Genomic DNA, 83,812 nt, shown 5'->3' on the forward strand with positions numbered 1-83,812 from the left:
GCCGGGCTCAACGACCTGCCCGACACGATCATGACGAGGGCCGTCGTGGTCCGGATGCGGCGCCGCGCCGCATCCGAACCGGTCGAGCCGTGGCGGCTGCGCATCCACGGACCTGAGGCCACCCAGCTTCGCGACGAACTGGCCGCGTGGGCGCGGACCGTGCCCGGCGAGGTGGCGTGGCCCGTCATGCCGCCGGGGATCGAGGACCGCAACGCGGACGTGTGGGAGGCGCTCCTCGCGGTCGCCGATCTCGCCGGTGAGGGGTGGCCGGACATGGCCCGGCGTAGCGCCGTAGCGCATGTAGCGGATTCCCGGGCAGTCGCTCTCAGCCTCGGCGTGACGCTGCTCCGCGACCTCCGGATCATCTTCGCCGGGCGCGACGCGATGTCAACCGAGGACATCCTCACGGCCCTCGTCGCCATGGAGGAGTCGCCCTGGGGTGACCTTTCCGGCAAGGAGCTCAATGCCCGCCGTCTCGCCCGCTTCCTCAGCAACTACGGGGTCACGTCGGGGAACATCCGCATCAACGGAAGCGTGCTCAAGGGCTACACGGCGGCCGACCTGCACGACCCGTGGAGCCGGTACGTAGCCGATAGTGAGGGAGCCTCTAGGGAACTGAGAGAGACAGAGACGCACCCTCCAGACGTCACGTCGGACCACGTCATGGGTGTGTCTGCCGAGGAAAGCGCTACAAGCGCTACAGCGCTACCAATGTCAGACTTCCAGGTTCCGACCGGTGACGGTCGCTGCTCTAGGTGCGGCTTCCACGTCGAGACACAGGGTCACCGACCCGGCTGTCCAGAGGCTGGGTCATGAAGCCTCACGTCGAGCGCGGCAGTTCGCGCGATCAGCGGAAGACGCGGCGGCAACCCGGGCTGCCGCTCCACAGGGAGGCATCGTGAGCACTCGTAACCCGCTCCATCCCAACGGCTCCGAGATCGTCGAGGTCCGGTGGGTCAACCCACGGCATGCCCGACACGACGTCGAGATCCGACGCTTCCGTCGCCGGCGCGACGCCCTCGCCCATGCCGACCGGCTAGATGCGCAGGGCATGACCGGGGTCGGCGTCTACGTCGCCACAATCGCGAGCTGGGCGTGGCTCGGCGACGACGGCCAGACGACCCTGCCCCTGGACCCGCCATGACACCGAAAGGACATGTACCCACAAGGGGGGCGGGGTCGGGCCGTGACCGCGAGCCCATCCAGACCCGCCCGTCGCAGAGGATCTCCCTCCGGCGTTCCGGCGTCTCGGACATTCCCACTTTCACTACGCGAAAGGAACAGACCGGTGAGCATGAAGACGAACGACGACGGATGGACGCCCGTGCCGGCGGGCTTCATCACGGTTCCGATCGGGGCGACCGGGCTCAGCACCAACCAGGTGGTGCGGATGGCCCGCTGGTGCGAGCGTGCCGCCGCCCGCATCGGCGCCGGGCCGTTCGCGGCGTTCTTCACACTGCTCGGAGCGGCACTCCGCGAGCACGTCGCCGATCAGCGGCACGAGATCAACCTCGAGTTCGACGAACTCGTCGAGGGCGTCAACCTGCCGACCGACCTCGACCTGCCGCAGCCTGAGGCCGACGAGTGACCGCCGCCTACACTTGAAGCGCGACCTCGACGTCAGGCAAATGCCGGTCGGCAGCACAGTCGCAGACGAGATGTCTCCGTGGTCGGGCAAGCCCGGAGGAGGACCACCCGGCCGGGCACGAGCCCGAGGTGGCCGAGCGCCCCGCAGACGCGCCTCCCAACGCCCCTCTTGGTGTGACCACTTTGGAGATGACTCCCATGACTGACACCCCGACCACCCGCGCCCTCGAGCGCATCGTCGAGGACGGGCCCGTCGTCGACGAGCAGCTGCGGGCGCTAGCGCCGCACGCGCGCGCCGCCCGCCGGACCGCGCTCGCCGTCGACATCACCCGCCTGCAGGGCTACGCGCGGCGCAGCCGCACCCAGGACGCCGAGCTCGCGGCGTTCGAGGAGGAGTACTCGGCGATCGTCGCCCTCGACGCCGACGACGAGCTCGACCGGGCCCGCCGCCGCGCCGAGCTCGTGGCGAGGGCCGCGGCTCCGGGCAACCGCGAGACCGTCGACCAGCCGAGGAGCACCCTGGACATCCCGTCGTCGCGGCGTCGCACCGGCGGCGACCCGACCGTCGTCCTCCAGCACCGGACGGCTGCCTACGACGGGATCCGCCGGGCCGAGACACTGACCGGGCTCGGCCACGACGACCTTCTGCGCCGGGCCGACTCCGTCATCGACATGCTCCGCGCCGACGGCGTGCCCGACGCCGGGCTCGACCGGCTCGCGGGGCTCCTCGACGCGCCCGACCCCGACGAGTGGGGCCACCTCTACCCGCACGCGGTGACTGCGCGCGGGCACGCCGCCGGCCAGATCCTGGCCCTGTCGGACCCGGCCTACCGGTCCGCGTTCGACAAGGTGCTGCGCTCGCCGACGAACTTCCTGCTTGACCTCACCGACGAGGAGCGGCTCGCGATGGCGCGCACCCGGTCCTTCACCCGCGACCTCGCCGGCACCGAGCGTGACTGGGCGAGCGCGCCCATGGGCGGGACGTCCGTTCGTGCCGCGATGTCGCTGACCGCCGCCAACGGCGGGTACATGGTGCCGTTCACGCTCGACCCGACGATCATCCTGACGAACACCGGCAGCGCGAACCCGTGGCGGCAGTGGGCGACCGCCCAGACGACCACGACGAACGACTGGAACGGCGTCACCTCCGCCGGGGTCAACGCCGCGTGGCAAGCCGAGGGCACCGAGGTCGCTGACAACTCCCCGACGGTCGCGCAGACGAAGATCACGCCCGTCAAGGGCGCGGCGTGGGTGTTCGGCTCCTACGAGGTCCTCGACGACTCCGACTTCGTCCAGCAGCTCCCGTCGCTGCTCGGCGACGCGAAGGACCGGCTCGAGGAGGCCGCGTTCGCGACCGGCACGGGCTCGGGCCAGCCGTTCGGCGCCGTCACGCGGGCGACCGCGACGGCGATCGGCGGCGGCGCGATCACCGCCGCCGGGATCTACTCGCTGCACCAGGCGCTGCCGGCGAGGTTCCGTAACGGCAACGCCCGACCCGGCTGGTTCGGCAACGTCACCGCCCTGGACGCCCTGCGTCAGACGCCAGTGTTCACCGGCTCGCAGCAGCCGATGCTCGCCGCCGGGACGATGCAGCCGTTCGGGGAGGCCGCCTACGAGTCGACGACGATGGACGGCACCATCGCCACCGGCGGGCACAAGGTCGTCCTCTACGGGGACGGCGCGTCCTACTTCATCGTCGACCGGGTCGGCATGAGCGTCGTCTACGACCCCGTCGTCCACTCGACCGCCAACGGCCGCCCGACCGGGCAGGGCGGCTGGTTCGCGTTCTGGCGCGTCGGCGGCGACTCGTCCGTGGCCGGCACGTCGACCGCGCTGAGGGTGCTGTCCCTCACCTGAGTCGTGGCGGCGGCGGGTTGGTTCTCGGACCCTGCTTCAGGCCCGCCGCTGTCCACCTAAACAACGCCCTGTCGATCAAGCGTCGGGCATCGACAGCCGATCAGGAGTCCTTGCTTTCACAACGTCAGCCGCCACAGTCGCGACGACGGTGGCGGCCAACCACGGCCGCCACCGTCGGCAACACCTCAGGAACCTAGGAGGATGCGGCCTTGGAGCTGCCCGCCGAACCACCGTGCGGTTGGCTCGGGTTTGTCAGCCAAGCCCTGGCCTCTGCGAGGCGCAGGACCGCGAGTGCTGTTTCTGAGGCGACGCCCGCGTAGGCATCGGGGTGTCCGGCGTCTGCCGCCAGCTTCGCAATCGACTTATCGAGTGCCTTGACGACGTCGTCGTCACTCCTCATGTTTGTCCCCTTGTCTCTAAGGCACGGGCTTCGCACCTGCCAGCCCGACCATAACCGCGTGGGCCCTGGTCATGACCGAACTGACGTAGCCCCAACCCAGATGACGCAGAAACGCCCCCGTGGACCGACCAGAGGGGCGTGCGCGTGTGGGTTGATCGGGGCCGACCCCGCGGAGCGCTCAGGCCCCGTCTGCGGGCCGGGCTCGGAGATGCTCGCGGCAGAGCCGCTGGTGCCGTGTCGTCGTCTGGCTGTAGACGACGTCCGAGACGGCGACCTGGGTGCCGTGCGCGAACGCGATCAGCGTGCCGTAGGAGCGGACGAGATAGGCGCCGTCGGGTTCGAGTGTCGCGCTCATCGTCTGCCCGTGGAAGGGCTCGTGGGCGGCGAGCAAGGCGGGGATCTCCTTGTATGTGGCGGTCGGGGTGTCGGGTGCGCTGTCTGTTGTCATGTGACACATAGTGCGCCGCTCGTCGGACAGCGGGCAGGGACCCTTCGGGGCTCAGGGGCGCATTCCGTGAGCGTCGAGAGCGGTCGCGACGGCGGCGCGCAACTGCTCGACAACCTCGGGCTCGCAGCCCGCATCCTCGGCGAGCGCGTCGACGTCGTCGTGGAAGTCGAGCAGGTCGGCCAGGAGCGCGAGCGCGTCAGGTGAGAGGGTGAGTCGCACGTTCAAGAGCGTGTTCGTCATGCGCAGAGACTGCGCGGTCGCGAGTCCGGCGCCTAGGGCCACCTATCGGCTGAACGTTGGGCCGCCGCCCGGGGGGGTGGAGCGACGGCCCAACTTCCGGTTGCCGCCTCGTGGGGGGCGAGGCACAGCGCGCGAAGCCGTCGGAGAGGTCGCGCGCTGGTCCACGGATCGTTGCACATCCGGCAGTCGCCGGTGGCCGATTCGTTGCAGCCAGGTAAGCGCTTACTACCCTGGGCGTGGGTGGTGTAACGCACGGCAGCAGCCGCTCGATCTACAAGCAGTAGGAGGCGACGACCGCGACCCCCGAGCGCAGCCTCGTCGCCTCCTACGCCGACGTTCCGGGCGCGGTGACTGGCGTGAGCTGATCGGCGCGAAACCATTGGTCGACCACCGCGTCCGCCTCGACGACGAGGTACGTGACTCGCGCCCACCACTGGCCCTCACGCAGCTGCCAAGCCGTCACGAGCCCGGGGTGGGGCCCACCGTTCTCGCGGGTGTGCTTCACCCAGCAGTGCTGGCGAGCTGGCGGCACCGGCGGGATCGGGTGCTCATGCCCTCTCCCTGATCCGCCGGCCATGGCACTAGTGTGGCAGGACAGTCGAACTAGTGTTCGGGTCGCTGCCTGGGCACGGAGCGGGCGCGCCCAGCCGCTTCGATGAGTGCGGAGTCGGATTAGTCCATACTGCGCGATATGGGGAAATCGCCGAACTCCTCCGCGGGGGAGATCAGCTTCGTGACGCAGCACCAGCCCGTAGACGAGCGCGGCCGGGCTCTCTACGCCATCGCACGCTCGATCCTTCGGGCCCAGCTGGACCAGTTGACGTACAGCGACCTGGAGGACTTGGACCGCGATCGCGATCAAGTCACCATGCGCCAACTGGCGAAGCTTGCCCGGCTCAACCGCGATAAGGGCATGCGTGGAGACGGGTTCGAGTGGGCGGTCCACGAGGCCGTCCTAGGCACGGAGCCTACGGTCGTGAACCCACTGATGGAGGCCATGCAAAAGGCGTCGCCTCGAGGATTTCGAGACATACAGGCTCCCAAGTCGCTCCTGTTCGGCTACGAACGTGCCCGCTACCTCGGCTTCTTGGACGCCATGGTGAGTGAAGCCGCCGATGTGGCAGTGCTCCTGCCCGACGGGCAGGGCCGGCCCTTCAAGTTCGACACCTGGGTCGCAGTTGCAGCCAAGGGTCAGGCAGCCGAGTGGCAACTTGGGCGTCGGATACGCAAGATCTGGAAGACGGATCTGTTCCTGAGTGACCACGACCGTTACCGGCACCTAGCAACGACCATCAAGAGCAACTGGCACACGTTGGAGGGCGGTGCTGGGCTGCGCATGGCAATCGTGCCCGAGGCCCCGGACCTCCACAGCGGTGTCAGGTGGTCAGCGAAGCACAATCTGTGGATGACGGTACTTCCCGACCCCTCCGGCTTCATGGGCCTCTTCAACGACGCATACGAGGCCGTTGCCGAGGCGATCTACACGTTGGGAAAGCATGAGCGTGGGCACTACTTCTACAAGCCAACGCCGATGGGTCGGCGACTTCAGGAGCAGCTGGAGAAGTACCCCACAGCCAAGGTCATCGACATCGAGGCGGCTCTGAACGATGCTGCTCAACAGGATCTCGTAGGAGTCGAGCACCGCCTAGTGCCGGTTGACGCGCCCAGCTGGCTCCACATCAACGCAGCTCGAGTGCCGGCGGTCGCTCCGAAGCCGAAGTTCGAGCCGCTCGACTGATGGTTCTAGCGGCGCGGCGGAGAATGTCAAGGCAGCCGGTCTCAAGCCAGGATATTGCGATGCACAGTGGCTTGTCCGTGCTCGCATATGAGCACCGGGTGCATAGCGTTGGGTCGTCCCTAGTGCGCGACTACCTCGACTGACGGGCCCGCCCACCCTCATATCGAAAGAGCAGCTCGTCCATCGTGGACGAGCTGCTCTTTCGATGTGACGCGGACGAACGTTCTCTCGATGCTTCAGCGGCGACGGGAGCCGAGCCGGTCGGGCAGCCCGCGCCACCAGCTCACCCCGGCAGTCGGCCAGATGAACGAGCGAAGCCGCGTCTGCCACGCGCGGGTGCGCCCGATGGTGCGACGGATCGACCGGATGTCGGTGTGCAGGCGGACCGCCTCCTGCGGCGTCGTGCGCTCGGGCCGGTCGTAGCGGGCCTTCTCGAGGGTCGCGGTGACGCGTCCCATCGCCGTGGCGTCGTCGGGGTCGAGGTGACCCTCGGTGACGTACCGCTCGCGCAGCTGCCGCAGCGTCACGCCCTGCGGGGCGGTGAGGCCGAGGTCACCGAGGTGTGAGGTGAGCGCGTCCCACTCCGCCTCGATGAGGTCCTGGCGGGTCACGGCGGCACGTCGACGCTGCACCCGGAGCAGCCAGGCCGTCAGCGGCATGACGAACGCCGCGAGCAGGCCGACGATGACGCCGAGCACGATGACGACGTTGCGCAGGCTGAACACGGAGGCGAGGGTGTCGGTGAACGAGAGCTGCACCGCCTTGGGGGCCACGGTCGTCGTCGGCGTCGGGCGCACCGCCGTGGAGGTCGTCGCCTTTCCCGACTGAGTGTCGTCGACGGAGCGGCCCGCGCCCGTCCCGCCGGCGCCGGCGCCGAGGACGGCATAGGGCGGCGGCGTGCCGGAGCGAGCGCCCGGCGTCGGCTCGAAGCGCAGCCACCCGTAGCCCTGGAAGTACAGCTCGGGCCAGGCGTGGGCGTCGGAGGCCTTGACGACGTACTCGTCGCCGGAGCGGGTACCCGGCAGGAAGCCGATGGCCATCCGCGCCGGGATGCCCTGCGCGCGGGCCATCATGATCATCGCCGTGGCGAACTGCACGCAGTAGCCGCGTCGCGTCCGGTAGAAGTTCTCGATCGGCTCGAGCAGCCGGCCCGCCTCGTCGCGCAGCGGCTCGCCGAGGTCGAGGGTGTAGGTGTACCGCGAGGTGTCGCGCAGGTGGTTCTGGATCGCGATGGCCTTGTCGAGCGGGTTGCCGGCGCCCGCGGTGACCTCCGCGGACCAGCGCTCGATGAGGGCGCGGGAGCGGTCCGGGATCGTCAGGTCGTCGTCGGTGATGTCGGGGGAGTCCGGCGTGCCGGACTCCCGCAGCTGGGCCGCGTTCGGGGCGGTGTCGGCGTAGGTGACCCGGTAGTCGGCCACCGCCTTGTCGACGCGGACGTCCCGGGTCACCGGGTCGATGTGCCACATCGTGCCCGGCATCGAGACGGCCAGGACCGGGAACGGGGCAGCGATCCGCGGGGCCGACAGGACGTTGCCGGTGACCGCCATCTCGTAGCGCCGTGCGCCCGGCGGCGGCGGCACCGGGTCGGTGAGGCCCTGGTTCGAGCCGGCCTCCTGCCACTGGCCCCGGGAGTAGTACGACGTCGCGAGCACCCGCAGCGGCGGTCGGGTGAAGCCGGTCGTGGTGTACCGCAGCACCGGCGTCTGGTCGGTGTCGTTGAGGCTGCGGCTGAGGTCGAGGGTGTTGTTGAAACCGACCGTGCCCTGGCCACCCCCGCCGGAGCGGCCGAGCCCGTCGGTGAGGTAGCGCGGCGGGAAGTGCGGCACGATCGCCGGCACGAGCAGGGCCAGCACGACGCCGACGGCGCCGACGCGTACTGCTGCGCCGGAGAAGGTCCGGAGGGCGGCGCGGTCGTGGGCCGCCTCGTCGATCTCACTGTGCTCGGCGGGCCGAGCCGTGCCCCATCGCCCGAACTGCGCCCGAGCCGTCGTGTGCACCATCAGCAGCCACACGACGACCGGCAGGACGAAGTAGCGCAGGGCCAGCGCGGAGTCGCCGTTGGCGGCCGTGACGAGGTAGGCCGCGAGCAGAGGAAGGCCCGACGCGGCCGGGCTGCGCCACGTCGCGGCCGCCGCGTCGACGCTGATCGCGACGAGAGCGACGATGATGAGCAGGCAGAAGGTGACACCGTCGTTGAGCGGCGCGGGCGCGCTGTAGCGCTGGACCGTCTCGAGGGCCTGCAGGCCGAGGCCGTTGAGCACCTCGAGGGTGTCGAGCGTCGGCACGACGAGGTAGGCGAAGGTGCCGCCGGCGAACCGCAGTACGATGAAGACGGCGAGCACGAGCACCTGCACCGCCACGACGAGCGACCGCGACCGGGTCAGGCCGCGCATGAGCAGCCCGACGCCCGCGGTGAGGGCGACGACGAGGACGGCCTGGCCGAACCACGTCGTCTCGAGGAACAGACTCGTGACCGGGTAGCACGCGCAGAGCACGGCGAGGGCGCCGAGGAGGGTGATGCGCCAGCGTCGACGGGTCATCGGCTGCCTCCCACGGTCGCGGCGGTCAGCACGGCCCACGCGTGGGCGATGTCGTCGTCCCGAGTGGCCGTCACGGCACGCCACCCGGCCATCCGCAGGGCGTCGACGTGCCCGAGGGCGTCGTCGGCGTCGGTCGTGCCGAACGAACGGGCGTCGACGACGAGGGCCAGGCCGGTCGTGCCCGGCTGGCGCAGGCTGGCCACCCGCGAGGTGACGTCAGGGTCGAACGGGCCGACGAGGGCGACGACCAGGCCGCCCGCGGCGGCAAGGGCCTGGGCGGCACGGAGGATCTCGTCCTCGCCGCTGTCGTCGCGCAGCTGGGTCACGGCGAGCGCGTCGAGGATCTCGTCGACGGGCATCGGCTCGGCCGCGCGGCCGCTGTCGACGGTCTCAGCGCACACGAGGTGCACGGCGTAGCCGGACTCGGCCAGGTGCACCGCGATCGACGCGGCGGCCGTGACGCACCACTCGAAGGACCCGGTGGCACCCGACCCGCCGTGGGAGGAGGGGCGCGGGTCGAGCATCACGAGGGCGCGGCGTTGGGCCGGGCGGTCCTCCTGGCGCACCATGAGCTCGCCGGTGCGCGCGGTGGCCGGCCAGTGGATGCGCCGGAGGTCGTCGCCGTCGCGGTACTCGCGGATCGTCACGTCGTCCTCGCCGTGCAGGGCGATGAGGTGGGCCTGCTCGCCCTCGGACCCGACGCCGGCGCTCGGGTGCCGGCTCGAGCCGAGCGGGTGCACCTGCGGAAGGATCACGAGGTCGCTCGTCCCCTCGAGGACGGCGTGGCGGTTGGCCAGCCCGAACGGGTCCTGCACCTGCACGCCGAGAGGACCGAGCCGGTGCCGGCCGCGCAGGTGCGACCGCACCCCGTAGTCGATGGCCCGCACGCGTCCGGGCGGGATGCGGCCGACGACGAAGCGCGGCCGGTCGCCGAGGACGTAGTCGATGCGCTCCTCGGCCAGGAAGATCGGCGTGGTCGAGCCGGAGACGTTCTCGAAGGACAGGGTGACGTGGGCGTCCTGCCCGACGCTGATGCGCTCGGGGTGGGCGTGCCGCTCGATGCGCATCCGGGTTCGGCGCGTGCGCACGAGCGTCGCGGAGATGACGGGCAGCGCGACGAGCAGCACGCCGAACCGGGTGATGTCGCGGAAGCCGAAGACGACCCCCGCGAGCACGAGCACGATGCCGGAGCCGAAGAACGCACGCCCCCGGGTGGTGAGGACGCTGCGCAGGGCACGCACGAGCGGGCCTCCCGCCTCAGCGTGCGGCCGGCGGGACCGGCACCTGGCGCAGGAGGTCCACGACGACGTCGGCGGTGGTGCGGCGGGCCAGCTGGGTCTCGCTCGAGGGCATGAGCCGGTGGGCGAGCACGGGGGAGGCGAGGACCTGTACGTCGTCGGGGATGACGTGGTCGCGACCTTCGAGGGCGGCGTGCGCGCGGGCGGCCCGGAGCAGCTGGAGCGCGGCTCGGGGCGAGGCGCCGAGGCGCAGCGCCGTCGTGGCGCGGGTGCGCGCCACGAGGTCGACGATGTACTGGCGCACGGCCGGGCTGGCGTGCACGCGCGTCACTGCGTCGACGACGCGGTTGATGGTGTCGGCGTCGGTGACCGGGACGAGTGCCTCGAGCGGCGAGTGCGCGCCGTGCGACTCGAGCAGCTCGAGCTCGGCCTGCGGGGCCGGGTAGCCCATCGAGATCCGCGCCATGAAACGGTCGCGCTGCGCCTCGGGGAGGGGGTAGGTGCCCTCCATCTCGATGGGGTTCTGGGTGGCCATGACGATGAACGGCGCCTGCAGCGTGTACGTCGTGCCGTCGACGGTGACCTGACGCTCCTCCATCGACTCGAGCAGCGCCGACTGGGTCTTCGGCGAGGCCCGGTTGATCTCGTCGCCGACGACGACGTTGGCGAAGATCGCGCCCGGACGGAAGTCGAAGCGTCGGGCGTCCTGATTGAAGACGCTGACGCCGGTGACGTCGCTCGGCAGCAGGTCGGGCGTGAACTGGATGCGGCGCACCGTCGCGTCGATCGAGCGCGCGAGGGCCTTGGCCAGCATCGTCTTGCCGACACCCGGCACGTCCTCGATGAGCAGGTGGCCGCCGGCGAAGAGGACGGTGACGGTCGTGCGCACGACCTCGGGCTTGCCCTCGATGACGCTCGTCATGGCCGTGACGAGGCGGTCGGCCACGTCGTGCACGAGCTCGAGGTCGGTCCCCCCGGCACCGGCCGTGGTGTCGAGTCCGGTCTGCGTCGTCGTCACTGCTACCCGCTTTCTTCCCCATGTCGATGCGCCGGTCCGCTCGTGGCGGCCGACGCACTCCCGTCAGGTGATCTTCTCCCATGGACCCCGGGTGTCGGTAGTGACCGACGCGCTGGTGACCCCAAGAAGGCGCGTCCGGCCTCCTCCACTCTCCTCCACCGGGACGACGAACGGGCCTCGTTGGTTCGTTCCCGACGCGTCAGCGCGCCCCTGCTGAGCACGATGCCGCTGGGTCGGGGCTTGAGGCGTCGGGCCTCGCCGGGCCGGGGCGAACCCCAGGGGAGTCCTCCCCTCCACTTCGCACCACCCCCGCTGACCTGCGCAAACGCGACGCACCGACGGTGAGTTTCGGTCAAACGTCGTTGACGTTGGAGTGAAGTGGAGTACTGTGGAGCAACAAGGTAGGGAATGGGGTTCCCGCGGGGTCGACAGGGGAGGTGGCGGACCGTGTTTCTCGGAACGCACACGCCTCGTCTCGACGACAAGGGCCGCATCTTCCTGCCGGCCAAGTACCGCGATCGGATGGCCGGGGGGCTCGTTGTCACCCGGGGCCAGGAGCGGTGCCTGTTCATCTACCCCATGGACGAGTTCGTCACGGTCGCCGAGCAGATGCGCCAGGCGCCGACGACGAGCCGCGCCGCCCGCGACTACATGCGCGTCTTCCTGTCCGGTGCCTCCGACGAGATCCCCGACAAGCAGGGGCGCTTCACCATCCCGGCCAACCTGCGCCAGTACGCCGGCCTCGACCGCGACGTCACCGTCATCGGTGCCGGCTCGCGCCTCGAGGTCTGGGACAGCACCGTCTGGAACGACTACCTCGAGCGGACCGAGCAGGCCTTCGCCGACACGGCCGAGGAGGTGATCCCCGGCCTCTTCTGAGGCACACCGCACCTGAGCACCGGCCTCCAGCCGCTCCGATCCCGGGACGACTTCCCCCGTCCCGGGCGAGGCAGCGGATGGGGACCAGTCCCCAGGTGTCCACCACGAGACCGAACACCGTGACGACCAGCTCCCTCCACCTGGTCGTCACCCGCACCTCCACCGGCACCACGCCCCACCCATCCCCGGATCGACCGGACCGACTCGGCAGACGTCTGACCTTCTCCGCGCCACACCAGCACCATCTGCGCCACAAGTCACAACAAGCACATCCGCACCACGCGTGAGAGGGACGCACATGACCGACCGAGGACCGGCGCAGGAACGGCACGTTCCCGTCATGCGCGACCGGATCCTCGACCTGCTCGCGCCGGCCCTCGAGCGGCCCGGAGCGGTGCACGTCGACGGGACCCTGGGCATGGGCGGGCACGCCGAGGGCGTCCTCGAGCGCTTCCCCGAGTGCACCGTGGTCGGCATCGACCGGGACCGTGAGGCCCTGGCTCTGGCGGGGGAGCGGCTCGCCCGCTTCGGCGACCGCTTCCGACCCGTGCACGCCGTCTACGACGAGATCCGCGACGTCGTCACCGATCTCGGGCTCACGGCCGTCGAGGGCATCCTCTTCGACCTCGGCGTCAGCTCGCTGCAGCTCGACGAGGCCGACCGCGGGTTCGCCTACCGGGTCGACGCGCCGCTCGACATGCGCATGGACCAGTCGACCGGCCTCACGGCCGCCGACGTGCTCAACACCTACTCGGAGCAGGACCTGACGCGGATCCTGCGCGACTACGGCGAGGAGCGCTTCGCGCGCAAGATCGCGAGGGCCGTCGTCCACGACCGCGCGGTCGAGCCGTACAGCTCCTCCGGGCGCCTCGTGGAGATGCTCCGACGCGTCATCCCCGCGGCGTCGCAGCGCCAGAGCGGGCACCCGGCCAAGCGCACCTTCCAGGCCCTGCGCATCGAGGTCAACGACGAGCTCGCCGTGTGGCGCCGCGCCATCGAGGAGGCCGTCGACGTGCTCGCGGTCGGGGGTCGCATCGCGGTGCTGTCCTACCACTCGCTCGAGGACCGCACGACGAAGCGGGCCTTCGCCGCCGGTGCCACGTCGAGCACCCCGCCGGACCTGCCGGTCGAGCTGCCCGAGCACGCCCCCTATCTCTCCCTCGTGACCCGAGGCGCCGAGGAGCCCTCGGCCGACGAGGTCGCCACCAACCCGCGAGCCGCCTCGGCCCGCCTTCGCGTCGCCGAGCGCGTGCGCGACACCTCCACGCACTCCGCCCGCAGCACCACCAGGAAGGGACCCACCCGATGAGCCAGATCACCGCGACGGCCCGGCCGCTCCGCGCCCCCCGACGCGCACCGGCGCCCGCCCCGCTCCGCGTCATCCCGTCCTCGATCGCCCGCACCGGCAACGGGGCGTTCGCGGCGATCTGCATCACCCTGCTCGTCGGCGGCCTCATCGCCCTGCTCCTGCTCAACACGGCTTTGGCCCAGGGATCCCTCGCGCTCGGCGACCTCCAGCGCGAGTCGGCTCGCCTCGACGACACCGCGAGCAACCTCCACGAGCAGATCGACGCCGCGTCCGCCACCGGCGCCCTCGCGCGCAGCGCCTCCGAGCTCGGCATGGTCCGGATGAACACGCGCGGCTACATCGACCTGCGCACCGGGAAGGTCACCGGCGAGCCGGAGGCGGCCACGAAGCAGAACGCGTTCCCGATCGTCACGAGCCCGACGCCGCCCACGGTGACCAAGAAGGTCAGCAGCATCCTCGCCAAGGCGACGAAGGTCGCGACGGCGGAGGAGGCCGCGGCCGCCGTCGCCGCCAAGGCTGCCGGCGCCACGCCGACGACGCCGGGTGCGACGGACGGGGCCCCCTCTGGCTCCACACTGGGCACGACGCAGCCGCAGACCCAGCAGCAGAGCCAGCAGACGCAGGGCACGGCCCCGACGACCACGAGGTGACACGAGGTGACTCGGTGACGCAGACCCGAGGCGGCGACCCTCGGCGCACCGGCCGCGGGGCCGCCCCGACGAGGACAGCAGCCCGCGCGGGAGCACCCCGCGCGGGCTCCTCGACGTCTCCGAAGACGCCCGCTCGCACCGCCTCGACCTCGCGCGCCTCGGGCCAGGTGCCCCGCCGACCGGCGGCCCCGACGCCGGGAACGGGTTCTGGTCAGGGTGCTCGGCAGGCGGCTGGGCAGGGCTCCGGCCGTGGTCCCGCGCCGCGGCGCGCGCCGGCCGCCCGGCGCCCCGCGCCGCGCCGGCCCCTGCGCATCTCCAAGGTCAACCCGCGCCGCCGGGCACGGGTCATGTTCGTCGTCACCCTCTTCGTCTTCACGATCTTCGCCGGGCAGCTGCTGCGCATCCAGGCCTTCGACGCGTCGGCCACCCAGACCGCCGCCCTGAACAAGCGCCTCGTCACGCAGATCACGCCGGCCATGCGCGGCGAGATCCTCGACACCAAGGGTCAGGTGCTGGCCCAGTCCGTCGACCGGTACACCGTCGCCGCCGACCCGACGATCATCGGCTGCTTCGTCAAGGTCGCGGGGGAGTGCACCTCCGACGGCGTCTCCAAGGCGGCCACGGCCCTGGCGCCGCTGCTGCAGAAGAGCGTCGATGACCTGACGCCGCTGCTGAACCGCCAGAAGACCCGCTACGTCGTGCTCGCCCGCAACGTCAACCCGGCCGTCTACCGCGAGGTCCGTGCGCTCGGGGTGCCGGGCGTCACCGGCGAACGCACCGCCCAGCGCGTCTACCCGACCTCGATGGCCCTGGGCCAGCTCGTCGGGTACGTGCTGCCCTCGGACCAGACCGGCGCCGGCGGCGTCGAGCAGATGCTCGACAGGACGCTCGCCGGCACGCCCGGCCGGTCGGTGGCCGAGCGGGCCCGCGACGGCTACGTCATCCCCGGCTCGACGCGCGTGGACACCCCGGTCGTCAACGGGCGCAACGTCAAGCTCACCATCGACGCCGACCTGCAGTGGTACGCCCAGAACGCCCTGGCCAAGCAGGTCACGGCCGTGGGCGCCGAGTCGGGCACGGCGGTCGTCATGGAGGTCGCCACCGGCAAGGTGCGGGCCGCCGCGAGCTACCCGACCTTCGACCCCAACGACCTCGCCGACGCCAAGTCCTCCAACCTCGAGAACCAGGCCTTCAACGTCGCCTTCGAGCCCGGCTCCACCGGCAAGCTCATGACGATGGCAGCCGCGCTCGAACAGAAGGTCATCACTCCCGACACCGGCGTCATCGTCCCGCCGCGCCTGCCGCGCGCCGGTACGTCGTTCAAGGACAACGAGCCGCACGGCGTCGAGAACATGACCGCCACGGGCGTGCTCGCCAAGTCCTCGAACATGGGCACGATGATGATCGGCGAGCGCGTCCCGCCGGCGGTCATGGAGTCCTACTACCGCAAGTTCGGCGTCGGCCAGAAGACGCAGATCGGGTTCCCCGGTGAGTCGGCCGGCCTCCTCGCCGGGGCCAAGGACTGGGTGTCGACCCGCCGCTACACGATCCTCTTCGGCCAGGGCTACGCCGTCACGGCGATCCAGCAGGCCGGCGTCTTCCAGACCATCGCGAACAAGGGCGTGCGCGTGCCGCCCTCGCTCGTCGAGGGCGTCTACAACGACAGCGGCACCTTCATCCCCTCGGCGCCGACGACCCCGTCCCGCGTCGTCACGCAGGACACCGCGGTCAAGCTCTCGCGGATGATGGAGGAGGTCACCGGCCAGAACGGCACGGCCAGCGCGGCTCGGATCAAGGGCTACCGCGTCGCCGGCAAGACCGGTACCGCCGACCGCTACGACGACAAGCTCAAGCGCTACAACGGCTTCACGGCCTCCTTCATCGGCTACGCGCCGGCCGAGGCGCCCAAGTACGTCGTCGCCGTCTTCATCCAGAAGCCGTCGGCCGGCATGTTCGGCGGCATGCTCGCCGGGCCGGTGTTCAACCAGATCATGACCTACATCCTCGAGCGCACCGGTGCGCCGCCGAGCCCGAAGTCGACCCTCGACTACCACGTCTGGGCCGACAAGCCGCTGTCCCCGAACGACCCCACGGTCATCAGCAACGCGCGGGCCCAGCGGGATGGCCTGTAAGTTGGGATGACGTGTCACCTTCCACCGTTCGACCCGCCACGTCGGGCGTGCCTCTCCCTGTGCTGGGCGCCCTCGGCGACCTGACGAGCCGGACGGGAGGCACGTCGCCGGACGCTTCCCGGCCCGTCGACGAGACCCTCGTCACAGGCGTCACCCTCGACAGCCGCAGCGTCCTGCCCGGCGATCTCTACGCCGCCCTGCCGGGCTTCAACGTCCACGGGGCCCGCTTCGCCGCCGACGCCGTCCGGGCCGGCGCCGTCGCCGTGCTCACCGACGCCGAGGGGCGTGCCCTCGTCGAGGAGGCCGTCGCCCGCGAGGGCCTCGACGACGTGCCGGTGCTCGTGGCCGCGAACCCGCGGGCCGTGCTCGGCGAGGCCGCCGCGACCGTGTACGGACGGCCTTCGGAGGGGCTGACGATGATCGGCGTCACCGGCACGAACGGCAAGACGACGACCGCCTACCTCGTTGAGTCGGCGCTGCGGGCCCACGGCTCGCGCACCGGGCTCATCGGCACCGTCGAGACCCGCATCGGCGAGGACCGCGTCGAGTCGGTGCGCACGACCCCGGAGGCCACCGACCTGCACGCCCTGCTCGGCGTCATGCGCGAGCGCGGCACCGACGCGTGCGTCATGGAGGTCTCGAGCCACGCCCTCGAGCTGCACCGCGTCGACGGAGTCGTGTACGACGTCGCGCTCTTCACGAACCTCTCCCAGGACCACCTCGACTTCCACCCGTCGATGGAGGCCTACTTCACGGCCAAGGCCTCGCTCTTCACGCCCGAGCGCTCGCGCGCGGGCGTCGTCTGCGTCGACGACGCGTGGGGCGCCCGGCTGGCGCGTGAGGCCAGCGTGCCGGTGACGACGCTGTCGACGCTGTCGACGACCGACGCGACCGACGCGACCGACGCGACCGACGCGTCCGACGCGTCCGACGCCGCAGACTGGACCGTCGAGGAAGGTGACGCCGGAGCGTTCACGCTGCGCGAGCGGGCGACCGGCCGCGGCCTCGCGCTCGTCTCGCACCTGCCCGGCCACTTCAACGTCGCCAACACCGCCCTCGCCGCCCTCGCGCTGCTCGCCACCGGGCTCACCGACGCCGAGGTGGAGGCCGCCATGGCCGTCGCCCCCGACGTGCCCGGGCGGATGGAGGTCGTCGCAGCCGGGGGTGACCGCACGCCCCGCTGCGTCGTCGACTTCGCCCACACCCCCGACGCCGTGGACGCCGCCCTCGCGGCGCTGCGCCCCAGCACCCAGGGACGCCTCATCGCCGTCCTCGGTGCCGGCGGCGACCGTGACAGCGGCAAGCGTCCGGCCATGGGGGCGGCAGCGGCACGCCGCGCTGACGTCGTCGTCGTCACCGACGACAACCCGCGCAGCGAGGACCCCGCGACGATCCGTGCCGCGGTCGTCGAGGGCGCCCGCGCGCAGGTGGCGTCCGGCGACGCCACGGCCACCCTCGTCATCGACGGCGGCGCCCGGTCGGGCGCCATCGCCGAGGCGATCGCCCTCGCGGTGGTCGGGACGGGGGAGCGGGGGGAGCAGGAAGGGCGCGTCGACACCGTCGTCGTGCTCGGCAAGGGACACGAGAAGGGCCAGGAGATCCTCGGAGTGAAGCACCCGTTCGACGACCGCGACGCCGTCCGCGCCGCCCTCGCCGCCGTCACCTCGACGCGCCACGCGACGGCGCGTCCGGAGGTGACCGCGTGATTCCCCTGACCCTCGCCGAGGTCCGTGACCTCACCGGCGGGACCGTCCACGGCACCGACGCGCCCGAGGCCGTCGTCGTCGACGGGCCCGTCAGCACCGACTCCCGCGAGTGCGGTGCCGGCAGCCTCTACGTCGCCCGCGTCGGCGAGCACGCCGATGGGCACGCCTATGTCGGCGCGGCCGTCGCAGCCGGTGCCGTCGCGGCGCTGACCTCACGGGTCGTCGACGGCGTGCCGTGCGTCGTCGTCGAGGACGTCCAGACCGCGTTCGGGCAGGTCGCGCGCGGCGTCGTCGACCAGGCCCCCGAGCTGCGCATCGTCGGCATCACCGGCTCGTCCGGCAAGACGAGCGCCAAGGACCTCCTCGCCTCGGTCCTGTCGACCGTCGCCGAGACGGTCGCGCCGGTCAACTCGCTCAACGGCGAGATCGGCGTGCCGCTCACGGTCTGCCGGGTCACGCCGACCACCCGCTTCCTCGTCGCCGAGATGGGCGCCCGCGGCGTCGGCCACATCGAGTACCTGACCCGCATCGCGCCGCCGCAGGTCGCCGTCGTCCTCAACGTCGGCTCGGCCCACGTCGGCGAGTTCGGCTCGAAGGAGAACATCGCGCTCGCCAAGTCCGAGCTGCCGCAGGCGGTCCCGGCCGAGGGCGTCAGCGTCCTCAACGCCGACGACCCGCTCGTGCGCGCGATGGCCGAGGGTCTCGCCTCCCGCGTCGTGCTCGTCGGGCTCGCGCCCGACGCCGACGTGCGCGCCGAGGACGTCGAGCTCGACGACCGCGGGCGCCCCACGTACACGTTGGTCGCTCCGCAGGGTTCTGCGCGGGTCTCTTTGCGCCAGAGTGGCGCCCACCACGTGGGGAACTCGCTGGCCGTCGCCGCGGCGGCGCTCGAGCTGGGCCTGACGCTCGACCAGGTCGTCGCCGGGCTGCGCGCCGCCGAGGCCGTGAGCCGCTGGCGCATGGAGATCACCGAGCGCCCCGACGGCGTCGTCGTCGTCAACGACGCCTACAACGCCAACCCCGACTCGATGCGTGCCGCGGTCGACGCCCTCGCTGCGATGGCCACGATCGGCCGCCGCTGGGCCGTCCTCGGCGGCATGCTCGAGCTCGGCGCCGACAGCGACGCCGAGCACACCGGCGTCGGTGCGTACGCCGCCGACCGCGGCATCGACCGCGTCGTCGCCGTGGGGGAGGGTGCCCGGCCGATCGCCGACGCGTTCCCCGGCGCGACGTGGGTGCCCGACACCGACGCGGCCCACGCGCTGCTGTCCGAGCAGCTCGGGTCCGGCGACGTCGTCCTGCTCAAGTCGAGCCGCGACAGCGGGCTGCGCTGGCTCGGCGACCGGCTCGCGGGAGTCCCGCTGCCCGAGCCCGTAGCGGCATCGACGGGGCAGGGGGTGACGCGGTGAAGGGCGTCCTTCTTGCAGCGTCCGTCTCGCTGCTCATCTCGCTGTTCGGCACCCCCCTCTTCATCAAGTTCCTCGTCAAGCGCGGCTACGGCCAGTTCATCCGCGACGACGGCCCCACCTCGCACCACACCAAGCGCGGCACCCCGACGATGGGCGGCGCCGTCATCATCGCCGCGACGTTCGGGGCTTACCTCGTCGCACACCTGCTGACGCTCAACCCGCCCACGGCCTCGGGCCTGCTCGTCCTGTTCCTCATGGGCGGGCTCGGTTTCGTCGGGTTCCTCGACGACTTCATCAAGATCAGCAAGCAGCGCAGTCTCGGCCTACGCTCGAAGGAGAAGCTGATCGGGCAGACGCTCGTCGGCGTCATCTTCGCAGTGCTCGCGGTCCAGTTTCCCAACGATCAGTACCGCACCCCGGCGTCGCTGCTCGTCTCGTTCGTCCGCGAGACGAACATCAGCCTCGCCGTCGCCGGCAGCTCGGCCGTCGGCGTCGTGCTGTTCGTCATCTTCGCCAACGTCATGATCGCCGGCGCCTCCAACGGCGTGAACCTCACCGACGGCCTCGACGGCCTGGCCACCGGCGTCTCGACGATGGTGTTCGGTGCGTACGTCCTCATCAGCATCTGGACGTTCAACCAGAACTGCCAGACCAACCCGGGCATCAAGTGCTACGAGGTGCGCGACTCCCACGACCTCGCGCTCGTGGCCGCCGCCGGGATGGGCGCCTGCTTCGGGTTCCTCTGGTGGAACGCGACGCCCGCGAAGATCTTCATGGGCGACACCGGCTCCCTCGCGCTGGGTGGCGCGCTCGCCGGCCTGGCCATCACGACCCGTACCGAGCTGCTGCTCATCATCCTGGGCGGCATGTTCGTCCTCGAGACGCTCTCGGTCGTGGCGCAGGTGGCCTCGTTCAAGCTGACCGGCAAACGGGTGCTGCGGATGGCACCGCTGCACCACCACTTCGAGATGGTCGGGTGGAACGAGGTGACCGTCGTCGTCCGCTTCTGGATCATCGCCGGGCTCTTCGTCGCCTTCGGGCTCGGCCTCTTCTACGCCGAGTGGGTGGTGGGGTCCCAGTGAGGTTCGACCCGACGTACGAGCCCCGCCCGGGCCTGACCCACCGCGACGCCGACTGGAGCGGCATCGCGGTGCTGGTCGTCGGCCTCGGCGTGTCCGGCTTCGCCGCGGCCGACGCGCTCGCCGAGCGTGGCGCGCGCGTCACGGCTGTCTCCCGCGACGCCACCGACGTCATCCGCGAGCGTGCCACGATCCTCGAGATCCTCGGCGTCGACGTGCGCCTCGGCCCCGAGCACGTCGTCGCGCCCCCTGAGGGCACCGAGCTCGTCGTCACCTCGCCCGGTGTCCCGCCGCACGACCCCCTCATGCTCGCTGCGGCCACGGCCGGCATCCCCGTGTGGGGCGAGGTGGAGCTCGCGTGGCGCATGCGAGCCGACGAGGGCGCGGCGCCATGGCTCACGGTCACGGGCACCAACGGCAAGACGACGACCGTGCAGATGCTCGCCTCGATCCTGCAGCACGCCGGGCTGCGCGCCACGGCCGCCGGCAACATCGGCACGCCGCTGCTCGAGGCCGTCCTGCACCCCGAGCCCTACGACGTCCTCGCCGTCGAGCTGAGCAGCTTCCAGCTGCACTGGCAGCGCTCGGTGTCGGCGGTCGCCTCCGCGGTGCTCAACGTCGCCCCCGACCACATCGACTGGCACGGCGGCTACGCGGAGTACCTCCGTGCCAAGGGCCGCATCTACCAGAACACGCACCTGGCCTGCATCTACAACGTCGCCGACATCCAGACCGAGCAGCTCGTCATGGAGGCCGACGTCGTCGAGGGGTGCCGGGCCGTCGGGTTCACGCTCGGCATCCCCGCGCCCTCGATGGTCGGCATCGTCGAGGACGTCCTCGCCGACCGTGCCTTCGTCGAGCAGCGGCAGCGCTCGGCCGCCGAGCTGTGCACCGTGGCCGACCTGCAGGGCGACGGGCCACCCCCGCCGCCGCACTACGTCGCCAACGCCCTCGCCGCGGCCGCGCTGGCCCGCGCGTACGGCGTCGGGCCCATCGCCGTGCGCGACGGCCTGCGCGCGTTCCGGCCCGACCGGCACCGCATCGCCGAGGTGGCGACGGTGCGCGGCGTCCGGTTCGTCAACGACTCCAAGGCGACGAACCCGCACGCGGCGGCGGCCGCGCTGCGCTCCTTCGACTCCGTCGTCTGGGTCGCCGGCGGGCTGCTCAAGGGGGCCGACGTCGACGCGCTCGTCGAGGACGTCGCCTCACGGCTGCGCGGCGTCGTGCTCATCGGCGCCGACCGCGACCAGATCGCCCAGGCCCTTTCCCGACACGCGCCCGATGTCCCCGTGGTCGACGTGCCCGAGACCGACACTGGGGTCATGGACCGCGTCGTGAAGCAGGCCGCGCGCCTCGCCCAGCCGGGCGACGTCGTGCTGCTCGCCCCGGCCGCGGCGTCCATGGACATGTTCACGAACTACGGTGCGCGCGGCGACGCCTTCGAGGAGGCGGTCCGCCGGCACGCCAGGGCGAGCGGGGGCGAAGGGTGAGCACTGGGGTGAGCCGTGGGGTGAGCGCGAGGTGAGCACGACCACTTCGACCCGCTCCGGCCGCTCGGGCTCCGGCGGCTCGAAGGGCTTCGGCGGCTCGGCGTCCAACGGGACGCCGGCACGCGGGTCGGCGGCGCAGCGAGCGCGGGCGGCCCAGGCCGCCAAGGAGCGCGCGCGGGCCCGTGCGGAGGCGCACGCCGACGAGGCGAGCCGGTCCGGCGGGGCCCGGTCGCTGCCGATCATCGCCAAGCTCGAGTCGCCGCTGACGACCTACTACCTCATCCTCGGCGCCACGACGACCCTCGTCGTCATCGGGCTCATCATGGTGTTCAGCGCCTCGAGCGTCGAGCAGCTGCTCGCCGACAAGGCCTCGTACACCGTCTTCGCCCGCCAGCTGATGTTCGCCGTCCTCGGCGCGGTCGCGGCCGGGGTCGCCAGCCGCCTCGACGTCAGGAAGTGGAAACGCCTCGCGATGCCCGCGCTCATCGCCTCGGTGGTGCTGCTCGCCGCCGTCATCCCGCTCGGGGTGTCGGTCAACGGCAACCGCAACTGGCTCGCCCTCGGGCCGGTGCAGTTCCAGCCCTCCGAGCTGGCCAAGATCGGCATCGTCCTGGCCGGCGCCGCGATCTACGCGAACAAGGCCTCGCGGATGTCGAGCGTCCTGCACGTCCTGCTGCCCTACCTCGTGCCGATCAGCGCCGTGGTGCTCGCCCTGATCCTCGCCGGCCACGACCTCGGCACGGCCCTGGTCTTCCTCGTCGTCATCGCCGCGATCCTCGCCGTGGCCGGCGCCCCGCTGCGGGTCTTCGTCGTCGGCGGCCTGCTCGGCGCGGCCGGCGTCGCGGCCCTCGTCGCCACGAGCGGCAACCGCGTCAAGCGCATCGCCGACTTCCTCGACCCGACGTGCAACACCAACCCGGACGGCTGGTGCGGCCAGGCGGTGCACGGCATGTACGCCCTCGCCGACGGCGGCTGGTGGGGCGTGGGCCTCGGGGCCTCCAAGGAGAAGTGGGCGTGGCTCTCCGAGGCCCACAACGACTTCATCTTCGCCATCATCGGCGAGGAGCTCGGGCTGCCCGGCACGCTCATGATCCTGCTGCTCTTCGGCATCCTCGCCTGGGCCTGCTTCCGCCTCGTCAGCCGCACCCAGGACCGCTTCGTCCGCATCGCCGGCTCGGGCATCATGGCCTGGCTCATCGGCCAGGCGATCATCAACATCGGTGCCGTCATCGGGCTCCTGCCCGTCATCGGCGTCCCCCTGCCGCTGGTGTCCGCGGGCGGCTCCTCGCTCGTCACCACCCTCCTCGCGCTGGGCGTCCTGCTGTCCTTCGCCCGGGGCGAGCCGGGGTGCCGTGCACTGCTCGAGTCCCGACGCGGGATGATCAGACGGTCGCTCGCGGTGCTGCCCTCGCGCACCCGCGCCCTGTCCTCTCGCAGAAGTCGGTGATCCACCTGTCCTCGCCCACCTCCGTCCTGCTCGCCGGTGGGGGGTCGGCCGGCCACGTGTCGCCGCTGCTCTCCCTCGCCGACGCGCTCCGCCGCCGGCACCCCGACGTGCGCGTCACCGCGCTCGGCACCGCCGAGGGCCTCGAGGCGCGCCTGGTGCCCGCGCACGGGCTCGACCTGCGCGTCGTGCCGAAGGTGCCGCTGCCGCGCCGGCCGAGTGCCGACCTGCTCCGGCTGCCCGGCCGGCTCAAGGCCGCGGTCGATGCAGCCGGTGCGGCGATCGACGACACCGGAGCCCAGGTGGTCGTCGGGTTCGGCGGCTACGTCAGCACGCCCGCCTACCTCGCGGCCCGCCGCCGGGGTGTCCCGGTCGTCATCCACGAGCAGAACGCCAGGGCGGGACTGGCCAACCGGCTGGGGGCGCGCTTCGCCGCCCACGTCGCCACGACGTTCGCGGTCACGTCGCTGAAGAACGCGACGCGCATCGGCATGCCGCTACGCCGGGAGGTGTCGACCCTCGACCGGGCGGGTCGCCGGGCCGAGGCGATGGCGCTGTTCGGCCTCGACGCGTCGTACCCGACCGTCCTCGTCACCGGCGGCTCGCTCGGTGCCCAGCGGCTCAACGACGCCTTCCGCGCGAACGTCGAGCGGCTCAGTGCCGCGGGGGTCCAGGTGCTGCACGTCACCGGCCTCGGCAAGGAGTTCGGCGTCACGGTGCCCGAGGGGGGCGCGCCCTACGTCGTGCTGCCGTATGCCGACCGCATGGAGCTCGCCTACGCCGCCGCCGACCTCGTCGTCGCGCGCGCCGGCGCCAACACCGTCTGCGAGCTGACCGCCGTCGGCCTCCCTGCCGTCTACGTGCCGCTACCCGTCGGCAACGGCGAGCAGCGCGTCAACGCCGCCGACGTCGTCGCGACCGGCGGTGGCCTGCTCGTCGACGACGCCGACCTGACCCCGGAGTGGGTCGCCTCCGAGGTCGTCGCCCTCGCCACCGACCGGCCGCGCCTCGAGCGGATGGCAGCGGCGGCCGCCGCGCTGGGGGAGCGCGCCGCCGACGAGCGGCTCGCCGACATGGTCGACGACGCCGCGGCGGGCACGGGCCGGGCGGGGGCGCGACGATGACGCCCTCGGCCGCCGACCCCTTCGCCGCCGCACGCTTCGACTTCACCGCGGCGGTGCCCGACGCCGCCGACCTCGGACGCGTCCACTTCCTCGCCATCGGCGGGGCGGGGATGTCCGGAGTGGCGCGCATCATGCTGGCCCGCGGCGTCGCCGTCACCGGCAGCGACGCCAAGGACGTCCCGGTCCTCAAGGCGCTCGAGAGCGAGGGCGCGCACGTGTGGGTCGGGTTCCACCCGGCCCACCAGGAACGCGCCGACGCCGTCGTCATGAGCAGCTCGATCCGCGAGGACAACGTCGAGCTCGTCGCCGCCCGCGAGCGGGGCGTCCCCGTCCTGCACCGGGCGCAGGGGCTCGCCTCGCTCATGCACGGTCGCCGAGCCGTCGCCGTGGCCGGCGCCAACGGCAAGACGACGACCACCTCGATGCTGACCGTCGCGCTGCAGGGCTGCGGGCTCGACCCCTCGTTCGCCGTCGGGGGAGAGCTGGCCAAGCACGGCACGAACGCCCACGACGGCGCCGACGACGTCTTCGTCGTCGAGGCCGACGAGAGCGACGGCTCGTTCGTCGTCTACCACCCCGAGGTCGCGGTCGTCACGAACGTCCAGCCCGACCACCTCGACTTCTACGAAACCTTCGAGGTCGTCCAGGCCGCCTACGACGCCTTCGTCGCGACGATCCGTCCCGGCGGCCTGCTCGTCACCTGCCTCGACGACGCCGGCTCGGCCGCGCTCGCCGACCGGGCGCGGGGCGGCGGCACGCGCGTCGTCACGTACGGCTTCTCCGCAGACGCCGACGTCGTCCTGCGCGACCACGAGCAGGACGGCCTCACCGCGTCGGTCGGGCTCACCGACGCCGGCACCGGGCACACGATGACCCTCGCGGTGCCGGGCCGGCACAACGCCCTCAACGCCGCCGCGGCCTACGCCGCGGCGGTCCACGGCCTCGGCCAGCAGCCTGAGCGAGTCCTGGCCGGTCTCGCGTCCTTCACCGGCACCCGTCGCCGGTTCGAGCCCAAGGGCGAGGCGGGTGGCGTCGTCGTCGTCGACGACTACGCCCACAACGCCGGCAAGGTCGCGGCCGTCGTCGAGACCGCGGCTCGCCTCGTGGCCGGCAGCGGCCGCCTGGTCGTCGTCTTCCAGCCGCACCTCTACAGCCGCACCCGTGACTTCGCCACCGAGCTCGGCGCTGGGCTCGCCCCCGCCGACGTCGTCGTCGTCATGGACGTCTACGCCGCGCGCGAGGACCCGGTCCCCGGCGTCACCGGACAGCTCGTCGTCGACGCCGTCCGGGAGGCGCGTCCGGAGGCCCAGGTGCTCTACGTGCCCTCGTGGGGGGAGGTGGCCGGACGCGTCGCGGGACTCGTGCGCCCGGGTGACCTCGTCCTCACGGTCGGCGCCGGCGACGTCACGATGATCGGCCCGGAGGTCCTGCTCGCCCTCGGTCACGAGGAGGCGTGATGCACGACGGGTCGCACGGACGCCAGGTCGCCGGACGCGGCCTGTCGTCCTCGCGCGCCCGCTTCGAGCGTCGGGCCGCTGCGGCGCGCCGGCGGCCCCGGGTCGTCGCGGGCGTCGGCGTCGTCCTGCTCCTCGTCCTCGGCCTCGTCGCGTGGCTCGGCTGGTTCAGCGGAGTGCTGACGGCCACCCAGGTGCAGGTGCGCGGGGTGACCGGCGCCGCCGCGGCGGAGGTGCGCCGGGTCGCGGCGGTCCCGCTCGGCGGTCCGCTCATGCGGGTCGACACCGGCGCGGCCGAGCAGCGGCTCGTCGCCGGCAAGGCGTGGCACGACGTCACCGTGTCGCGCAGCCTGCCCCACACGGTGGTCATCGAGGTGTTGCCACGGCGGGCGGTCCTCGCGGTGCGCACGCCGCAGGGCAGCGTCGACCTCGTCGACGCCGACGGCTTCGCCTTCCGCACCCTCTCCGCAGCCCCCGACGGCGTGCCGCTCGTGCGCTCGAGCAGCGACACGGTGACGAAGTCGGGCGTCGCCGCCGCGCTCCAGGCCCTCACCTCGCTGCCGGCGTCGGTGCGCGGCGACGTCTCCGGCGTCAGCGTGTCGGCGGCCGACCAGGTGAGCTTCACCGTCTCGTCGAAGTCCACGCGCAAGACCGTCGTGTGGGGCGGGGCCGGCGAGGGAGCCCGCAAGGCGCAGCTCGTCACGGTCCTGCTCGGCGAGCCCGGGGACACCATCGACGTCAGCGTCCCCGACTCGCCGGTGACGCGCTGAGGCGCTGAGGCGTTGAGGCGCTGACCGCCGGCGTGTCGACCCCGCCGCGCGCCTGCTCACGCGGCGTGGGACAGTGTGCGCGACACTTGGTACCGGCGTTGTCGGGTGGTGCCGATGGTGCGGATGTGGCCGGTGTGCAGGTGCCTCCGGAAATGCGGCAACCGGCGCGACGACACGCCGCGAGTTGGGTTGATCGACCACCGGCCACGGCATACCGTCGGGGCACTGGTTCCGTGACCAAACCGTAACCCTCAGGTCCACCTTTAAGGTTGGGCCAGCGCAGCACCCGAAGCCACCTCCAGCCGCACCCACCGGACGATCCCGCGAACTCCGCAGTACCGGCACCACCACTCAGGAAGGCCCACTCCCGTGGCAGCAGCACCGCAGAACTACCTGGCCGTCATCAAGGTCGTCGGCATCGGCGGCGGCGGCGTCAATGCCATCAACCGGATGATCGAGGTGGGCCTCAAGGGCGTCGAGTTCATCGCCATCAACACCGACGCGCAGGCGCTGCTCATGAGCGACGCCGACGTCAAGCTCGACGTCGGCCGCGAGCTGACCCGTGGCCTCGGCGCCGGCGCCGACCCGGAGGTCGGCAAGAAGGCTGCCGAGGACCACGCCGAGGAGATCGAGGAGGTCCTCAAGGGGGCCGACATGGTCTTCGTCACCGCCGGGGAGGGCGGCGGCACCGGCACCGGCGGCGCGCCCGTCGTGGCCCGCATCGCCCGCGGCCTCGGCGCCCTGACCATCGGTGTCGTCACGCGCCCGTTCACCTTCGAGGGTCGGCGCCGCGCCAACCAGGCCGAGTCCGGCATCGGCAGCCTCCGCGAGGAGGTCGACACCCTGATCGTCATCCCCAACGACCGGCTCCTGTCGATCAGCGACCGCAACGTCTCGATGATGGACGCGTTCCGCTCCGCCGACCAGGTGCTCCTGTCCGGTGTCCAGGGCATCACCGACCTCATCACGACGCCCGGCCTCATCAACCTCGACTTCGCCGACGTCAAGTCGGTCATGCAGGGTGCCGGCTCGGCCCTCATGGGCATCGGCTCGGCCCGCGGCGAGGACCGCGCCGTCCAGGCCGCCGAGCTCGCCATCAGCAGCCCGCTGCTCGAGGCCTCCATCGACGGCGCGCACGGCGTCCTGCTCTCGATCCAGGGCGGCAGCGACCTCGGCCTCTTCGAGATCAACGAGGCCGCCCGCCTCGTCCAGGAGGCCGCGCACCCCGAGGCCAACATCATCTTCGGCGCGGTCATCGACGACGCCCTCGGCGACGAGGTCCGGGTCACGGTCATCGCGGCCGGCTTCGACGGTGGCGGCCCGACGCGTCGGGACGACGACCGTGCCCTCGGCCAGGTCATGGGCCGGTCCACTTCGTCCGCCGCGCCCGCCCACCAGGGCAACCACCAGGCGCAGCAGCGTCCGGCCCAGCCCGCGCAGCAGCACAGCAACGGCGTCGCCGCCCAGCCCGCAGCCCAGCCGGTGCACCAGCAGCCCGTCCACCAGCAGCAGCCCGTCCAGCAGCAGGTGCACCACCACCAGCAGCCCGCCGCCCCGCAGCAGCTGCCGACGCAGCAGCCGGCGGCCCCGCAGCACCAGGGCCAGCAGCCGCCTGCAACCCCCCGCCCCGCCCAGCAGCCCCCGCGTCAGGTGACGTTCGAGGACAGCGACGAGCTCGACGTGCCCGACTTCCTCAAGTAAGCCGGAGAGGCAGGCGGCACGAGCAGGACCTACCGACGGGAGGCGCCGACGCGGCGCCTCCCGTCGGCGTTCCCCGGCCGGCCGATAGGTTGAGCCTCGTGTTCTTCTGGCGATCCGGACCCCATGACGACCCGACGGCCGCAGCGGGGCCCGGTCGCCTCGACCTCGCGTTCACCGGCCGGTCGGCCGGAGAGGGACGGGCGCCCTACACCGGCCTCAACCTCGGTGGGCACGTGGGTGACGACCGCGCCACCGTCGAGGCCAACCGGACGGCGCTGGCCCGCGAGGTCGGCGTCGCGCGCGAGCGGCTCCTGTTCATGAACCAGGTTCACGGGACCCACGTCGTCGAGGTCTCCGGGCCGTGGTCGGGCGAGCCGCCCGAGGCGGACGGGATCGTCACACGCGCAACAGGACTCGCGCTCGCCGTCCTCGTGGCCGACTGCGTGCCCCTGCTGCTGCACGACGCCGAGGCGGGCGTCGTCGGGGCGGTCCACGCGGGCCGTCCGGGGATGGTCGCGGGAATCGTGCCGAGGGCTGTGGCTGCGATGCGCGATCTGGGGGCCGGCCGGGTGCGCGCCACCGTGGGGCCGTCGGTCTGCGGCCGCTGCTACGAGGTGCCCACCGACATGGCACGGACCGCAGCGGGTGTGACGCCCGCCGCGGCGGCGCGCTCGTGGCAGGGCACCCCGGCCGTCGACGTCGCAGCCGGTGTCGTCGAGCAGCTGGCCGACGCCGGTGTCGAGGTCGAGTGGGTGGCGGGGTGCACCCGCGAGGACGCCGACCTCTACTCCTACCGCCGCGACGGTACGACGGGCCGGTTCGCCGGCGTCGTCGTGCGCCGGGAGGTGCGCGCGTGAGCGCGCCGGGCCTCGGCGGTGTCGACCCCGACGCGCGTCGCAAGCAGCTGCGCGCCTCGCTCGCCGCGGTGCACGGACGCATCGAGCGGGCTTGCGCCGACGCGGGTCGCGACCCGGCCGGGGTGACCCTCGTCGTCGTGACGAAGTTCTTCCCGGCCTCGGACGTGCTGCTCCTGCACGAGCTCGGGGTCCGCAGCTTCGGTGAGAACCGCGACCAGGAGGCAGCCGAGAAGTACGCGCACGTGCGCGAGGCGCTCGACGAGCAGGCCGGGGGAGCCGCCGACGGGGCCGACGCACCCGTGCTCCACTTCATCGGCCGGCTCCAGGGCAACAAGGCCGCGCACGTCGCGCAGTACGCCGACGTCGTCGAGAGCCTCGACCGGGCCACGCTCGTCGCCGGGCTCGCCAAGGGCGCGCACCGGGCCGGGCGTCGGGACGGCGACCTCGAGGTCCTGCTGCAGGTCAGTCTCGACGGCGACACGTCGCGTGGGGGAGCGCTGCCCCAGGACCTCGAGGCGATCGCCGCCGCTGTCGAGGGTCAGCCGGCCCTGACGCTGCGCGGCCTCATGGCGGTCGCCCCGCTCGGGGCCGACCCCGACGCGTCCTTCGCGGCCCTGCACGACCTCGCCCGCGACCTGCGCCGGCATCACCCCGGCGCGAGCTGGCTCTCGGCCGGCATGAGCGGCGACCTCGAGGCGGCGCTGCGCCACGGCGCGACACACCTGCGTGTCGGGACGGCAATCCTCGGTTCACGCCCGTCACTTCTGTAACGTCGGCAACGATTCAGCACGATCCGAACGTTGGGAGCCGGCCATGGCAGGGGCACTGCGCAAGACGATGGTGTACCTCGGACTGAGCGAGGAGGACCAGCGTCACGAGAGGTACGACGACTACGAGGCGTACGACGAGCCCGACCGCTACGACGACGAGCCGGAACACACCGCGGCCGTCACGCAGCTGCCGACGCGTCGCCCCGTCGCGGCCGTCGTGCGTGAGCCCGAGGTCGGTGGCCTCAACCGCATCACGACGATCCACCCGCGCACGTACAACGAGGCCAAGAACATCGGCGAGTGGTTCCGCGACCAGGTGCCGGTCATCATGAACCTCTCCGACATGGACGACGCCGACGCCAAGCGTCTCGTCGACTTCGCGGCGGGTCTGGTCTTCGGCCTGCACGGCACGATCGAGCGGGTCACCTCCAAGGTGTTCCTCCTCTCGCCGGCGCACGTCGAGATCGCGGCCGACGAGCCCGAGGCCCCGTCGCCCTCCACCCGCGGCTTCTTCAACCAGAGCTGACGCGGCGGCCCGGCCACCCTCGGACCCCCACGCACAGCGACCCCACAGCACCCCGATTGCTCGGGATGCGGCCGCATCGGCGACACTGACCTCATGGACGCGTTCTGGACGATCTACGGAGTGGTCGTCTTCACCTTCTTCATCGCCCTCATCGGACGCTTCGTCCTCGACTGGGTGCAGATGCTCGCGCGGTCTTGGCACCCCACGGGCATCGTGCTCGTCCTCGCCGAGGCCGTGTACACCGTGACCGACCCGCCGCTCAAGGCGCTGCGCAAGGTCATCCCGTCGCCGAACCTCGGCGGAGTCAGGCTCGACCTCAGCTTCCTCGTCCTCATGCTGCTCACGTCACTGGCACTCAACGTCCCCAGCTTCTTCTGACCGCGGGACGGGCTCGCCCGCCGGCCGAGCCCGCCACGAGGACAGGCGAACCCGGGCCGCGAGCCGGGCGGCACGTGGCACACGACACGCACCGCGCCGGGCACGGCTTTGGTTCGTGACCGGAACGTTAGATACCTTGGACCCGAACCACTACGTCTGCATCGAGGTGAGACATGGCGCTTACGCCGGAACAGGTGCTCAACAAGCACTTCCAGACCACGCAGTTCCGCCGGGGCTACGAGGAGCGGGACGTCGACGACTTCCTCGACGAGATCGTCGCCGAGATGCGCTCTCTCATCGAGCAGCGCGACGACTACCTCAAGCAGCTCAACGACTGCCGCGCGTCCAAGAACCAGTCGGCGGTGCGCGCCGATGGTGCCACGGCCGCGATGCCGGCCGTCGGACGACCCGGTGACGACGCGAAGCTCGGCGGGCTGACGGCCAAGATCCAGGACGCCGAGCGCGCGTTGAAGGCCGCCCAGGACCGCGCCGCCAAGGCGAAGGCCGAGGCCGACAACGCCGAGCGCACCGCCAAGGAGCGCATCGAGCGGGCCCGGGCCGAGGCCGAGCGGGCCGAGACCGCCGCGAAGTCCGCGGTCGACTCCAAGGCCCTGAGCGACGCCCAGGCCAAGCTCAACGACCTCAACACCAAGGTCGCCGACGCCGAGTCGCGCCTGTCTAAGTCGCAGGAGAGCGCTCGCGAGGTCGAGGCCCGCCTCGCCAAGTCGCAGGAGATCGCCCGGGCCGCCGAGGAGCGCGCCGCGCGTGCCAACGCCGACGCCGAGGCCGCCGCCCGCACTCAGCCCGCCGCGGCCGCCGCCGCAGCAGCGCCCGCGGGCAGCACCGACGCCGCCGGTGTCATCGCGCTGGCCCAGCGCCTCCACGACGAGCACGTCGCCGCCGGCGAGACGCGTCGCAACGAGCTGATCTCAGAGGCCGAGAACCGCCACCGCGACCTCATCAACACCGGCCAGGCCAAGCACGACGAGCTCATCAACGCCGGTCAGGCCCGCCACGAGGAGGCGACGCGTCAGGCCGAGCAGATCGCCGCCGCCGCGACGGCTCAGCGCGACCAGATGATCGCCGAGGCCACCTCGCAGCGCGACCGGATGCTCGCCGATGCCGCGACGAAGCGCGACGAGATGCTGACCGAGGCGCGCGAGCGCTCGACCGGCATGGTTGCCGAGGCGCAGCAGCGCAAGGCCCAGCTGCTCGAGGAGCTCGACAAGCAGAAGTCGCTGCTCGACCGCAAGATCAGCGAGCTGCGCGGCTTCGAGAAGAGCTACCGCAGCAACCTGAAGAACTACATCGAGGGTCAGCTGCACGACCTCGACAGCAACGTCCAGGAGCCAGCGCACGCCGGCGCCGGTGACAACCAGGGCTGAGGCGCACCCTCCGCCTGTCCTCGAGACACGCAGACAGACGCACACGCGGGCCGACCGGGAACCTTCCCGGTCGGCCCGCGTTGTACGTGCTGGGTGACTCTTTGTGCCCGTGCGCGTTTCGTGTTTGTGCGGGACCCGCGCGGGGCCTATTGTCAGCCGCACTTGCAGCGTCGACGGCACGAGCGACGGAGGTGACGCCATGGCGGCGAAGAGGACGGCGGCGGTGACGACCGCAGCGAAACGGGCGGTGACGGCGGTGGGTCGCACGGCCAGAGCCGCCGCGACCAGGGCGACTCCCACGAAGGCCACCACCAAGGCCACCACCGAGGCCACGACCAAGACCACGACGAAGTCCGTCCCGAAGACCGGGTCGAAGACCACGGCGTCCAAGACCACAGCCACGAAGGCTGCCCCGTCGAAGACCACCTCGAAGGACGCAGCGACGAAGCCTGCGACGAGGGCTGCGGCGACGAAGGCGGCGGGCACGAGGGCCGTGGCCACGAAGACGGCGCCGGCGAAGAAGGCCGTGGCGAAGAAGGCCACGGCCAAGAAGGCCGTACCGGCGAAGACCGCGGCGAAGACCGCGACGAAGGCGACCGCATCGGCGAAAACCCCGGTGAAGAAGACCGCGGTCAAGAAGACTGCGGGCAGGGCCTCGACGCCGACCGGCACGAGGACCCCGAAGACGACCACGAAGGCGCCCTCGAAGCCGACCACGAAGACGGCGCCGAGGGCGTCAGCGACCAGCACGGCGCCCCGGCGCACCAGGACCACCCGGCCGACCGCCCCTCAGGGATCGGCCGCACGACCCGAGAGGGCAGCAGTGACGACGACCAGCCCCACCACCGGCACGACCGGCACCCGGAGCGCGACGAGCGCCAGCAGCCGGGCCAGGACCGGTACCTCGCGCACGAGCGCGAAGAAGATCGCCGAGACGCTGCGCGTCAAGGACGACGAGAGCCCCTGGAGCGAGGAGGAGATCGCGGAGGTCCGCGGTGTCCTGCTCGAGGAGATCGACCAGCACCGCGCCGAGCTCAAGATCGCCGAGGACGAGCTCGACACCTTCCTGCGCTCGTCCGGTGACGGCGCAGGCGACGACCAGGCCGACGCCGGGGCGAAGACCGCCGAGCGCGAGCACGAGATGTCCGTGGCGGCGAACGCCCGCGCCGGGCTCGTCCAGGCCGAGCACGCCCTCGAGCAGCTCGAGGCGGGCACCTACGGTGTGTGCGAGAACTGCGGCAACCCGATCGGCAAGCTTCGACTCCAGGCCCGTCCGCGTGCGACCCTGTGCTTGTCTTGCCAGGAGAAGCAGGACCGCCACTGAACGACGCCGCCGGTGCGCCCAGCCGCACCGACGCACCAACCCGGGACGCGGCGCCGACCCCAGCCCCCCTCACGGGGCGGGAGCCGGCGCCGCGTCCGACCGAGAGACCGTGAGTACCGAGAACAGCGCACCGCCCACCGCGAGGACCACGTCCGAGCGCCCGTCCCCGACCCGACGGAGGCGGCTGTTCGCGATGCTCGCCGTCGTCGCCGTCCTCGCCTACGCCAGCGACCAGGTCACCAAGGCCATCGCGCTCGCGACGCTGTCCGACGGCAGCCCGCGCCCGTTCATCGGCGAGCTCATCCGCTTCAAGCTCATCGGCAACCCCGGCGCAGCCCTGTCCCTCGGGGCGAGCAACACGTGGGTCATGACCGGCATCGCCCTCGCGGTGCTCGTCGCGATCGTCGTCGTGGCCCGCGACCTCGGCTCGCGCGCCTGGGCCCTCGCCCTCGGCCTGCTCCTCGGCGCCGCCATCGGCAACCTCACCGACCGCTTCGTGCGTGCGCCCGGCGGCGGCCAGGGGCACGTCGTCGACTTCATCGACTACCACTGGTTCATCGGCAACGTCGCCGACATCTGGATCGTCGGGGCCGCCGGTCTCGTCGTCATCCTCGCGATGCTCGGTATCGGGGTCGACGGCCGCCGAGACCGCGACAAGCGCGCCACCGAGGCGTCGGCCACCGAGAGTGCGGAGCGCGACGATGACTGAGCCCGTCTCCGTGGGGGAGGCCCGCACCGTCCTCGTCCCCGACGGTCTCGAGGGGGAGCGCGTCGACTCCGGTGTATCGCGCCTCTTCGGGGTGTCGCGCACCAAGGCCGCCGAGCTCGCCGCGGCGGGTCACGTCGCGCAGTCCGGGCGGCCGGTCGGCAAGTCCGAGCGGCTCGTCGCCGGGGCGATGCTCGAGGTGTCGCTGCCGCGCGCCGAGGCGAGTCCCAGCCTGCAGGTCGTCGCCGAGCCGGTGCCGGGCATGCGCATCATCCACGACGACGACGACCTCGTCGTCGTCGACAAGCCGGTCGGCGTCGCGGCGCACCCGAGCCTCAACTGGACCGGGCCGGACGTCGTCGGCGGCCTCGCCGCGGCCGGCTACCGCATCTCCACCTCCGGCGCGCCGGAGCGCCAGGGGATCGTCAGCCGGCTCGATGTCGGCACGTCGGGCCTGATGGTCGTGGCCAAGAGCGAGTACGCCTACAGCCGCCTCAAGCACCTGTTCCGCAGCCGGCAGGTCGACAAGACCTACCACTCGCTCGTCCAGGGACTGCCCGACCCGCTCGTCGGCACCGTCGACGCGCCGATCGGACGGCGCCCCGGCGCCGAGTTCAAGTTCGCCGTCATGAGCACCGGCAAGCCGTCCGTGACGCACTACGAGGTGCTCGAGGCGTTCCGGTACGCGAGCCTGCTCGAGATCCACCTCGAGACCGGCCGCACGCACCAGATCCGCGTGCACCTGGCCGCACTGCACCACCCGTGCTGCGGCGACCCGCTCTACGGCGGCGACCCGACGCTCGCCGCCCGCCTCGGCCTCGACCGCCAGTGGCTGCACGCCGTCGGGCTCGGCTTCGAGCACCCGGGCACGGGGGAGTACGTCCACTTCGAGAGCCCCTACTCGGACGACCTGCAGCACGCCCTCGACGTCGCCGCGACCTTCTGAGGATTCAGGTTCGACCTCAGGGTGAAGGTCGGCGCGGCGATGGCCGAGCTCCGGCGCCGTCCGGGTCTGCCGCGAAGCCGACCGGCTCGGGTCGTCGGGGCGCCGACGCCGCGCCGGCCGCGCCGGCCGCACCGGCCGCACCGATGGCCGGTGCCGCGTCGGGCGCCGGGGGTGCGGCACGTCGACGCACCCGGGGGCCGGCGAGGAGTCCGGTGACGACCCCGACGACGAGGACGAGCCCCGCCACCCCCACCGTCGCGGGCCACGGGAGACCGGTCGTCGTCGCCGTGGCGGTCGGCGGCGCAACCGCCACGGGCGCCAGGCGTTCGGCAGCAGCGGCGGGCGCCGGGGCGGTCGCCGGCGCCGCGTCGCCCAGGATGCCGAGCGAGCGGAGGGTGCGCAGCAGCAGGGCGGCGTCGGTGGGGCGGTGCCGCACCGACGGTGCCGAGAAGAGGTCGGTGCTGCCGTCGACGCTCATCGTCGTCTCGACCCACACGTCGTCGCCGTCGACCGTCACGGCATCGATGCGCCACGGCGTCACGTCGTGGATCAGCCAGGTCAGGCGCAGGTTCGTGCCCATGAACGACGCCGACGCCGTGCGGTCCCCGCGCGGTGGGTCGTAGGGCGACAGCGCCTTCTCGAGGTCGGCGTAGGCGACGCTGCCGGTCAGGGCGGCCCCGGCGCGGGCGCCGTCGTAGTCGACGACGAGCACCGACGTGGGTCCGCCCGCCGACGCCGGGGCCGCGGCCCCCACGAGCACGGCCAGGCCGGCGGTGACGGCGGCGGACAGCAGGGCCAGGGTGCGGGGTCTGCGCACGGCTTCCTCCTCGAGGCGGGCCCGGCGGCGTCCGGGCGTCAGTGCCTCAACACCGCCGGGGCGCCATCGGTTCACGAGGCAGAGGCGGCGATCTGCAGCGCGGCGTCGAGGTCGGTCGGGCCCTCGAGCCGGTAGGTCACCTCGCCGGCCGGGGAGGGCACGACCCACACGAGCGTCGGGCCGGCCACGCGCGGCTCGTCGGCGTGCGTGCCGCCCGAGCGGTCCACCCACTCGATGCGGTGCGGCGCCCCGAACCACAGCGCGTCGTGGCCCGACACCTGTGTCGGCGTCAGGGCGTCCCACACCGTCTTGACGTAGCCCCAGGACAGCGACCCGACGAAGACGTCGAGACGGGTCGGGGCGCCCGCGGTCTCGGCGCGTGGTCCCCACGACAGCTCGACGACGCGTCCGCCGTGGGCGAGCATGACGGCGTCCGGCGGCCCGAGCACCGACGGCACCATCACCGGGGCGCCGACGGCCCGTGCGGCTGCCGCGAGCGTCACCGGCGTGCCCGACGCCGATGGCGGCCCGGAAGGCGTCGACGCCGACGGGACGGGCGAGGACGTGGTGGGACGCGGCTCCTCGCGGACGACGACCCCACCGAGGCGCAGCAGCTCGAGCACCGCAGCCCGCACCGGTGGGACGAGGGCGAGCGCGACGGCGACGGCCACGGCCACGGCCCACGCAAGGCGACGTCGGGCCGGCCGGGCCCGCCGCGCGTCACGGCGGTCGGTGGCGGGTGCGCCGGCAGGCTCGGTGGCCGGCGCGGTGACGCGAGCGAGGACCGACGCCGCGAGGTCGTCACGGGGTGGCGCGGTGACGAGCCACCGGCCGAGGTCGACGAGCTCGCGCTCGAGGTCGGGGCCGGCGTCCGGTGCAGGGCGGGGGATGAGGTCAGGCATCGGAGAGCACCTCCCGGAGGGTGGTGAGGGCGCGGTGCAGCCGGGACTTGACCGTGCCGGCGGGCACGTCGAGCACCGTCGCGGTCTCGGTCTCGGACAGCTCGAGCAGGTAGCGGCAGGTCACGACCTCGCGCAGGTCGGGCGGGAGCGTGTCGAGCGCCGCGAGCAGGCCGGCCCGACGGTCCGCGCCCACGGCCGCGTCGGCCGGGTCGGTCCGGTCGTCGCGGCCGCCCTCGGCGGCCTCGCGGACGGCGACGCGCAGCTCGCGCAGGGCGCGGCGGGACCGGCCGCGCAGCGCGTTGCGGGTCTCGTTGACGACGATGCGCAACAGCCACGGCCGGAAGCCGGCCCCGGCCCGGAACCGCGGTAGCGCGGCGTACGCCTTGACGAACGCCTCCTGGACCACGTCGTCGGCCTCGTCGCCGGCGCCGGACAGCACCGCGAGCCGCTTGGCGATCGGGGCGTGACGCAGCACGAGGACCGCATAGGCGGCCGGCTCGCCTGCGCGCACACGGGCCAGGGCCGCGGCCTCCTCGGCGGCATCCTCACCGGACTGCCCGCCGCGGCCCTCGGACCGGTCGGTCGTGCGGTCGATCGCGCTGATCCCTGCCTCCCTCCGCTGCGGTTCCGGTGCCGCGACGGGTGCGGACCACCCCATCGTCGCTGCCCGACAGCCCCTTCACACGCAACTACACCGCTGCGCGCCGACCGGTTCGCGACACCCGGCCCGACACCCGCCTCGACACCCGCGCCGACACGCCGAAGGACGTCGGTGGGCGGGCTTAGACTCATCCACGATGTCGAGCCAGCCCGCCCCGCGTAACGACCAGAACTTCGTGCACCTCCACGTGCACACGGAGTACTCGATGCTCGACGGGGCGGCACGCATCGGCGACCTGTTCAGCGAGGCGGCGCGGATGGGCATGCCGGCCCTCGCCACCACCGACCACGGCTACACCTTCGGGGCCTACGAGTTCTGGAAGAAGGCCCAGGGCACCGGCGTGAAGCCGATCATCGGCGTCGAGGCCTACATCACGCCGGGCACGCACCGCACCGACCGCACCAAGGTCAGCTGGGGCGACGGCGGCCGCGACGACATCTCCGGCAGCGGTGCGTACACGCACATGACGATGCTCGCCGAGAACAACGAGGGCATGCACAACCTCTTCCGCATGACCTCGATCGCGAGCCTCGACCAGGTGTACACGAAGTGGCCCCGCATCGACCGCGAGCTGCTCGGGGCGTACGGCAAGGGCCTGATCGTCACCACCGGCTGCCCCTCGAGCGAGATCCAGACCAAGCTGCGCTTCGGGATGTACGACGAGGCCCGTGAGGTCGCCGGCGAGCTGCGCGACATCTTCGGCCACGACAACGTCTACGTCGAGCTCATGGACCACGGCCTCGACATCGAGCGGCGCACCCAGAAGGACCTCATCCGCCTGGCCCGCGACCTCAAGCTGCCGCTCGTGGCCACCAACGATCTGCACTACACCCGTGCCGAGGACGCCAAGGCGCACGCGGCCCTGCTCTGCGTCCAGTCCGGCTCGACCCTGATGGACCCCAACCGGTTCAAGTTCGACGCCGACGACTTCTACCTCAAGTCCGCCCAGGAGATGCGCCACCTGTGGCGCGAGCTGCCGGAGGCGTGCGACAACACGCTGCTCATCGCCGAGCGCTGCGAGGTCTCCTTCACCGAGGGCGAGGGGCGCTACATGCCGCGCTTCCCGGTGCCCGCGGGCGAGGACGAGACGTCGTGGTTCATCAAGGAGGTCGAGACCGGCCTGCAGCGACGCTTCCCCGAGGGAGTGCCCGACTACGCCCGCAAGCAGGCGGCCTTCGAGGAGGACGTCATCGTCTCCAAGGGCTACCCGGGCTACTTCCTCGTCGTCGCCGACTTCATCAACTGGGCCAAGCGCAACGGCATCCGCGTCGGCCCTGGCCGTGGCTCTGGCGCCGGGTCGATGTGCGCGTACGCCATGGGCATCACCGACCTCGACCCGGTGCCGCACGGCCTGATCTTCGAGCGGTTCCTCAACCCCGAGCGCATGTCGATGCCAGACTTCGACGTCGACTTCGACGAGCGCCGGCGCGGTGAGGTCATCCGCTACGTCACCGAGAAGTACGGCTCGGAGCGCGTCGCGCAGATCGTCACCTACGGCACCATCAAGGCCAAGCAGGCCGTCAAGGACGCCGCCCGCGTCATGGGCCACCCGTTCAGCGTCGGTGAGCAGCTGACCAAGGCGATGCCGCCGGACGTCATGGGCAAGGGCGTGCCGCTCGCCGAGATCTACAACCCCGAGCACAAGCGCTACAACGAGGGCGTCGACTTCCGGGCCCTCGTGCAGACCGAGCCCCACTTCCAGGAGGTCGTCGACACCGCCAAGGGCCTCGAGGGCCTGAAGCGCCAGTGGGGCGTGCACGCCGCCGGCGTCATCATGAGCAGCGAGCCGCTCATCGACGTCATCCCGATCATGAAGCGGCTGCAGGACGGCCAGGTCATCACCCAGTTCGACTACCCGAGCTGCGAGTCGCTCGGCCTGGTCAAGATGGACTTCCTCGGTCTGCGCAACCTGACGATCCTCGACGACGCCATCGAGAACATCAAGGCCAACCGCGACGAGGACATCGACCTCGACGCCCTGTCCAAGGACATGACCGACAGGGCCACCTACGAGCTCCTCGGGAGGGGCGACACCCTCGGCGTCTTCCAGCTCGACGGCGGCGGCATGCGCGCGCTGCTGCGCCTCATGCAGCCGGACAACTTCGAGGACATCTCGGCCGCCCTCGCGCTCTACCGTCCCGGTCCGATGGGCGTCAACGCGCACACGAACTTCGCCCTGCGCAAGAACGGCAAGCAGGAGCTCATCCCGCTCGACCCACAGCTCAAGGGCAAGCTCCAGCAGGAGATGATCGAGGCCCTCGACCCGATCCTCGGGATGACCTACGGCCTGGTCATCTACCAGGAGCAGGTCATGGAGATCGCCCAGAAGCTCGCCGGCTACACGCTCGGCAACGCCGACCTGCTCCGTCGCGCCATGGGCAAGAAGAAGAAGGAGGTGCTCGACGCCGAGTACGTCCCCTTCTCCGAGGGCATGAAGGCCAAGGGGTTCAACGAAGCCTCGATCGCCGCGCTGTGGGGCGTGCTCGTCCCGTTCTCCGACTACGCCTTCAACAAGGCCCACACCGCCGCCTACGGCCTCGTGTCCTACTGGACCGGCTATCTCAAGGCCAACTACCCGGCCGAGTACATGGCCGCGCTGCTGACGAGCGTGCGCGACGACAAGGACAAGTCGGCGCTCTACCTCAACGAGTGCCGGCACATGGGCATCAAGGTGCTCCCGCCCGACGTCAACGAGTCGGTCGCCAACTTCGCCGCCGTCGGCACCGACATCCGCTTCGGCCTGGCCGCGATCCGCAACGTCGGGGCCAACGTCGTCGACAAGATCGTCGAGGCCCGCGAGAAGAAGGGCGCCTTCGCCTCGTTCAAGGACTTCCTCGACAAGGTCGACGCCGTCGTGTGCAACAAGCGCACCATCGAGTCGCTCATCAAGGGCGGCGCCTTCGACTCGCTCGGCGAGAGCCGTCGCGGCCTCGTCGAGGTGCACGAGCGGTACGTCGACGCGCTCGTCGACGTCAAGAAGCAGCAGGCCATCGGCCAGGACAGCCTCTTCGCCTCCTTCGGCTTCGGCGACTCCGACGGGGAGGCGTCCGGGGTCGACCCCTTCGCCGGCCTGCCGCCGGTGCCGCCGAGCGAGTGGGACAAGTCGGTGCTGCTGTCCTACGAGCGCGAGATGCTCGGTCTCTACGTGTCCGACCACCCGCTCTTCGGCATCGAGCACATCCTCTCGGCCCATGCCGACACCCCGATCGCCTCGCTGCTGGGCGAGGACGCCAAGCCCGACGGCACGCCGGTGACCGTCGCCGGGCTCATCACGAGCCTGCAGCTCAAGCGCACGAAGAAGGGCGACCTCTGGGCCATCGCCACCGTCGAGGACCTCGACGGCGCCATCGAGTGCCTCTTCTTCCCGTCGTCGTACATGACCTACTCGACGATGCTCGCCCACGACACCGTGTGCGCCGTCAAGGGCCGCGTCAGCGCCCGCGACGACTCGATCTCGATCTTCGCCCAGGAGCTGACGATCCCCGACATCAAGGAGGGCCCGCGCGGGCCAGTCGTCGTCACCCTCCCGCTCGGGCGGGCCACCCCGGCCGTCGCCGAGAGCCTCAAGCGGGTCCTCGGCGAGCACCCGGGCGCCACCGAGGTCCAGGTCAAGCTGACCCAGCCCGGTCGCTCCGTGCTCATGTCGCTCGACGACTCGCTGAGGGTCACCGCCACCTCGGCGCTCTTCGGCGACCTCAAGGCGCTCCTCGGCCCGGCGTGCCTCGGCTGAGCACCGGCGTCGGGGGAGTGGGTACAGCATGAAGGTCGCCGACCGACGCCGGATGCGGCGTACCCGGCTCGTCGCGCTCGGCCTCGCGCCGGCGCTGGGCGACGCGTCGTCGCCGGTGAGCGCGCTCGAGGTGACCCGTCACCTGGGCGCACTGCAGGCCCAGGACTACGGCAGCGGCGCGTGGTCGCTCGGGGTGCGCTCCGGGCTCACGCTCGAGCAGGTCGAGCAGGCGGTCCACGACCGCGAGGTGGTGCGCACGTGGCCGATGCGCGGCACCATCCACTGGGTCCCGGCCGAGGACGCCCGCTGGATGTGCGAGCTGCTCGGGACCCCGCGGGGCTCCCTCGCCACGCGATACGCCCAGCTGGGGATCACCGACGCCCACATCGAGCTCGCCGGACGCCTCTTCACCGAGCACCTGTCCGAGCCGATGAGCCGGCCCGACGTCATCGCGCTGCTCGTCGAGCACGGCATCGACCCCACCGACCAGCGCGCCTACCACCTCGTCGGCCACCACTGCATGACCGGTCTGCTGTGCCAGGGGCCGCTCATCGGCAGGCAGCCGAGCTTCGTCCTCATCGACAGCTGGGTTCCTCACTCTCGCAGGCTCGCCCGCGAGGAGGCGCTGGCGACGATGGCCGAACGGTACGTGCGCAGCCACGGCCCGGTCACCGAGAAGGACCTCGCCGGCTGGCTGCTCAAGCCGCTCGGCCTCACCCGCGAGGCGCTGGCCCTCGTCGAGGACCGGATCGTGCGCGAGGAGGTCGACGGGCAGGTGTGGCTGTCGCATGCCGACGCGCCGCAGCCCGACGGGCACGCGGGAGTCCACCTGCTGCCCCAGTGGGACGAGTTCCTCCTCGGCTACAAGTCGCGCGACGTCACGCTGCCGTCCGAGCACTTCCACCGCGTCGTGCCGGGCCGCAACATGGTGTTCAAGCCGACGCTCGTCGTCGACGGGGAAGTCGCCGGCACGTGGCGGCGGGCCGCGTCGGGCCGGCGCACGGTGCTCGAGGTGAGCCCGTTCGCCGCCCTGTCGGCCACCGCCCGACGCGGGCTGGACCGCGCCGCGGAAGCGTACGGTCGGTTCGCCGGCACAGACGTCGAGGTCAGGCTCCTCGACGGCCCCGGGCAGGGCTGAGTGGCGCGCGGAGGCGTGCCGCCCTCGCCGCTGCCACCGCGCCACGGCGTCGACGCCCAGCGCATCCGGATGCCGCAGTCCGGGGCGTGGCCGACGCTGCGTGACCACCTCGTCGAACGGCTGGCCCCGGGGCTGTCGGCGCAGGAGGTCGACCGCAAGCTCGCGACCGGGGAGGTCGTCGACGCGTCGGGTGCCCCGGTGGCGCCGGACGCGCCGTTCGTGCCGCGTTCGGTGGTGTGGACCCACCGCGACCTGCCCGACGAGGTGCGGGTGCCGTTCGACATCGAGGTGCTGCACCGCGACGAGCGCGTCGTCGTCGTCGACAAGCCGCACTTCGTCTCGACGATGCCGCGCGGTCGCCACGTCGTGCAGAGCGCCCTGGCCCGCACTCGTGTGCTCACCGGGCTGCCCCGGCTGACGCCCGCGCACCGCCTCGACCGGCCGACCGCCGGCGTCCTGCTGCTCACCACCGAGCAGCGGTGGCGGGGTGCCTACCAGCAGGTCTTCGCGGCGGGCCTCGTGCACAAGGAGTACCTCGCGGTCGCCCCGGTGCGCGCCGACCTGCCCACCTCGTTCGTCCGGCGAACGCACCTGGTCAAGGAGCACGGCACGCACCAGGCCCGCGAGGTGCCCGGTGCCGAACCCAACGCCGAGACGCTCGTCGAGCTGCTCGACGCCGTCGGCGGGCTCGGCCTCTACCGCCTCGTGCCGCGCACCGGCCGCACCCACCAGCTGCGCTGCCAGCTGTCCGGGCTCGGCATCCCGATCCACGGCGACCCGCTCTACCCGGTCGAGGTCGACGTCGCGCCGGACGACTTCGGGTCGCCGCTGCAGCTGCTCGCCGCCGCCCTCGCCTTCCCCGACCCGATCGACGGCACCCCTCGACGCTTCGTCTCGCGGCGCCGGCTCGAGGCCTGGCCGGAGGCGTGGCCCACCCTCTGAGTCGGCCCGGCCCACCCGACGTCCGGCGTTCACGAATCGGACACCTCGCTCGACGCGCGAAGACGCGTGGCCCGGTCTAGGGTGACCCCGACCGTGCGGAGGAGCCGGTCACCAGGGAGGAATCACATGCTGTCATCACGACCGACCGTGCGTCGGGTCGCCGGGGCCACCGCCACCGCACTCGCCGTCGGTGTCGTTCCGTTCGTCGTCGCGCCGAGCGCGTCGGCGGCCCCGACCGAGCTGTTCATCAGCGAGTACGTCGAGGGCTCGAGCAACAACAAGGCGCTCGAGATCTTCAACGGCACCGGGGCGCCCGTCGACCTCGGTGCCGGCGGCTACAACGTCCAGGTCTTCGCCAACGGCCAGTCCACCGGCTCGCAGATCCTGCTGTCCGGCACCGTCGCGAACGGCGACGTCTTCGTGCTGGGCAACACCTCGGCCAACGCCGCCATCAAGGCGGCGGCCGACCAGCTCTCCGGTTCGGCCAACTGGAACGGCAACGACGCGATCGTGCTGCGCAAGGGCACCACGGTGCTCGACGTCTTCGGCCAGGTCGGGTTCGACCCGGGCACCGAGTGGGGCACCGGCCTCACCTCGACGATGGACAACACACTGCGCCGCAAGGCCTCGGTCCAGGCCGGCGACACCAACGGCGCCGACGCGTTCGACCCGTCGGTCCAGTGGGACGGCTACGCCGTCGACACCGTCGACGGCCTCGGTTCGCACTCGGTCGACAGCGGCCCGGCCCCCGATGCCGCCCCCACCGTCACCGCGACGACGCCGGGCGACGGCGCGTCGGGGATCGCCCCCACCGCCCCTCTGTCGGTGACCTTCTCCGAGCCGGTCACCGCCGGAGCCGGCGCGTTCACGCTCGCCTGCACGACCGGCGGCACCCGCGCCCTCACCGTGACCGGTGGTCCGACCACCTACACGCTGAGCCCCACCGCGCCCCTCGCCGCCGGTGACACCTGCACGCTCACGGTCAGCGCGGCGGGCATCTCCGACGTCGACGCTGTCGACCCGCCCGACACCATGGCCGCCGACACGGTCGTGCACTTCTCGACGGCCGCGGCCAACCCGTGCGAGGCCCCGATCACGACGATCCCGGCCATCCAGGGCAGCGGGCCGGCCGTGACCCGCACCGGCACGGTGACCACCCGCGGCGTCGTCGTCGGCGACTACGAAGGCGCGTCGCCCAACCTGCGCGGCTTCTTCCTCCAGGACCCGGTCGGGGACAACAACCCGGCCACCTCCGACGGCATCTTCGTCTTCGAGGGCAGCAACGCCAACGCCGTCAAGCTCGGTGACCTCGTCACCGTCACCGGTACCGCCGCCGAGAACCAGGGCCAGTCGCAGATCAGCGTCGGCACGGTCACGGTGTGCGCGAGCGACCAGACCGTCGCGCCGACCGACGTGGCTTTCCCGGTCGCCGACGACACGACCCTCGAGCGCTACGAGGGCATGCTCGTGCGTGTCCCGCAGCCGATGAGCGTCACCGAGCACTTCCAGCTCGGCCGCTTCGGCCAGGTCACGCTCTCGGCCGACGGGCGTCTCGCCCAGCCGACGAACGTCGTCGCCCCCGGTGCCGACGCGGCGGCGCTACAGGCCCAGAACAACCTGCGCAAGATCGTCCTCGACGACGCCACCCAGGCCCAGAACCCCGACCCGATCGTCTTCGCCCGCGGCGGGCAGCCCCTGTCGGCCGCCAACACGTTGCGCGGCGGCGACACGGTGTCGAACCTGACCGGCGTGCTCAACTTCACGTGGGGCGGCAACGCGGCGAGCCCGAACGCCTACCGGATCCGTCCGGTCGGTGCCCTCGGCGGGCAGGCCCGCTTCGAGGCGGTCAACGAGCGTCCGGCCTCGGCCCCCGCGGTCGGCGGCCACGTCCGCGTCGTGGGCATGAACCTGCTCAACTTCTTCAACACCCTCGACACGTCGGGCAACAACTGCCGCGGCGGCGTCGAGGGTGCGGTCATGGACTGCCGCGGCGCCAACACGACCACCGAGTTCGACCGCCAGTGGCACAAGACGGTCGCCGCCGTCAGTGGCACCGGCGCCGACGTCGTCGCGTTCATGGAGATGGAGAACGACGGCTACGGCACCGACAGCGCCGAGCGCTTCCTCGTCGACCGGCTCAACGAGAAGGACGGCGCGGGCACGTGGGCGTTCATCGACGCCGACGCGCGCACCGGCCAGGTCGATGCCATGGGCACCGACGCCATCAAGGTCGGGATGCTCTACAAGCCGGCGGCGGTGACGCCGGTCGGCACGACGGCCGCGCTCAACACCGACGCGTTCGTCACCGGCGGGGACAGCGCGCCGCGCAACCGTCCGTCGCTGGCGCAGGCGTTCCGCGACAACACGACCGGTGGCGTCTTCGTCGCCGTCGCGAACCACCTGAAGTCCAAGGGCTCCGCGTGCGACAGCCCCGACACGGGCGACGGCCAGGGCAACTGCGCCGCCGTGCGCACCAAGGCGGCCCAGCTGCTGTCCGACTGGCTCGCCACCGACCCGACCCACACCGGTGACGACGACGTGCTGCTCCTCGGCGACATGAACTCCTACGCCAAGGAGGACCCGATCGCGATGTTCGAGAGCAAGGGGTTCACCAACCTCATCGCGGCCCGCAACGGCGCCGAGGCGTACTCCTACGTCTTCGACGGCCAGTGGGGCTACCTCGACCACGCGCTCGGCTCGGCGTCCCTGTCGCGGCAGGTGACCGGCGTCGCCGACTGGCACGTCAACGCCGACGAGCCGTCGGTGCTCGACTACAACACCGAGTTCAAGTCGGCGAACCAGGTCGCGAGCCTCTACAGCCCCGACCAGTTCCGCATCTCCGACCACGACCCGGTCGTCGTCGGCCTCGACCTGGCCAACGCGGCCCCGGTGGTCACGTCGGTGACGGGCCCGTCGGACGCGACGTCGGTCGGCGCCTCCGTGCCGGTCTCGGCCTCGTTCACCGACGCCGACGCCCTCGACACCCACACGGCCACCATCGCGTGGGGTGACGGCTCGACGACGGCCGGCACGGTCGGCGGGGGCACCGTGTCCGGTGACCACGTCTACTCCGCCGCCGGCGTCTACACCGTCACGGTCACCGTCAGCGACGAGTGGGGTCACAGCGGCAGCGGCACGACGACCGTGGTCGTCTACGACCGCGCGGCCGGGTTCCTCACGGGCGGAGGCTGGTACACCTCGCCGAAGGGCGCCGTCGCCGGCGACCCGTCGGCCACGGGCAAGGCGCAGTTCCAGGTGTCGGCGCAGTACGCCAGGGGAGCGAGCCGCCCCGACGGCTCGTTCACCCTGGCGACGCCGGGGTTGACGCTCGCCTCGACCGGCCTCGACTGGCTCGTCGTCACCGGTGACACCGCCCGCCTCGCGGGTCCGGCGACCGTCGGCGGCGTGTCCGGCTACCGCTTCGAGGCGACGGCCACCGACGCCGCGACCGACACGCTGCGCGTCGTCGTGCGCAACGCGTCCGGTGCGGTCGTCTACGACGGCGGCACGCAACGGGTGCAGGGCCAGGTCAAGGTCCACTGACCGGCTGACCCGCGTCGCACCGACACGAACGCCCCGGAGCCCCACGGCTCCGGGGCGTTCGCGCGTGCGCCCGTAGACTGCGCGGAATGCAGCACCCTCCGCTCGCCCGGCGTGAGCCGGTGGCCCGCGTCCACCACGGCGACACCTTCGAGGACCCGTACGCCTGGATGGCCGACCGCGACGCCCCCGAGCTGCGCGAGCTGCTCGTCGCCGAGAACGCCTGGGCCACCGAGCGCACCGAGCACCTGCGGCCGCTGGCCGACCAGGTGTTCGAGGAGTTCCGTTCCCGCATCGAGGAGACCGACCTGTCGGTGCCCGTGCGCCACGACCGGTGGTGGTACTACTCGCGCACCATCGAGGGCGAGCAGTACGCCGTCGACGCCCGCGTGCTCGTGGCCGACCACCCGCAGCGACCGGCCCTCGACCACGGCGCGCCGCCGGCGGGGGAGCAGGTGCTCCTCGACGGCAACGCCGAGGCGGAGGGCCACGAGTTCTTCGGCGTCGGGGCGAGCGAGGTGTCGCCGTCGGGCGACCTGCTCGCCTGGGCCGTCGATCTCGCGGGTGACGAGCGCTACGACGTCCGGGTGCGGCGCATCGCGGACGGCGTGCTGCTCGACGAGTCCGTCCGCGACACCGGTGGCTCGCTCGCGTGGTCGCTCGACGGTCGCCACCTCTTCTACACGCGTGTCGACGACGCGTGGCGCCCGCACCAGGTGTGGCGCCACGAGGTCGGCACCGACGCCGCCGGCGACGTCCTCGTGCACGAGGAGACCGACGAGCGCTTCTACATCGGCGTCGGCGCCTCGCGCGACGACCGGTGGGTCATCATCGCGATCGGCTCCAAGACGACGAGCGAGTTCCGGATCCTCGATGCCGCGACCCCGCTCGACACTCCGCGGGTCGTCGCCGAGCGGCGCCAGGGCGTCGAGTACGACGTCGAGCCGTGGGGTGACCAGCTGCTCGTCGTGCACAACGCCCGACGCGTCAACTTCGAGCTGGCGCTCGCGCCGGTCACGTGCGCCTCGGCCGAGGAGTGGGTGCCGCTCGACCTGACGACCGAGGACGAGTACGTCACGGGCGCAGAGGGTTTCGACGACTTCCTCGCCGTCTCGCTGCGCCGGGAGGGCGGCACGGGCGTGCGCGTCGTGCTCCGCGACCCGGACGCCCCGAAGGGACTGGGGGAGGCCCACGACATCGCCGTCGGTGAGCCCATCGGCACGCTCGTCGTCGGCGCCAACCCGGAGTCGGCCACGCCGACCCTGCAGGTCGTGCACGAGTCGCTCGTCACGCCGCGCACCGTCGAGGACTACGACGTGCGCACGCGCCGGTTCGCGCTGCTCAAGCAGCAGCACGTGCGTGGCGACGTCGACCTGACGCGCTACCGGCAGCGCCGGGAGTGGGCCACAGCCCCCGACGGCACCCGCGTGCCGATCTCCGTCGTGCACCGCCACGACGTCGCGCTCGACGGCACCGCCCCGGGCCTGCTCCACGCCTACGGCGCCTACGGCATCCCGAGCGACCCGTGGTTCTCGGTGCTGCGGCTGTCGCTGCTCGACCGGGGCTGGGTCTTCGCCGTCGCGCACGTGCGCGGTGGCTCGGAGATGGGGCGATCCTGGTACGACGACGGCAAGCTCGAGGCCAAGCCGAACACGTTCACCGACTTCGTCGCGTGCGCGGACCACCTCATCGACTCAGGCATCGTGGCGCCCGACCGGCTTGCGGCAGAGGGCGGTTCGGCCGGAGGGCTGCTCATGGGCGCGGTAGTCAACCAGGCGCCCGAGCGTTTTCGGTTCGTCCACGCGCAGGTGCCCTTCGTCGACGCGCTGACCACGGTGCTCGACCCGAGCCTGCCGCTGACGGTCGTCGAGTGGGAGGAGTGGGGCAACCCGCTCGAGGACCCCGACGCCTACGCCCTCATGAAGGGCTACACGCCGTACGAGAACGTGCGCCCGGGTCCCCATCCGAGCCTGCTCGTCACGACGAGCCTCAACGACACCCGCGTGTACGTCACCGAGCCCGCCAAGTGGGTCGCGGCCATCCGGCACGCCGACGCCCAGCTGCCCGCCGGCACGCAGGCCCCCCAGGTGCTCTTCCGCACCGAGATGGTCGCCGGCCACGGCGGCCGCTCCGGCCGTTACGACACCTGGCGGCAGTGGGCCTGGGAGACAGCCGTGCTCATCGACCAGACGTCGTGAGCGCGACCGCCGCCCGCCCGTGCGGAGTGGTCAGGCGCCCCAGATCGCGGTGACCCACTCGGGGTGGTCGATGAACGGGTTCCGGTTGTGCTGCCACGTGTCGAAGATGACCTGGTTGCGGCGCTTCTCGAACGTGTCGGGCGGGTCCTGCAGGTTCCACTGCTTGAGGACCGAGAGGCGTCCGATGGCCGGGGCGGTGCCGTTGCCGACCAGGTCGTTCGGCTCGAGGTCGGCGAAGCCGTCGCCGCCGTCCCAGCGGACCGCCATGTAGAGGATCATCCGGGCGACGTCGCCCTTGACGGCGTCACGCGGCTGGAACGAGTCGCCGTCGCTGAGGCAGCCGGTGCACTGGGCCACCGGCGAGCCGCCGTTGTCGAAGTCGAGGTTGCCGCGGGTGCTGTTGACCGTGACGTCCTCGGGACGCAGGTGGTGCACGTCGGTTCCGGGGCCGTTGACGGTGCCGAAGTCGCCGTGGCTCTTGGCCCACACGTGCTCGCGGTTCCACTGGTCCACGCCACCACCGTTGTCGGACTTGGCGATCGAGCGCCCCGAGTAGACCTCGATGACGTTGTTGGCGTTGTTCGGGTCCTGGTCGGTGTCCTTGAGGGCCGTCCAGACCTGGTCGTAGGTCAGGGTCGTGACGCCGCTCGAGATGATCCGGTGCAGCTCGGTGTGCAGCGCCGAGCCGGACTTGCCGATCGCCGACGCGTAGTACGTCGAGTCGTACGGGCCCGTGGTGCCGGTGGGGCTGGGTGAGGTGGTCGTGCTCGTCGTCGGCGGTGGCGTCGTCGTGCTCGAGCCGCTGAAGGCGAAGGCCGTCGTGCCCGTCATGCCCGGGTGCGAGAAGTACGCCGTCAGGGTGCCGGTGACGTCGATCTGCCGCCCCATGAGCGAGGGGTTGCTCCGCAGGCCCCACTGCGCGCGGAACGCCGAGGGGATCTGCACGTAGAGCATCCGGCTCGTGCCGGTCTCCGAGGCCGTGTCGGCGATGGCGAGGGCGTAGTCGTTGGGGAAGCCGGACCGCACGACGGTGCTCGTCGCGGTCGGCTGGCCGACGACGTAGCCGCGGACGGTCGCCGAGCGTCCGTCCTGCGTCGAGACGGCCTGCGAGACGGTGAGCGGGGCCGCGGCCGCGAGACCAGCCGGCGCGGGCGCCGTGACGACGCGCGGCGTCCCTGACGCGGGAGCGCCGGACGCGCTCGAGGCTGCGGTGAGCGCGATGGAGGGCGGGACGACGCCGACGGCGAGGCCGAGCAGGGCGGCGCCGATCCGGCGCCTGCTGATGACGACGGGCACGGGTTCTCCTGGGGTGTGGGAGGGCGTGGAAGACGTGCGAACAGGGTGCGAGGAGGTGGGTCGCGACCCCGGCCGGACGCTCGCGTGGACGACTCGGAGGAAGAGCTGACCAGGAGGTCGTGGGCGCCCGGCCGGGACCGCTCCGAGCGTGGCGGAGCCCCGGTGGGTCCGGGGTCTGGCGCGGGTCTGACGTTGGTCAGCGGCGGTTCAGGATTGGACAGCCCGGCCGGAGGGTGGCGGCAGCACCGACCCGCACGCTGAGACGCTGCAGGGGCACGCGAACGCGCCTCCTAGACTGGTGACCCATGATGTCCACCCTCGACCTGCGCGGACGCACGCTCGACGTGCGCTTCCTGCGCGGCGCCCTTCCCCGAGCCGAGTTCGACGTCACGGCCGCCCTCGAGCAGGTGCGGCCGATCTGCGAGGACGTCGAGCATCGGGGCGCCGCGGCCCTGCGCGACCTGGGGGAACGTTTCGACGGGGTCCGTCCGACGCACCTGCGGGTGCCGGCCGCCGTGGTGCAGTCGGCGCTCGAGAGCCTCGAGCCCGATCTGCGCGCGGCCCTCGAGGAGGCCATTCGTCGCGCCCGGATCGTGCACGCCGACCAGCAGCGGACCGACACGACGACCACCGTCGTGCCCGGCGGCACCGTCACCGAGCGCTGGGTACCGGTCGACCGCGTCGGCCTGTACGTGCCGGGCGGCCTCGCGGTCTACCCGAGCAGCGTCGTCATGAACGTCGTGCCGGCCCAGCTCGCCGGCGTCGGCTCGCTCGCCGTCGCCTCGCCGCCCCAGCGCGAGAACACCGGCGAGTTCGCCGGCTACCCGAACCCGACGATCCTCGCGACGTGCGCCCTGCTCGGCGTCGACGAGGTGTACGCCGTCGGCGGCGCCCAGGCCGTCGCGATGTTCGCCTACGGCTTCTCCGAGGAGACGCCCGAGGGCGGCACCGTCACGTGCGACCCCGTGTCGATGGTCACCGGCCCCGGCAACATCTGGGTCGTCGCGGCCAAGCGCCTGCTCAAGGGGCTCATCGGCATCGACGCCGAGGCCGGCCCCACCGAGATCGCCGTGCTCGCCGACGACTCCGCCGACCCCGAGCACGTCGCCGCCGACCTCGTCAGCCAGGCCGAGCACGACCCGCTCGCCGCGTCCGTGCTCGTCACCGACAGCGAGCAGCTCGCCGAGGCCACCCGTGCGGCGCTCGCGCGCCGCGTGCCGGCGACGAAGCACGCCGAGCGCGTCACCGAGGCGCTCGAGGGCACCCAGTCGCGCATCGTCCTCGTCGACGACCTCGACGCCGGCCTCGACGTCGTCAACGCCTACGCCGCCGAGCACCTCGAGATCCAGACCCGCGACGCGTCGGCCGTCGCGGCCCGGGTGCGCAACGCCGGCGCCGTGTTCGTCGGTCCGTGGGCGCCGGTCAGCCTCGGCGACTACGCCGCCGGGTCCAACCACGTGCTGCCCACTGCGGGCTGCGCGACGCACTCGAGCGGCCTGTCGGTCCAGTCGTTCCTTCGCGGCATCCACGTCGTCGAGTACGACGAGACCGCCCTGCGCGGCATCGCGGCGCACGTCGTCACGCTCGCCCAGGCCGAGGACCTGCCGGCGCACGGCCAAGCCGTCACGGCCCGGTTCGGCGACGAGGTGCCGCGGTGACCGACGCGTCCCTCACCCCGGCCGACGAGGTCACCCGGCTGCTGCGCCCCGACCTGCGCGGGCGCACCGCCTACGGTGCGCCGCAGCTCGACGTGCCCGTGCGGCTCAACACGAACGAGAACTCCTACCCGGTGCCCGAGGAGGTCGTCGAGGCGATCGTCGCAGCGCTCGCGGCCGATGTCCGCGACCTCAACCGCTACCCCGACCGCGACTTCACCGACCTCCGCAAGGCACTGACCTCCTACCTGGAGAAGCAGTCCGGGGTCACGGTCACGCCCGAGCAGGTCTGGGCGGGCAACGGCTCCAACGAGGTGCTCTCGCACGTCGTGCAGGCGTTCGGCGGGCCGGGCCGCGTGGCACTGGGATTCACGCCGAGCTACTCGATGCACCCGATCATCAGCGAGACCCTCGGCACCACGTGGGTCGACGGCCTGCGCGGCACCGGCACCTTCGACCTGACCCCCGAGTCGGCCGCCGAGCAGGCCCGGCAACACCACCCGTCGGTCGTCTTCCTCTGCTCGCCGAACAACCCCACGGGCACCGCGCTGCCCTTCGAGGTCATCGGTGCGGTGCTCGAGGCGGCGCCCGACGCGATCGTCGTCGTCGACGAGGCCTATGCCGAGTTCGCCCGTCCCGGAACGCGATCCGCGCTGTCGCTGCTGGCCGAGCACCCACGTCTGGTCGTCACGCGCACCATGAGCAAGGCGTTCGCCTTCGCGGGAGGGCGCCTCGGCTACCTCGTCGCGGCGCCTGAGGTCGTCGACGCGCTGCGCCTGGTCCGGCTGCCCTACCACCTGTCGACGCCGACCCAGACGATCGCGCGCGTCGCCCTCGAGCACGCCGACGTCATGCTCGGCACCGTCGAGGTCATCAAGCACCAGCGCGACCGCATCGTCGAGCGCCTCGCCGAGCTCGGGGCGACACCGGTGGCAAGCGACAGCAACTTCGTCCTCTTCGGGGGCCTGACCGACGAGAAGGCCACGTGGCAGGCGCTGCTCGATGCGGGCGTTCTCGTCCGCGACGTCGGGATCGCCCACCACCTGCGGGTCACGGCCGGCGACCCCGACGAGACCACGGCGTTCCTCGACGCCTTCGCGCGCCTCGCACCCACCCACCTGACCAGCACGAGCAGCACGAGTAGCACGCCGACCCAGGAGCAGCCCGCATGAACCGCACCGCGACGATCAGCCGCTCGACGTCCGAGTCCTCCGTCGAGCTCACCCTCGACCTCGACGGCACCGGTGTCGCCGACGTGTCGACCGGCGTCCCGTTCTACGACCACATGCTCGCCTCGCTCGCCAAGCACTCGCTCATCGACCTCACGGTCAAGGCGACCGGAGACGTCGACGTCGACGTGCACCACACCGTGGAGGACACCGCGATCGTCCTGGGCCAGGCGCTCCGCGAGGCGCTCGGCGACAAGGCCGGCATCTCCCGCTTCGGCGACGCCACGGTGCCACTCGACGAGGCGCTCGCGCACGCCGTCGTCGACGTCGCCGGGCGGCCCTACGTCGTCCACGAGGGCGAGCCGGAGGGCCAGCAGTACGCCCTCATCGGTGGCCACTTCACCGGCTCGATGACGCGTCACGTCCTGGAGTCCTTCGCCTTCAACGCCGGTCTGTGCCTCCACGTGCGCGTGCTCGCAGGCCGCGACCCGCACCACATCGTCGAGGCGCAGTTCAAGGCGGTTGCGCGGGCCCTTCGCGCCGCCGTGGCCCGCGACCCGCGCGTCGTCGGCATCCCGAGCGCCAAGGGAGCCCTGTGACCCCTGCCGGCCGCGGCGTCGTCGTCCTCGACTACGGCAGCGGCAACGTCCGCTCGGCCGTGCGCGCCCTCGAACGCGTCGGAGCCACGGTCACCCTCACCGCCGACCCCGTCGCCGCGCTCGAGGCCGACGGCCTCTTCGTGCCCGGCGTCGGCAACTTCCACGCCTGCATGAAGGGCCTGGCCGCCGCGCACGGCCCGCGCGTCATCGGCCGGCGCATCAGCGGCGGCCGTCCGGTGCTCGGCGTCTGCGTCGGGATGCAGGTGCTCTTCGACGGCTCGGTCGAGCCGTCCGACGCGCCGGTCGAGGGGCTGGGGGAGTGGCCCGGCACCGTCGAGCGGCTTCCAGCCGACGTCGTGCCGCACATGGGCTGGTCGCCGGTCGAAGCCGCCGAGGGCACCCGCCTGTTCGCCGGCGTCGAGCACGAGCGCTTCTACTTCGTGCACTCCTACGCCGTGCAGCGCTGGACCCTCGAGGCCACCGGCGCCTTCGAGCGGGTCGCGCCGCACGTCACGTGGGCCGAGCACGGCGCCCGGTTCGTGGCCGCGGTCGAGAACGGGCCACTGTGCGCCACCCAGTTCCACCCCGAGAAGTCCGGCGACGCCGGAGCCCACCTGCTGGAGAACTGGGTCAGGAGCCTGTGACCCGGGCCGGGCGGACGAGGAGGACCACCATGGCGACGAGGAAGACGCAGAAGCGGACGACCGCGAGCTCGCGACGGCGCACCACCCGCACGACCCGCACGGGCACGGGACGGCGGCGCACCCGGCCGGGCCTGCCGACGACCGTCGGGGCCGCCCTCGGCACGCTCGCCGTGACGACCCTGCTCGACCTGTCGTGGCCCGCCCGCCTCGGCCTGCTCGTGGTCGTGGTCGTCGTCGGCCTCGGCTACGTCGTGTGGCGCCACCGCGCCGAGATCACCGCCGCGGCAGCGGACCCCGCCGCCCCGCCGACCGCATCGACCCCGCCCGACCAGCAGGCCGCGAACCCGCCCACCCCTCAAGGAGACCCGCAGTGACCGCCCCCTCGGACCCCAGCTCCCAGGCACGCCTCGAGCTGTTGCCCGCCGTCGACATCGCGGGCGGCCGGGCCGTCCAGCTCGTCCAGGGCGTCGCCGGCAGCGGTGGCGAGTTCGGTGACCCGTGGGAGGCGGCGAAGGCCTGGGAGGACCAGGGCGCCGAGTGGATCCACCTCGTCGACCTCGACGCCGCGTTCGGTCGCGGCAGCAACCACGACCTCATCGCCTCGATCGTCGGGCGCCTCGACCTGCGGGTCGAGCTCTCCGGCGGCATCCGTGACACCGCCACGCTCGAGGCCGCCCTCGCCACCGGCTGCCGCCGCGTCAACATCGGCACAGCGGCGCTGGAGAACCCGGAGTGGACGGCGTCGGTCATCGCCGAGCACGGCGACCGCGTCGCCATCGGGCTCGACGTGCGGGGCACGACGCTCTCGGCCCGCGGGTGGACGCGCGACGGCGGCGACCTCTGGGAGGTGCTCGACCGGCTCGACCGCGAGGGCTGTGCCCGGTACGTCGTCACCGACGTGCAGAAGGACGGCATGCTCCAGGGGCCGAACACCGACCTGCTCCGCGAGGTGTGCGCCCGCACCGAGCGCCCTGTCGTCGCCAGCGGCGGCGTGTCGACGCTCGAGGACATCGCGGCGATCCGTGGCCTCGTCGGGGCCGGCGTCGAGGGCGCCATCGTCGGCTCGGCCCTCTACCGGGGCGCGTTCACGCTGCCGGAGGCGCTCGAGGTCGCGGGCCGGCCGGAGGTCCACCCGTGAGTGAGGCACCCGGAGCCTTCCACGACGCCGAGGGCCGCCCCGCCGACTCGGCCGGTCAGGCGTGGGAGGGCAAGTCGATCCCGAGCCACGGCTTCTCCGGCGACACCGGGGAGGCGGACGCCGCCCTGCTCGCTGCCGTCGAGGCCCTGCACTCCGACCCGACGCCCGAGACCGAGGAGGCGCTCGTCGCCGCGGTCGCGGCGGCCCGCTGGCTCGTGCCCGTCGTCGCCGTCGCCACGGAGGTCGACAGGTCGGGCGAGCACGCGGCCGACACCCGCAGCGACATGGCCGCGGTGACCCTGACGGCCCCGGACGGCTCGCGCGCCCTGCCGATGTTCACCTCGCTCGCCAGCCTCGCTGAGTGGGACCCCACGGCGCGCCCGGTACCCGTACCGGCATCCTCGGCCGCGCGGGCGGCCATCACCGAGGAGTGCCAGGTGCTCGTCGTCGACGTGGCCTCGCCGCACGCCACGGTGCTGCGCCCGAGCATGCTGTGGGCGCTGGCCCAGCAGCGTCCATGGGTTCCGAGCCACGCCGACGCGCACGTCGCCACCGCCGTGGCGGCCGCCGTCGCCTCCGAGGAGGACGTCGCCGACCACCGCCTCGAGGCGGGGGAGCCTGCCGGGGCGGGCGTCCTGCGCGTCGTCCTCGCCCTGCGCGAAGGCCTGGGCGCCGAGGAGGTCGGGGCCATCGCGACGCGCATCGGCGAGCGCATCGCCACCGACGGCGAGACGCGTGCGAGGATCGATGCCCTGACGTTCGCGCTCGAGCCCGCGGGCTGAGCGACGCGTCGGCCCCCGGTCCCGGGAGCGTCGACGGGTGCTCGCGCGTTCGGAGGGGTAGAGCAGCGACAGGCAGCGTCAGCAGGGAAGGAGCGCCGTGCCCGGACGAGTGAAGAGCCCGAGCGGACCTCTGGGGTTCATCGCCGACCCCGCCCTCGATGCCCAGCGGCGCCGCGACCTGCGGCAGATGCGGCTGGTGGCCACCGGCCTGCTCGTCTTCGCGGCGGTCGTCTACCTGTTGACGCGCGGCCACGGCGACGGCCTGCTCGGCTTCGTCAACGCCGGTGCCGAGGCCTCGATGGTCGGTGCGTGCGCCGACTGGTTCGCCGTCACGGCGCTCTTCCGCCACCCGCTCGGTCTGCCGATACCGCACACGGCGCTCATCCCGCGCAAGAAGGAGATGATCGGCAAGAGCCTCGAGGAGTTCGTCAGCGAGAACTTCATGCGCGAGGACATCATCCGTGAGCGCGTGCTCGACGCCGAGCCGACGCGTCGGGCCGCCGAGTGGGTCCTCGGCCCGGGCCACGCCAAGCGGCTCGTCGACGAGGTCGCGACGGTCACGGTGCACGCCCTGCACCGGATCCCCGACGCCGACGTCCGCGCGGTCATCGAGCAGGCCGTCCTGCCCCGGCTCAAGCAGGAACCGGTCAGCTCGCTCGCCGGAGGCCTGCTCGACCAGGTCGTCCGCGACGAGGCCCACGTGGCCCTCGTCGACCTCGCCCTCGACGAGCTGCGGGTGTGGCTCGTCGACAACGAGGACCTCTTCGAGTCGCTGATCACCCAGCGGGCCCCCGCGTGGGTGCCCGACGCGATCAACGACCTCGTGGCCCGGAAGGTCCACACCGAGGCGCTCAAGTGGCTCGCGGACATCCGCAACGACCCACGGCACGACGTGCGCCAGGCGCTCGACAAGCTGCTCGTCGACCTCGCCGACGACCTCCAGCACGATCTCGTCACGCAGGCCAAGGCCGAGCGCCTCAAGGAGCGCCTCCTGTCCCACCCCCAGGTGCCCGACACCGCGATGGCGCTGTGGTCCTCGCTGCGGTCCGTCGTCGTCGCGGCGCTCGAGGACGAGGACGGGCCGGTGCGCACCCGGGCCGTCAAGGAGGTCACCGGGCTGGCCGAGCGACTGCTGGCCGACAAGACGGTCCGCGACCGCATCGATGCCCGGATCTGCGACGCGACCGTCTACGCGGTCGAGCGGTACGGCACCGAGGTCACCCAGGTCATCAGTGCGACCATCGACCGCTGGGACGGCAAGGAGACCGCCGAGCGCGTCGAGCTCCAGGTGGGCCGCGACCTCCAGTTCATCCGGATCAACGGCACGCTCGTCGGCGGCCTCATCGGCGTGCTCATCCACGCCGTCTCGGTCCTCATCCCCTGACGGGGGTGGCGCCCGAGGCCTCGGCCGCCACGGCGTCGAGCCGCTCGGAGACGGTGCGCAGCACCCGGTGCAGCTCGAGCATCTCGGCGTGGCTCAGGCCGCTGCGCTCGGCGATGGTCGTCGGCAGCCCGGTGAGGGCGTCGAGGCGCTCGCGGCCCGCCGCGGTGGGGCCGACAACGACGCGTCGCTCGTCCTCGGGGTCGCGCTCGCGCACGACGAGGCCGGCGGCCTGCATCCGCTTGAGCAGGGGGGACAGGGTGCCGGAGTCGAGGCGCATGAGGCGCCCGAGCTCGCCGACCGTGACCGGTCCGTGCTCGCCGAGGGCCATGAGGGCGATGTACTGCGGGTAGGACAGGCCGTGCTCGGCGAGCAGCGCCCGGTAGACGGCGTCGAAGGCGCGCACCGTGGTGTGCATGGCGTAGCAGATCTGCTGCTCGAGACGGAGGTCGTCGGGGGGCGAAGTGGTGCGGGCCATGGATCCAGTCTACTATTTAATTGCGCACAATACAATTGCTGACAACCGGAAATCGACCGAAGGACTTCCATGACCACCACCGCCGCGCCCACCCAGCAGGCCCGCTACCTCGCCTCGGCCACCGCGTCCGGCCGCGAGGGCCGCGCCGTCACCTCCGACGGCCGCCTCGACGTCACGCTCGCCGCGCCGCGCGAGCTCGGCGGCAGCGGGGAGGGCACCAACCCCGAGCAGCTGTTCGCCGCCGGCTACGCCGCGTGCTTCGCGAGCGCGCTCGGCCTCGTCGCCCGCCAGCGCCGGGTCGAGGGCTTCGACGCCGCGGTCACGGCCGACGTCAGCCTGTCCGGCACGCCGGGGCAGGGCTTCTCGCTCGGCGTCGTCCTCGACGTCGAGCTGCCTGACGGTCTCGACGCCGACCTCGGCCGCGAGCTGGTCGAGCGCGCCCACGAGGTGTGCCCGTACAGCAACGCGACCCGCGGCAACATCCCCGTCGAGCTGCGCATCAGCTGAATGCACCACCCTCCAGGCCGACACCCCTCCACGAGAACCACTGCACGACAAGGAGACCCGATGACCGACAGCACCGCCACCCCCACCACGCCTTCCACCGGCGCGCCCGCACCGCGCGAGGTGCGCCTCGTGTCCCGACCCGTCGGCTGGCCGACGCCCGAGAACTTCGAGGTCGTCGCCAGCGAGCTGCCCGAGGTCGGCGAGGGCCAGGTGCGCGTGCGCAACGTCGTCATGTCGGTCGACCCGTACATGCGTGGCCGGATGAGCGACGCCAAGTCCTACGCCGAGCCGTACGCGCTCGGCGAGGCGATGCACGGGGGAGCGGTCGGCGTCGTCGAGGCGTCACGGGCCGAGGGAGTCGCTGTCGGCGACCACGTGCTGCACGGCCTCGGCTGGCGCGAGGCGGCCGTCCTCGACGCGTCGGCCGTCCGCGTCGTCGACACGACGATCGCCCCGGCGTCGGCCTACCTCGGCGTCCTCGGCATGACCGGCCTCACGGCCTACGCCGGACTGACGCGCGTCGCGGACCTCAAGGAGGGCGACGTCGTCTTCGTCTCCGGCGCCGCCGGCGCCGTCGGCAGCGTCGCCGGCCAGGTCGCCAAGGCGCTCGGCGCGAGCCGCGTCATCGGCAGCGCCGGCTCCGAGGAGAAGGTGCGCCACCTCATCGACGACCTGGGCTTCGACGCCGCCTTCAACTACAAGGACGGACGCGTCTCGGACCTGCTGCGCGAGGCCGCCCCGGAGGGCATCGACGTCTACTTCGACAACGTCGGCGGAGCCCACCTCGAGGCCGCCGTCGGCTCGCTGCGCCTCGGCGGGCGCATCGCGATCTGTGGCGCCATCTCGGTCTACAACAACACCGAGCCGGCCCCGGGCCCGCGCAACCTCGCCCGCCTCATCCAGACGCGCGGCACCATCACCGGCTTCCTGGTGGGCGACCACTGGGACCTCGCCGGTGAGTACGCCCAGAAGGCGGCCGGCTGGCTCGCCGACGGCACTTTGACGACCCGCGAGACCTTCGCGGAGGGCATCGACCACGCCGTCGACGCGTTCCTCGGCGTCCTGCGCGGCGAGAACACCGGCAAGATGCTCGTCCGCCTCTGACGAGCCGAGCGGTCGGCGAGGGCCCGACGCGGCGCACGACGCGTCGGGCCTCGCGCGTCCCGTCAGCCGATGAGCTCCTGGAGCAGCTCGACCGCGCGCCCGGCGGCCGCGTTGCCCGCGGGGTCGCGCACGACGGCGGCGATGCGTCGCACCGGCCGGGGCGCGGCCAGCGGGAGGACGGCGACGTCCTTCGGCACGATGTGCGCGGCCAGCTGCGGCACGACCGTGATGCCGACGCCCGCCTTGACGAACGCGATCGCCGTGTAGTGGTCCTGCGCCTGGACGGCGAACCGCGGCCGGAAGCCGGCGGCCTCGCACGCGCTGGACAGGATCCGCGAGCAGGCCGTGTTCGGCAGGTCGTTGCGGATCCACGTGTCGCTCGCGAGCTGGGCGAGCCCGACCTCCTCCTCGCCTGCGAGGGTGTGGTCGGCGGGCAGCACGGCGACGTACGGGTCGACGGTGAGCTGCACCCGCCGCGACCCCTGCGGGTCCGTGGCGCCGGCGACGTCGACGACGATGTCGAGGTCCGGCGTCGGGCCGGCATGGTCGGGGGCCTCGGTGAGGACGAGCTCGAGGGTGAGGTCGGGCAGCTCGGTCGTGAGGCGGCGCGCGAGGATCGGCATCCACTCGGCGCCGGCCGAGGCGAAGTAGCCGATGGTGAGGCGGTCCGAGCGTCCCTCGCGCAGGTCGGCGACGACGCCGTCGAGGCGGGTCAGCTGGCCCATCAGCTCGTTGGTGTTGGCGACGAGCGCGCGGGCTGCGGCGGTGGGGGTCAGGCCCCGGCCCTCGCGCGCGAAGAGCGTCAACCCGGTCTCCTTCTGGAGGGCCGAGATCTGCTGGCTGATGGCCGAGGGCGTGAACCCGAGGTTGTCGGCGGCGGCCTGGATCGAGCCGCTGGCCATGACCGACCGGAAGACGCGGATGCGGTGGGTGTCGAGCACCCCCTGATATTACAGCGCGACTTAAGGTTTGTGAAGCAAACATCGCTTGTGCTGAATAGTTAAGAGTTCGATCATGGAGTCATGACGACACGCCTTCTCTCCCGCACCTCCCTCTCCGCCCTGCGCTCGCTGGCCTCCACCCAGCGCCGCGGCCACCTCGCCGGGCTGCTCCGGCCGGCCGCCGACCGCGACCTCGACCGCATCTCGGCAGACCTGCTCTACCTCGCCCAGGCCGACCCTGCCGCCCGCCGGCCCACGGTGCCCTCCCGCGACCGCCACAGCGCCCCGGTCGACCTCGACGCGCGACGCGCCCAGGCGTCCGGCCGTGGCGTCCTCGAGCACGCTGAGCAGCCCGAGCACGCCCAGGCCAGCTGACGACGCACGCGCGTCGTCACGCGGCACCACGAACGGCCGACCGGGCACCTGCCCGGCCGGCCGTTCGTGCGTCCGGTGTCGGCCGGCGTGGTGCTCAGGCGCCGACGTAGTCGGCGAGGTGCTGTCCGGTGAGCGTCATGCGTGACGCGACGAGCTCGGCGGGCGTGCCCTCGAAGACGACGGCGCCGCCGTCGTGCCCCGCACCGGGACCGAGGTCGATGATCCAGTCGGCGTGCGCCATGACGGCTTGGTGGTGCTCGATGACGACGACCGACTTGCCGGCGTCGACGAGCCGGTCGAGCAGCCGCAGCAGGTTGTCGACGTCGGCGAGGTGCAGGCCGGTCGTCGGCTCGTCGAGGACGTAGACCCCGCCCTTCTCGCCCATCCGCATCGCGAGCTTGAGCCGCTGGCGCTCGCCGCCGGAGAGCGTGTTGAGCGGCTGGCCGAGCTTGAGGTAGCCGAGGCCGACGTCCTCCATCCGCTGCAGGATCGACGCCGCCGCAGGGGTCTTCGCCTCGCCGGCGGCGAAGAACGCGTGCGCCTCGGCGACCGGCAGGTCGAGCACCTCGGCGATGTTGAGCCCGCCGAAGGTCAGCTCGAGCACCGACGCCTGGAACCGCTTGCCACCGCACTCCTCGCACAGCGTCGCGACGGTCTCCATGAAGCTCAGCTCGGTGTAGATCATCCCGTTGCCGTTGCAGCTCTCGCAGGCGCCCTCCGAGTTCGCGCTGAAGAGAGCGGGCTTGACGCCGTTGGCCTTGGCGAAGGCCTTGCGGATCGGCTCGAGCAGGCCGGTGTACGTGGCCGGGTTGCTCCGCCTCGAGCCCTTGATGGCGCCCTGGTCGATGACGACGACGTCCTCGCGGCCCGCCATCGACCCGTGGATGAGCGAGCTCTTGCCCGACCCGGCCACGCCGGTGACGACGCAGAGCACGCCGAGGGGGACGTCGACGTCGACGTCTTTGAGGTTGTGGGTGGACGCCCCACGGATCTCGATGGCGCCCTTGGCCTTTCGCAGGTCGTCCTTGAGCTTGGCCCGGTAGTGCAGGTGCCGCCCGGTGAGCGTGTCGGAGGCCTCGAGCCCCGCGACGTCGCCCTCGAAGCAGATGGTGCCGCCGGCGGTGCCGGCGCCCGGGCCGAGGTCGACGACGTGGTCACCGATGACGATCGTCTCGGGCTTGTGCTCGACGACGAGCACGGTGTTGCCCTTGTCGCGCAGCTCGAGCAGGAGGTTGTTCATCCGCTGGATGTCGTGCGGGTGCAGGCCGATCGTCGGCTCGTCGAAGACGTACGTGACGTCGGTCAACGCCGAGCCGAGGTGCCGGATCATCTTGGTGCGCTGGGCTTCTCCGCCCGAGAGCGTGCCCGCGGGTCGGTCGAGCGACAGGTAGCCCAGCCCGATCTCGACGAACGAGTCGAAGAGGTGCAGCAGGTTGCCGATGAGCGGTGCGACGGAGCTGTCCTTGACCCCGCGCACCCACTCGGCGGCGTCGGTGATCTGCATCGAGCACACGTCGGCGATGCCCTGGCCGTTGATCTTCGACGAGCGTGCCGCCTCGTTGAGTCGGGTGCCGTCACAGGCGGAGCACGGGGCGAAGACGGCGGCCCGCTCGACGAAGGCCTTGATGTGCGGCTGGAGCGAGTCGACGTCCTTGCTGAACATCGACTTGCGGATCTTGGGGATGAGGCCCTCGTAGGTGATGTTGATGTTCTCGACCTTGACCTTGCGCGGCTCGGCGTAGAGGAAGTCCTCGCGCTGCTCCGGCGTGAAGTCCTTGATCGGCACGTCCGGCGGCACGGCCACCTTGTACGCCGCCACCATCCAGCCGTCGGACGTGTAGCCCGGCACGAGGATCGCGCCCTCGACGAGCGACCTGCTCTCGTCGACGATCGCGGTGAGGTCGAGGTCGGAGACGCTGCCGCGGCCCTCGCACTGCGGGCACATGCCGCCGAGGTACACGACGTTGCGGGCGATGCGCTTCTCGCCGGTGTCTGAGGTCATGATGCCGCTCGCCTTGCGCGTCGGGACGTTGAAGGCGAAGGCCGTCGGCGGCCCGACCAACGGCTCGCCGATGCGGCTGAAGAGCACTCGCAGCATCGCGTTGGCGTCGGTGGCGGTGCCGACGGTCGACCGGACGTTGGCGCCCATCCGCTCCTGGTCGACGAGGATCGCCGTCGTGATGCCCTCGATGACGTCGACCTCGGGTCGGGCGAGCGACGGCATGAAGCCCTGCACGAAGGTGCTGTAGGTCTCGTTGATCATCCGCTGCGACTCGGCGGCGATGGTGCTGAAGACGAGCGAGCTCTTGCCCGAGCCGGACACGCCCGTGAACACCGTGAGGCGACGCTTCGGGATCTCGACGCTGACGTTCTTGAGGTTGTTCTCGCGCGCCCCCTGGACGCGGATGAGGTCGTGCCGGTCGGCGGCGTGCCCGCCCGACGCCGGTGCCCCCGTCGCCGGTGCCCCGGTCGGGCGCGCGTCGGTCGTCGTCGTGCCGTTGCCCATCGTGTCTCCCCGTGTTCGTCGATGCTCGTGGTGTGCGCCCGCGGTCGTCGGCGCGGCCGATCCCGAGCGCAGGTGGCCCGGGGCGGTCCCACCGTAGACGCGAGCAGGACTGGGGCGCTTCTCGATTCCTGACCGCTGTCGTGCTTGCGGCCTCAGCCCTTGAACAGCTCCTTGGCCTTGTCCGCCGGCAGCAGGTCGTGCCGCACCGGCTCGCGCGTGAACGAGCCGGTGCCGTGCGAGACCGAGCGCAGGTCGATGGGGTAGCGGGACAGCTCGGACGCCGGCACCTCTGCGTGCACCACGGTCCATCCGCCGTCTTCGCCCACGGCGTCGGCCGGCTCGGTGCCGAGCACCTGGCCGCGCCGGCCCCGCAGGTCGGACATGACGGCGCCGAGGTACTCGTCGGCGATGGTGATGTCGACGCGGTCGATCGGCTCGAGCAGTGCCATCGTCGACTCGTTCGCAGCCTCCTTGAGCGCCAGCGCCGCCGCGGTCTGGAAGGCGACGTCGGACGAGTCGACCGAGTGCGCCTTGCCGTCGACGAGCGTCACCCGGACGTCGACGACCGGGTGCCCGGTGAGCAGCCCCTTCTCGAGCTGGTGGCGGGCCCCCTTCTCGACCGACGGGATGAACTGCCGCGGCACCGCGCCGCCGACCACCTTGTCGACGAACTCGAAGCCCGAACCCCGCGGGAGCGGCTCGATGCGGATCGAGCACACCGCGTACTGCCCGTGGCCGCCGGACTGCTTGACGTGGCGTCCCTGCACCGAGCAGGTGCGCACGAACGTCTCACGGAGGGCGGTGCGGTAGGGCTCGGCCTCGACGGTGACGCCGTAGCGGTCGGCCAGCTGGCCGATGAGGTCGTCGACGTGGGCCTGGCCCATCGTCCAGAGGACGACCTGGTCGGTCTCGACGGAGTGGTCGAGGCGCACCGTGACGTCCTCGGCGACGATGCGCTGCAGCGCGCCGGCGAGCTTGTCCTCGTCGGACTTCGTCGCGGCGCGGATCGCGACGGGCAGCTGCGGCTCGGGCAGCAGCCACGGGGCGACGACCGCGGGGCGGTCGGGGGAGGAGAGCGTGTCGGAGGTCTCGGCCCGGGTCAGCTTCGAGACGAGGACGAGATCGCCGGCGATGGCGTTGCCACGAGGTCGGTGGGCCTCCCCGAAGGGGGACGCGAGCGGACCGACGCGCTCGTCGTCGTCGTGCGCCGGGTGGCCGGCCACCTCGTGCCCGACGAAGTCGCCCAGGTGGCCCGACACGTGGACGGTGTCGTCGACGCGGAGGGTCCCGGAGAAGATCCGCACGAGGGAGAGCCGCCCGACGTACGGGTCGGTCGTCGTGCGCACGACCTCGGCCACGAGCGGCGCGTCGGGGTCGCAGGCGACGCCGGACACCTGGCCGCCGGCCGGCGAGGTCACCATCGGCAGCGGGTGCACGGTGGGGTCGGGGAACGCGCGCTCGATGATGCCGAGCAGCTCCTCGACGCCTGCGCCCGTCAGCGGCGAGACCGGCAGGATCGGGAAGAACGAGCCCAGCTCGATGGCGGTGCGCAGGTCGGCGAGCAGCGACGTGGTGTCGAGGGTCTCGCCCTCGAGGTAGCGGTCGAGCAACGTCGCGTCCTCCGACTCCTCGATGACCGACTCGATGAGGGCGCTGCGGGCGTCCTCGTGCTCTGCCGACGTGTCGCCGGTGAGCAGGCCGACGACGCCGGTCACCGCGCCGCCCTCGAGGACCGGCCAGTGCGTGGCCCGGGCGTCGCCGAAGGTGCGACGGCACATCTCGACGGTCGCGCCGAAGTCGGCCCGGGGCTGGTCGAGGTGGGTCACCACGACGGCCCGCGGCATGCCGACGGCCGCGCACTCGCGCCAGAGCAGCGAGACCGGCCGGTCGATGTCATCGGCGCCCGACACGACGAACACCGCCGCGTCGGCCGCCCGCAGCCCGGCGCGCAGCTCACCGACGAAGTCGGGATAGCCGGGGGTGTCGAGCAGGTTGAGGGCGACGCCCCCGCTGTCGAAGGAGGCCGTGGTCAGGGTCGTCGTGCGGACGTGGTCGGTGGCGCCGGGTCCGCCGGTGCGCTGGCCGGGCACGCGCGCCGCGAGCAGGGCCTCGAAGAGGGCCGTCTTGCCGGCGCCGCCTGGGCCGACGAGCACGACGTTGCGGATGTCCTGCGGCGAGGCGGGGCTGGGGGCCGCAGGAAGGTCTGATCTGCCGGGCGTCTTTGCCATGACCCCACCTTTCTCCTCCAGCCCGGCGCCCACAAGGGAATGCGTCACGCCCCTGCCGGCACCCGTGGAACGCGGGTGCGAAACACGGGTGCGACGTGTCGGTGGCGGGTGGTTGGCTTGGTCCATGGACCTCCGGAAGTACGGGCCGGTGCTCGCAAACCGCGACACCCGACGCGCGCTGCTGCTCGGCTTCCTCATCCGCGTGCCGATGTGGGCCGGTGGCGTCATCCTGACGCTGCACGTCGTCACAAGCCTCGGTCGCAGCTACGGCGCGGCCGGGCTCGTCTCGGCCGCCTCGACGATCGCCGTCGCGATCTCCGGCCCGTGGCGCGGCCGGCTCCTGGACCGGATCGGCCTGCGCCGCACGGTCGGTCCCTCGCTGCTCGTCCAGGTCGTCTGCTGGTCGATCGCGCCCTGGGTCGGCTACGCGCCCCTCATCGGGCTCGCGGCGCTCGCCGGCCTCTTCGTCGTACCGACGTTCTCGATCCTGCGCCAGGTCATCATCCGGTCGGTGCCGAGCGAGCAGCGGCGCACCGCCCTGTCGCTCGACTCCTCGGCCACCGAGCTGTCGTTCATGGCGGGCCCGGCCATCGGCGTCTGGCTCGCGACGTCCTGGGAGACCGGGTGGGCGCTGTTCGTCTGCGAGATGGCGGCCGTGGCCGCCGGGTGCGTCCTGTGGGCCGTCAACCCGCCGCTCAGGACAGCCCCCACCACCGGGGGCCCCGACGCCACGGACGACGCGGAGACCGCCGACACCGTGGCCTCCGACGCAGGCGCGCCGGCGCCGCGTCGGGCGATCCACGGCTTCGTGACGCTCCCGGTCGCCGCGGTGCTCCTCGCGGCCGCGTGCTCGACCCTCGTGCTGTCCGGCACCGACGTGTCGGTCGTCGCGGCGCTGCGCAGCTTCGGCTCCACCGGCTCGATCGGCTGGGTGCTCGCGCTCTGGGGGCTGGGGTCGCTCGTCGGCGGTCTGGTCTACGGCGCCTGGCACCGGTCGGTCTCCGTCTTCTGGCTCCTCACCGGGCTCGCGGCCACCACCGCTCCCGTCGCCCTCGCCGTCGGCGTCCCGAGCTTCGCCGTCCTCGTCACCGTGTGCGGCCTGCTCTGCGCCCCCACCGTCACGGCCACCGTCGAGCAGCTGAGCCGGCTCGTGCCCGAGAGGCACCGCGGCGAGATGATGGGCTGGCACGGCTCGGCCATGACGGCTGGGTCCGCGCTCGGCGCCCCGATCGCCGGGTTCGCCATCGACCGCGGTGGGTGGCAGTGGGGCTTCCTCGTCGTGTCGGCCGTCGGCCTCGTCGTCGCGCTCGCCGGCGCCCTCGCGCCCCGCGGACGCCGGCGCGTCCGCCCCGACGCCGACACCGCGGCGCAGCCTGCAGCCCTGGCCCCCGGCGTCGATTCGGTCCCCGGCGCTCCGGCTGCTACCCTTGAGCACTGACCAGTCGTCCACGCATCGTGCCCCCGGGCCGGAGCGCGGACGACGTGCAAGAGAAGCTCGCTTCCACCCGCGTCGACCAGTAGGTCGCCGGGTCCCAGGTCTGCTCGACGGAGCGTCACCACGCGGCTGTGTGGTGGGCACCGGCGAGCCGCGTGCGGCGTCGGCGACGACACCGACCGCGTGAACCCAGGGCTCCTCGTGCACTCACGAGGAGCCTTTTCTCGTTCGGGGTCAGGAACCGGCAGAGCAGTTCCTGCAGGTCACACCAGTCATCGAACTTAGGAGCACCACATCAGCGAGCCTCGCATCAACGAGCGCATCCGGGTCCCGGAAGTGCGTTTGGTTGGCCCCAACGGTGAGCAGGTCGGCATCGTGCGCGTCGAGGACGCGCTGCGTCTGGCCGAGGAGGCGAACCTCGACCTCGTCGAGGTGGCCCCCATGGCCAAGCCGCCGGTCGCCAAGCTCATGGACTTCGGCAAGTTCAAGTACGAAGCCGCCATGAAGGCACGGGAAGCCCGCAAGAACCAGGTCAACACGGTCATCAAGGAGATCAAGCTCCGCCCGAAGATCGACCCGCACGACTACGGCACGAAGAAGGGCCACGTCGAGCGGTTCCTCAAGGCCGGTGACAAGGTCAAGGTGACGATCATGTTCCGCGGTCGCGAGCAGAGCCGTCCCGAGCTCGGCCGTCGCCTGCTCGAGCGTCTCGCCGACGACATCGCCGAGCTCGGCTACGTCGAGTCGGCGCCGAAGCAGGACGGCCGCAACATGATCATGGTGATCGGGCCGACGAAGAAGAAGGCCGAGGCCCGCGCCGAGCAGCGCCGGGCCCGCACCACCACCCCGGCCGGCGCCGAGGGTGAGGTCGCTCCGCAGGCCGAGCAGGCCGGCGAGCAGACGACCGAGCACACCCCCGAGCACACCTCCGAACCGACCACCGAGACCGCCGCCGCCGAGTGACCGGCGGTCCGGACTCCCCGGCGGGCTCCCCGAGCCCGCCGCACCACGGACGACGTACGCCTCACGTACGCACGCAACACGAAGGAGATCGGCCACCATGCCGAAGATGAAGACGCACAGCGGTGCGAAGAAGCGTTTCCGCCTCACGGGCACCGGCAAGGTCATGCGCGAGCAGGCCGGCGGCCGCCACCTGCTCGAGCACAAGTCGAGCAAGAAGATGCGTTCCATCGCGAACGACGTCCAGGTCTCCGCCCCGGACGCCAAGAAGGTCAAGAAGCTCCTCGGCAAGTGAGCCGAGACCCCCACAGCATCCGCTGAGCAGCCGGGACGTCTCGGTCGGGCCAGCAACACCTCAGTGTGTTTCAGTAAAGAAGGAGTGTTCACGTGGCACGCGTGAAGCGGGCGGTCAACGCCCAGAAGAAGCGTCGCGTCGTTCTCGAGCGCGCGAGCGGTTACCGCGGTCAGCGGTCGCGTCTCTACCGCAAGGCCAAGGAGCAGGTCACCCACTCGCTGGGCTACGCCTACCGTGACCGTCGCGCCAAGAAGGGTGACTTCCGTCGCCTCTGGATCCAGCGCATCAACGCCGCGGCCCGCGCCAACGGCATGACCTACAACCGGTTCATGCAGGGCCTCAAGGCCGCCGGTGTCGAGGTCGACCGCAAGATCCTCGCGGACCTCGCCGTCAACGACGCGCCGGCCTTCGCCACCCTCGTCGAGCTCTCGCGGGCCAACGTCCCCGCTACGGCCGACAAGGCCGGCGACGCCGCCTGAGCGTCACCCGCAGCGCACCCGAGCGCCGGGACACCCCGTGCTGACCAACACCCGATCCGATCGGGTCAAGGCGGTCCGGGCGTTGTCCCGGCGCTCCGTGCGTGAACGCACCGGCCAGTTCCTGGCCGAGGGTCCCCAGGCGGTCCGCGAGGCCGTCGCCCACCGGCCCGACGCCGTCCGCGACGTCTACGTCACGCCGGAGGCGGCGCAGCGGCACGAGGACATCGTCGCGGCCGCCCGCGCGACCGACCTGTGGGTCCACGAGGTGAGCCCCGAGGTGCTCGCCGCCATGTGCGACACCGAGTCGCCCCAGGGCCTGGCCGCCGTCTGCCAGACCGTCGACGTCTCTCTGGACGAGGCGCTCGACCGGGTCCCCGACGGCGGCTTCGTCTGCGTCCTCACCAACGTGCGCGACCCCGGCAACGCCGGCACCGTCATCCGGGGTGCCGACGCCGCCGGTGCCGACGCCGTCGTCGTCAGCGACGCCAGCGTCGACGTCTACAACGCGAAGGTCGTCCGCTCGACCGTCGGCTCGCTGTGGCACCTGCCGGTCGCCGTCGGCGTCCCCGTGCCGGAGATCCTGGAGGCGCTGCGCTCCCGCGGCGTCGCCCTGCTCGCCGCCGACGGCGCCGGCACGACGCTGCTGCACGACGCCGACCTGCACCGCACGCACGCGTGGGTCATGGGCAACGAGGCGTGGGGCCTGCCCGCCGAGATCCGCAGCGCCTGCGACGACGTCGTCCGGGTGCCGATCTACGGCGCCGCCGAGTCGCTCAACCTCGCCATGGCTGCCACCGTGTGCCTCTACGCGTCCGCCGAGGCGCGCCGCACCGGGCGCTGACCCGGCATCTCGGCACGGGTCCGGAGGGGCACGGTCGCCCCGGGCGTGACTATCCTCGCTCCCATGACCCGCGTCGACGGTTCCGGCGACCACCTGCCCCGGTCCGCGGACGCCACGGCCCCGGTGGCGATGATGGGCGAGCTGCTGCCGGACGGCCTCGTGGTCGTCGGGCCCGACCGGTGCATCCGCTTCGTCAACGCCGAGGCGGCGCGCATCCTGACGTGCACGCCCGACGAGCTCGTCGGCCGGCCCCTCGACGAGGGACTGCCCTTCACGGACAAGTACGGCCGGCCGTGGTGGGAGCACACCGACCCCTGGGGCGGCCTCGCCTCGAGCCCCGGCCACCGCGAGAAGCTGCTCGTCGCCCCTGCGGGCCAGGACGTCCTCGTCACGGCCCGGTACGTCCGTGGCGCGGACGGCGGCATCGAACGGATCCTGCTCGGGCTGCGCGACGCCGAGGCCCGCCAGCGCGCCGAGCGCGAGCAGGCGACCGTGCTGTCGACCGTCGCCCACGAGCTGCGCGCGCCGTTGACGTCGGTCACCGGCTTCACGAGCAGCCTGCTGCGCCGGTGGGACCGGTTCACCGACGAGCAGAAGCGCCTCATGATCGAGACCATCGAGTCCGACGCGACGCGCCTGACCCGCCTCATCACCGAGCTGCTCGACATCTCGCGCCTCGACTCCGACAGCCTCAACCTGCGGCTCGGCCCGGTCGACCTCCAGGCGGTACTGCGCGGCCACGTGGCCCGGTACGAGGTCGGACGCGCACCGGGCGCCGTGGCGCTGCGGCTCGGCCCGGCGGCCAGCGCGCGGGGTCTGCCCGAGATGTGGGCCGACACCGACCGCCTCGAGCAGATCTTCTTCAACCTCATCGAGAACGCCCTCCAGCACGGCTCCGGCCCGGTCATCGTGACCCTCGACCGCGACGGGGCGCCCGAGGGCGCGCGGGACGCATCGGGCGTCGAGTCCGTCGTCATCCACGTCGACGACGAGGGGGAGGGCATCGCGCCCGCCGATCGCGACAAGGTGTTCGGCCGCTTCTGGCACGGCCCGTCGAACGCGAGCACCGGCCTGGGGCTCTACGTCGTGCGCGGCCTCGTCGAGGCACACGGCGGCACGGTCCACGTCTCCGACAGCGATGCCGGCGGTGCCCGGTTCGTCGTGCGCCTGCCGGCGGGACTGCCGGCGGTCGTCGGCCCCTGACGCCGCAGCCAGGCAGGTCGGCCGGACGTCGCGGAAACCGGTTCGACGCCGCCCCTAGACTGGCAGCCCAGAACCGACCCGCACCCGAGCGAGAGCAGCCACGCACGCCGATGTCCGGACCCAACACGAACTACGACCCGGTCGAGGTCTCCGCCCTCGACCCGGCACAGATCGACGCCGCCGTCGAGGAGGCCCTCGCCGCGATCGCCGCGGCCACCTCGCTCGACGACCTCAAGGCCGTGCGCACCGCCCACCAGGGTGAGAAGAGCGCCCTCGCCCTGGCCAACCGCGAGATCGGCGCCCTGCCCCCGAGCGCCAAGGCCGAGGCCGGCAAGCGCGTCGGGCAGGCGCGGGGACGCGTCGGGCAGGCCGTCGCCGCGCGGCAGGTGCAGCTCGAGGCCGAGCGCGACGAGCGCATCCTCGTCGAGGAGCGCGTCGACGTCACGGTCCCGGTGGCCCGCCGGCCGCTCGGCTCGCGCCACCCCATCGAGCTGACCGCCCAGCGCCTCGTCGACGCCTTCGTCGGGATGGGCTGGGAGGTCGCCGAGGGGCCCGAGCTCGAGAGCGAGTGGCTCAACTTCGATGCCCTCAACCTCGGTCCGGACCACCCGGCCCGGCAGATGCAGGACACCTTCTTCCTCGACCCGGTCGACTCGGGTCTCGTGCTGCGCACCCAGACCTCCCCGGTGCAGATCCGCACGATGCTCGAGAAGGAGCCGCCGATCTACATCGTCGCCCCGGGCAAGGTGTTCCGCACCGACGACCTCGACGCCACGCACACGCCGGTCTTCCACCAGATCGAGTGCCTCGCCATCGACAGGGGCCTGACGATGGCCCACCTGCGCGGCGCGCTCGACGCGTTCGTGCGCATCATGTTCGGCGAGGACACCCGCACCCGGGTGCGCGCCAACTACTTCCCCTTCACCGAGCCGAGCATGGAGACCGACTTCCTCTGCTTCGCGTGCCACGGGGCCGAGACGTGGGGCACGCCGGAGCAGTGCCGCACGTGCGGCGGCTCGGGCTGGATCGAGCTCGGTGGCTCGGGCATGGTCAACCGCAAGGTGCTGCGCACGTGCGGCATCGACCCCGACGTCTACTCGGGGTTCGCCTTCGGCCTCGGCATCGAGCGCGCGCTCATGCTGCGCCACGGGGTGCAGGGCATGCACGAGATGGTCGAGGGCGACGTCCGCTTCTCGCAGCAGTTCGGAATGGGGGCCTGACCCGATGCGCATGCCACTGACCTGGCTCGCCGAGTACACCGACCTGCCCGCGGGCGCCACCGGCGCCGACGTCGCGGCCGGTCTCGTCGGCGTCGGCCTCGAGGAGGAGGACCTCCACGGCGGCGACATCACCGGCCCGCTCGTCGTCGGGCGCGTCCTCGAGTTCGTCGAGGAGCCGCAGAAGAACGGCAAGACGATCCGCTGGTGCACCGTCGACGTCGGCCAGCACGGCCAGATGGTCTCCGAGGGCAAGCACCAGGAGATCGTCTGCGGCGCCGACAACTTCGCGGTCGGCGACCTCGTCGTCGTCGTGCTGCCGGGGGCGACGCTGCCCGGCGGCTTCCACATCGCCGCGCGCAAGACGTACGGGCACGTGTCCAACGGCATGATCTGCGCCGAGGACGAGCTCGGCATCGGGCACGACCACAGCGGCATCATCGTCCTCGAGCGGCTGCTCGGCGCCGAGAAGGCCGCAGAGGTGCGGCCGGGTGACGACGCCATCGCCCTGCTCGGCCTCGCCGAGGAGACCGTCGAGACCAACGTGACCCCCGACCGCGGGTACTGCTTCTCGGTCCGTGGCCTGGCCCGCGAGTACTGGCACAGCCAGGGCAGCCCGGCCGGTGGCTACCGTGACCCCGCAGCCATCGACGTGCCGGAGGGCAACGACGCGGGCCACCCGATCCGCGTCGAGGACGACGAGCCGCTCGAGGGCGTCGTCGGCTGCGACCGGTTCGTGGCGCGCGTCGTGCGAGGCATCGACCCCACGCGTCCGTCGCCACCGTGGATGCAGAAGCGCCTGACGCAGATGGGTATGCGCCCGATCTCCCTCGCCGTCGACGTGACGAACTACGTCATGCTCGCCGTCGGACAGCCGCTGCACGCCTACGACCTCGCAAAGCTCGGCGGCCCCGTCGTCGTGCGCCGCGCGCGGGCGGGGGAGTCGCTGACGACCCTCGACGACGTCGAGCGCACGCTGTCCACCGAAGACCTGCTCATCACCGACTCCGGCGAGCGGCCGCTCGCCATCGCGGGTGTCATGGGTGGCGCGTCCTCCGAGGTCGACGACGCCACCACCGACGTCCTCGTCGAGGCGGCGCACTTCGACCCGACGACGGTCGCCCGCTCCTCGCGCCGGCACCGCCTCGTCACCGAGGCGTCCAAGCGTTTCGAGCGCGGCGTCGACCCCAAGGTCACGGCCGCGGCGGCCCAGCTCGCGGTCGACCTGCTCGTCGAGTTCGGCGGGGGCACCGTCGACCCCGGTGTCACCGACCTCGACGCCACGACCGACCGCGACGCGTACCTGCTCGACCTCACCGAGCCGGGCCGCATCATCGGCATCGACTACCCGCGGGAGCGGGTCGTGCAGATCCTGCGCGACCTCGGCTGCACCGTCGACGAGCAGGGGCCGGGCACCGACGCCGGGCACGTCCTCGTGACGCCGCCGTCGTGGCGCCCCGACCTCGTCGACGCGCCCGACTACGCCGAGGAGGTCGCGCGGATCGACGGGTACAACAACATCCCCTCGATCACGCCGACGCCCTCGCAGGGCCGCGGCCTGACGCACGCCCAGCGCACCCGGCGGCTCGTCGCCGACGCGCTGGCCGGCGCCGGCTACACCGAGGTGCTCAGCTACCCGTTCGTCGGCGAGGAGCTCTCCGACCAGCTCGGGCTGCCCGCCGACGACGACCGCCGGCAGGCGGTCCGCGTCGCGAACCCGCTGTCCGAGGAGCGTCCGCTGCTGCGCACCACGGTGCTCGCCAGCCTCGTCGACGTCCTGCGCCGCAACCTGGCGCGCGGCCACAAGGACGTCGCGCTCTACGAGCTCGGCCTCGTGTTCCGCCCCGGCGGCCCGCTCGCCAAGGCGCCGGTGCCCGGCGTCGGCGCGCGTCCCGACGACGCAACCCTCGAGGACCTCTACGCGGCGGTGCCGCCCCAGCCGCGCCGGGCAGCCGTCGTGGCCACCGGCCAGGCCGAGCCCGCCGGGTGGTGGGGACCGGGCCGGGCCGCCGACTGGAGCGACATGGTCGCGGCGGTCCAGGCGGTCGCGTCGGCGCTTGCCGTGCCGGTCACCGTGGCGGCCGATGCCGACCACGCGCCGTGGCACCCCGGCCGGTGCGCCCGCATCAGCCTCCCCGACGGCACGCTCGTCGGCCACGCCGGCGAGCTGCACCCGAAGGTGCTCGCGTCGCTAGACCTCCCGGCACGTACCGTCGCGGCCGAGTTCGACGTCGACGTGCTCATCGCCGCGAGCGAGGAGCCGGTGCAGGCAGCGTCGTTCTCGACCTTCCCGCCGGCCCTCACCGACGTCGCGCTGCTCGTCGCGAGTGGCGTCGCGGCCGCCGACGTCGAGCGGGCGCTGCGGGCCGGGGCGGGGGAGGCCCTCGAGTCGATCACGCTCTTCGACGTGTACGAGGGCGAGCGCGTCGAGGCCGGGCACCGGTCCCTCGCGTACCGGCTCACCTTCCGCGCCGCCGACCGGACGCTGACGACCGACGAGGTCAACGCCTTCCGCGACGCCGCGGTGGCGTCGGCGGCCGAGGCCACGGGGGCCGTCCAGCGCTGAGACGCGGCGCGACCGCGCCGTGAGGGCCGCATGCAGAAGTATGCACCGCGGTGTATAGTCATGCATCGTGACCAGGGCAGCAGTGGCGGGAGCGAGCGGCTACGCCGGAGGAGAGATCCTCCGGCTGCTGCTCGCCCACCCGCAGATCGAGGTCGGGGCCGTCACGGCGGCCAGCAGTGCGGGTGAACGGCTCGGGGGCGTTCACCCGCACCTGACCCCCCTCGCGGACCGCGTGCTCGAGCCGACGACGCCCGAGACCCTCACCGGCCACGACGTCGTCTTCCTCGCCCTGCCGCACGGCCACTCGGCCGCCATCGTCGCCGCGCTCCCGGACGACGTCGTCGTCATCGACTGCGGCGCCGACTTCCGGCTCGAGTCGGCCGACGCGTGGACCACCTTCTACGACACGCCGCACGCCGGGTCGTGGCCCTACGGCCTGCCCGAGCTGCCGCTCGCGGCCGGGACCCAGCGCGCCGCCCTCGCCGGCGCGACGCGCATCGCCGTCCCCGGCTGCTACCCGACCGGCATCTCCCTGGCCCTCGCACCCGGCTTCGCGGCCGGCGTCCTCGAGCCGGACGACGTCGTCGTCGTCGCGGCGTCGGGCACCTCGGGGGCGGGCAAGTCGCTCAAGCCGCACCTGCTCGGCGCCGAGGTCATGGGCGCGATGTCGCCCTACGGCGTCGGCGGCGGGCACCGGCACACCCCCGAGATCGAGCAGAACCTCGGTCGTGCGGGCGGCTCGCCGGTCACCGTCTCCTTCACCCCGACGCTGGCGCCGATGCCGCGCGGCATCCTCGCCACGTGCACGGCCCGGCTCGTGCCCGGCACCGACCCGGCCGCGGTCCGCGAGGCGTGGGAGAAGGCCTACGCGTCCGAGCCGTTCGTGCACGTCCTGCCCGAGGGCAGCTGGCCCTCCACCGGCAGCGTCGTCGGCAGCAACAACGTCCTGGTGCAGGTGGCGGTCGACGAGCGCCTCGGACGCGTCGTCGTCGTGTCGGCTGTCGACAACCTCACCAAGGGCACTGCCGGCGCAGCCGTCCAGTGCGCCAACCTCGCTCTCGGCCTCGAGGAGACGCTCGGCCTGCCCGTCGCGGGGGTGGCCCCGTGACCGCCGCAGCCCCGCAGCCCGCCGTCCACCTGCCGAAGGGCTTCCGCGCCGCCGGCGTCACCGCGGGACTCAAGGCCAGCGGTCGCCCCGACGTCGCGCTCGTCGTCAACGACGGGCCCGACCACCACGCCGCCGCCGTCTTCACGAGCAACCGCGTCGAGGCGGCGCCCGTCACGTGGTCGCGCCAGGTCGTCGCCGACCGACGCGTCGACGCGGTCGTCCTCAACTCCGGCGGCGCCAACGCCTGCACCGGTGCCCAGGGCTTCCTCGACACCCACCGCACCGCCGAGCACGTCGCCGAGGTCGTCGGGGCCTCGGCGGGCGACGTCGTCGTCTGCTCCACCGGGCTCATCGGCGAGCTGCTCCCGATGGAGCGGCTGCTCGCCGGCGTCGACGCCGCTGCGTCCGCGCTGAGCCCCCACGGCCACGGCGACGCCGCCGTCGCGATCATGACCACCGACACCGTCCGCAAGGTCGCGACGCACGTGGGGGAGGGCTGGAGCGTCTCCGGGATGGCCAAGGGCGCCGGCATGCTGGCCCCGGCCCTCGCGACGATGCTCGTCGTCCTCACGACCGACGCCGTCGTCGAGCCTTCCGACCTCGACGCCGCCCTGCGCGCCGCGACGGGCGTCTCCTTCGACCGCATCGACTCCGACGCCTGCATGTCGACGAACGACACCGTCGTCGTCCTCGCCTCCGGTGCCTCCGGCGTCCGCGTCGACGCCGCCACCCTGACCGACGCGCTCACCGCGGTGAGCGCCGACCTGGCCCGCCAGCTCATCGGCGACGCCGAGGGCGCGAGCCACGACATCGCCATCGAGGTGCGGAACGCGGCGTCGGTCGACGACGCCCTCGAGGTGGCCCGGGCCGTCGCGCGCAACAACCTCTTCAAGTGCGCCGTCTTCGGCAACGACCCCAACTGGGGCCGGGTGCTCGCCGCCGTCGGCACGACGCACGCCGCGTTCGACCCGGCCGGACTCGACGTCGCGATGAACGGCGTCCAGGTGTGCCGCGCCGGCGGCGTCGGCGAGGACCGCTCGCTCGTCGACCTCACCGACCGCGAGGTCCACGTGCTCGTCGACCTCCACGCCGGGTCCGAGACCGCGACGGTGTGGACCAACGACCTCACGCACGACTACGTCCACGAGAACTCGGCCTACAGCACATGACCCGGACCAGCCCCGTCCACCCGACCCAGCGCAACGTGCGCGGGCTCATCGACGCCGCCGCGATCCGCGTCGCCGCCGGCAAGGCCGCGACGCTCGTCGAGGCCCTGCCGTGGCTCGAGCGGTTCCGCGGCGCGCTCGTCGTCGTCAAGTACGGCGGCAACGCCATGGTCGACGAGGGCCTGAAGAAGGCCTTCGCCGAGGACATCGCCTTCCTCCGGTACGCCGGCCTGCGACCCGTCGTCGTCCACGGCGGCGGCCCGCAGATCAAGGCGATGCTCGACCGCGTCGGTCTCGAGAGCGAGTTCCGCGGCGGCCTGCGCGTCACGACGCCCGAGGTCATGGACGTCGTCCGGATGGTCCTCACCGGTCAGGTCGGGCGCGAGCTCGTCGGGCTGCTCAACCAGCACGGCCCGATCGCAGTGGGCCTGTCCGGGGAGGACGCGTCGCTGCTCGGGGCGCGCCGTCGCAGCACGCTCGTCGACGGCGAGGAGGTCGACCTCGGCCTCGTCGGTGACGTCGAGAGCGTCAACCCCTCGGCGATCCTCGACATCCTCGACGCCGGCCGCGTGCCCGTCGTCTCGACGGTGGCCCCCGACCTCGACGTCGACGGCCAGGTGCTCAATGTCAACGCCGACTCGGCGGCGGCCGCGATCGCCGTGGCGCTGCAGGCCGAGAAGCTCGTCGTGCTCACCGACGTCGAGGGGATCTACGCCAACTGGCCCGACCGCAGCTCGCTGCTGTCGACGATCGACCTCACGGCGGCGCGCGAGCTGCTGAGCCGCGTCGACGCCGGCATGGTCCCCAAGCTCGAGGCGTGCATCCGCGCCGTCGAGGGCGGCGTGCCGCAGACGCACGTCGTCGACGGGCGGGCGCCGCACTCCATCCTGCTCGAGATCTTCACCGACGAGGGCATCGGCACCATGGTCCTGCCCGACATCCGCTCGACGCCCGAGCGCGCCGAGACAGACGGGAGCCCGTCATGACCACCGGCACCCCCGCCGCCGCCCACGCGACCGGCCGCGAGCTGCTCGACCGGTACGCCGGGTCCTTCGTCCAGGTCTTCGGTGCGCCGCAGCTCGTCCTGGCCTCGGGCCACGGCTGCTGGGTCACCGACGTCGACGGCAACTGCTACCTCGACCTGCTCTCGGGCATCGCCGTCAACGCGCTCGGCCACGGCCACCCGGCGCTCGTGCAGGCCGTCGCCAAGCAGGCCGAGCAGGCGATCCACGTCTCCAACTTCTTCACCTCCGAGCCGGCCATCCTTCTCGCCGAGCGCCTTCTGCAGGTCGCCAAGGCACCCCAGGGCTCCGGCGTCTTCTTCGCCAACTCGGGCACCGAGGCCACCGAGGCCGCGATCAAGCTGTCGCGCCGCACCGGACGCACCCGCATCGTCGCGCTCGAGGGCGCGTTCCACGGCCGGTCCACCGGGGCGCTCGCGCTGACGCACAAGGAGGCCTACCGGGCCCCGTTCGAGCCGCTCATCCCCGAGGTCGTCTTCGTGCCGGCGGGCGACGCCGACGCCCTGCGTGGCGTCGTCGACGAGCACACGGCCGCGGTCGTCCTCGAGCCGGTGCAGGGTGAGGCCGGTGTGCGTGAGCTGTCCGACGACTACCTGCGCCTGGCTCGCGAGCTGACGTCCGCGCACGGTGCGCTGCTGGTCCTCGACGAGATCCAGAGCGGCATCGGCCGCACCGGCGACTGGTTCGCCCACCAGCGCTCGGGCATCGTGCCCGACGCCATGACGCTCGCCAAGGGCCTCGGTGGTGGCGTCCCGATCGGCGCCCTCGTGACGTTCGGCAGCGACGTCACCGCGATGCTCTCGGCCGGCCAGCACGGCACGACCTTCGGTGGCAACCCGCTCGCCTGCGCGGCCGGGCTGGCCGTGCTCGACACCATCGAGCGCGACGACCTGCTCGGCAACGTCCGACGCGTCGGGGCCCTCCTCGATGCCGTGGACGTGCCGGGTGTCAGCGGCACGCGCGGCCGCGGGCTGCTGCGCGCGATCGAGCTCGACGGCGTCTCCGCGACCGCCGCGATGGCCGCCGCCCGCGAGGCCGGCTACATCGTCAACGCGGTCACCCCGACGGCGCTGCGCCTCGCCCCGCCCCTCGTCATCGGCGAGGCCGAGCTGCAGCAGTTCCTCGACGACCTCCCCGGGATCCTGGTGGCCGCCCGCGCGGCCGAAGAGGGCACGCAGTGAGCCGCACCCAGCGCCAGCGCCGCATCGTCGAGCTGCTCGGCCAGCACCCCGTGCACAGCCAGGGCGAGCTCGCCGACCTGCTCGTCGCCGACGGCATCGACGTGACCCAGGCAACGCTGTCGCGCGACCTCGTCGAGGTCGGTGCGGTCAAGGTCCGCCGCGACCGCGCCCTCGTGTACGCGGTGCCGGGGGAGGGCGGCGAGGTCGCCGCCGTCGGTTCGCTCGGCGACTCCTCGTCGGCCCGGCTGCGTCGCACGTGCGAGGAGCTCCTCGTCTCGGCCACGGCCGCCGGCCAGCTCGTCGTCCTGCGCACCCCGCCCGGTGCCGCCAACTACCTCGCGTCGGCCATCGACCAGACGCGCGACCCCGACGTCGTCGGCACCATCGCCGGCGACGACACGATCATGATCGTCACCGACGGGGCCGAGCGCGCCGTCGCGGTCGCCGACCGGCTCCTCGCGCTCGCCGGCACCCGCGACTGACGCCCGCGCAGCCTCGACCGAACTGCTCCCCCCACATCCCAGGAGGACCCGATGCCGACCGACGCCACCCCCACCACGCCGGACGGCGTCGAACAGGGCGAGGCCGGCCAGGGCCGCGTCAGCCTCTGGGGCGGCCGGTTCAGCGGCGGCCCCGACCAGGCGCTCGCCGCCCTGAGCAAGAGCACGCACTTCGACTGGCGCCTCGCACCCCACGACATCGCCGGCTCACGCGCCCACGCCCGCGTGCTCGCCGCCGCTGGGCTGCTCTCCGACGAGCACCTCGCCGGCATGCTCGAGGGCCTGGACCGGCTCGAGGCCGACGTCCTTTCCGGCGCCTTCGTGCCGGCCGAGGACGACGAGGACGTGCACACGGCCCTCGAGCGCGGCCTCATCGACCGGGTCGGCACCGACCTCGGCGGGCGGCTGCGCGCCGGTCGCTCCCGCAACGACCAGGTTGCCACGCTCTTCCGGATGTACTTGCGCGAGCACGCGCGCGTCGTCGGTGGCCTCGTCCTTGACGTCGTCGACGCGCTCGTGACGCAGGCCGAGCGCCACCACGGCGTGCCGATGCCGGGTCGCACCCACCTGCAGCACGCGCAGCCCGTCCTGCTCGGCCACCACCTGCTCGCGCACGCGTGGGCGCTGCTGCGCGACGTCGACCGGCTCCGCGACTGGGACGCCCGCACCGACGCCTCGCCCTACGGGTCGGGGGCCCTCGCCGGCTCCTCGCTGGGCCTGGACCCCGAGGCCGTCGCCCGGGACCTCGGCTTCAGCCGTGCCGTCGAGAACTCCATCGACGGCACCGCCTCGCGCGACTTCGTCGCCGAGTTCGCCTTCGTCGCGGCCATGACTGCCGTCGACATCTCCCGGATCGCCGAGGAGGTCGTCATCTGGGCGACGAAGGAGTTCTCGTTCGTCACCCTGCACGACGCGTACTCGACGGGGTCGAGCATCATGCCGCAGAAGAAGAACCCTGACGTCGCCGAGCTCGCCCGGGGCAAGGCCGGTCGCCTCGTCGGCGACCTCGCCGGGCTGCTCACGACGCTCAAGGCCCTGCCGCTCGCGTACAACCGCGACCTGCAGGAGGACAAGGAGCCGGTCTTCGACGCCGTCGACACCCTCGAGGTGCTGCTGCCGGCGTTCTCGGGCATGGTCTCCACCCTGACCTTCCACACCGACCGTCTCGAGTCCCTCGCGCCGCAGGGCTTCGCGCTCGCCACCGACGTCGCCGAGTGGCTCGTCCGCGAGGGCGTGCCGTTCCGCATCGCCCACGAGGTGGCGGGGGAGTGCGTGCGGGTCTGCGAGTCGCGCGACATCGAGCTGTGGGACCTCACCGACGACGACTTCGCGGCGATCAGCGAGCACCTGACGCCGGGCGTCCGGTCGGTGCTGTCGGTCGAGGGCTCGCTCGCCTCCCGTGACGCCGCCGGAGGCACGGCTCCGGTCCGTGTCGCCGAGCAGCTCGAGGCCGCTCGCGGGCGCCTGGCCGCCTGGCGCGAGTGGACGGCCGCTAGCGTCTGACCAGTGACCGAGCCCGCAGCCCCGACGCGCCGTCGCGGGCCAGACCCGTCGGCGGGGGAGCGGCTGCCCCGCTCGTTCTTCGCCCGCCCCGTCCTCGAGGTGGCCCCCGACCTGCTCGGGTGCACGGTGACGCACGGGGGCGTGACGCTGCGTCTCACCGAGGTCGAGGCCTACGCGGGTGAGGTCGACCCCGGTTCGCACGCGTTCCGGGGCCCGACGCCGCGCACCCGCGTCATGTTCGGCCCTGCCGGGTTCCTCTACGTGTACTTCACCTACGGCCACCACTGGTGCGCCAACCTCGTCGCGGGCGACGAGGGAAATGCGTCGGCAGTGCTGCTGCGAGGTGGGGAGGTCGTCGACGGCCACGACGTCGCCGCGGCCCGACGCGTCGGGCAGCGGGAGCGCGACTGGGCCCGCGGTCCCGGCCGGCTGGGTCAGGTGCTCGCGCTCGGTTCGTCCGAGACCGGCCGCGACTTCTGCCGCCCTCCGATCGGCGACCCCGTGGACCTCGTCGTGCGCGCGCCGGTCACTGCGCCCGACGCCGCCCACGTGCGCACCGGGCCGCGCGTCGGGGTGAGCGGGGCGGGTGGCGACGGTTCGGTGTTCCCGTGGCGGTTCTGGCTCGACGGCGAGCCGACGGTGTCGGCGTACCGCCCGGGCGTGGTTCGGCGGCGCCGGCCGTGATGTGGGACGAGCGGCAACCCGTTGGCCCCCGCAGGTGGGCGTAGGGCAGGCTGTGCGCGTGGGCACCGGGCCCATGGCCGGCTGATGCCGGCCGATGTCCGACCGAGAGGAACCGATACCCGTGACCGACATCTTCGACGAGCTGCAGTGGCGCGGCCTGGTGGCGCAGACCACCGACGAGGCGGCGCTGCGCGAGGCACTCGCCGACGGGCCGATCACGCTGTATTGCGGTTTCGACCCGAGCGCGCCCTCGCTGCACTTCGGCAACTTCGTCCAGCTGTCCGTCATGCGGCGGATGCAGGCGGCCGGGCACCACGTCATCTGCCTGGTCGGCGGGTCGACGGGACTCATCGGAGACCCGAAGCCCGACTCCGAACGAGTCCTGCAGGACAAGGACACGATCGCCGCGGCGGTGGCGCGCATCCAGCAGCTCGTGGGGCCGCTGCTCGACTTCGAGGGCGACAACCCGGCCGTGCTCGTCAACAACCTCGACTGGACGGCGCCGATGAGCGCCCTCGACTTCCTGCGCGACGTCGGCCGGCACTTCCGGGTCAACCAGATGATCCGCAAGGAGGCCGTGGCGCGGCGCCTCGAGAGCGACCAGGGCATCTCGTACACCGAGTTCAGCTACCAGATGCTCCAGGCGCTCGACTACCTCGAGCTGTACCGCAGCCGGGGCTGCGTGCTCCAGATCGGTGGCAGCGACCAGTGGGGCAACATCACCGCCGGTGTCGACCTCGTGCACCGGGTCGAGGGGCGCTCGGTGCACGCCCTGGCGACCCCGCTGCTCGTCGATTCGACCGGTCGCAAGTTCGGCAAGTCGGAGGGCAACGCCGTGTGGCTCAGCGCCGACATGACGAGCCCCTACGCCTTCTACCAGTACTTCCTCAACGTCGAGGACGCGTCGGTCGTCGGCATGCTCAAGGCGCTCTCCGACCGGTCCCGCGAGGAGATCGGCGAGCTCGAGCGGCAGGTGGCCGAGGAGCCGTTCCGTCGGGCGGCGCAGCGCACGCTGGCCGCCGACGTCACGACGCTCGTGCACGGCGCTGCGGCGACCGAGGCGGTGCAGGCTGCCTCCGAGGCCCTGTTCGGCAAGGGCGATCTCGGCGTGCTCGACGCCTCGACCCTCAAGGACGCGACCTCCGAGCTGCCGGGCGCCGACGTCGCGGTCGGCGGGTCGTTCGTGGATGCCCTGGTGGCGGTCGGCCTCGTGGAGTCGCGCAACGCGGCCCGACGTGCGATCGCCGACGGCGGAGCCTCGCTCAACAACGCCAAGGTCACCGATCCCGAGCTCGTGCTCGGCGAGGGCGACTTCCTGCACGGTGAGGTCGCCGTCCTCAAGCGCGGCCGCCGGAACCTGGCGGCGGCGCGACGCTCGGGCTGACGTCCTCCGTGCATGTCGGGAGGCTCGCCGACGCGCTTCGGGGGGCTCTTTAGGCACCTGAACGGCCGGGTTCCGTTGTGATGCAACGGGATCCGGCCGTCCTGCGTCCTCGGGGGCCGGGATTTGTGTTTCCCGCGGGGGCCGGGCTACTGTTCTCTTCGTCAGCCCGACAGGGAGGAACGGACGCCACGGCGATCGAGTGAATCGGTCGCGAAGCAGGCCGGTCCCGGGGCAGACATCCGGTGGGTCCACGACCACGTGATGGTCGTCCGTCCACCAAGCCCCGAGCCAGTCCGGAGGGGCTCGAGCAGCTGCTCCGACGGAGCGCCGCCCGAGTTGACCGGGACGAAGCGAACGGGTAAGTTTGAAGGGTTGCCCCGGAGGCCGGGCCCGCGATGGTGGGTGTGGTTGATGGTGTGTGTCTGATGCTTG

71 protein-coding genes (1 of these 71 running past the window's edge) are annotated in these 83,812 nt (G+C 72.4%); 58 read left to right on the top strand and 13 right to left on the bottom strand.

Translation table 11 applies throughout. From position 1 onward, the window contains the following. From AC3A5R_RS16800 to AC3A5R_RS16815, 4 genes are all read left to right on the top strand, one after another. On the top strand, positions 1-816 hold the end of the coding sequence (locus AC3A5R_RS16800; RefSeq protein WP_487621905.1) for a DUF3631 domain-containing protein. Its footprint begins 1,230 nt before the window's first position; only the last 816 of its 2,046 coding nucleotides appear in the window; the start codon falls outside the window, past its left edge; its stop codon occupies positions 814-816. An 82-nt stretch (positions 817-898) separates the two neighbouring features. After that, positions 899-1,144: a hypothetical protein gene (locus AC3A5R_RS16805; RefSeq protein WP_487621906.1), complete on the top strand. Its 246-nt coding sequence runs from the start codon at positions 899-901 to the stop codon at positions 1,142-1,144. Between the two features lie 144 nt (positions 1,145-1,288). Further along, the gene (locus tag AC3A5R_RS16810) at positions 1,289-1,588 is read left to right on the top strand and encodes a hypothetical protein (protein WP_487621907.1); all 300 of its coding nucleotides are present in this window, start codon (positions 1,289-1,291) and stop codon (positions 1,586-1,588) included. A gap of 197 nt (positions 1,589-1,785) precedes the next feature. Then, complete coding sequence (locus tag AC3A5R_RS16815; RefSeq protein ID WP_487621908.1) at positions 1,786-3,444, top strand: phage major capsid protein; 1,659 nt, start codon at positions 1,786-1,788, stop codon at positions 3,442-3,444. 578 nt (positions 3,445-4,022) lie between these two features. Here AC3A5R_RS16815 and AC3A5R_RS16820 read toward each other — a convergent pair. Continuing rightward, complete coding sequence (locus AC3A5R_RS16820; protein WP_487621909.1) at positions 4,023-4,292, bottom strand: DUF8033 domain-containing protein; 270 nt, start codon at positions 4,290-4,292, stop codon at positions 4,023-4,025. 51 nt (positions 4,293-4,343) lie between these two features. After that, the gene (locus tag AC3A5R_RS16825) at positions 4,344-4,532 is read right to left on the bottom strand and encodes a hypothetical protein (RefSeq protein WP_487621910.1); all 189 of its coding nucleotides are present in this window, start codon (positions 4,530-4,532) and stop codon (positions 4,344-4,346) included. 733 nt (positions 4,533-5,265) lie between these two features. Between AC3A5R_RS16825 and AC3A5R_RS16830 the strand changes: the two genes are divergently transcribed. Next, positions 5,266-6,270, top strand: coding sequence for a hypothetical protein (locus AC3A5R_RS16830; RefSeq protein ID WP_487621911.1), 1,005 nt, complete (start codon positions 5,266-5,268; stop codon positions 6,268-6,270). Between the two features lie 236 nt (positions 6,271-6,506). Here the strand turns inward: AC3A5R_RS16830 and AC3A5R_RS16835 are convergent, their stop codons facing one another. Genes AC3A5R_RS16835 through AC3A5R_RS16845 form a run of 3 tightly spaced genes read right to left on the bottom strand, consistent with a single transcriptional unit; the run spans position 6,507 to position 11,066 of the window. Next, positions 6,507-8,810: a transglutaminase TgpA family protein gene (locus AC3A5R_RS16835; RefSeq protein ID WP_487621912.1), complete on the bottom strand. Its 2,304-nt coding sequence runs from the start codon at positions 8,808-8,810 to the stop codon at positions 6,507-6,509. Beyond that, complete coding sequence (locus AC3A5R_RS16840) at positions 8,807-10,051, bottom strand: DUF58 domain-containing protein (RefSeq protein ID WP_487621913.1); 1,245 nt, start codon at positions 10,049-10,051, stop codon at positions 8,807-8,809. The genes AC3A5R_RS16835 and AC3A5R_RS16840 overlap by 4 nt, the downstream gene beginning before the upstream one ends. A 16-nt stretch (positions 10,052-10,067) precedes the next feature. Then, the gene (locus AC3A5R_RS16845) at positions 10,068-11,066 is read right to left on the bottom strand and encodes an AAA family ATPase (protein ID WP_487621914.1); all 999 of its coding nucleotides are present in this window, start codon (positions 11,064-11,066) and stop codon (positions 10,068-10,070) included. 447 nt (positions 11,067-11,513) lie between these two features. On the opposite strand from AC3A5R_RS16845, the gene mraZ reads away from it, so the two are divergent. From mraZ to AC3A5R_RS16950, 21 genes are all read left to right on the top strand, one after another. Continuing rightward, positions 11,514-11,945: a division/cell wall cluster transcriptional repressor MraZ gene (gene mraZ / locus AC3A5R_RS16850; RefSeq protein WP_076258867.1), complete on the top strand. Its 432-nt coding sequence runs from the start codon at positions 11,514-11,516 to the stop codon at positions 11,943-11,945. 298 nt (positions 11,946-12,243) lie between these two features. After that, entirely contained in the window at positions 12,244-13,254 is a 1,011-nt protein-coding gene (rsmH, locus tag AC3A5R_RS16855; RefSeq protein WP_487621915.1) for a 16S rRNA (cytosine(1402)-N(4))-methyltransferase RsmH, read from the top strand. Continuing rightward, complete coding sequence (ftsL, locus tag AC3A5R_RS16860; protein WP_487621916.1) at positions 13,251-13,904, top strand: cell division protein FtsL; 654 nt, start codon at positions 13,251-13,253, stop codon at positions 13,902-13,904. Before rsmH ends, ftsL begins: the two co-directional genes overlap by 4 nt. 347 nt (positions 13,905-14,251) lie before the next feature. Continuing rightward, the gene (locus AC3A5R_RS16865; RefSeq protein ID WP_487621917.1) at positions 14,252-16,036 is read left to right on the top strand and encodes a peptidoglycan D,D-transpeptidase FtsI family protein; all 1,785 of its coding nucleotides are present in this window, start codon (positions 14,252-14,254) and stop codon (positions 16,034-16,036) included. Between the two features lie 47 nt (positions 16,037-16,083). Further along, entirely contained in the window at positions 16,084-17,742 is a 1,659-nt protein-coding gene (locus AC3A5R_RS16870) for a UDP-N-acetylmuramoyl-L-alanyl-D-glutamate--2,6-diaminopimelate ligase (protein WP_487621918.1), read from the top strand. Continuing rightward, positions 17,739-19,151 (top strand): UDP-N-acetylmuramoyl-tripeptide--D-alanyl-D-alanine ligase, encoded by a 1,413-nt coding sequence (locus AC3A5R_RS16875; RefSeq protein ID WP_487621919.1) that lies wholly within the window; start codon positions 17,739-17,741, stop codon positions 19,149-19,151. The genes AC3A5R_RS16870 and AC3A5R_RS16875 overlap by 4 nt, the downstream gene beginning before the upstream one ends. Continuing rightward, positions 19,148-20,233, top strand: a complete 1,086-nt coding sequence (gene mraY / locus AC3A5R_RS16880) for a phospho-N-acetylmuramoyl-pentapeptide-transferase (RefSeq protein ID WP_487621920.1) — start codon at positions 19,148-19,150, stop codon at positions 20,231-20,233. Before AC3A5R_RS16875 ends, mraY begins: the two co-directional genes overlap by 4 nt. Continuing rightward, positions 20,230-21,720 carry a UDP-N-acetylmuramoyl-L-alanine--D-glutamate ligase gene (gene murD, locus AC3A5R_RS16885; protein WP_487621921.1) on the top strand — a complete coding sequence of 497 codons (1,491 nt, stop codon included), beginning with the start codon at positions 20,230-20,232 and terminating at the stop codon, positions 21,718-21,720. Before mraY ends, murD begins: the two co-directional genes overlap by 4 nt. Positions 21,721-21,751: 31 nt before the next feature. Then, a complete protein-coding gene (gene ftsW / locus AC3A5R_RS16890) occupies positions 21,752-23,167 on the top strand; it encodes a putative lipid II flippase FtsW (RefSeq protein WP_487621922.1) in 1,416 nt (471 codons plus the stop codon). Beyond that, positions 23,164-24,288 carry an undecaprenyldiphospho-muramoylpentapeptide beta-N-acetylglucosaminyltransferase gene (gene murG / locus AC3A5R_RS16895; protein WP_487621923.1) on the top strand — a complete coding sequence of 375 codons (1,125 nt, stop codon included), beginning with the start codon at positions 23,164-23,166 and terminating at the stop codon, positions 24,286-24,288. Before ftsW ends, murG begins: the two co-directional genes overlap by 4 nt. Further along, positions 24,285-25,745 (top strand): UDP-N-acetylmuramate--L-alanine ligase, encoded by a 1,461-nt coding sequence (gene murC / locus AC3A5R_RS16900; protein ID WP_487621924.1) that lies wholly within the window; start codon positions 24,285-24,287, stop codon positions 25,743-25,745. Before murG ends, murC begins: the two co-directional genes overlap by 4 nt. Continuing rightward, positions 25,745-26,512: a cell division protein FtsQ/DivIB gene (locus AC3A5R_RS16905; protein ID WP_487621925.1), complete on the top strand. Its 768-nt coding sequence runs from the start codon at positions 25,745-25,747 to the stop codon at positions 26,510-26,512. Before murC ends, AC3A5R_RS16905 begins: the two co-directional genes overlap by 1 nt. Positions 26,513-26,881: 369 nt before the next feature. Continuing rightward, the gene (gene ftsZ / locus AC3A5R_RS16910; RefSeq protein WP_487621926.1) at positions 26,882-28,213 is read left to right on the top strand and encodes a cell division protein FtsZ; all 1,332 of its coding nucleotides are present in this window, start codon (positions 26,882-26,884) and stop codon (positions 28,211-28,213) included. 98 nt (positions 28,214-28,311) lie between these two features. After that, a complete protein-coding gene (gene pgeF / locus AC3A5R_RS16915) occupies positions 28,312-29,070 on the top strand; it encodes a peptidoglycan editing factor PgeF (RefSeq protein ID WP_487621927.1) in 759 nt (252 codons plus the stop codon). Continuing rightward, on the top strand, positions 29,067-29,840 hold the full coding sequence (locus AC3A5R_RS16920; RefSeq protein WP_487621928.1) for a YggS family pyridoxal phosphate-dependent enzyme: 774 nt from the start codon (positions 29,067-29,069) through the stop codon (positions 29,838-29,840). Before pgeF ends, AC3A5R_RS16920 begins: the two co-directional genes overlap by 4 nt. Before the next feature lie 43 nt (positions 29,841-29,883). Beyond that, positions 29,884-30,366 carry a cell division protein SepF gene (locus tag AC3A5R_RS16925; RefSeq protein WP_487621929.1) on the top strand — a complete coding sequence of 161 codons (483 nt, stop codon included), beginning with the start codon at positions 29,884-29,886 and terminating at the stop codon, positions 30,364-30,366. Between the two features lie 93 nt (positions 30,367-30,459). Further along, positions 30,460-30,744 (top strand): YggT family protein, encoded by a 285-nt coding sequence (locus AC3A5R_RS16930; protein ID WP_076258843.1) that lies wholly within the window; start codon positions 30,460-30,462, stop codon positions 30,742-30,744. Between the two features lie 173 nt (positions 30,745-30,917). Beyond that, entirely contained in the window at positions 30,918-32,129 is a 1,212-nt protein-coding gene (locus AC3A5R_RS16935) for a DivIVA domain-containing protein (protein ID WP_487621930.1), read from the top strand. A gap of 199 nt (positions 32,130-32,328) precedes the next feature. Then, complete coding sequence (locus AC3A5R_RS16940) at positions 32,329-33,453, top strand: TraR/DksA family transcriptional regulator (protein WP_487621931.1); 1,125 nt, start codon at positions 32,329-32,331, stop codon at positions 33,451-33,453. A gap of 109 nt (positions 33,454-33,562) precedes the next feature. Beyond that, entirely contained in the window at positions 33,563-34,162 is a 600-nt protein-coding gene (locus tag AC3A5R_RS16945; RefSeq protein ID WP_487621932.1) for a signal peptidase II, read from the top strand. Continuing rightward, a complete protein-coding gene (locus tag AC3A5R_RS16950) occupies positions 34,155-35,105 on the top strand; it encodes an RluA family pseudouridine synthase (RefSeq protein ID WP_487621933.1) in 951 nt (316 codons plus the stop codon). Before AC3A5R_RS16945 ends, AC3A5R_RS16950 begins: the two co-directional genes overlap by 8 nt. Positions 35,106-35,121: 16 nt before the next feature. Here the strand turns inward: AC3A5R_RS16950 and AC3A5R_RS16955 are convergent, their stop codons facing one another. From AC3A5R_RS16955 to AC3A5R_RS16965, 3 genes are all read right to left on the bottom strand, one after another. Next, positions 35,122-35,922 carry a hypothetical protein gene (locus tag AC3A5R_RS16955; RefSeq protein WP_487621934.1) on the bottom strand — a complete coding sequence of 267 codons (801 nt, stop codon included), beginning with the start codon at positions 35,920-35,922 and terminating at the stop codon, positions 35,122-35,124. 71 nt (positions 35,923-35,993) lie between these two features. Further along, positions 35,994-36,824 carry a hypothetical protein gene (locus AC3A5R_RS16960; protein WP_487621935.1) on the bottom strand — a complete coding sequence of 277 codons (831 nt, stop codon included), beginning with the start codon at positions 36,822-36,824 and terminating at the stop codon, positions 35,994-35,996. After that, positions 36,817-37,482 carry an RNA polymerase sigma factor gene (locus AC3A5R_RS16965; protein ID WP_487621936.1) on the bottom strand — a complete coding sequence of 222 codons (666 nt, stop codon included), beginning with the start codon at positions 37,480-37,482 and terminating at the stop codon, positions 36,817-36,819. The genes AC3A5R_RS16960 and AC3A5R_RS16965 overlap by 8 nt, the downstream gene beginning before the upstream one ends. Positions 37,483-37,621: 139 nt before the next feature. Between AC3A5R_RS16965 and dnaE the strand changes: the two genes are divergently transcribed. From dnaE to AC3A5R_RS16990, 5 genes are all read left to right on the top strand, one after another. Continuing rightward, positions 37,622-41,215: a DNA polymerase III subunit alpha gene (gene dnaE / locus AC3A5R_RS16970; protein WP_487621937.1), complete on the top strand. Its 3,594-nt coding sequence runs from the start codon at positions 37,622-37,624 to the stop codon at positions 41,213-41,215. A 28-nt stretch (positions 41,216-41,243) separates the two neighbouring features. Next, on the top strand, positions 41,244-42,353 hold the full coding sequence (locus tag AC3A5R_RS16975) for a winged helix DNA-binding domain-containing protein (protein WP_487621938.1): 1,110 nt from the start codon (positions 41,244-41,246) through the stop codon (positions 42,351-42,353). Between the two features lie 15 nt (positions 42,354-42,368). After that, positions 42,369-43,295: a pseudouridine synthase gene (locus AC3A5R_RS16980; RefSeq protein ID WP_487621939.1), complete on the top strand. Its 927-nt coding sequence runs from the start codon at positions 42,369-42,371 to the stop codon at positions 43,293-43,295. A gap of 126 nt (positions 43,296-43,421) precedes the next feature. Beyond that, positions 43,422-46,838 (top strand): ExeM/NucH family extracellular endonuclease, encoded by a 3,417-nt coding sequence (locus AC3A5R_RS16985; protein WP_487621940.1) that lies wholly within the window; start codon positions 43,422-43,424, stop codon positions 46,836-46,838. An 86-nt stretch (positions 46,839-46,924) separates the two neighbouring features. After that, positions 46,925-49,033, top strand: coding sequence for a S9 family peptidase (locus AC3A5R_RS16990; protein ID WP_487621941.1), 2,109 nt, complete (start codon positions 46,925-46,927; stop codon positions 49,031-49,033). Between the two features lie 30 nt (positions 49,034-49,063). On the opposite strand, the gene AC3A5R_RS16995 is transcribed toward AC3A5R_RS16990, so the two are convergent. After that, positions 49,064-50,329, bottom strand: coding sequence for an endonuclease (locus AC3A5R_RS16995; protein WP_487621942.1), 1,266 nt, complete (start codon positions 50,327-50,329; stop codon positions 49,064-49,066). Between the two features lie 305 nt (positions 50,330-50,634). On the opposite strand from AC3A5R_RS16995, the gene hisD reads away from it, so the two are divergent. From hisD to AC3A5R_RS17035, 8 genes are all read left to right on the top strand, one after another. Beyond that, on the top strand, positions 50,635-51,987 hold the full coding sequence (gene hisD, locus AC3A5R_RS17000) for a histidinol dehydrogenase (RefSeq protein ID WP_487621943.1): 1,353 nt from the start codon (positions 50,635-50,637) through the stop codon (positions 51,985-51,987). Then, the gene (locus tag AC3A5R_RS17005) at positions 51,984-53,156 is read left to right on the top strand and encodes a histidinol-phosphate transaminase (RefSeq protein WP_487621944.1); all 1,173 of its coding nucleotides are present in this window, start codon (positions 51,984-51,986) and stop codon (positions 53,154-53,156) included. The genes hisD and AC3A5R_RS17005 overlap by 4 nt, the downstream gene beginning before the upstream one ends. Beyond that, the gene (gene hisB, locus AC3A5R_RS17010; protein WP_076258817.1) at positions 53,153-53,752 is read left to right on the top strand and encodes an imidazoleglycerol-phosphate dehydratase HisB; all 600 of its coding nucleotides are present in this window, start codon (positions 53,153-53,155) and stop codon (positions 53,750-53,752) included. The genes AC3A5R_RS17005 and hisB overlap by 4 nt, the downstream gene beginning before the upstream one ends. Next, positions 53,749-54,396: an imidazole glycerol phosphate synthase subunit HisH gene (gene hisH / locus AC3A5R_RS17015; RefSeq protein ID WP_487621945.1), complete on the top strand. Its 648-nt coding sequence runs from the start codon at positions 53,749-53,751 to the stop codon at positions 54,394-54,396. The genes hisB and hisH overlap by 4 nt, the downstream gene beginning before the upstream one ends. 29 nt (positions 54,397-54,425) lie before the next feature. Further along, positions 54,426-54,770, top strand: coding sequence for a hypothetical protein (locus AC3A5R_RS17020; protein WP_487621946.1), 345 nt, complete (start codon positions 54,426-54,428; stop codon positions 54,768-54,770). Then, entirely contained in the window at positions 54,767-55,534 is a 768-nt protein-coding gene (priA, locus tag AC3A5R_RS17025) for a bifunctional 1-(5-phosphoribosyl)-5-((5-phosphoribosylamino)methylideneamino)imidazole-4-carboxamide isomerase/phosphoribosylanthranilate isomerase PriA (protein ID WP_487621947.1), read from the top strand. Before AC3A5R_RS17020 ends, priA begins: the two co-directional genes overlap by 4 nt. Continuing rightward, entirely contained in the window at positions 55,531-56,316 is a 786-nt protein-coding gene (locus AC3A5R_RS17030) for an SseB family protein (protein WP_487621948.1), read from the top strand. The genes priA and AC3A5R_RS17030 overlap by 4 nt, the downstream gene beginning before the upstream one ends. 97 nt (positions 56,317-56,413) lie before the next feature. Continuing rightward, positions 56,414-57,700, top strand: coding sequence for a DUF445 domain-containing protein (locus AC3A5R_RS17035; protein ID WP_487621949.1), 1,287 nt, complete (start codon positions 56,414-56,416; stop codon positions 57,698-57,700). Here AC3A5R_RS17035 and AC3A5R_RS17040 read toward each other — a convergent pair. Next, positions 57,690-58,175 carry a MarR family winged helix-turn-helix transcriptional regulator gene (locus AC3A5R_RS17040; RefSeq protein WP_487621950.1) on the bottom strand — a complete coding sequence of 162 codons (486 nt, stop codon included), beginning with the start codon at positions 58,173-58,175 and terminating at the stop codon, positions 57,690-57,692. The genes AC3A5R_RS17035 and AC3A5R_RS17040 overlap by 11 nt on opposite strands. Before the next feature lie 69 nt (positions 58,176-58,244). Between AC3A5R_RS17040 and AC3A5R_RS17045 the strand changes: the two genes are divergently transcribed. Together AC3A5R_RS17045 and AC3A5R_RS17050 are read left to right on the top strand one after the other, a co-directional pair. Then, positions 58,245-58,682 carry an organic hydroperoxide resistance protein gene (locus AC3A5R_RS17045; RefSeq protein WP_487621951.1) on the top strand — a complete coding sequence of 146 codons (438 nt, stop codon included), beginning with the start codon at positions 58,245-58,247 and terminating at the stop codon, positions 58,680-58,682. 60 nt (positions 58,683-58,742) lie between these two features. Then, the gene (locus AC3A5R_RS17050) at positions 58,743-59,786 is read left to right on the top strand and encodes an NADP-dependent oxidoreductase (RefSeq protein ID WP_487621952.1); all 1,044 of its coding nucleotides are present in this window, start codon (positions 58,743-58,745) and stop codon (positions 59,784-59,786) included. A gap of 62 nt (positions 59,787-59,848) precedes the next feature. Here the strand turns inward: AC3A5R_RS17050 and AC3A5R_RS17055 are convergent, their stop codons facing one another. Then, entirely contained in the window at positions 59,849-60,727 is an 879-nt protein-coding gene (locus AC3A5R_RS17055; RefSeq protein WP_487621953.1) for a LysR family transcriptional regulator, read from the bottom strand. A gap of 81 nt (positions 60,728-60,808) precedes the next feature. On the opposite strand from AC3A5R_RS17055, the gene AC3A5R_RS17060 reads away from it, so the two are divergent. After that, on the top strand, positions 60,809-61,102 hold the full coding sequence (locus AC3A5R_RS17060) for a hypothetical protein (protein ID WP_487621954.1): 294 nt from the start codon (positions 60,809-60,811) through the stop codon (positions 61,100-61,102). Positions 61,103-61,196: 94 nt separating this feature from the next. Here the strand turns inward: AC3A5R_RS17060 and AC3A5R_RS17065 are convergent, their stop codons facing one another. Then, positions 61,197-63,608, bottom strand: coding sequence for an ATP-binding cassette domain-containing protein (locus AC3A5R_RS17065; protein ID WP_487621955.1), 2,412 nt, complete (start codon positions 63,606-63,608; stop codon positions 61,197-61,199). Positions 63,609-63,760: 152 nt separating this feature from the next. After that, positions 63,761-65,836, bottom strand: coding sequence for an elongation factor G-like protein EF-G2 (locus tag AC3A5R_RS17070; RefSeq protein WP_487621956.1), 2,076 nt, complete (start codon positions 65,834-65,836; stop codon positions 63,761-63,763). A gap of 124 nt (positions 65,837-65,960) precedes the next feature. On the opposite strand from AC3A5R_RS17070, the gene AC3A5R_RS17075 reads away from it, so the two are divergent. From AC3A5R_RS17075 to tyrS, 16 genes are all read left to right on the top strand, one after another. Continuing rightward, a complete protein-coding gene (locus AC3A5R_RS17075; RefSeq protein WP_487621957.1) occupies positions 65,961-67,274 on the top strand; it encodes an MFS transporter in 1,314 nt (437 codons plus the stop codon). A 291-nt stretch (positions 67,275-67,565) separates the two neighbouring features. Further along, positions 67,566-68,234: a translation initiation factor IF-3 gene (infC, locus tag AC3A5R_RS17080; RefSeq protein WP_487621972.1), complete on the top strand. Its 669-nt coding sequence runs from the start codon at positions 67,566-67,568 to the stop codon at positions 68,232-68,234. Positions 68,235-68,331: 97 nt separating this feature from the next. Beyond that, the gene (gene rpmI / locus AC3A5R_RS17085) at positions 68,332-68,526 is read left to right on the top strand and encodes a 50S ribosomal protein L35 (protein ID WP_323101470.1); all 195 of its coding nucleotides are present in this window, start codon (positions 68,332-68,334) and stop codon (positions 68,524-68,526) included. Positions 68,527-68,618: 92 nt separating this feature from the next. After that, on the top strand, positions 68,619-69,005 hold the full coding sequence (rplT, locus tag AC3A5R_RS17090; protein ID WP_323101469.1) for a 50S ribosomal protein L20: 387 nt from the start codon (positions 68,619-68,621) through the stop codon (positions 69,003-69,005). Positions 69,006-69,042: 37 nt separating this feature from the next. Further along, a complete protein-coding gene (locus AC3A5R_RS17095) occupies positions 69,043-69,846 on the top strand; it encodes a TrmH family RNA methyltransferase (RefSeq protein WP_487621958.1) in 804 nt (267 codons plus the stop codon). 63 nt (positions 69,847-69,909) lie between these two features. Then, entirely contained in the window at positions 69,910-71,049 is a 1,140-nt protein-coding gene (locus tag AC3A5R_RS17100) for a sensor histidine kinase (RefSeq protein WP_487621959.1), read from the top strand. A gap of 110 nt (positions 71,050-71,159) precedes the next feature. Then, positions 71,160-72,269, top strand: a complete 1,110-nt coding sequence (gene pheS, locus AC3A5R_RS17105; protein ID WP_487621960.1) for a phenylalanine--tRNA ligase subunit alpha — start codon at positions 71,160-71,162, stop codon at positions 72,267-72,269. A gap of 4 nt (positions 72,270-72,273) precedes the next feature. Continuing rightward, on the top strand, positions 72,274-74,832 hold the full coding sequence (pheT, locus tag AC3A5R_RS17110; RefSeq protein ID WP_487621961.1) for a phenylalanine--tRNA ligase subunit beta: 2,559 nt from the start codon (positions 72,274-72,276) through the stop codon (positions 74,830-74,832). Positions 74,833-74,899: 67 nt separating this feature from the next. Then, the gene (gene argC, locus AC3A5R_RS17115) at positions 74,900-75,940 is read left to right on the top strand and encodes an N-acetyl-gamma-glutamyl-phosphate reductase (protein WP_487621962.1); all 1,041 of its coding nucleotides are present in this window, start codon (positions 74,900-74,902) and stop codon (positions 75,938-75,940) included. Next, positions 75,937-77,109 (top strand): bifunctional glutamate N-acetyltransferase/amino-acid acetyltransferase ArgJ, encoded by a 1,173-nt coding sequence (gene argJ, locus AC3A5R_RS17120; RefSeq protein WP_487621963.1) that lies wholly within the window; start codon positions 75,937-75,939, stop codon positions 77,107-77,109. Before argC ends, argJ begins: the two co-directional genes overlap by 4 nt. After that, a complete protein-coding gene (argB, locus tag AC3A5R_RS17125) occupies positions 77,106-78,092 on the top strand; it encodes an acetylglutamate kinase (RefSeq protein ID WP_487621964.1) in 987 nt (328 codons plus the stop codon). Before argJ ends, argB begins: the two co-directional genes overlap by 4 nt. Next, on the top strand, positions 78,089-79,309 hold the full coding sequence (locus AC3A5R_RS17130) for an acetylornithine transaminase (RefSeq protein ID WP_487621965.1): 1,221 nt from the start codon (positions 78,089-78,091) through the stop codon (positions 79,307-79,309). The genes argB and AC3A5R_RS17130 overlap by 4 nt, the downstream gene beginning before the upstream one ends. Further along, positions 79,306-79,791 carry an arginine repressor gene (gene argR / locus AC3A5R_RS17135; RefSeq protein WP_487621966.1) on the top strand — a complete coding sequence of 162 codons (486 nt, stop codon included), beginning with the start codon at positions 79,306-79,308 and terminating at the stop codon, positions 79,789-79,791. The genes AC3A5R_RS17130 and argR overlap by 4 nt, the downstream gene beginning before the upstream one ends. Before the next feature lie 51 nt (positions 79,792-79,842). Then, on the top strand, positions 79,843-81,312 hold the full coding sequence (argH, locus tag AC3A5R_RS17140) for an argininosuccinate lyase (protein ID WP_487621967.1): 1,470 nt from the start codon (positions 79,843-79,845) through the stop codon (positions 81,310-81,312). A 3-nt stretch (positions 81,313-81,315) separates the two neighbouring features. Continuing rightward, the gene (locus tag AC3A5R_RS17145) at positions 81,316-81,996 is read left to right on the top strand and encodes a DNA-3-methyladenine glycosylase (protein WP_487621968.1); all 681 of its coding nucleotides are present in this window, start codon (positions 81,316-81,318) and stop codon (positions 81,994-81,996) included. A gap of 121 nt (positions 81,997-82,117) precedes the next feature. Further along, the gene (gene tyrS, locus AC3A5R_RS17150; RefSeq protein ID WP_487621969.1) at positions 82,118-83,380 is read left to right on the top strand and encodes a tyrosine--tRNA ligase; all 1,263 of its coding nucleotides are present in this window, start codon (positions 82,118-82,120) and stop codon (positions 83,378-83,380) included. Positions 83,381-83,812 lie beyond the last annotated feature (432 nt).

It is taken from the genome of Intrasporangium sp. Soil_C_50 (assembly GCF_057656595.1).

Excerpts from the sequence above, each read along its gene's own strand:
- AC3A5R_RS16815 (WP_487621908.1), top strand. The coding sequence starts at position 1,786 with ATGACTGACACCCCGACCACCCGCGCCCTCGAGCGCATCGTCGAGGAC.
- AC3A5R_RS16820 (WP_487621909.1), bottom strand. The coding sequence starts at position 4,292 with ATGACAACAGACAGCGCACCCGACACCCCGACCGCCACATACAAGGAG.
- AC3A5R_RS16825 (WP_487621910.1), bottom strand. The coding sequence starts at position 4,532 with ATGACGAACACGCTCTTGAACGTGCGACTCACCCTCTCACCTGACGCG.
- AC3A5R_RS16835 (WP_487621912.1), bottom strand. The coding sequence starts at position 8,810 with ATGACCCGTCGACGCTGGCGCATCACCCTCCTCGGCGCCCTCGCCGTG.
- rsmH (WP_487621915.1), top strand. The coding sequence starts at position 12,244 with ATGACCGACCGAGGACCGGCGCAGGAACGGCACGTTCCCGTCATGCGC.
- ftsL (WP_487621916.1), top strand. The coding sequence starts at position 13,251 with ATGAGCCAGATCACCGCGACGGCCCGGCCGCTCCGCGCCCCCCGACGC.
- AC3A5R_RS16865 (WP_487621917.1), top strand. The coding sequence starts at position 14,252 with ATGTTCGTCGTCACCCTCTTCGTCTTCACGATCTTCGCCGGGCAGCTG.
- murC (WP_487621924.1), top strand. The coding sequence starts at position 24,285 with ATGACGCCCTCGGCCGCCGACCCCTTCGCCGCCGCACGCTTCGACTTC.
- AC3A5R_RS16905 (WP_487621925.1), top strand. The coding sequence starts at position 25,745 with ATGCACGACGGGTCGCACGGACGCCAGGTCGCCGGACGCGGCCTGTCG.
- AC3A5R_RS16925 (WP_487621929.1), top strand. The coding sequence starts at position 29,884 with ATGGCAGGGGCACTGCGCAAGACGATGGTGTACCTCGGACTGAGCGAG.
- AC3A5R_RS16930 (WP_076258843.1), top strand. The coding sequence starts at position 30,460 with ATGGACGCGTTCTGGACGATCTACGGAGTGGTCGTCTTCACCTTCTTC.
- AC3A5R_RS16935 (WP_487621930.1), top strand. The coding sequence starts at position 30,918 with ATGGCGCTTACGCCGGAACAGGTGCTCAACAAGCACTTCCAGACCACG.
- AC3A5R_RS16940 (WP_487621931.1), top strand. The coding sequence starts at position 32,329 with ATGGCGGCGAAGAGGACGGCGGCGGTGACGACCGCAGCGAAACGGGCG.
- AC3A5R_RS16950 (WP_487621933.1), top strand. The coding sequence starts at position 34,155 with ATGACTGAGCCCGTCTCCGTGGGGGAGGCCCGCACCGTCCTCGTCCCC.
- AC3A5R_RS16960 (WP_487621935.1), bottom strand. The coding sequence starts at position 36,824 with ATGCCTGACCTCATCCCCCGCCCTGCACCGGACGCCGGCCCCGACCTC.
- AC3A5R_RS16965 (WP_487621936.1), bottom strand. The coding sequence starts at position 37,482 with ATGGGGTGGTCCGCACCCGTCGCGGCACCGGAACCGCAGCGGAGGGAG.
- dnaE (WP_487621937.1), top strand. The coding sequence starts at position 37,622 with ATGTCGAGCCAGCCCGCCCCGCGTAACGACCAGAACTTCGTGCACCTC.
- AC3A5R_RS16975 (WP_487621938.1), top strand. The coding sequence starts at position 41,244 with ATGAAGGTCGCCGACCGACGCCGGATGCGGCGTACCCGGCTCGTCGCG.
- AC3A5R_RS16985 (WP_487621940.1), top strand. The coding sequence starts at position 43,422 with ATGCTGTCATCACGACCGACCGTGCGTCGGGTCGCCGGGGCCACCGCC.
- AC3A5R_RS16990 (WP_487621941.1), top strand. The coding sequence starts at position 46,925 with ATGCAGCACCCTCCGCTCGCCCGGCGTGAGCCGGTGGCCCGCGTCCAC.
- hisD (WP_487621943.1), top strand. The coding sequence starts at position 50,635 with ATGATGTCCACCCTCGACCTGCGCGGACGCACGCTCGACGTGCGCTTC.
- hisB (WP_076258817.1), top strand. The coding sequence starts at position 53,153 with ATGAACCGCACCGCGACGATCAGCCGCTCGACGTCCGAGTCCTCCGTC.
- AC3A5R_RS17020 (WP_487621946.1), top strand. The coding sequence starts at position 54,426 with ATGGCGACGAGGAAGACGCAGAAGCGGACGACCGCGAGCTCGCGACGG.
- AC3A5R_RS17040 (WP_487621950.1), bottom strand. The coding sequence starts at position 58,175 with ATGGCCCGCACCACTTCGCCCCCCGACGACCTCCGTCTCGAGCAGCAG.
- AC3A5R_RS17045 (WP_487621951.1), top strand. The coding sequence starts at position 58,245 with ATGACCACCACCGCCGCGCCCACCCAGCAGGCCCGCTACCTCGCCTCG.
- AC3A5R_RS17050 (WP_487621952.1), top strand. The coding sequence starts at position 58,743 with ATGACCGACAGCACCGCCACCCCCACCACGCCTTCCACCGGCGCGCCC.
- AC3A5R_RS17060 (WP_487621954.1), top strand. The coding sequence starts at position 60,809 with ATGACGACACGCCTTCTCTCCCGCACCTCCCTCTCCGCCCTGCGCTCG.
- AC3A5R_RS17065 (WP_487621955.1), bottom strand. The coding sequence starts at position 63,608 with ATGGGCAACGGCACGACGACGACCGACGCGCGCCCGACCGGGGCACCG.
- AC3A5R_RS17070 (WP_487621956.1), bottom strand. The coding sequence starts at position 65,836 with ATGGCAAAGACGCCCGGCAGATCAGACCTTCCTGCGGCCCCCAGCCCC.
- AC3A5R_RS17075 (WP_487621957.1), top strand. The coding sequence starts at position 65,961 with ATGGACCTCCGGAAGTACGGGCCGGTGCTCGCAAACCGCGACACCCGA.
- rpmI (WP_323101470.1), top strand. The coding sequence starts at position 68,332 with ATGCCGAAGATGAAGACGCACAGCGGTGCGAAGAAGCGTTTCCGCCTC.
- AC3A5R_RS17100 (WP_487621959.1), top strand. The coding sequence starts at position 69,910 with ATGACCCGCGTCGACGGTTCCGGCGACCACCTGCCCCGGTCCGCGGAC.
- pheS (WP_487621960.1), top strand. The coding sequence starts at position 71,160 with ATGTCCGGACCCAACACGAACTACGACCCGGTCGAGGTCTCCGCCCTC.
- pheT (WP_487621961.1), top strand. The coding sequence starts at position 72,274 with ATGCGCATGCCACTGACCTGGCTCGCCGAGTACACCGACCTGCCCGCG.
- argB (WP_487621964.1), top strand. The coding sequence starts at position 77,106 with ATGACCCGGACCAGCCCCGTCCACCCGACCCAGCGCAACGTGCGCGGG.
- AC3A5R_RS17130 (WP_487621965.1), top strand. The coding sequence starts at position 78,089 with ATGACCACCGGCACCCCCGCCGCCGCCCACGCGACCGGCCGCGAGCTG.
- argH (WP_487621967.1), top strand. The coding sequence starts at position 79,843 with ATGCCGACCGACGCCACCCCCACCACGCCGGACGGCGTCGAACAGGGC.